General features: G+C 61.9%; 92 protein-coding genes, 7 tRNA genes and 1 pseudogene (1 of these 100 running past the window's edge). 49 read left to right on the top strand and 51 right to left on the bottom strand.

Going from position 1 to position 115,343, the window contains the following annotated elements; all coding sequences use genetic code 11:
* Both L8U58_RS06675 and tgt read left to right on the top strand, forming a co-directional pair.
* Positions 1–365, top strand: the final stretch of a protein-coding gene (locus L8U58_RS06675) for a hypothetical protein (protein WP_269954975.1). 724 nt of this gene lie to the left of the window's left edge; the window shows 365 of its 1,089 coding nt (coding positions 725–1,089); its start codon lies beyond the left edge, outside the window; its stop codon occupies positions 363–365.
* A gap of 620 nt (positions 366–985) precedes the next feature.
* On the top strand, positions 986–2,404 hold the full coding sequence (gene tgt, locus L8U58_RS06670) for a tRNA guanosine(34) transglycosylase Tgt (RefSeq protein WP_269954974.1): 1,419 nt from the start codon (positions 986–988) through the stop codon (positions 2,402–2,404).
* Positions 2,405–2,496: 92 nt separating this feature from the next.
* On the opposite strand, the gene L8U58_RS06665 is transcribed toward tgt, so the two are convergent.
* From L8U58_RS06665 to L8U58_RS06645, 5 genes are all read right to left on the bottom strand, one after another.
* Entirely contained in the window at positions 2,497–5,052 is a 2,556-nt protein-coding gene (locus L8U58_RS06665; RefSeq protein ID WP_269954973.1) for an MMPL family transporter, read from the bottom strand.
* Between the two features lie 1,142 nt (positions 5,053–6,194).
* Positions 6,195–6,284, bottom strand: a tRNA-Ser gene (locus tag L8U58_RS06660).
* A gap of 204 nt (positions 6,285–6,488) precedes the next feature.
* Positions 6,489–6,653 (bottom strand): hypothetical protein, encoded by a 165-nt coding sequence (locus tag L8U58_RS06655; protein WP_192816268.1) that lies wholly within the window; start codon positions 6,651–6,653, stop codon positions 6,489–6,491.
* Positions 6,654–6,939: 286 nt separating this feature from the next.
* Complete coding sequence (locus tag L8U58_RS06650; protein WP_269954981.1) at positions 6,940–7,368, bottom strand: nucleoside deaminase; 429 nt, start codon at positions 7,366–7,368, stop codon at positions 6,940–6,942.
* 186 nt (positions 7,369–7,554) lie between these two features.
* Positions 7,555–8,055 (bottom strand): tRNA adenosine deaminase-associated protein, encoded by a 501-nt coding sequence (locus L8U58_RS06645; protein WP_051879623.1) that lies wholly within the window; start codon positions 8,053–8,055, stop codon positions 7,555–7,557.
* 40 nt (positions 8,056–8,095) lie between these two features.
* On the opposite strand from L8U58_RS06645, the gene L8U58_RS06640 reads away from it, so the two are divergent.
* Positions 8,096–9,232, top strand: coding sequence for a prephenate dehydrogenase (locus L8U58_RS06640; RefSeq protein ID WP_269954972.1), 1,137 nt, complete (start codon positions 8,096–8,098; stop codon positions 9,230–9,232).
* Positions 9,233–9,281: 49 nt separating this feature from the next.
* Here the strand turns inward: L8U58_RS06640 and L8U58_RS06635 are convergent, their stop codons facing one another.
* From L8U58_RS06635 to L8U58_RS06610, 6 genes are all read right to left on the bottom strand, one after another.
* On the bottom strand, positions 9,282–10,322 hold the full coding sequence (locus tag L8U58_RS06635) for a hypothetical protein (RefSeq protein WP_269954971.1): 1,041 nt from the start codon (positions 10,320–10,322) through the stop codon (positions 9,282–9,284).
* A gap of 1,055 nt (positions 10,323–11,377) precedes the next feature.
* Positions 11,378–12,466, bottom strand: a complete 1,089-nt coding sequence (locus L8U58_RS06630; RefSeq protein ID WP_269954970.1) for a trypsin-like serine protease — start codon at positions 12,464–12,466, stop codon at positions 11,378–11,380.
* Positions 12,467–12,474: 8 nt separating this feature from the next.
* Entirely contained in the window at positions 12,475–13,686 is a 1,212-nt protein-coding gene (locus L8U58_RS06625; protein ID WP_269954969.1) for a DUF418 domain-containing protein, read from the bottom strand.
* Positions 13,687–14,371: 685 nt separating this feature from the next.
* A tRNA-Arg gene (locus L8U58_RS06620) sits at positions 14,372–14,444 on the bottom strand.
* A 481-nt stretch (positions 14,445–14,925) separates the two neighbouring features.
* Positions 14,926–14,998: transfer RNA gene (locus tag L8U58_RS06615), tRNA-Arg, on the bottom strand.
* 167 nt (positions 14,999–15,165) lie between these two features.
* Positions 15,166–15,250 (bottom strand) — tRNA-Ser (locus L8U58_RS06610).
* 194 nt (positions 15,251–15,444) lie between these two features.
* Between L8U58_RS06610 and L8U58_RS06605 the strand changes: the two genes are divergently transcribed.
* Together L8U58_RS06605 and L8U58_RS06600 are read left to right on the top strand one after the other, a co-directional pair.
* Positions 15,445–16,581, top strand: coding sequence for a pyridoxal phosphate-dependent aminotransferase (locus tag L8U58_RS06605; RefSeq protein WP_269954968.1), 1,137 nt, complete (start codon positions 15,445–15,447; stop codon positions 16,579–16,581).
* A 4-nt stretch (positions 16,582–16,585) separates the two neighbouring features.
* Positions 16,586–17,353 carry a hypothetical protein gene (locus L8U58_RS06600; protein ID WP_269954967.1) on the top strand — a complete coding sequence of 256 codons (768 nt, stop codon included), beginning with the start codon at positions 16,586–16,588 and terminating at the stop codon, positions 17,351–17,353.
* A 173-nt stretch (positions 17,354–17,526) separates the two neighbouring features.
* On the opposite strand, the gene L8U58_RS06595 is transcribed toward L8U58_RS06600, so the two are convergent.
* Complete coding sequence (locus tag L8U58_RS06595; RefSeq protein ID WP_192816908.1) at positions 17,527–17,673, bottom strand: hypothetical protein; 147 nt, start codon at positions 17,671–17,673, stop codon at positions 17,527–17,529.
* Between the two features lie 41 nt (positions 17,674–17,714).
* Positions 17,715–20,093: a DUF5979 domain-containing protein gene (locus L8U58_RS06590; protein ID WP_269954966.1), complete on the bottom strand. Its 2,379-nt coding sequence runs from the start codon at positions 20,091–20,093 to the stop codon at positions 17,715–17,717.
* A gap of 615 nt (positions 20,094–20,708) precedes the next feature.
* Between L8U58_RS06590 and L8U58_RS06585 the strand changes: the two genes are divergently transcribed.
* The 3 genes from L8U58_RS06585 to L8U58_RS06575 all read left to right on the top strand — a co-directional run bounded on the left by L8U58_RS06585 (position 20,709) and on the right by L8U58_RS06575 (position 26,930).
* The gene (locus tag L8U58_RS06585) at positions 20,709–24,656 is read left to right on the top strand and encodes a Pls/PosA family non-ribosomal peptide synthetase (protein ID WP_269954965.1); all 3,948 of its coding nucleotides are present in this window, start codon (positions 20,709–20,711) and stop codon (positions 24,654–24,656) included.
* 17 nt (positions 24,657–24,673) lie between these two features.
* Entirely contained in the window at positions 24,674–26,026 is a 1,353-nt protein-coding gene (locus L8U58_RS06580) for a heparan-alpha-glucosaminide N-acetyltransferase domain-containing protein (protein WP_269954964.1), read from the top strand.
* 199 nt (positions 26,027–26,225) lie between these two features.
* Positions 26,226–26,930 (top strand): hypothetical protein, encoded by a 705-nt coding sequence (locus L8U58_RS06575; protein WP_269954963.1) that lies wholly within the window; start codon positions 26,226–26,228, stop codon positions 26,928–26,930.
* Between the two features lie 222 nt (positions 26,931–27,152).
* Here the strand turns inward: L8U58_RS06575 and L8U58_RS06570 are convergent.
* Positions 27,153–27,237 (bottom strand) — tRNA-Ser (locus L8U58_RS06570).
* A gap of 145 nt (positions 27,238–27,382) precedes the next feature.
* Here L8U58_RS06570 and L8U58_RS06565 point away from each other — a divergent pair.
* Positions 27,383–28,384: an NAD(P)H-quinone oxidoreductase gene (locus L8U58_RS06565; RefSeq protein ID WP_269954962.1), complete on the top strand. Its 1,002-nt coding sequence runs from the start codon at positions 27,383–27,385 to the stop codon at positions 28,382–28,384.
* Between the two features lie 64 nt (positions 28,385–28,448).
* Here L8U58_RS06565 and L8U58_RS06560 read toward each other — a convergent pair whose 3' ends face one another.
* Entirely contained in the window at positions 28,449–29,327 is an 879-nt protein-coding gene (locus tag L8U58_RS06560) for an EamA family transporter (RefSeq protein ID WP_269954961.1), read from the bottom strand.
* Positions 29,328–29,336: 9 nt separating this feature from the next.
* Positions 29,337–30,716 carry an aminotransferase class V-fold PLP-dependent enzyme gene (locus tag L8U58_RS06555; protein ID WP_269954960.1) on the bottom strand — a complete coding sequence of 460 codons (1,380 nt, stop codon included), beginning with the start codon at positions 30,714–30,716 and terminating at the stop codon, positions 29,337–29,339.
* Positions 30,717–31,022: 306 nt separating this feature from the next.
* Between L8U58_RS06555 and wzm the strand changes: the two genes are divergently transcribed.
* The 3 genes and pseudogenes from wzm to L8U58_RS06540 all read left to right on the top strand — a co-directional run bounded on the left by wzm (position 31,023) and on the right by L8U58_RS06540 (position 34,297).
* On the top strand, positions 31,023–31,910 hold the full coding sequence (wzm, locus tag L8U58_RS06550; RefSeq protein WP_034992415.1) for a galactan export ABC transporter permease subunit Wzm/RfbD: 888 nt from the start codon (positions 31,023–31,025) through the stop codon (positions 31,908–31,910).
* Positions 31,911–32,016: 106 nt separating this feature from the next.
* On the top strand, positions 32,017–32,805 hold the full coding sequence (gene wzt, locus L8U58_RS06545; RefSeq protein WP_187401977.1) for a galactan export ABC transporter ATP-binding subunit Wzt/RfbE: 789 nt from the start codon (positions 32,017–32,019) through the stop codon (positions 32,803–32,805).
* A 145-nt stretch (positions 32,806–32,950) separates the two neighbouring features.
* Positions 32,951–34,297: pseudogene (locus L8U58_RS06540) on the top strand (IS256 family transposase).
* Positions 34,298–34,689: 392 nt separating this feature from the next.
* On the opposite strand, the gene L8U58_RS06535 reads toward L8U58_RS06540, so the two are convergent.
* Positions 34,690–34,833, bottom strand: coding sequence for a hypothetical protein (locus L8U58_RS06535; protein WP_269954959.1), 144 nt, complete (start codon positions 34,831–34,833; stop codon positions 34,690–34,692).
* A 321-nt stretch (positions 34,834–35,154) separates the two neighbouring features.
* Positions 35,155–35,322, bottom strand: coding sequence for a hypothetical protein (locus tag L8U58_RS06530; protein ID WP_269954958.1), 168 nt, complete (start codon positions 35,320–35,322; stop codon positions 35,155–35,157).
* 79 nt (positions 35,323–35,401) lie between these two features.
* Between L8U58_RS06530 and L8U58_RS06525 the strand changes: the two genes are divergently transcribed.
* The 5 genes from L8U58_RS06525 (at position 35,402) to L8U58_RS06505 (ending at position 40,839) form a co-directional block, all read left to right on the top strand.
* Entirely contained in the window at positions 35,402–36,391 is a 990-nt protein-coding gene (locus L8U58_RS06525; protein ID WP_269954957.1) for a hypothetical protein, read from the top strand.
* A 286-nt stretch (positions 36,392–36,677) separates the two neighbouring features.
* On the top strand, positions 36,678–38,519 hold the full coding sequence (locus L8U58_RS06520; RefSeq protein ID WP_269954956.1) for a long-chain-fatty-acid--CoA ligase: 1,842 nt from the start codon (positions 36,678–36,680) through the stop codon (positions 38,517–38,519).
* Positions 38,520–38,522: 3 nt separating this feature from the next.
* Positions 38,523–39,431 (top strand): galactofuranosyltransferase GlfT1, encoded by a 909-nt coding sequence (gene glfT1 / locus L8U58_RS06515; RefSeq protein ID WP_269954955.1) that lies wholly within the window; start codon positions 38,523–38,525, stop codon positions 39,429–39,431.
* Positions 39,432–39,614: 183 nt separating this feature from the next.
* Positions 39,615–40,319, top strand: a complete 705-nt coding sequence (locus tag L8U58_RS06510; RefSeq protein WP_034975102.1) for a GtrA family protein — start codon at positions 39,615–39,617, stop codon at positions 40,317–40,319.
* Entirely contained in the window at positions 40,312–40,839 is a 528-nt protein-coding gene (locus L8U58_RS06505; protein WP_080716716.1) for a GtrA family protein, read from the top strand. Before L8U58_RS06510 ends, L8U58_RS06505 begins: the two co-directional genes overlap by 8 nt.
* Positions 40,840–41,537: 698 nt before the next feature.
* Here the strand turns inward: L8U58_RS06505 and L8U58_RS06500 are convergent.
* Together L8U58_RS06500 and L8U58_RS06495 are read right to left on the bottom strand one after the other, a co-directional pair.
* On the bottom strand, positions 41,538–42,917 hold the full coding sequence (locus L8U58_RS06500; protein ID WP_269954954.1) for a hypothetical protein: 1,380 nt from the start codon (positions 42,915–42,917) through the stop codon (positions 41,538–41,540).
* Positions 42,918–42,941: 24 nt separating this feature from the next.
* A complete protein-coding gene (locus L8U58_RS06495) occupies positions 42,942–43,724 on the bottom strand; it encodes a hypothetical protein (protein WP_269954953.1) in 783 nt (260 codons plus the stop codon).
* A 36-nt stretch (positions 43,725–43,760) separates the two neighbouring features.
* Between L8U58_RS06495 and L8U58_RS06490 the strand changes: the two genes are divergently transcribed.
* From L8U58_RS06490 to L8U58_RS06480, 3 genes are all read left to right on the top strand, one after another.
* Positions 43,761–44,075 carry a hypothetical protein gene (locus L8U58_RS06490; RefSeq protein ID WP_371325836.1) on the top strand — a complete coding sequence of 105 codons (315 nt, stop codon included), beginning with the start codon at positions 43,761–43,763 and terminating at the stop codon, positions 44,073–44,075.
* Between the two features lie 122 nt (positions 44,076–44,197).
* A complete protein-coding gene (locus L8U58_RS06485) occupies positions 44,198–45,610 on the top strand; it encodes a decaprenylphosphoryl-beta-D-ribose oxidase (RefSeq protein ID WP_269954952.1) in 1,413 nt (470 codons plus the stop codon).
* Between the two features lie 50 nt (positions 45,611–45,660).
* The gene (locus tag L8U58_RS06480) at positions 45,661–46,419 is read left to right on the top strand and encodes a decaprenylphospho-beta-D-erythro-pentofuranosid-2-ulose 2-reductase (protein WP_269954951.1); all 759 of its coding nucleotides are present in this window, start codon (positions 45,661–45,663) and stop codon (positions 46,417–46,419) included.
* Positions 46,420–46,543: 124 nt separating this feature from the next.
* Here L8U58_RS06480 and L8U58_RS06475 read toward each other — a convergent pair whose 3' ends face one another.
* The 5 genes from L8U58_RS06475 to trxA (L8U58_RS06455) all read right to left on the bottom strand — a co-directional run bounded on the left by L8U58_RS06475 (position 46,544) and on the right by trxA (L8U58_RS06455) (position 51,211).
* Positions 46,544–48,121, bottom strand: a complete 1,578-nt coding sequence (locus L8U58_RS06475; protein ID WP_269954950.1) for a DHA2 family efflux MFS transporter permease subunit — start codon at positions 48,119–48,121, stop codon at positions 46,544–46,546.
* 133 nt (positions 48,122–48,254) lie between these two features.
* Positions 48,255–49,031, bottom strand: coding sequence for a PspA/IM30 family protein (locus L8U58_RS06470; RefSeq protein ID WP_269954949.1), 777 nt, complete (start codon positions 49,029–49,031; stop codon positions 48,255–48,257).
* 135 nt (positions 49,032–49,166) lie between these two features.
* The gene (locus L8U58_RS06465) at positions 49,167–50,150 is read right to left on the bottom strand and encodes a DUF6114 domain-containing protein (protein WP_269954948.1); all 984 of its coding nucleotides are present in this window, start codon (positions 50,148–50,150) and stop codon (positions 49,167–49,169) included.
* Positions 50,140–50,715 carry a DUF6230 family protein gene (locus L8U58_RS06460; protein ID WP_034966659.1) on the bottom strand — a complete coding sequence of 192 codons (576 nt, stop codon included), beginning with the start codon at positions 50,713–50,715 and terminating at the stop codon, positions 50,140–50,142. Before L8U58_RS06460 ends, L8U58_RS06465 begins: the two co-directional genes overlap by 11 nt.
* A gap of 127 nt (positions 50,716–50,842) precedes the next feature.
* Positions 50,843–51,211 carry a thioredoxin gene (gene trxA, locus L8U58_RS06455; protein ID WP_034966658.1) on the bottom strand — a complete coding sequence of 123 codons (369 nt, stop codon included), beginning with the start codon at positions 51,209–51,211 and terminating at the stop codon, positions 50,843–50,845.
* 89 nt (positions 51,212–51,300) lie between these two features.
* Here trxA (L8U58_RS06455) and L8U58_RS06450 point away from each other — a divergent pair, with 89 nt between their 5' ends.
* Complete coding sequence (locus L8U58_RS06450; protein ID WP_070551168.1) at positions 51,301–51,804, top strand: hotdog fold domain-containing protein; 504 nt, start codon at positions 51,301–51,303, stop codon at positions 51,802–51,804.
* A 30-nt stretch (positions 51,805–51,834) separates the two neighbouring features.
* Here the strand turns inward: L8U58_RS06450 and L8U58_RS06445 are convergent, their stop codons facing one another.
* Both L8U58_RS06445 and L8U58_RS06440 read right to left on the bottom strand, forming a co-directional pair.
* Positions 51,835–52,275 carry a FluC/FEX family fluoride channel gene (locus tag L8U58_RS06445; protein WP_034981322.1) on the bottom strand — a complete coding sequence of 147 codons (441 nt, stop codon included), beginning with the start codon at positions 52,273–52,275 and terminating at the stop codon, positions 51,835–51,837.
* Positions 52,272–52,826 carry a fluoride efflux transporter FluC gene (locus tag L8U58_RS06440; protein WP_269954947.1) on the bottom strand — a complete coding sequence of 185 codons (555 nt, stop codon included), beginning with the start codon at positions 52,824–52,826 and terminating at the stop codon, positions 52,272–52,274. The genes L8U58_RS06445 and L8U58_RS06440 overlap by 4 nt, the downstream gene beginning before the upstream one ends.
* A gap of 149 nt (positions 52,827–52,975) precedes the next feature.
* On the opposite strand from L8U58_RS06440, the gene L8U58_RS06435 reads away from it, so the two are divergent.
* A complete protein-coding gene (locus tag L8U58_RS06435) occupies positions 52,976–53,467 on the top strand; it encodes a MarR family winged helix-turn-helix transcriptional regulator (RefSeq protein WP_043011747.1) in 492 nt (163 codons plus the stop codon).
* A gap of 58 nt (positions 53,468–53,525) precedes the next feature.
* On the opposite strand, the gene dnaB is transcribed toward L8U58_RS06435, so the two are convergent.
* Positions 53,526–55,091, bottom strand: a complete 1,566-nt coding sequence (dnaB, locus tag L8U58_RS06430) for a replicative DNA helicase (protein ID WP_269954946.1) — start codon at positions 55,089–55,091, stop codon at positions 53,526–53,528.
* Between the two features lie 592 nt (positions 55,092–55,683).
* On the opposite strand from dnaB, the gene L8U58_RS06425 reads away from it, so the two are divergent.
* Positions 55,684–57,333, top strand: coding sequence for a flavin-containing monooxygenase (locus L8U58_RS06425; RefSeq protein ID WP_269954945.1), 1,650 nt, complete (start codon positions 55,684–55,686; stop codon positions 57,331–57,333).
* A gap of 973 nt (positions 57,334–58,306) precedes the next feature.
* Here the strand turns inward: L8U58_RS06425 and rplI are convergent.
* The 7 genes from rplI to L8U58_RS06390 all read right to left on the bottom strand — a co-directional run bounded on the left by rplI (position 58,307) and on the right by L8U58_RS06390 (position 64,868).
* Positions 58,307–58,759, bottom strand: coding sequence for a 50S ribosomal protein L9 (gene rplI, locus L8U58_RS06420; RefSeq protein ID WP_034972646.1), 453 nt, complete (start codon positions 58,757–58,759; stop codon positions 58,307–58,309).
* A gap of 83 nt (positions 58,760–58,842) precedes the next feature.
* Complete coding sequence (locus L8U58_RS06415) at positions 58,843–59,496, bottom strand: single-stranded DNA-binding protein (protein WP_034966646.1); 654 nt, start codon at positions 59,494–59,496, stop codon at positions 58,843–58,845.
* A 156-nt stretch (positions 59,497–59,652) separates the two neighbouring features.
* Complete coding sequence (rpsF, locus tag L8U58_RS06410) at positions 59,653–59,940, bottom strand: 30S ribosomal protein S6 (protein ID WP_034966795.1); 288 nt, start codon at positions 59,938–59,940, stop codon at positions 59,653–59,655.
* A gap of 152 nt (positions 59,941–60,092) precedes the next feature.
* Positions 60,093–60,275 carry a hypothetical protein gene (locus L8U58_RS06405; protein ID WP_034966644.1) on the bottom strand — a complete coding sequence of 61 codons (183 nt, stop codon included), beginning with the start codon at positions 60,273–60,275 and terminating at the stop codon, positions 60,093–60,095.
* Complete coding sequence (locus L8U58_RS06400) at positions 60,268–61,842, bottom strand: glycosyltransferase family 87 protein (protein WP_051894029.1); 1,575 nt, start codon at positions 61,840–61,842, stop codon at positions 60,268–60,270. The genes L8U58_RS06405 and L8U58_RS06400 overlap by 8 nt, the downstream gene beginning before the upstream one ends.
* Entirely contained in the window at positions 61,823–64,474 is a 2,652-nt protein-coding gene (locus L8U58_RS06395; protein WP_420839843.1) for a transglycosylase domain-containing protein, read from the bottom strand. Before L8U58_RS06395 ends, L8U58_RS06400 begins: the two co-directional genes overlap by 20 nt.
* A complete protein-coding gene (locus L8U58_RS06390; protein ID WP_070551161.1) occupies positions 64,467–64,868 on the bottom strand; it encodes a DUF5318 family protein in 402 nt (133 codons plus the stop codon). The genes L8U58_RS06395 and L8U58_RS06390 overlap by 8 nt, the downstream gene beginning before the upstream one ends.
* 130 nt (positions 64,869–64,998) lie before the next feature.
* Between L8U58_RS06390 and L8U58_RS06385 the strand changes: the two genes are divergently transcribed.
* From L8U58_RS06385 to L8U58_RS06370, 4 genes are all read left to right on the top strand, one after another.
* On the top strand, positions 64,999–66,090 hold the full coding sequence (locus tag L8U58_RS06385; RefSeq protein ID WP_269954944.1) for an inositol-3-phosphate synthase: 1,092 nt from the start codon (positions 64,999–65,001) through the stop codon (positions 66,088–66,090).
* Between the two features lie 147 nt (positions 66,091–66,237).
* Complete coding sequence (locus tag L8U58_RS06380; RefSeq protein ID WP_034966639.1) at positions 66,238–66,705, top strand: MarR family winged helix-turn-helix transcriptional regulator; 468 nt, start codon at positions 66,238–66,240, stop codon at positions 66,703–66,705.
* A gap of 24 nt (positions 66,706–66,729) precedes the next feature.
* A complete protein-coding gene (locus L8U58_RS06375) occupies positions 66,730–67,686 on the top strand; it encodes a universal stress protein (RefSeq protein WP_051892159.1) in 957 nt (318 codons plus the stop codon).
* Between the two features lie 191 nt (positions 67,687–67,877).
* On the top strand, positions 67,878–68,459 hold the full coding sequence (locus L8U58_RS06370; protein WP_034981339.1) for a hypothetical protein: 582 nt from the start codon (positions 67,878–67,880) through the stop codon (positions 68,457–68,459).
* 461 nt (positions 68,460–68,920) lie between these two features.
* Here the strand turns inward: L8U58_RS06370 and L8U58_RS06365 are convergent, their stop codons facing one another.
* Positions 68,921–71,932, bottom strand: coding sequence for a leucine--tRNA ligase (locus tag L8U58_RS06365; RefSeq protein ID WP_269954943.1), 3,012 nt, complete (start codon positions 71,930–71,932; stop codon positions 68,921–68,923).
* Between the two features lie 84 nt (positions 71,933–72,016).
* Here L8U58_RS06365 and L8U58_RS06360 point away from each other — a divergent pair, with 84 nt between their 5' ends.
* The 5 genes from L8U58_RS06360 to L8U58_RS06340 all read left to right on the top strand — a co-directional run bounded on the left by L8U58_RS06360 (position 72,017) and on the right by L8U58_RS06340 (position 77,681).
* A complete protein-coding gene (locus L8U58_RS06360; RefSeq protein ID WP_269954942.1) occupies positions 72,017–72,670 on the top strand; it encodes an SdpI family protein in 654 nt (217 codons plus the stop codon).
* Positions 72,671–72,977: 307 nt separating this feature from the next.
* Positions 72,978–73,907 carry a ribokinase gene (locus L8U58_RS06355; RefSeq protein WP_034972655.1) on the top strand — a complete coding sequence of 310 codons (930 nt, stop codon included), beginning with the start codon at positions 72,978–72,980 and terminating at the stop codon, positions 73,905–73,907.
* 4 nt (positions 73,908–73,911) lie between these two features.
* Positions 73,912–74,994 (top strand): nucleoside hydrolase, encoded by a 1,083-nt coding sequence (locus L8U58_RS06350; RefSeq protein ID WP_269954941.1) that lies wholly within the window; start codon positions 73,912–73,914, stop codon positions 74,992–74,994.
* Positions 74,995–75,081: 87 nt separating this feature from the next.
* Positions 75,082–76,554 carry an MFS transporter gene (locus L8U58_RS06345; protein WP_269954940.1) on the top strand — a complete coding sequence of 491 codons (1,473 nt, stop codon included), beginning with the start codon at positions 75,082–75,084 and terminating at the stop codon, positions 76,552–76,554.
* A 113-nt stretch (positions 76,555–76,667) separates the two neighbouring features.
* Positions 76,668–77,681, top strand: coding sequence for a bile acid:sodium symporter family protein (locus L8U58_RS06340; RefSeq protein WP_269954939.1), 1,014 nt, complete (start codon positions 76,668–76,670; stop codon positions 77,679–77,681).
* 15 nt (positions 77,682–77,696) lie between these two features.
* On the opposite strand, the gene L8U58_RS06335 is transcribed toward L8U58_RS06340, so the two are convergent.
* From L8U58_RS06335 to L8U58_RS06315, 5 genes are read right to left on the bottom strand one after another with little or no spacing between them, the layout of a single operon-like run.
* Positions 77,697–78,257, bottom strand: a complete 561-nt coding sequence (locus L8U58_RS06335) for an NUDIX hydrolase (protein ID WP_034966620.1) — start codon at positions 78,255–78,257, stop codon at positions 77,697–77,699.
* Between the two features lie 48 nt (positions 78,258–78,305).
* Positions 78,306–78,677, bottom strand: coding sequence for a branched-chain amino acid transporter permease (locus tag L8U58_RS06330; RefSeq protein ID WP_269954938.1), 372 nt, complete (start codon positions 78,675–78,677; stop codon positions 78,306–78,308).
* Positions 78,678–79,415, bottom strand: a complete 738-nt coding sequence (locus tag L8U58_RS06325) for an AzlC family ABC transporter permease (RefSeq protein ID WP_269954937.1) — start codon at positions 79,413–79,415, stop codon at positions 78,678–78,680.
* Positions 79,416–80,258 carry a hypothetical protein gene (locus L8U58_RS06320; RefSeq protein ID WP_269954936.1) on the bottom strand — a complete coding sequence of 281 codons (843 nt, stop codon included), beginning with the start codon at positions 80,256–80,258 and terminating at the stop codon, positions 79,416–79,418.
* On the bottom strand, positions 80,255–81,973 hold the full coding sequence (locus tag L8U58_RS06315; RefSeq protein WP_420839842.1) for a CCA tRNA nucleotidyltransferase: 1,719 nt from the start codon (positions 81,971–81,973) through the stop codon (positions 80,255–80,257). The genes L8U58_RS06320 and L8U58_RS06315 overlap by 4 nt, the downstream gene beginning before the upstream one ends.
* Before the next feature lie 700 nt (positions 81,974–82,673).
* Between L8U58_RS06315 and L8U58_RS06310 the strand changes: the two genes are divergently transcribed.
* The 7 genes from L8U58_RS06310 to L8U58_RS06280 all read left to right on the top strand — a co-directional run bounded on the left by L8U58_RS06310 (position 82,674) and on the right by L8U58_RS06280 (position 94,113).
* On the top strand, positions 82,674–83,612 hold the full coding sequence (locus L8U58_RS06310; protein WP_269954935.1) for an NUDIX hydrolase: 939 nt from the start codon (positions 82,674–82,676) through the stop codon (positions 83,610–83,612).
* Positions 83,613–83,748: 136 nt separating this feature from the next.
* Positions 83,749–86,541, top strand: coding sequence for a hypothetical protein (locus L8U58_RS06305; RefSeq protein WP_269954934.1), 2,793 nt, complete (start codon positions 83,749–83,751; stop codon positions 86,539–86,541).
* A 173-nt stretch (positions 86,542–86,714) separates the two neighbouring features.
* Positions 86,715–90,488: a murein biosynthesis integral membrane protein MurJ gene (locus tag L8U58_RS06300; protein ID WP_274706521.1), complete on the top strand. Its 3,774-nt coding sequence runs from the start codon at positions 86,715–86,717 to the stop codon at positions 90,486–90,488.
* Between the two features lie 203 nt (positions 90,489–90,691).
* On the top strand, positions 90,692–91,282 hold the full coding sequence (locus L8U58_RS06295) for an RNA polymerase sigma factor (protein ID WP_034966769.1): 591 nt from the start codon (positions 90,692–90,694) through the stop codon (positions 91,280–91,282).
* A 38-nt stretch (positions 91,283–91,320) separates the two neighbouring features.
* On the top strand, positions 91,321–92,334 hold the full coding sequence (gene trxB / locus L8U58_RS06290) for a thioredoxin-disulfide reductase (protein ID WP_034981360.1): 1,014 nt from the start codon (positions 91,321–91,323) through the stop codon (positions 92,332–92,334).
* Positions 92,335–92,463: 129 nt separating this feature from the next.
* A complete protein-coding gene (gene trxA / locus L8U58_RS06285; RefSeq protein WP_034975054.1) occupies positions 92,464–92,787 on the top strand; it encodes a thioredoxin in 324 nt (107 codons plus the stop codon).
* 138 nt (positions 92,788–92,925) lie between these two features.
* Positions 92,926–94,113, top strand: coding sequence for an N-acetylmuramoyl-L-alanine amidase (locus tag L8U58_RS06280; RefSeq protein WP_269954932.1), 1,188 nt, complete (start codon positions 92,926–92,928; stop codon positions 94,111–94,113).
* On the opposite strand, the gene L8U58_RS06275 is transcribed toward L8U58_RS06280, so the two are convergent.
* The 9 genes from L8U58_RS06275 to rpmH form a co-directional block, all read right to left on the bottom strand.
* Entirely contained in the window at positions 94,087–94,977 is an 891-nt protein-coding gene (locus L8U58_RS06275; protein ID WP_269954931.1) for a hypothetical protein, read from the bottom strand. The two genes, L8U58_RS06280 and L8U58_RS06275, sit on opposite strands and share 27 nt — an antisense overlap.
* Positions 94,978–95,278: 301 nt before the next feature.
* Complete coding sequence (locus tag L8U58_RS06270; protein ID WP_034972665.1) at positions 95,279–95,860, bottom strand: nitroreductase family protein; 582 nt, start codon at positions 95,858–95,860, stop codon at positions 95,279–95,281.
* A gap of 15 nt (positions 95,861–95,875) precedes the next feature.
* On the bottom strand, positions 95,876–97,099 hold the full coding sequence (locus L8U58_RS06265) for a ParB/RepB/Spo0J family partition protein (RefSeq protein ID WP_269954979.1): 1,224 nt from the start codon (positions 97,097–97,099) through the stop codon (positions 95,876–95,878).
* A gap of 86 nt (positions 97,100–97,185) precedes the next feature.
* A complete protein-coding gene (locus tag L8U58_RS06260; protein WP_034981369.1) occupies positions 97,186–98,127 on the bottom strand; it encodes a ParA family protein in 942 nt (313 codons plus the stop codon).
* A 128-nt stretch (positions 98,128–98,255) separates the two neighbouring features.
* Positions 98,256–98,924: a 16S rRNA (guanine(527)-N(7))-methyltransferase RsmG gene (gene rsmG, locus L8U58_RS06255; RefSeq protein WP_035006671.1), complete on the bottom strand. Its 669-nt coding sequence runs from the start codon at positions 98,922–98,924 to the stop codon at positions 98,256–98,258.
* A 319-nt stretch (positions 98,925–99,243) separates the two neighbouring features.
* A complete protein-coding gene (yidC, locus tag L8U58_RS06250) occupies positions 99,244–100,218 on the bottom strand; it encodes a membrane protein insertase YidC (protein ID WP_034966598.1) in 975 nt (324 codons plus the stop codon).
* A gap of 28 nt (positions 100,219–100,246) precedes the next feature.
* Positions 100,247–100,504, bottom strand: a complete 258-nt coding sequence (gene yidD / locus L8U58_RS06245; protein ID WP_269954978.1) for a membrane protein insertion efficiency factor YidD — start codon at positions 100,502–100,504, stop codon at positions 100,247–100,249.
* 31 nt (positions 100,505–100,535) lie between these two features.
* Positions 100,536–100,925 (bottom strand): ribonuclease P protein component, encoded by a 390-nt coding sequence (rnpA, locus tag L8U58_RS06240; RefSeq protein ID WP_269954930.1) that lies wholly within the window; start codon positions 100,923–100,925, stop codon positions 100,536–100,538.
* A gap of 80 nt (positions 100,926–101,005) precedes the next feature.
* Positions 101,006–101,149: a 50S ribosomal protein L34 gene (gene rpmH / locus L8U58_RS06235; protein ID WP_005292556.1), complete on the bottom strand. Its 144-nt coding sequence runs from the start codon at positions 101,147–101,149 to the stop codon at positions 101,006–101,008.
* Between the two features lie 761 nt (positions 101,150–101,910).
* Between rpmH and dnaA the strand changes: the two genes are divergently transcribed.
* The 6 genes from dnaA (at position 101,911) to L8U58_RS06205 (ending at position 110,434) form a co-directional block, all read left to right on the top strand.
* Positions 101,911–103,632 carry a chromosomal replication initiator protein DnaA gene (gene dnaA / locus L8U58_RS06230; RefSeq protein ID WP_035006668.1) on the top strand — a complete coding sequence of 574 codons (1,722 nt, stop codon included), beginning with the start codon at positions 101,911–101,913 and terminating at the stop codon, positions 103,630–103,632.
* A gap of 614 nt (positions 103,633–104,246) precedes the next feature.
* Positions 104,247–105,431 (top strand): DNA polymerase III subunit beta, encoded by a 1,185-nt coding sequence (gene dnaN, locus L8U58_RS06225; protein ID WP_269954929.1) that lies wholly within the window; start codon positions 104,247–104,249, stop codon positions 105,429–105,431.
* A gap of 34 nt (positions 105,432–105,465) precedes the next feature.
* Entirely contained in the window at positions 105,466–106,770 is a 1,305-nt protein-coding gene (gene recF / locus L8U58_RS06220) for a DNA replication/repair protein RecF (protein WP_269954928.1), read from the top strand.
* The gene (locus tag L8U58_RS06215) at positions 106,760–107,287 is read left to right on the top strand and encodes a DciA family protein (RefSeq protein ID WP_043011793.1); all 528 of its coding nucleotides are present in this window, start codon (positions 106,760–106,762) and stop codon (positions 107,285–107,287) included. The genes recF and L8U58_RS06215 overlap by 11 nt, the downstream gene beginning before the upstream one ends.
* A 114-nt stretch (positions 107,288–107,401) precedes the next feature.
* The gene (gene gyrB, locus L8U58_RS06210) at positions 107,402–109,426 is read left to right on the top strand and encodes a DNA topoisomerase (ATP-hydrolyzing) subunit B (RefSeq protein WP_269954927.1); all 2,025 of its coding nucleotides are present in this window, start codon (positions 107,402–107,404) and stop codon (positions 109,424–109,426) included.
* Positions 109,427–109,435: 9 nt separating this feature from the next.
* The gene (locus L8U58_RS06205; RefSeq protein ID WP_269954926.1) at positions 109,436–110,434 is read left to right on the top strand and encodes an alpha/beta fold hydrolase; all 999 of its coding nucleotides are present in this window, start codon (positions 109,436–109,438) and stop codon (positions 110,432–110,434) included.
* Between the two features lie 107 nt (positions 110,435–110,541).
* On the opposite strand, the gene L8U58_RS06200 is transcribed toward L8U58_RS06205, so the two are convergent.
* Complete coding sequence (locus tag L8U58_RS06200) at positions 110,542–111,252, bottom strand: cell surface protein (protein WP_269954925.1); 711 nt, start codon at positions 111,250–111,252, stop codon at positions 110,542–110,544.
* A 412-nt stretch (positions 111,253–111,664) separates the two neighbouring features.
* On the opposite strand from L8U58_RS06200, the gene gyrA reads away from it, so the two are divergent.
* The 4 genes from gyrA to L8U58_RS06180 all read left to right on the top strand — a co-directional run bounded on the left by gyrA (position 111,665) and on the right by L8U58_RS06180 (position 115,280).
* Positions 111,665–114,178 (top strand): DNA gyrase subunit A, encoded by a 2,514-nt coding sequence (gyrA, locus tag L8U58_RS06195; protein WP_035007655.1) that lies wholly within the window; start codon positions 111,665–111,667, stop codon positions 114,176–114,178.
* A gap of 146 nt (positions 114,179–114,324) precedes the next feature.
* On the top strand, positions 114,325–114,960 hold the full coding sequence (locus tag L8U58_RS06190) for a DUF3566 domain-containing protein (RefSeq protein WP_269954924.1): 636 nt from the start codon (positions 114,325–114,327) through the stop codon (positions 114,958–114,960).
* A 104-nt stretch (positions 114,961–115,064) separates the two neighbouring features.
* Positions 115,065–115,141 (top strand) — tRNA-Ile (locus tag L8U58_RS06185).
* 66 nt (positions 115,142–115,207) lie between these two features.
* Positions 115,208–115,280, top strand: a tRNA-Ala gene (locus L8U58_RS06180).
* Positions 115,281–115,343: the final 63 nt, after the last annotated feature.

Genomic DNA, 115,343 nt, shown 5'->3' with positions numbered 1-115,343 from the left:
ACGAGGGCTACTTCGCAGGTCGCGTGGACTTTTTCTATTCCTGCGGACTGGTGATCGAATATGACGGACAGGGTAAGTACCAACCCGGTTCCACGAAACTCGACGATGGCCAACTGAGCGGCGCTGGTGTTGGCGCAGGCGGCGTGATCAACGAGGAAGTCTTCGCCGCGCGGCAGATCCTCAGTGAACGCGAGCGCGAGCGGAAACTGCAGAACCTAGGGCTGCGCATTTACCGAGTAGATCGCAATAACTTCCGCGATGGAAGCGCCGTGGCGGACATCTGCAGGATTCATAAGCAAATGACGCAGCATGGCCTCGAATTCCCCACCACCAACTACCGGGGAGGTGTGCCGGCGTGGGAGTAGCAGCTCCTGGCTGGAGGTAATTGCTTTCCTAAGGAAGAAGAATGGTGTCGGCGCGGGAATAAGTTCGCCGGTAGGGCGTGCATCGAGTCGGCACGGAAGACGCCAAATCCGGCGGAGCGATTCTAAGCCCGTTTAAGCGATTTTCTCCGCGCCGAAAGGGGCGAGAATGCGCCGATCAGTCAGACGAGCCGACGCCGTTCTGCAGGTTTTCCGACGCTTGGACGGCCAAATGTCCCAAATTCCACGTCTTAAAATATAACCATTCTGTTTGTGCAGGTCAGAGCGTTGAATTCTTTCGCTTCATATCTGCTACTTTCAATAACTCGAAGATTTGGGACATTCGCGTTTTAGCCCGCCCCGAGGTTCGGCAGCTGTGGGGCTGGTGGGACTAGAGAGACAGATGGGGTGGGCTGGAGGGAGGGGTAAACGCTCAGTCAATAGGCCCGGACGGAAGATGGGACCAGTGGGACTGATGTGGCGGCACGGGGGCCGGGCAAGCGGGAATGGGGAGGAATGCAGGCGGGAAATCGACCACACGGGAAGGGGAATCAGCCGCGCGGAAGGGGAATCGGCGGCGTGGAAGGGGGCGCCGACGGAAGCGGAGGATAAAATAGGGCGCCATGGCCGACAATCAGGGAAACACCAGCGCAGGTACAGGCGCACGCACTGCAGACCTATCCTTCGAGGTCCGCACCCGGCTGCGCGATAGCGACCGCGCAGTCGCCGGAGCGGGCGCAAGTGCTGACACAGGCGCGGGAGCAAGCGCGGGCGGGCATGCCAATTCCGGCGGAAACGCGGGCCTTAACGGAAACGCTGGCGCGCTGGGGCGTACGGGCGTCATAAAGACTCCGCATGGGAACATCCACACCCCAGCGTTCATCCCGGTAGCGACAAAAGCAACGGTCAAGACCCTCACGCCCGAGCAGGTGCGGTCGACGGGCGCGCAGGCGATGCTGTCCAACGCGTACCACCTGTACCTCCAGCCGGGCCCGGACATCGTGGACGAGGGCGGCGGGCTCGCGGAGTTCGAGAACTGGCACGGGCCGACGTACACGGACTCCGGCGGCTTCCAAGTCATGAGCCTCGGCGTGGGCTACAAGAAAGTCCTGGCCATGGACACAAAAGGCCGCAGCGAGTCGGACATCATCCAGCAGCAGAAGAAGCGCATGGCTGTGGTGGACGAGGACGGCGTGGATTTCCGCAGTGTCATCGACGGCAGCAAGCACCGCTTCACGCCGGAGGTGTCGATGCAGATCCAGCACCAGCTGGGCGCGGACATTATGTTCGCGTTCGACGAACTCACCACGCTGGTGAATACCCGCCCCTACCAGGAACAATCCGTCGCGCGCACGCACCGCTGGGCCCGCCGTTGCCTGGCGGAGCACCAGCGCCTGACGGATCTGCGCCCGCACCGTCCGCTGCAGTCGCTGTGGGGTGTGGTGCAGGGCGCGCAGTACGAGGACCTTCGCAGGCAGGCAGCCCGCGGGCTGGTGCAGCTGTCCGACGAGGCCGAGGCGCAGGGCAACCGCGGTTTCGGCGGCTTCGGCATCGGCGGCGCGCTGGAGAAGGAGAACCTCGGCACGATCGTCCGCTGGGTCGCCGAGGAGCTGCCGGAGGATAAGCCCCGCCACCTGCTCGGCATCTCGGAGCCGGATGACCTGTTCACGGCGATCGAGGCCGGCGCGGACACGTTCGATTGCGTCGCGCCGACTCGCCTGGGCCGCCGCGGTGGCGTGTACACGCTGGACGGTCGCCTGAATCTTATGGGCGCGCGGTTTAAGAGGGATTTTTCTCCTATTGACGCCGCAGTAGGCGGTTACGTCTCGGAGAATTATTCGCGCGCTTACATTCACCACTTGTTGAAGGCGAAGGAATATCTGGCCGGGACGTTGTGTACGCTGCACAATCTGCATTTCATGGTGGGGTTGGTGGACCGGATTCGCGAGTCCATGGAGCAGGGGCGTTTCTACGAGTTCCGGGATGAGTTCATGGCGCGCTACTACGGCCCGACGTGGCGGGAGCGCCTGGGCTCACGCTAGCGCGGGCAGGCCGGATGGTCGGCGGGGCAGGCGCGGGCATGCATGCCGCGCGCCCGCTCGCTAACGCACGCGCTCCAGTGCACGCCCGTTCGCTAGCGCGGGCAGGCCGGGCGCCCGGCGTTGTCGAAGCGCTGGATCTCCCCGGAGCGGAAGTCGCGCTCCAGCTGCGAGCCTTCAATGTCGAAGGTCGGCAGCACGCGGTCCAGCCACTTCGGCATGTACCAGGTGGCCTTGCCGAGCAGCATCATCATGGCGGGGATGAAGGTCATGCGCACGAGGAAGGCGTCGAACAGCACGGCGGCGCCCAGCGCGAAGCCGAAGATCTGCACGAACGGCAGTGGCTGGAAGATGAAGCTGGCGAACACGCCGATCATGATCAGCGCCGCCACGGTAACGACCTTCGCACCCATGCCAAAGCCGAAGATCACCGAGTCTTCGACGGGCGTGTACTTCGAGGTCCGCGCAGCCTCAGCGGATTCATGCTTGAAGCGTTCCCGCATGCGCGACACGATGAACACTTGGTAGTCCATCGCCAGCCCGAATGTCACGCCGATGAGGAAGATCGGCATGAAGCTGATCAGCGGCCCCGGCGAGCTCCACAGCCCGCCCCAGCCTTCCTGCCAGACCAGCACGGTCAGGCCAAAGGCACCGCCGACGGACAGCAGGAATCCGAGTGCCGCCATGATCGGCACGGTGATGCTGCGGAAGATCATCAGCAGCAGCACCAGCGCCAGCCCCACGACCAACGCAAGGTAGATCGGCATAGCCTTCGACAGCTGGCTGGTGACGTCCTGCTGGATGGGGATCAGTCCGGTGATGCCCATGTCCACGCCGGTTTCCTTCTCGATCACGCTCTGCTGGCTGCGCAGCGCGTGGATCAGCGAGGCGGTGCCTTCGTCCGTCGGCCCACCCTGGGGTGTGATCAGCAGCTGCGCCACGTACCCATCGTCGCTCTGGCCGATGAGCTGCGCATGCTTGACATGAATGTTGCTGCCCAGGTTCTCCATTGTGTAAATAAATGACGCCTGCGCCGCGGCCTTAGCCCGGTCGCCAGCTCCTTGGCCAGCCTCCGCGGCCTGCATGTCCGCCTGACCCTTAATGTACGTCGCCAGCGCGGGCGAATCCGGATCCGCATTCTTGCCGTTGACGATCACGAGGAACGGGGCGTTGCGCCCCGGGCCGAAGCCCGCCTCCGTCATCTCGGCGGCCTTGCGCTGGGTGGAGTCCACGTTCGCCGTCTTGTCATTCGGCAGCGACAGTTGCAGGTTCAGCGCCGGCAGAGTCAGCGCTGCCAGCACCAGCATCACCACAGCGATCGAAATCCCTGGGAAGCGGTACACCAAGCTAATCCACCGGCTCGCCAGGCCGCGCTTCCGCGCACCGTCGTCCACGCGCTGGCGCTCCCCGTGAGTGTTCTCGCCGTCAACGCGCACCGCGCGCCTGCGACCCGCCGGACCGCCCGTGAAATACCCGTGCGCCGAATCCTCCCCCACGAGGGCGGAGGCGTACTGCTGCCCGAAATTGGCGTCCTTACGAAAGACCCGCGAGCCACACGCCCCCAGCAGCGCGGGCAAGAACGTCAACGCCACAGCCACCGCGACCACCACACTGATCGCCGCGAAGAGGCCCATGTACGACAGGAACGGAATGTTCGCCAGGCGCAGCCCCAGCAGCGCAACCGTCACCGTCAGGCCCGCGAACACCACCGCCGAACCCGCAGTGCCCGAGGCCAGGCCGATCGCATCCGGGCGCGACCTGCCCTGCCGCAGCTCGTCGCGGTAGCGCGACATGATGAACAGCGCATAGTCGATGCCGACAGCCAGGCCGATCATCAGCCCCAGCGTCGGGGTGATGGAGTTCAGCGGCAGCAGCGCCGTCGCGCCCACCGTCACCAGCGCGCCAATTCCCACGCCCACAATCGCGGTGGCCAGCGGCAGCCCCGCCGCCAGCAGCGAACCGAACGTAAACGCCAGGATGATCAGCGCCACGACCACGCCCGCAATCTCAGAGATCGGCTCGACCTTAATCGGGTCGCCGAAGCCGGGGCCGCCGACTTCCACCTCCATACCTGCGTCGCGCGAGATCTGGATCGCGTCGTACACCGCCTGCCGGTCCTCGTCGGTCACGTCGGCGGGCAGTGGCACGTCGTAGCTGAAGGTCGTCGTGCCGTAGCGCCCGTCCGCGGAGTACATCCGCAGATTCTCCGCGTCAGACTTCGCCGTGGCTTCGGGCATGCCCTGCTTCGTCATCTGCTCGACCAGCAGTTTGCCCAGCTTGTCGTTGAGCTCTACGGGGTTGCCGAACTGCGGCCCTTCTTTGAAGTCGGGGACGTTCTTTCTTAATGACGCCACCGTCTCATCCATCGCCGCCATCAGCTCTGGGTCTTCGAGCTTCTTCCCCTCGGGGGCTGCGAAGACGATGTTGACGTCGGTGGATTCGGCGGGGTTTTTGGTGCCAGGGAAGTTCTCTTGCAGCATTTCCGTGGCGTGCGTGGAGGGGACGTTCTTGATTTCGAAGACGTCGTTGAAGCCCTTTTGGAACCCCAGGGCGGCGGCTGCGATGCCGACGAACAGCAGTAGCCAGGCGGCAATCACCCGCTTCTTGTGCAGGTAGGACCATCGTCCGAGGTTAAACAGGATTTTCGCCACTGGTTGACCTTCCGCCGGCTGGTGCGTTCGCTTGTGTCTGCTTTTACGTTTGCTTGCGCTTGCTTCTAGTTTGCTCGCACTCGCTTGCGTTTCCGTTTGCTTGCGCTTGCTTCTAGTTTGCTCGCACTCGCTTGCGCACGCACTTACGCGCGCTCGCGCTTGCTTTCGTGGAACTTCTGCACAGTGGGTATTTCCCAGCTTCGCAAATAGTTCTCGAAATATACATCCTACAATAACTAAAACTGCAGGTGGAATGTTACAGGAGTTGCGCGTGTTGCCAGAGTTTCCCGCCCCGCCCGCGCCTCCAGTCTCCTCGTTCACAATCGCCACCCCACACCAACCCCACACCCCGCCACACCCCCACGACCCATGCCACACGCCACACGCCCACCACACCCCCACGCCACACACCCACCACACCCCTCCCACAACCATTCACTCAAGCCATTCCGAACCTTCACCCCCACCTACAGAGGCCAGTCACGCGGGCCAATGTCCCAAATCTTCGAGTTATTGAAAGTAGCGGATCCGCAGCAGAAAATCGCGAGCCTCTGACCTGCGCAAACAGAATAGTTATATTCTAAGACGTGGAATTTGGGACAATCCCCTCCCCGCAAGCCCCCGAAAGGCCTGCTTTTGGGCAATTCCCGAATAAGAGGCTCAATTTCGCACCCCTACTTCAGGTATCCCCTACCCCTGTTTAGGCCGTCTATGAGCCTTACAGAGCCTCGACCTTGCGGCCACCCCAACCGAAAAAGTGTGCGAACTTACGCTTGCGAACAGAATCAGCACATCTTCAGAGGAGCAATGTCCCAAATCTTCGAGTTATTGAAAGTAGCGGGTCTACAGCAAAAAATCGGGAGCCTCTGACCTGCACAAACAGAATAGTTATATTCTAAGACGTGGAATTTGGGACATCCCCCTCTGTCCGGTCGCGCCCAGCCAGGCCCCATCCCCGCCCATTCCCACTCCACCAAACCCCATCCCCGCCCATTCCCACTCGGCCACACCCATTGCGCGCCCCGCCACGACCCGAACCTACCCAGGCGCACCCCACTGTGTACCCCGGAGCCCCGCTGCACACGCAAAACCGCGCGCCGCCCCGGGATCCCATCCCGGACACAGCACGCGGTAAAAAATTTTGGCGGTGGCGGAGGGATTTGAACCCTCGGTTGCTTTTACACAACACTCGCTTTCGAGGCGAGTACCTTCGGCCGCTCGGACACGCCACCATAGTCGGCGATTGCAGACTCGTATTAGGTTAACACCCCCACTTTTTCGCACCAAAACCCCACCCTGCGCCCCGTGCATGCGAAAGCCCGCCGCGAACTTTTACCAGTTCGCAGCGGGCTTGCAATTCAGCACATCAGCGCGCCGAACACATCAGCGCGGAAAGCTCCAGCGTTGAAGCCTCAATGCCGACAGTCTCGGAGGACTTACTTGTCGCCCTCGCCGAAGACCTTGTCCATGCCCTTGTTCAGGCCGTCCTTGGCCTTGTCAGCCTTGTCGCCATCCAGCTTGCCGTCGATGAACTTGTCGGCACCGTCCTGGATCTTGTCGCGGTGCTCGCCAGCCATTTCCTTTGCCTTGTTCAGGTCCATTGGTCTCTCCTTGGTATCGGTGTAGTAGCTAACTTTGTTGTAATTTGTGCGCCCCAGCCGCAGCATTCGTACGACCAGGACGCTCCATTCCCAACGTAGGTTCGTTTCCGCCACCTCGCCACCGCCGCGCCCACTTCTACGCCGTCAGCCGCCTTTTCCGATTACAAATGCACTGTTCAGCGCCAGTCATTAAATTTCTGTAAAAGTTTTTTTGACGCCCCACTCCAGCTAGCACAAACCCCGGCGCAAGCCTTAGCGCACCTCTAGCTCGAATCCTGCGCATCCGCTACCGCAGGCGGGCGAAGAACTGCCGCAGCAGTTCTTCGCATTCCCCCGCCAGCACACCTCCGCGGACGTCCGCCCAATGCAGCGGAGATTCCCGCGGCACGTCCCAGACGCTGCCGCAGGCGCCGGTGCGGGGCTCATAGGCTCCGAAAATGATACTGCCGATCCGCGCCCCGACCAGTGCCCCCGCGCACATGGCGCAGGGTTCCAGGGTGATCACCAGCGTGCAGTTCTCCAGCCGCCACGCGTCCCCGAGCTCCCGCACGGCTTCCCGGATGGCGAGGATCTCCGCGTGCGCAGTGGGGTCGCTGTCGGCTTCGCGCCGGTTGACTCCCCGCCCGAGTTCCCGGCCGTCCGGGCCGAAAACCACAGCTCCGACGGGCACGTCACCGGCGGGAGTCTCCACTGCGATGTCCAAGGCTCGGCGCATCAGCGCTTCCGCGCGCACGTCCCCCGCGGCCCGCGGCAATCCCTCGCCCACGCGCACCTGAGCCTCAGCCTCGCCGCACAGCTCAGCCTCACCGCGCAACTCAGCCGCGCCAGCCCCACCGCGCGCGCCCGGCGCGCACACCTTGTCCCCACGCTCGCGCCGCTCCTGCGACTTCCGCCCCACCGGCTAAAACTCCAGCTCCATGCCAACCAAGTCCGCCAGTTCGTCGGCGAAGCCCAGCTCGTCCGCCACGCGCAGAACCTGCTCCGCGCCGTACAGATCATCGTCGTAGAAGATGATGGACATGATCTGCTCGCTGGCGCCAAGATCCTCCAGCAGGTCGAAGTCGCCCTCGGGCCAGGGATCGTCGGAGGCGTCCGCCTCGTCCTCCGAAGGCGCATCAATATCGAGAGTGTCCAGCGCCTCGCTGGCAATGTCGTAGTCCAAGGCGGCGGTGGCGTCACTAAGAAGAATCCGCACACCCCCCGGCACCGGACGGAGCACAACGGACCAGTCGTCGTCAACGCAGAGCAGGCCGACGACGGGGCCTTCCGCGCGCGAGGCCCGCAGCTCCGCGATCAGGTCGGACAGGCTCTCGGTGGCGCGGGCGGGGAGTTCGCGCAGGTTCCACTGGCCGTCGGCGCGGATGGCGGACACGGCGAAGGTCAGGTCGCTGTCGGTGCTCATGTCCACCAACGCTAGTCGGCTTTGTGGAACACTGGGTAGCGTGAGCCACGAAATTTCTTCCGATTACCGCCTGAGCCCCCTCCCCGAGGATCGCCGTCCGCTGTGCATCCTGGGGCTGGGTCTGATCGGCGGGTCGCTGATGCGCGACGCGCAGGCCGCCGGCTGGCCGGTGTTCGGCTGGAATCGTTCGGAGAAAACCGTCACCCGCGCGCGCCGCGATGGCTACGACGTCTCGGGCGATCTCGAGGCCACGCTGCGCCGCGCCGAGGAAGCCGATGCGCTGCTGATCCTTGGGGTGCCGATGCCCGCACTGTCTTCTCTTCTGGACGCCATATCCCAGCACGCACCGACCTGCGGCTTCACGGACGTGACCAGTGTGAAGCAGGAGGTGCACGACCTCGTGGAGGCGAAGGGCATGTCCGATCGCTTCGTGGGTGGGCATCCGATGGCTGGCACTGCGAACTCGGGCTGGCAGGCGACGATGCACGGGCTGTTCAAGGGCGCGGTGTGGGTCGTGACGTACGACAACGCGCGGGAGCTCGCGGGGGCTGGCGACGGTAGCGCAGAGGGTGACAGCGGGGCAGGCGCGGGCGTCGCAGGCAGCGTGGCAGGCGCGGACGGCGTGGCAGGCGCGGGCGGCGCCGACGCGGTGAACAAACGCTGGCTGGACACGTGGGTGCGTGTGGTCGGGCTGGCTGAGGAAGTCGGCGCGGCGGTCATCCCCGCCATCGCGCACCGGCACGACAACGCCGTCGGGCGCGTGAGCCACCTGCCGCACATCCTGGCCGAGGCGCTGGCAGTTGCGGGCGATTACGGCGGGCCGCTAGCACTGAGCCTGGCTGCCTCGAGTTTCCGCGACGGCACCCGCGTGGCGGGCACCGACCCGGACCTGGTCCGCGCGATGGTGGAAAACAACCGCCCCGCGGTCCTGGACGCCCTCGATCAGACCATTGAGCTACTGCAGGCCGCGCGGGAGGATATCGCCCACCCGGATCGTTCCCTGAAGACCCTGGCCGAGGAAGGCAACGCCGCCCGCGGCCGCTTCGAGGCCCGCGCCGGCCGCAACAAAGGGGACGCCTCCAACCGGCCGATTATCCGCGTCCGGCCGGGGGCTCCGGGCTGGGTGGATCAGCTCCGCTCGGCGGAGTCCATGGGCGCGCAAATCGGCATCTTCTAGCGGGCGCTAGCATGGCGCGTCACTGCGCGCCCGCTATGCCCGCCCCGCGCTAGCACTCCTCCTCCGCCTTCGCCGCCGGAGCCCCTTCCAGCAGTTCAGGCAGCTTCTTCCCCAGCGCATCCACGCCATCCCACGCAGTTGGTTCCAACCCATCGTTTGGAATCACCATAATCGCAACGGGGGTCATTTCCCCGTCCGCGCCCGGCACCAGCCCAAGCTGCCGGTAGATGAAACGCCCGTCCGGCTCCGGCCCCCAGCCGCCCTTAAACTGCGCGCCCTTGATCTTCGCCAGCCCGTACTTGTGCTCCGGGATGATGTGCCCCATGCGTGTCAGCACCTTGTCCGAGCCATTCATGCACCGGAACCCGTCCATGAATTTCACCTGATCCGTCAGCTTCCACTTGATCGCGCCGAACCCGATGTAGGCCCCGTCTTCGAACTGCTTCGCCGCGTTCGTCGGGTCGCCTACGCGCCGCATGTAATCGCGCACTTTGTAGGCAGCGGTACGGTCCGCGCCGTCGCCGACATACATCCAAAGCCGAAACGCGGCGTCATTATCCGAGTAGTGAATCGCCGCGTCCATGTCTGCTTCCATCGCGGTGCGCGGGGCGGGCTGGCCGTGAGCTTCCGCATGACGCAGCTTCTCCTCGACCGCGCCGGAGATCGGCACCTTGATCGTCGACCAGGCGCCTTCCTCGTTGAGCTTGCCCGCGTGCAGAGGCCCATTCTCCCCCAGGATCGCCACCCCGACCTGCACATTGTTCTTCTTCGAGACCTCCGCCGCCAGCTTGTCCAGCTTCGCCTGCTGTTCCTCGTCGGTCGGCGGGGCCGCGTCCGCGCCGTCGCCGTCGCCGCCGTTGTCACTGAGGGGCGTTGCGGCTTGTTGGGTCTGTTCGCCCTGTTCCTTCTGGACGCCACCCTCTCCCCCGCCCAGCCCCATCACCAAACCGACCGTGATGGCGAGGACGGCGGCTCCCACCGCGACCATCGCGGCAATCCCGCCCTGCCCGCCGGCCTGCGCGCCAGCCCTTCTGGCCTGCCCCTCAAAAGGAGGGCGCGAAGCACCCTCTGGGCGCTCGTTGTTCGCCATTTTCCCTCCTTGACCAGGTCTTTCCTTCTTCTCGCACGCATCCCGCGCACGACTCCGCTACACAGCTCCCGCCGTGCGGCTTCACCGCTGGCCGACGTTTCACCGCCGCGCAGCTTCACCACTATGCAACATCGTCGCCGCTCGGAGCTTCGCAGCTGAGAACAACAGGCGTTAAGTCTAGTAAGGAAACCCCGCGCTCGCGCTTCATTCACTCCGCTCTGGCGATTTTCTTACCCTGCGATTATCCTCCCGCTGACATTATCCGTACCCTCCCGCTGGCAACCCCTGACCTCAGCTTGGCGGTTCCCCTGACCGCCAGTTGGCAGCTCCCATACCCTCTGGTTGGCGATGGTCTCAGCACCCTCTGCAGTTTCCCGCCCCAATGTCCCAAATCTTCGAGTTATTGAAAGTAGCGGATCCGCAGCAGAAAATCGCGAGCCTCTGACCTGCACAAACAGAATAGTTATATTCTAAGAGCTGGAATTTGGGACAATCCCCTCCCCGCCAAGCCCCCGAAAGGCCTGCTTTTGGGCAATTCCCGAATAAGAGGCTCAATTTCGCACCCCTACTTCAGGTATCCCCCGCCCCTGTTTAGGCCGTCTATGAGCCTTACAGAGCCTCGACCTTGCGGCCGCGTCGGCTGAAAAAGTGTACAAACTTACGCTCGCGAACCGCATCGGCACATCTTCAAAGGGGCATTGTCCCAAATCTTCGAGTTATTGAAAGTAGCGGATCCGCAGCAGAAAATCGCGAGGCTCTGACCTGCACAAACAGAATAGTTATATTCTAAGACGTGGAATTTGGGACAACGTCCTCCGAAACTGTCCGCATTTGTGGCTCCGGGGGACGTCAGGCGCCGGTCAGTGCCCGGTCAGACGCGGACCGGCGCCCGGCCACGTGGGGTTTCAGCCACGGACCGGGGCGGGACAACGTCAGGGGCAGGCAGCGCAGCCGGGGCGGGACAACGTCAGGGGCAGGCGGCACAGCCGGGGTGCCGGTCAGGCCCCCGGCGCAGCCCAGGCGCGGGTCAGACCCCCAGCGCAGCCGGGGTACGGTCAGGCGCGGCGGCGGGCGACCCAGCCCAACGCGATCGCCAGCACCAGCCCGGCCGCAGCCACCGCGAGGTACCGCCCGACGTAATCGGCGCTGGTCTGCGGAGTTTTCGGCGGGGCGGGAGTGGTGTCCGCTGTCAGTACGCTCGACGTGTCACGTCCGCTGGTGATGTCCTGGATCCAGGACTTGGCGTCCGAAAGGGTGGTGATGGCCGCAGTCGGCGATGGCAGGTCCGGGTCTCCGTTGGCCGTGCCCGCGGTGGCGAGGCCCGCGAGCTTGCCGCCGACGAAGAACGGTGCGCCCGAGTCGCCGCCCTGCATTGCGGCGCGCGTGAGGGACTCTGCCTCGAGGATGCCGCCGACGATCTTTGGCATGACGCCACCCGCCCCATCCGCGGCAACCTCACCGCCGCCCATGGCAATGTCGGCGGGGACGGACTCCACGCCGTCGGGGCTGGGAGCTTCAGCGCCGGGGGCGGGGGATCCGGGCTCCGGCATGGAGCCGTCGCCGCGGAGGATCTGCGGCGCACCCGCGCCACCGCCAGCGCCTTCACCACCGCCCGGCCCCTCAACGTGCGGCGCACCCGCGCCACCGCCAGCACCCGGCCCAGCGAGAATCTCCCGCACTCGCATCCGCGCCACAGGCAGCTGCCCCTTGCGCGCCATCAGCGAGCTGCTACTCCAGCCGTAAAGATTCCCCTCGTCGCCCTGGGCGGGCATACTATCGGCCAGCTTCGCCGGCTCGACCCCCTCGACGGGTCGGGTGAGGTGCAAGAGGCCGGCGTCCATAACAGGCGACAGGGACCACGAATCAGCGTCGTACACAGTGCCCGCGATGCGCGCCTGCGTGCCCTCGTTGGAGACGGACTCCAGGCAATGACGCGCGGTCAGGACCCACTGCGGCGCGACGAGCGTGCCCGTGCAGTCCCCGAAGTTGCCCACACGGCCAATCCGCAGCGAGGCGACAGTCCGCGATTCCGCGTTGTCGGGCGCGTGCTCGCCGTACTCCATGGCGCTGGCCGGGGCGACGCACGCGCCGCTCAGGGCTGCTACAGCCGCGACGGCTGCTGCTCGAGAGGCTAGTTTCTTCATGTTCGTCCTCATGCTCGTTCTCCCGCGATCAGTCGGACAGTCTGCGCGACGCATCGTTCCGCCGGCCCCTGCCCTGCAAACAACTTCTTCGCCGGCCCGCTGGCCAGCTTCTTCCACACCCACGCGAACACCAGGAACGCCGCGATAAACGCTGCCGCCCACAGGTCGGAGTGCAGGGACACGTGCGTCTGCCACCACAGGGCGGTCAGCACGTGCAGGATGTACACCGTCAGCGCCATGGAACCCAGCGCGACCAGCGGATTCCCCGCGCGCACGTGGCGCCCGACGATCATGCACAGGTGCAGCACGATGGCGGCGACGGCGATGGAAAGCACGATCTCGCCCAGCACGCCCGTGTGCCCGGTCGCGCGCGCCCACCCGGGCAGATCGGTCTGGAATCGCAGGTAGAAGCCTGCTGCTGCGGCGAGGCACGCGATTGCGGTTGTTAACTTTTGGACGCCACCAGCCCCAGCGCCGTCCTTCCCCACGTACACGTCGAAGAGAATCATCCCGGCCAGGATGTACGCGACCCACGCGAGGTGTGGGTACGGAAGCGGAAGTTCCAGCGGGGCATAGCGCCACGTGGCGGCGGCTGTGGCGATCAGCAGAAGCGCGGCCTTTGCGGCCGTCGGCAGTGGAGGTACCCAGGCGGTGGCGAGCATCGTCGCGCCGAGGACGACCAGCACGACCTGGATTTCCCCGCCGGCGGGCAGGAGTGCCAGGCCGATGAGGGTGATGATCGCGCCGCGGGCTGCAAGCTTCGCGATGGTCTGCGTTGGGGTGGCTTGCGGCTTGCGCGCGTTTGCGCCCGTGCCGGTTTGTGCCTGCGCTTCGACCTGTGCCTGCGCTTCGGCGCGGCGGGTGGCGTTGTTCCAGATGAGCATCATGGTCACGCCCGCGATCACCGCGAACAGTGCGGCCGGAAGCCCGGACAGGATCACCTTCGCCTGCCACAGCGGGTGTCCCAGGTGCAGGTAGATCATCCCGAGGATTGCCAATCCGCGGGCGATATCTAGCCCGAGGATGCGCGGGCGCTTGTCCCCGCGGTCAGCGTCACAGCTTTCTCTGCGGTCTGCGCTACGGGCTGCGTCGTGGCTTTCCCCGCGGTCAGCGTTTGCCGATCCGTCGGCGGCTGTTGCAGCGCTGTTGCTGGCGCCGTTACCAGCGGTTTCGTCTCCGCGTGCTTTCGCGGAGCTCTTAGAAGTAGGTGTTCTAACCACCCGGCTGTCTCCTTTTTCAGTTCTCAAATATCGAAGCAATCCGCATCGCGTCGGCAAGCGCACATTTGTCGTGCTGTCGCACAGTTCACGTACCAGCGCACAGTTCGCGTGCTCGCGCACACCGTCCGCGCACCAGCGCACAACCGGCGCGCCAACGCTCTTAAACGGAATCATTGTCTTTTCTAGCCCCCGAACATTGAATCCCCCTGCTCCGAAATTGTGAGCAGCCTGTAAGTTCCTTTTAAGTTTCCCCCGCCCTGGCATCGACGAGTCTGAAACCCCACTTCGCGGCGACATTTCGCGCCACAATGGCACCTTCTCGACAGGACGATGTCCCAAATCTTCGAGTTATTGAAAGTAGCGGGTCTGCAGCAAAAAATCGCGAGCCTCTGACCTGCGCAAACAGAATAGTTATATTCTAAGACGTGGAATTTGGGACATTCCCCTCCTCGCCCGGCTATCGAATCGCCCGATTGCCCGCGTCTCCCGAGTAAGAGGAGTAAGAGATAGCAGTTCCCACCCTCGGCAGGTCGTGCCCACTCCTCGGCGGGGTCGTGCCCACTCCTTGGCAGGTGGTGCTCGCCCCCTCGCCAACGCAAAGCCACGGGGGGACAAACACAAAGCTCCGCACCAACGCAAGAACCCCCGCGACCGGTGGGAATCCGCTGGTCACGGGGGAAATTTGTGCGCCCGGAGGGATTCGAACCCCCAACCTTCTGATCCGTAGTCAGATGCTCTATCCGTTGAGCTACGGGCGCATCATCGCCACCACAATGGGTTTGCGATTAGTTCTGCAAGGTTACCCCTGCAACGCAGGTTTACTTTACACACCACGGGCGCAAAACAACAAATCCCTTCCTCACCTGCGGAGATGAAACCACAGATCCCGCGGAAACGGGGCGGTGCGTCACGGGCACAACGGGAATCACAACGAAAATCACAACGGGAAAGACAACGGGAAATCACCACGAGCGCGGGGATGAGGCGCAAACGCGGCGCGCGCGACGCGCGCCGGAAGGCTCAGCAGCCGAAGTGTGCGGGTGTGCGGAGGCGATCGCTCCGCGACCGCCGCTGTAACCGCACACCAACTGCGGCGCGCACGCTACCGCATGCGCGCGGCAGTCGGGAAGACGCGCGCCGTGCTGACGCTCCGCGTGCGCACCCGCGCACGCTCTGCAAACCCCAACCAACACAAACCCCCGCAACCAGCGCAAAACCGCCGGTCACGGGGGAAAATCGTGCGCCCGGAGGGATTCGAACCCCCAACCTTCTGATCCGTAGTCAGATGCTCTATCCGTTGAGCTACGGGCGCTTGGGAACTTCGACAAAGCGCTTCACGCCGGCACAATCCCAGCGGACCACCACAGGCGCACCACACGCCCCACAACACTGTCCGCAGCTGTTAGCCCCGGAACCTCACCACAAGTAACCGGGCAGCTTTTGTGGGCAGCTCTGGCGTTCCACGCTCTGTCGAAGTTGCGGAGGCGACAGGATTTGAACCTGCGGTCCCCTAAGGGACAACTCCTTAGCAGGGAGCCCCATTCGGCCGCTCTGGCACGCCTCCGGATGTCGTATCACGGCATACCAATTCAGGTATCCACAATCTCGACCGAACTTAGCCTACACAACCTGCCCATCTTCCCCAAATTCCCACCCGCCCCTCCGCCCACACCTTCTGGCCACGACCCCACCTGCGCCTGCCACGCTTCCCGCCCACTCCCCGAAGCCCTGTCCCCGGCGCCCACTACACTGTGCAGTATGATTCGCCCCGATCTTTCCTCCCTCCCCGCATACGTCCCCGGCTCCACCCAGCCGGGCGCGCTGAAGTTGGCTTCCAACGAGTCTTCGCTGTCGCCGTTACCTTCTGTTAGTGCTGTTATTAATGACGCCACCTCGAACCTCAACCGCTACCCGGACATGGCTTCGGGCGCGTTGCGTGGGAAGATCGCGCAGTGGTTGGGCGTGGACCTCGACAATGTCGCGGTGGGCAACGGCAGTTCCGCCCTGTGCCAGCAGTTGGTGCAGGCCACATGCAAGGACGGCGACGAGGTTGTGTACGCCTGGCGGTCGTTCGAGGCATATCCGATCCTGTGCAAGATCGCCGGTGCGGTTGGGGTGGGTGTGCCGCTGAAGAGGGGGCGTCATGACCTCAAGGCAATGAGCGACGCAATCGGCGAGCGTACGCGCCTGGTTTTTGTGTGCAACCCGAATAATCCGACGGGCACGACGGTGAGCCGCGACGAGTTCCGCGAGTTTATGGGGCGCGCGCCCGCGGATGTGACGGTCGTGCTGGATGAGGCATATGTGGAGTACAACCGGGATGCGGAGTCTCCGGTGGCGTTGGAGGAGCTGCAGCGCTATCCGAACCTGGCGGTGTGCCGGACGTTCTCGAAGGCGTACGGGCTGGCAGGGCTGCGGCTGGGGTACCTGGTCGGGCCGGCGGAGCTGGTGGAGGCCGTGAATAAGGTGGGGATTCCTTTCGGCGTGAACGCGCTGGCGCAGGCGGCGGGGATCGCGAGCATGGAGGCGCAGAGCGAGCTGGCCGCGCGCGTGGACGCGACGGTGGCGGAACGCGAGCGGGTGGAGGCGTACCTGGCGGGGGTTGCTCCGGCTGGGGCTGGCAGTGCCGGCGCGGCGGGCGAGGCTGCGGACGGCGTGGAGAGCACCGAGCCGTTGACGTATCCCTCGCAGGCGAACTTTGTGTGGCTGAACGCGGGCGAGCGCGCGGAGGCGCTGGATGAGGCTCTGAAGCGCGAGGGTGTGATCGCGCGGTGTTTCGCGGGCGAGGGCGTGCGCGTGACGGTGACGACGGCGGAGGAGACGGATGTGCTGCTCCGCGCGCTGGATCGTGCGCTGCCTGCCGCTGGGCTGGTTAACTCCACGCAGGCCGACTAGAGCCGTGCATCCGGAGGATCCGACGCGCATCCCCGCCGTGGTGGAGCGTCTGCGCACGGCGTGGGAGGCTCAGCCTTCGGTGCCGTTTGCGCAGTTGTGGGCTCAGTTGGAGTCGGTGGGCGTGGGCTTCAACGCCACCGACACGGAGCTGGTGGAGGCGTGCGATGAGTTGTTGCGCCGTCACCCTTATTTTTTCGCCCCGGTTCTGCCGGGGGCGCTTTCTGGCGTGCCTAGTGACGCCCCTTCGGCCTCCCCTGCCCCGCGCACCGTCGTGGTGGAGACGGCCGATCCGGGGCCGGTGGCGACGCTTTCCGTGGAGCCGGGGGAGCCGCTGGGGTGGGCAGTTGTGCGTGGTCGGCGTGCGGGGGTTCAGCCGGTGGTGTGGCGTTTTCGGGCGGTGCGGGCCTGCCGGGCGGGGGCTCCTTTGGTGGTAGAGGACGCGGAGGGGTTTGTGCATCGCCTGGGCGTGGTGGAGCGCCTGACGGCTGCGGGGTTTGCGGTGGCACCGGGAAAGAATGCGGCTGCACTGGAGGGAGTGCGCCGCGCGGAGTTGGGGGATCGAGTGTTTGTGGTGCGTTTTGAGGATGATTCGTGGGCGTTGGTGGGGCACGCTTTGTGGTGGTTTCGGGTGGGGCGCCGCGCGGTTGATGCGCGGAGGTTGAAGTGGGTGGAGTGTGTGTCTGGAATGCCAGGAGCCCCGCTCCTGGTGCGTACACCGGGAGCGGGGCTCGAGGAGTTGCCGCTGGTCGCGGAGGTTTTCCGCGCCAGCTAGTCGGGGGAGCTAGCTCTGACGGGCTAACGGCGGTCCTGGGAAACGGCTCATTCCTAAAGTCCACCTCTCGACCATGGGTACACGGAACCCGGTAGTGTCCCCCGCCACCCTCGCCTCAGAGAGCCTCAACAAACCCTAGGGCGGGTGGGGATCACTACCGGGAACTGCACTGACTAACTTGAGCCGATGATAAAACGCTCAAGGCCTGTTCCAGCAATCAGGTCATACAGGCGAATCAGCAATCCTCCGATTCCATCGAGAACAGCAGATCCAGTAGTAGAGATCTCGGGGATCTCAATCAGCAATGGAAGAATAAGCATTTCAACTCCTTTCTACATGTTATGTACTTGGTGATGATCCCTTAGGAAAGCTTGCGGCGGCGCAGAATCATCAATGCGATACCGGCAAGGCTCATAGCCAATGCAACAATCAGAACTCCACCAACGTTGGCACCGGTCATCGCGAGGAGCCCACCTCGGCTGTCCTCATTACCTTGCGAGGAATCAGTCGATCCCTTGGAAGGTTCATCTTCGCGAATGCTGCTACCTGGGGCTTCGTTACCTGGGGTTTCCGTACCTGGGGTGGAGCCACCCGGGGTGCTACCCCCCGGGGCGGGGGGAACAACACTGGAGCCCGGAGGAGTGCCAGATCCGCCAAACGGAGGCAGTGGGATGGGCAACGGGATAATAATGAGCCCCTTACCACCGGTTTTGTTCTCTAGATCAACCTGTACAGGCTCGCCAGCCTTACCCTTCAGCGTCAAGATAGCCTTGTTTGGATCATTCTCATCCTGAACAACGTCGTTCGGGCCATCTACAGTCCAGTTGATACCGGTCCACTTCAGATTCTCGGAGTCTTCCGACGCAGATACCTTCTCAGTGCGCTCTACCAGGGTAATTTCCTTGTTGAGCGGCAAACCTTCCAGGTTTACGGAACCGTCCTTCTTAACCTCAACAACGCGCTGCTGCTGGTTACCTTCGTCGTCCGTCCAGCTAGCTTCAACTTGGAAGACGTGATCGTCGTCAACCTTGAATGCCGCAGGCCCAGTTACCTTCTTGCTGAGCGTTACGTCGGTCGACGGAACCATCCTGTTCTGGATCTTCCCTTCAGCGACTTGCTCCGAAGTTACGACTGCTTCTTGACCGTCGGGGTACTTAACATTCCAGGTAGTTCCTTCTACCTTAGGGAGAGAATCGGTAGACTCTTCGTACTTTACCTTTGTTCCCGCAGGCAAGTTGTCAAACTTCTTCGTTTCACCCGCCTTCAGCTTGATCTGCGCCGGGTACTCTTCGCCCTCTAGCTTCGCACCCTCTTCGTCGGTCCACGTGAGATCAACGGTGAACTCAGCGTCTTCCGAGATCGGCAGGTTGTCCGGGTTAACAAGCTCCTTCGTGATTTCGAACGCACCCGTGGACTTCTTGGCAGTGTTATCGAGGTGCACTTCCACGTTGCGATCCTCTACAACCGTCAGAGTTGCGGTCTTGCCATCCTCAGAGATTTCAACATTATCAACGTCCTCTTCACCGGCGCGGAACTTAGGATCGCCGAAGGTAACCCCTTCCACGTCAGGGAACGTAGGTTCTGTCAGAGTCACCTTTGTTCCCGCAGGAAGCTCCTTCGACCCCTTAACAAACTCACCGTTTGCAGAGACCTTTTGGTCATACTCGTCGTTGAAATCTTCGTTGCTAGATTCAATCTTTACGTGCACTGTGAACTCGGTGCCTTCCGGCACGAGCTCACTGCCCTCTACAATGTGCTTCTTAAGCGCGTAGCTGTTGCGATCTACGCCCTGAATGGTACCCGAACCGGTCTGAGTGAACTTAACTGTCTTCTCAAGGCCATTGCCGTTCACGTTTGCTGTGTTGCCGAAAGAGGTCCCGTTAGGGATGCTACCTTCCCCTTCGTAGTAGGTGTAGTAGTGGACCTGCCAGTTTTCCTTCGAGCTCCAACCGCCGGTGGGCTCTGGAATCGTGATCGTTGCGGACTTTCCGTCCTCACTCAAATTCACCTCAGCGTTCAGCGGATCGATATACTCCGCCACACCGCCACCGTTGAAACCGTTCAAAGAGAGACCTAGAGTCTCGTCTTCTTCATTCGAGAACTTGTGTGGACCGTCGAGCTTATCCTCAATCACCAGGGCTCCACTGTCGGGAAGATCAACGCTCTTCAAGTTAAGGAACCAGGATACCTTCCGAGTATCCCCGTCTACCGCATTCTCTACCCAGCCATCCTTTTCGGATTGCCCGAAGCTTTCGCGGGGACGCTCCTCCGTAACGAATCCGTTAGCATCTTCGGGAAGCTGAACTGCTGTAGTGATACCGTTTAAGGTGAAGTCGATTGTCTTTCCGTCGTAGCTTTCGGTCTGCGTGCTTTGCAGGCCAATGGTCACATGACCTTTAACCTGGTCCTTATTCGCAAATGCTTCATTGAAAGTACACGTGAGCTGTCCGCCACCGGTCGTGCACAATCCACCAGTGTTTCCATTCTCATCCACCAAGGGGAATTCGTCCTTATGAGCCTGTAGCGGCGCTGGGATCTCGACGGTGAAAGACTCACCATCATTCACCGTGCCGTTCGTAGCTTCCCAATCGAAGCTGAAATCAAACACAGTCCAAGGATAGAATTTCCCGTCCGGCGAAAGCTCCTTGCCATTACCTGCAACCAATTGCGGGTTAGAAATCTTGACATTGGAATTTTCTTGGGCGCTGGCCGCCGGGGCGCCCCCCAAGATCAACGCCACTATAGCCATAATGGCCAGCGAAATCTTCTGTAGCGCCCCCTCTCCCTAAGAGGACTTAACTCGAAGCTCAAAACTCTCTTACCTTTCACTACTTTGCACAGCATGGCAGGGCGCCACACGCGCCTGAATGAACTTGCTGACAGATTAGAACCTTACGATTCGCTGCCGACATTTTCAACTGTTATACGGAAAATTTAACGTTGACTTCACCTACCAGATAGAACTGTATATTTGGCACCCAGCCTCAAGATTAGCTGGACGCCGCCCTTCGCCCTGTACGTTGAGAACAACCCGAGGTCACTGCAGCCTGAAGCCAGTACGTATCCGATCTTTAGAAAGTTCTGATTGTTCGACCCAATCCTTAACAGGTGAATTAGGAGTCGCATAGCCCTTTTTACGCACCCCAAACACTATCGCGCTATCATCACAGACCATTGCTAATCTTTCATGTGCCCACTCTAGGCTGCCACGCGCACCACTAATAGCATCTACCCAATGTTATGCTAATGATGTAGAGTCGTTACCGTTTCGTTGTAAATCGAATGGCTCTTCCGGGCGATAGAACTCCGGGAGTCTGAGTTTTTGCACGCCCACGCTGAAAGAAAGATCGCGCATATGGAGACTAGAAACACTGACGACGATATATACGCAATCTATGGAGTCGAGGAGGTTCCCAAAGCCCGAACCTTAGTCGATATCCTTACGGTAACCGTACATAACCACCCCGATGCGACTGCATTGGAAGGAACAAACGAGACACTCACTTACCGCGAACTGGTCGACCGCATTAATAATGAAGTCAATCGTCTTGCTGAACTCGGAATCGGAAAGGGCGACAGAATCGGCATCCGCGTTCCTTCCGGAACGACGGATCTTTATATTGCAATCTTGTCGACAATCTGCGCTGGAGCAGCTTATGTACCCGTCGACTGGGACGATCCCGATAGTCGGGCAAATACCGTATGGGAGGAAGCACAGGTAGCGGCCGTATACGGCCAGAACCTGTCAATTGTCCAACATGGTCCACAACGTGAGCCGATCACCCCGTCTAGCCCCGAGCTAACGGACCACGCTTGGATTATTTTCACCTCGGGTTCGACTGGTAAGCCCAAGGGTGTTGCAGTATCACACCGGTCAGCTGCAGCACTGGTTGATGCTGAATCACGAATGTATCTCGTAGATCAACCCTTGGGACCCAGCGACCGGGTAATGGCAGGCTTGTCTGTTGCTTTCGACGCTTCCTGTGAAGAGATGTGGCTGGCGTGGCGATACGGAGCAACGCTCGTGGCCGCTCCCCGCGACATCGTCCGTTCCGCAGACGCACTCGGACAATGGATCACCGATCACCGGATCTCGGCTGTCTCAACAGTCCCTACCCTTGCGTCTTTCTGGACAACCGAATCTCTCAGCAACGTTCGACTGCTGATCTTTGGTGGAGAAGCGCTACCCAAAGAATTGATTAATCGATTAGCCACCCCGGGCCGAGAAGTATGGAACACTTACGGCCCCACTGAAACAACGATTATTTGTTCTGGCGAACTAGTCCAACCGCTCAGTGCCGACGAGCCGGTTCGAATCGGACGCGCAACACCCGGGTGGCAACTGGCCGTGGTCAATCCAGAAACCGAAGAACCAGTGCGCTGGGGCGAATCAGGTGAACTCGTAGTTGCCGGTGTCGGTCTCGGACGCTATCTCGACCCCAACAAGGACGCCGAAGCCTACGCACCGATCGCCTCCCTGAACTGGGATCGAGCCTACCGGACAGGTGACCTTGTCATCGCAGAGAAGGCCGGCTTGATCTTTGCTGGTCGTACGGATGACCAGATTAAGTTCGGTGGCCGCCGCATGGAGTTAGGAGAGATCGATCGCGCACTAGCCGGCACTCCTGGTGTGTCCGCGGCTGCTGCAGCCAAGCAGAAAACGCCCGCTGGCTCCGACGTTATCGTCGGGTACATAGTCGCTGAATCAGAAATCAACCTCTCGGAAGCACGTAGCTATCTTTCAAAAGTTCTTCCCGGCGGAATCGCACCTACATTGTGCGTGGTCGACGAGCTTCCAATGAAAACCTCTGGTAAGGTTGACCGTTCTGCCTTGCCATGGCCACTCCCCGACTCGGGCGAAACTACCGCCGCACTGCCAGAAGAGCTTCACTGGCTTGCCCACAAGTGGGCCGATCAACTCGGGCAAGTTCCTATGGAGCCGGATTCCAACTTCTTTGAACTCGGCGGATCGTCTGTCGCGATCGCGAAACTAGCCGTGGAACTACGCCACTTTCACCCTGCCCTCGATATCGGCAATCTGTACAAGAACCCCACGCTCTCGGAGATGGCAGCGTACATCGCCACGCTGAATGAAGCACAGGAGAAACGTCCCACACCCAGAAAGATCCCGTGGTGGTCGGGAGTATTCCAATTCTTGGTGGTCTGTGCCATCTACGCTGTCAACGCTTTGCGTTACATCGTCGGATCGTTAATTGTGGTGTGGGCTCTGCGTTTTTTCTTCGATGCGGCATGGGTTCCGGAGATTCCACTCTGGCCACTACTGGCTAGCTGGCTCATACTATTCTCCACCGCAGGAAAAATGCTTCAAGCGACTATTGTAGTTCGCTTGCTAACGATGGGGGTACGCCCTGGTAAGCACTTGCGTGGAGGGTGGACTCACATGCGTGTGTGGGCGGCGGATCGTTTCCTCACTTACCTCAAACTCGAGTCGTTACTCGGAACACCAGGCGCACCCCTTCTCTATCGCTTATTTGGCTGCACGGTCGGTCGTGGTGTGGCCCTTGCGTCGATGCCTCCAGTAAGCGGATTGCTGTCCATCGGAGAAAACTCCTGCCTGGAACAAGAGGTGGACGTCAATGGTCACTGGATCGAAGGCGATACTTTCCATATCGGCAGGATCACAATCGGCGATCAAGTCCGTGTTGGCCTGCGAACATTCGTTGCGCCTGACGCCACAATTGGTGATGGTGCAGAAATCCTCCCCGGATCGTGCGTAACAGGTTCCGTTCCGAATGGTCAGCTCTATGGTGGTTCTCCATTGATCCACCGCGGTAAGGCCGATGAAACCTGGCCTGCTCAATCACCGACTGACTCCGCAGCCGCAGGCAAAGTTCACATTACGAATGGGGTACAGCTCAAGGCATTGTATCTGTCAGGTCAAGCCTGGATGACCCTACTGCCCATCATTTCGATCCTGCCGGGTACCGCGATGGTGCTTCCGCGTGTTATCACGCACTCTCACTATGAGGAAGTCTTCCCTATTTTGGCGGCATGGGTACCCGTGTTCACCCTGCTCACGGTAGTCACCTGGTTAGGGCTAGTTATTTTTTCGATACGGTTCTGCGCACTCTTCATTAAGCCAGGGTTCTTCCCACAGGAATCCGCCACCGGCTGGGCGGTCTGGCTAACACATACGCTTCTGCAGAAGACCTTGACCTCTACCTACTTCATGTACGCAGGATGGCTGACCCCAGCATTCCTGCGCTTGCTGGGGGCTCGAGTAGGCAATAGCACTGAGATTTCAACGGTTGAGACAATCCCCCACCTGACTTCCATCGGTAATCGTTGTTTCCTTGCCGACCACTCCCTCTGCGCCTCTGTGCGCTACCGATCTGGCTGGGTACATATCGGCACTACCGTCATCGGCGACGGCTCCTTCGTAGGAAACTCGGGCATCGTAGGAATCGATCACGATCTGCCCGAAGATTCTCTGATTGCAGTCCTCGCGTCTACACCCGAGCGCCCCGGCCGCGGAACCTCTTGGTTGGGCCGCACCACCCAGCAAATTCCACGCACTCACGTGGATGCCGACAAAAAACAAACTTTCAACCCGTCTAACTACCTGAAAGTCGCGCGAGCTCTAGTAGAGGCATTTCGCTTCCTACCTGTCCTGGCAGTAGCTTATTTGGATCTATTCATTGTGTGGGTGGGAACCATTATCTACATGCACTATGGACTCGGCTGGTCCGGATTGCGTGCAGTTGCTATGTGGGCAACCCCAATTGTCCTCCTTGCAGGCATTGCTGCCAGCATCTTGCCAATCATTGCAAAATGGCTACTCGTCGGCCGGTTCAAGCCTGGAGATCATACCCTGTACTCTTCCTTCGTATGGCGTGGCGAGCTAGTGGACAACTTCACGGAAATCCTCGCGGTTCCTTCACTTATCCGAATGTCTCTTGGTTCGCCCATGTTCAATTTATGGGCACGCTTGATGGGTTCTTCCATTGGACGCAGCGTTTGGTGTGAAACGTGGTGGCTTCCGGAATTCGACCTCATTCGAGTTGAAGATCGAGCTACGATCAACCGCGGTACTGTCCTACAGACACACCTGTTTCATGACCGCGTGATGGCTCTAGAACCCGTAGTTGCTGAATCGGGCTCCACACTCGGACCGAATAGTTTTATGCTCCCCGGCTCTTCGCTCGGAGAACGAACGACGGTTCTTCCCGGGTCTCTCGTCCTGCGGCAGGATGGAATTCCCGCTGACTCGGTCTGGACCGGCAATCCTGTCGCCTTTGTTAATGATCCAAAGCTCACAGCCGAATCAACCCCCAAGAATTAAGCCCGAAAGGTAAGCCCATGGATTCATCCGCCACACCCGAAGACCCCAAAGCAGCACGGCCGACCCCCGGCCCAGCGGCCATCCGTCCAATTTGGGACGGCGAAAAGGCTGCCCCTCCGCCGGTTTACACCCCGCCCCCCGAACCAACGGCACCCAAATGGAGCAAGGATCTAGCGTTCGGCCCAGCACGCAATCCAAAGCGGATCACAGGTCTGGACGCTGCCCGTGGCTGTGCACTGCTAGGGATGGTCGCAGTGCACATCCTTCCTGCAGCTAATAGCTACACGGGGCGACCGACCTTTGTTTGGGGAATTTTCGCCGGGCACTCGGCTGCGCTATTCGCGGTCCTTGCCGGCATCACCGTAGCCCTAGTGACGGGTTCCAACAACCCGTACAAAGGTCAGAAGATGCGCCGCAGCCGGGTCTCACTGGCAGCTCGCGCTGCGGTTATCCTTCTACTCGGTCTTGCCTTAGACGAACTACACCTACCCGTGTACAGTATTCTGCCCTACTACGGGTTGATGTTTTTCCTCGCCATTCCACTAACTGCTGCACGTATCCGCACGCTACTGGCTGTGGCAGCCGGGTTTGCAACTTTAGGGCCGATCCTGGTGTTTTTCACCAACTCTCGACTCCATTACACCACTACATTCAACCCCAATTTCAGCTCGCTGTTTTCTCTACCAGGTGACACGTTGATCACTTTGCTGGTAGGCGGCACCTATCCGCTTGTGACGTGGATGAGCTACCTATGCCTCGGGCTAGCTATTGGACGGCTGAACCTCCGCTGGTTGCTTACCCAGGTCCGGCTCATCCTGGTCGGTGCTGGCCTCGCCTTTGTTGGGTCCTTCTTCTCAACGTTTCTCATCGATTACCTCGGTGGGTTTACAAACCTGTACTACTACACTGATGGGTACGATGCCGAGGACATCATTAACGTCATGGATTACGGACCGGAGGGGCACCTGCCTACCAACACCTGGTGGTGGCTGGCCGTTAATGGACCGCACACGGATACTACGTTTGACCTGCTCACCTCTGCGGGGTTGGCAATGTTTGTCATCGGCGCATTCCTCGTGGTCAGCCGTATGCTGAGCCACCTCCTCTTACCCCTTATTGCAGCTGGCTCAATGACATTGACGTTGTACACGGCCCATCTACTAACCTTCGTAGTCACTGGAGATTCCATCAGCAACTTCCCTGTGGGTTGGTTCTTCGCTCAGGTTCTGTTCGCGCTACTCTTCGCTAGCGCATGGCAACTGGCACGGGGAACCGGACCACTCGAATCTTTGGTTTCCCGTTTCTGCCGACGAATCAGCTACGTGTTCGTACCTAAACCACCAGAACCGGTTCAGGTGGAAACAAGGTAAGCTTCATAGCCGTTACAAGGCAGAAAGATGCCAATTGTGTCGAGCGACAGACTTCCTCAGGACTGAAGGAGCACTTTCCGTGAACATCACGCCTCCGCAGTTTTCTCTGCGAAATAGCCTACGCCTAGCTGTGTTAGGCGTTTCAATTCTGTTGACGAACGCAGCGTGCGCTGGAGTTGAGACTGAGGGGTTTTCGCCTATGCCAACCAAACAATCTTTGCCAGAAAAGTCTGAAGAATCCAGAAAGCCCGGCGACGGTATCGAGGAGGACTCTACAGATGAGAACGAGGATTCGGAAGGTCTGACAGAAGAACTACCAGAGTTTCTCTATCCAGACGGCACCAAGGTAGCTCTCACTGCACCCGGAACGGTTCTTCGGTTCGGCGAATCTGCTACTGTGGCCACCTCCGACTCCGAGGGGCGTTTGCTGATCTGGAAAATTAACGCTCACGATGGTGTACGGATTCCGGCTGGGCGGATAGAACTCCTTGAGCCTGAAAAGGCAACTAACATCAGCCATTTCAATTGCTATGCCTACGACATAGCATTCTTAGGTGCAGTCTCCAAATACACAGAAGATCCGATGGTAATCCACGGGCTACCGGATATTAACAACGCAGCTGTTACGCCACCTAAAATGATCGCTTCCAGCCGTGACGGCAAGGCCTCACGACGGCTAGTGGGTGGTTCCGATAACGCCTGCGGGATCCCGCTCAACTCTAGATTGCCAACTAAACAAAGCTCGCTAGTCAGAAATTTCTCCTATGCCCGGGGTACGGTGGGCGCAGTGGAACACGGATCTGAAACGGCAGAATCGTCGCATACTGTCAGTTTCTATTTCGACGAAGAGGTTCCCACAGTACCCGAGGGACGCAAAAAGCCGGCACCAATCATATGGAGATAGTTCCACAACAAAAGTCTCACCAGAACGTGAACAATTTACCGTTTGAGTAGCACGAGGTTCAAAAACCGAAATAACTCTTAGTAACAGAATGCACTTTCAATGAAAGATACCAAGCCCCACCCCTAGCCCCCATAGCCACGACAACCCAAAAACAACGCAGATATCGGTTCGCCCACGAAGCCACAACTCATCTCTCGATCAAGTTGCGCTTCAGGACAACTGCGGAAGCAGGGGGATTTGAACCCCCGGATGGTCTCCCATCGCTGGTTTTCAAGACCAGTGCATTCGGCCGCTCTGCCATACTTCCAATGCGGCTAGTACCGCTCAAAACATTTTACACGCCACCACTAATCCTCCAACTTCCGCTCCGCCTTTCACCGACCCACCGAAACCTCACTCCCCCACCGCGCACCCCATTCTCAGCCGCACAATGATTCATTAGGGTGGAGACCATGAGCATCACCACGAACGCAATCATCCAGACCGATACCGAAAACCCCAGCTCCCTGGCCTGGCAAACCACCAGCATCGCCGACCCCCAACCCGGCGAAGCCCTGGTGCGCATCCACTACGCGGGCGTCAATAGAGCAGACACCCTACAAGCCCAAGGCCACTATCCCCCACCCCGCGGCACCACCGACATCATCGGGCTCGAAGCCGCAGGCGTGATCGAAGCCCCCAACGGAGCCACCCGCCCCGACGGCTCCCCCTGGCACCCGGGCGACGAAGTCGCAGTGCTGCTCTCCGGGGGCGGGTACAGCGAATACGCCACCGTACCCGAAGGCCAGCTCCTCCCCATCCCCGCCGGATACAGCCTCGCCGAAGCCGCCAGCGTGGTGGAAGTCGCCTGCACCGTCTGGTCCAACATCATGATGACCGCCCGCTTGCGCGAAGGCGATACCATCCTGTTCCACGGCGGCGGCGGAGGCATCGGCATCTTCGGCATCCAACTAGCCAGAGCCCTCGGCGCCACCGTGGCCGCCACCGCCGGCTCCGAAGAAAAGCTGCACGTATGCCGCCGCTACGGCGCGGACATCCTCATTAACTATAAGGAAGAAAACTTCGCCGAAATCCTCACCGAGCACGGCGGGGCGGACGTGATCCTGGACATCATCGGCGCCAAGTACCTCGACCGCAATATCACGGCCCTGGCCCCCGACGGGCACATCGTAATCATCGGTATGCAAGGCGGCGTGAAGGGCGAACTGAACATCGCCAAGCTACTCAATAAACGCGGCAACATCAGCGCCACCGGCCTGCGCTACCGCGACAAGGAAGACAAGGCACACATCGTCGCCGAAACCGTGCGCAACGTCTGGCCGCTGCTGGAGAACGGGCAGATCACCCACCACATCAACCGGATCATGCCCATCGCCGAAGTCGCCGCCGCGCACAAGGCACTGCTGGCCGGGGAGGTCACCGGCAAAATCGTGCTCGAACTGCCGCAGAGCTAGGCGCGGCGGTCGCGTTGCTATAGTGGCGGGCCCGGCTCGCGCCTCTGAGCAACGGGCGAAGCAGCTAAACGCGCGGCTTGGTGAGCCGCCCGAGGCCACGCCGCGGCCACCCGCCCGTCTGCACCAACACCAGCGCCACCAGCACCAGCAGCAGGCCAGCCCACTGCACCACGCTCAGCCGCTCGCCGACGAACACCACGCCCAGGAACGTCGCCGTCACGGGGCTCAGCACGCCGAGAATCGCCACCTGCACCACGTCCAACTTGGCCAGGCCGTGGAACCAAATGCCATACGCAATCAGGGCACCGAAGATCGTCAGATACGCATAACCCAACACATTCTGGCCGGTCAGGTGGTCCGGCAGCCCCTCCATTACCAGCAGCAGCGGAACCAGGAACAACCCGCCGAAAGTCAGCTGCCAGCCCGTCACCGCCAGCTGCGGCACATAGTCCGGCTTACCCCACTTCTTCGCCAGAATCGCACCCAGCCCCATGCACACACTGGCGCCTAAGCCCGCGAGGATGCCGGCGGCATTCAGGGCTGCGGCGGGCGTCAATACCAAACAAGCCACACCCACCACAGCAACGAGCGCGCCGATTACCTGGTACGGCTGAATGCGCGTGCCCAACAGCGCCGGGCTCAGTGCGATCACCCACAGCGGCGCCGTGTTCGTCACAATCGCCGCCACGCCGCCCGGCAGCAGGTACGCCGCCGCGAACAGCAGAGCAAAGAAGCCGCCGATGTTCACAACCCCCAGCACCGCGGACTTCCACCACCACTGCCCGCGCGGCAGCCTGCGGAACCACAGCAGCAGCATCAAACCCGCAGGTAGCGCACGCAGCACACCCGCCAGCAGCGGCCGCCCAGGCGGCAGCAGATTCGTGGTGACGATGTACGTCGTTCCCCAAATTATCGGTGTAAGCGCGGTAATCAGTCGTAGCACACGGCCACGCTATCTTACGGACGCCACCACCCGCACCAACTGGTCCACATCATGCGCGGTGTTGTGCGGGGCGAACCCGACGGAAACTGCACCGGCCTGCTCTAGTGCCGATCCCAGCGCCGACCCCAACGCCGCGGCCGACCCCTGCGGAGAGCTCTGCGGAGAACTCTGTGCCGAGGCGGCGTCCGCCGCCTTGCGACCGTGGCGGCCACGGGAGTTCGCGCCGGGTGCCGCGGGGAGCTCCTCGAAGACCCCCATGCGCTCCAACAGCTGCGACTGGCCCGGCGCGACCACGCCCGCGACCACACCATTGGCCAGCAGTCGCTGCGCGACCACGCCCGCGGGCACGCCGTCGACCATGAAGCTCACGCGCGGAACGCGGTCGACGGAGGCGAACTCCTCCAGCGCGTCGCCATCGCCATCCACGCCGATGGCGTGCACGGTGCCGAGGCTCTGCAGGCCCTCCACCAGGTGCGTTGCCAGCGTGTTCAGGTGCTCGGCGGCGCGGGGCAGGCCCTTCTTCAACCGCGTACGGCGGGTGCCGCGGGCGGAATCGTCCAAGCGGGCCAGGTGATCCACGGCCTCCGCCACGCCACCCAGCAGGCCCTCCGACACGCCGCCCACGCCATGCGCAGAGTGGAAGACCTCGCGGCGGGTGGCATCATCCTTGAACACCAGCGCGCCGACACTCGGGCCGCCCAGGCTGGCGACATCCAGCGCCAGCACGTCGGCACCCATCTGCTCCACGTCCACCACGCGATAGGGAGCGAAGGAATCCACATCCACCACCAGCAACGCCCGGGACTTCGCCCGCACGCAATCCGCGATGGCCCGCACATCCGTCACCGCGCCGACGTACCGGTTCGCAGCGGAGACTGCCACGACGGTGGTCTCCGACTCCACGAGGTTCGTGTACTGCCAGGCCGGCAGCACTCCGCTGGAAAGATCCGGCTCCGCCCAGCGCACCCGTGCGCCATACAGATCCGCCGCATGCTTCCACGGCGACACGTTCGCCGGATCGTCAATACGGGACAGCACGACCTCCTGCCCCAGGCGCAAGCGCCGGTACAGGGCATGCGCCAGGTCATCCAGCAGTGCCGCGCGGGAGGCTCCCAGCACCACATTCTCCGGGCGCGCGCCCGTCAGATCTGCGATAGCGATCCGCGCGGAGTCTCCGAAAGACTCACCAATGCGGCGGCCCGGACGCTGCGCGCGGGAATGCGAACCCGTCGCCGACTCCGGAGGCTCCAGCAAAGAAGCCACCCGGAAACTACGCGCCACCGCCGAAGACACCCGCTCCGGAACCTGCGGGAAATCCTGCGCGTTTAAGTACGTCCAGCCATCCGACAGCGATGCATACAATCCCCGCACCCGTGGCACATCGAACACTGGAACTCCTTATCCACCTAGACTGCACTACCCAGACTGCGCTACCTGGGCTATCTAGATTGCTTCAAACTGCGATTGCTTCAGACTGTGCTTCTGCCCAACCGATACTAGCCTGCCAGCCGGACACGCAACACCGTCGCCGGTCGCGGCCACCGCCGTCCCCGGTCGCAGCCCCGGTCGCAGCCCCGGTCCCCGCGAGCCAACGCAGCCACCAACACGATCGCGGGACGCGCCGAGAATAGGAGGCGTGGGCGTCACAAAGTAAAATAGACTGCCTCAAAGCAACAGCAACAGAAGCAGGAACACATGCCACAGAAAATGCCAGAGGCCGCGGATCTCCAGCGGATCACCGCCGCGGCAGACGGCGACATCCCAGCTAGCAACTCCCAAACCTTCGCCGCCGCGTGGGCGGACCTGAAGAAGGGGCTGGCGCAGCGCGAACTCTGGCTGGCGCTCGGCTGGCAGGACATCAAGCAACGCTACCGGCGCAGTACCCTCGGCCCGCTGTGGATCACCATCGCCACCGGCGTGATGGCTCTGGCCCTCGGCCTGCTGTACAGCCTGCTGTTCCAGCAAGACCTCGCCAGCTTCCTGCCGCACGTCGCCGTCGGCCTGATCCTGTGGGGCTTCATCGCAGGCTGCATCAAGGACGGCGCCGAGGTCTTCATCGCCAACGAAGGGCTGATCAAACAACTGCCGTCCGCCCTGTCGGTGCACGTGTACCGCCTGGTGTGGAGGCAATTCCTCTTCCTGCTGCACAACCTCGTGATCTGGCTGGTGCTGCTGGCCGTGTTCCGCCCATCGCTCGGGTGGGAAGTGCTGCTGATCGTGCCCGCCATGGCGCTGATGATCGCCAACGGCATCTGGGTGACCATGTTCTTCGGCATCATCGCCACCCGCTTCCGCGACGTAGCCCCACTGCTGGATTCGCTAGTCCAACTGGCCTTTTATATGACGCCCATCGTCTGGACCACCAAAACCCTCCGCGACCAAGGCGGGGCAGTGGCCGAGCGCGCACGAATTGCGGAGATCAACCCGCTGTACCACTACCTGGAGATCGTCCGCGGGCCGATGATCGGCGAGCCAGTCCCCGCCTACCACTGGGGCATCGTGGGCGTGCTGACCGTGCTGGGGCTTTCGCTGGCTCTGCTGGTGATGCGCCGCTGGCGCTTCCGCGTGAGCTACTGGGTTTAGCCGTGCTAGCTGGTGTGCTTGGTATGGCTTGGCTTGCGGCTGGCTTAGCGGCAGGCGGGCTTGGGGCCCGCCAGCCGCGACAACTGAAACAACAAAGTGAGATGACATGGTTTCGATTGACACTTACGACGCGTGCGTAGACTTCCCCATCTTCGATGCGAAGACCCGCTCCATGAAGCAGACATTCCTGGGGGCTGCCGGCGGCGCGATCGGCAGGAACTCGTCGAATACGGTGATGGTGGAGGCGCTTAAGGGCGTCAATCTGCATCTACAAGACGGCGACCGGATCGGCCTGGTCGGGCACAACGGCGCCGGCAAGTCCACTCTGCTGCGCCTGCTCAGTGGGATTTACGAGCCGACGCGCGGGTCCGCGATTGTGCGCGGGCGCGTGGCACCCGTGTTCGACCTGGGTGTGGGCATGGATCCGGAGATCTCCGGGTACGAAAACATCATGATCCGCGGACTGTTCCTGGGGCAGACGCGGAAGGCAATGCGGCGGAAAATGGACGACATTGCGGAGTTCAGCGAGCTCGGCGACTACCTGGAAATGCCGCTGCGCACCTACTCGACGGGCATGCGAATTCGCCTGGCTTTGGGGGTTGTGACCAGCATCGACCCGGAAATTCTGCTGCTGGACGAAGGCATCGGCGCCGTGGATGCGGCTTTCATGGCTAAGGCGCGCGGGCGGCTGGTGGAGATGGTTGAGCGGAGCGGCATCCTGGTTTTCGCCTCGCACAGCAACGAATTCCTGGCGCAGCTGTGCGACAGTGCGCTGTGGATCGACCACGGGGAGGTTCGGCAGGTCGGGCGCGTGGATGATGTGGTTGAGGCGTATGAGGGGCCTGAGGCTGGTGAGCACGTCCGCCAGGTGCTGAAGGACCTGGGCCGGGGTTAGTGCTGGCGGGGTGCTGGGCCGCTGAAGTTTGCGGGGTTGGGGCTTGCTGAAGTTTGCGGGGTTGGGGCTTGCTGAAGTTTGCGGGGGTAGGGAGTGTCAGGAAGTTTGTGTGTGAGGCTCTGATCTAGAAGGAGTTTCACCGATAATGACTACGGTGTCACCGAAGAAAACCATGACCCGGCGAGGGTCAACGAGATCAGCGAGAAGCTGATGGAAAATCCTGAGCTCGCCAGCTTGATCAGCGAGCTGTCGAGCTCCGCTGATGATGCAAGCGAGCTGGTCAAAGGCCTGCTGCAAGCATCAATCAACGCTGGCCTTAAGGCGGAGATGGATGCGCACTTGGGCTACGGCCATTCCGACCGCAAAGCGAAATCCCAGGTCGAAACCGCACAGGAGAATAATCACCGTAACGGGTCGTACACCAAGACCGTCAATTCTGGCTACGGCGCAGTTGAGGTGACCGTGCCCAGGGATCGTGCCGGCACGTTTACTCCCCGGATGGTGCCCAAGGGTGCACGTCGGCTCACAGAACTCGACGACATGATTATCTCGCTCTACGCCGGTGGGATGACCGTGCGCGATATCCAGCATCACCTCGCGACCACCCTTGGGGTGGATATGAGCCCGGATACGATCAGCACCATTACCGATGCGGTGTTAGACGAGGTCATGATCTGGCAAAACCGCCAGCTCGACGAGTTTTACCCGGTGATCTTCCTCGACGCGCTACGCGTGAAAATCCGTGACGGCCACCGCGTGGTCAACAAGGCTTGCTACATGGCGGTTGGTGTCGACATGGACGGCATCAAGCACATCCTGGGACTGTGGATCGCCGACAATGAAGGAGCCGCATTCTGGGCATCGGTGTGTGCGGATCTGGCTAACCGCGGTGTCCAAGACGTGTTCATTGTGTGCTGCGACGGGCTCAAAGGCTTGCCGGAAGCCGTGGAGGCAACCTGGCCGAATTCCATGGTACAGACCTGTATTGTGCACCTGATTCGGGCTGCGAACCGGTGGGTGTCCTACCAGGACCGCAAAGCAGTCTCCCGCGCGCTGCGTGAGGTCTACACAGCCGCTAACGAGGACACCGCACGTGCCAGCCTGGATGCTTTCGAGGCCAGTGAACTTGGCCGGAAATACCCCCAGTCGGTCAAAGTCTGGCGCGACGCCTGGGAGCGGTTCGTGCCGTTTCTGCAGTTTCCGCCGGCGGCACGCCGGGTGCTCTACACCACCAATTCAATCGAGTCGCTGAATGCTGAACTGCGTAAAGCTACCCGCAACAGGGGCCAATTCCCGAACGATACCGCGGCGCAGAAAACGCTGTGGCTGATGATCTGCAACATCGAACAAGCGTGCCGCCCAGCGAGCGAAGAAAGCAAAGCGCAACATTGAGTGCAACGGCTATATTGAAGGAGCGAAAGCCACCGGGTGGAAACAAGCCATCAACCAACTAGCCGTGGCTTACCCCGACCGATTCGCGGACTACTTGTAAACCACCCCCCGCACACAAACAATCGGACACCCTCCGGGGGTACCGGCTGACTTTACCTCTCCCGACACCCCACCAGCCCCACTTTCCCCATCAGCCCCTACCGCCCCACTTATCCCATAAACCACCCTGAAGCCCGCCCTGGTGGGGCACTAAGTGCCGGAAAAGTTGCAGTCTAAAGCGCTAACTGTCGGAAAAGTTGCTAAACGTAAATCCTCGTCGCCGACACCCTGCTCAAAAAACTCGCTGACCTGCAGATTTACAAAACTGAAAATGTCTCCCGATAACAAATTGCAACTTTTCCGACATTTTCCCATCCAGCAGCTGCCCTTAGGGCCACCAGACCACCCACCCAGCACTCACACCAATAACAACGCCCCCAGTGACCCCAATACTCACTTCCACGCATTCGGCCCCACCCCCACACGCGGCGCCTGGCACCATCCCCACACCACACCCACGCCCCACACCCCCGCGCCCGGCGCCAGCACGCCGCCCGCCACCAGCACCACATCCACGTCCGGCGCCAAGCTGCACATACACCATCAAGGGGGTTCTCGCATCTCGATCTTTTGTACTTGTGGATAAATCGCCCACCCGCAGAGAGTTATTCACAAGTCCAAGCCACCCATATTCCACCAAGCTCATTCAATTGCGAGAATGGCCGCGAACCCGGATGCGTTGCCGAATCTCTCTATCCATCTCTCTATCTCCGACACATCTCTTGAAACACATCTCTTAGATACATCTCTTGAAGCACATCTCTCAAAGGCCACGCAGACCAGGGGAAACAGGGGGTCAACAGTGAAACAGTCCAAGGCTCGTAGAACAACAAATTACACCGCACACCAATTGAGCGATTACAGCACGAGCGGCAGTGCAAACACCAACACACCCGCCAGCACTGCAACCAACACACCCGCCAACGCTGCAACCAGCACCAGCACCAGCACCAACACAGCAACCAGCGCAAGCAATGGAAAGGCAAGAGCCAAATCCACGACCACCCGGAGGGCGCGTGCGGTCACATTTCCCCAGGTACCACCACGCAGGAAGGCCAAGCTGCTCCTCGACGTTCACACGATGAACCCCTCGGAGGCACGGAAAATGCAGCGACTCGCAGCGAGGGGTGAGGCGGTCAGACTTGCACCGGGAGTTTACATTCCCGCAGGTCAGTGGCGTGAGTTTGAACAAGACCCCGACGCAGAAGCAATTAAAGCGCGAGCCAGAATCGCCGCCGAGTACATCCGCAGTGGTCCAGCCGTCGTGGCGGGCAAGTCGGCAGCCTTCCTCCACGACCTGCCCCTCGAGAAGTTCGAGCCGCCGGAGACGGTGGAATTGGCGTCACCAAAAAGAAGCCTGATGGGAAGAACCGGCAGGTCAGAGCGCCACCTCGCTACGCCGGGGCAAGGCCAGCGCGCTGTGCTGATCCCCACAGAGTTCGGCGAAATCTGGACCAGCGGACTGCTGGATACGTGCCACGACCTGGGGCTTCGACACTCACTGGACGACGCCGTCATCGCCACGGAGGCCGCGCTGCACACAAAGAAAATCACGTGGAACGCATGGCGCACGTGGCGCGCGTGGCAAGACGGGATGTGCGCCCCAGGCGCCACTCTGACCGCCACGCTGACCGCCACGCCGGAAACCGCGCCCATCCGCCACGGCGCCCAACGCGCCCGCACGGCCGCGCGCCTCATCACCCGCTTCTCCGAAAGCCCGCGCGAATCGCAGCTGAAAATCCGCTTCTGGGAACACGGCCTGCCCGCGCCGTTTCAGCAGGTCAACATACTCAACGAGGCCGGCTGGACCATCGGGCGCGTCGACATGTTTTTCGACGTCGGCCTCGCCGTCGAATACGACGGCCGCGAGAAGTACGGCTCCACCGCGCCGGCCATCGAGCGCGCCCTGCTGCAGGAACGCCAGCGCGAAAACGACATCCAAGCCCGCGGCATCACGCTGCTGCGCATCACGGCGGAAACGTACCACTCCGGCCACGCAATCGACCAGGTCAGCGAGCATTTCCACGCCCTCGCCGCACGCCCGACCCGCCCGCCATGCACCCTCTGGAGCGGCGGCGCGCTCGCCTGGTCGTAGCCATTTCTGTCCTTTCTTATTGACGCCCCCTCGCCTCCACCGCCTTCACCTCCAGCTTCGCGAACCGTCCGCCCCGCCCCGGCGCGAGCCCGGCGCGAGCTAGGCGCGAACTAGAGATAAAAAGAGAATTAATGAACCGCGCCAGTTGGGGCGCGCGAAGCGTTAGACTCGGTCACGGACGTGCAAGCGCGACTGACGGCATAGTGCAATTAGACACTGACGGCACAGTGCAATTAAACGCAGCCACGCAGAGCAAATACTCCCCCCAGAACTCACGCAGAACCAGGTGAAACAGTTGACCAACCCAGCAGGCGACAACGGCGCAGGCACCCCCGCCGGCAACGAGGAAGCCACTCCAGCAGGCACCCCCGCCGGCAGCGGCGCAACCGCATCCGAGGCCTTCAACTCCAAGGCATGGCTGCAGCACTACACCCCGTGGACGCAGCACACCATCGACCTCGACGACCCGGCGGAAAACCCCGCGGGCTTCACCATCCCGGAGGTCTTCTGGCACGCGGTGGACACGATCGGCGAACGCAACGCCTTCACCTTCTTCGGCAAAGCCACCACCTACGAGCAGTACGGCCGCCAGGTCGCCATCGCCTCCTCAGCCCTGGAGAAGCTCGGCGTGCAGCGCGGAGACCACGTCGCCATCGCGCTGCCGAACTGCCCGCAGGCCCTCATCGCCTTCTTCGCAATCCAGAACGTCGGCGCGGTTCCGATCCTCCACAACCCGCTGTACACCGCCACCGAGCTGCACCACCCCTTCAACGACCACGGGGCAAAGGTCGCCTTCTTCTGGGACAAAGTCGGCGACGTCGCTGAACAGCTCCGCCTGGATAGCCCCCTGGATACAGTCATCGCCGTCACCCTCCCCGACGAAATGCCCGCCCCGCTGCGCTACGCCCTGAAGCTGCCGATCCCGAAGATCAAGGCTATGAAGGACAAGCTCACCGGCCCGGCGCCCTCCGCCGTCTCCTGGAAGAGCTTCATGCGCACGGGCGGAAATGGCGAGAAGTGGCTGCGTGGGGGCGTCAATAATAAGAAGACCGACCCCACCGACCCCGCGCTGATCCTCTATACCTCCGGCACCACCGGCAAGCCGAAGGGCGCCGTGCTGACTCACCGCAACCTCGTAGCGAACCTGCGGCAGGGCCAGGCCTGGGTGAAGGGCCTGGGCAAGGGGCCGAAGCCGGAGGTCATGCTGGCCGCGCTGCCGATCTTCCACGCCTACGGCCTGACCATGAACATCACCCTCGCGCCGATGATCGGCGGCGAAATCCAGCTGCTCCCCGCGCCCGAAATGCCGCTGGTCATGCGCGTGATGAAGAAGAACATGCCCTCCTGGATGCCCGGCGTGCCCGCGCTGTACCAGAACATCATGAAGGAGGCCGAGAAGCGCGGCATGCCGCTCTCCGGCATCCGCAACTCCTTCAGCGGTGCCAGCGCACTGCCCGCAGAGACCGTCCGCGAGTGGGAACGCTCCACCGGCGGCAACATCGTGGAAGGCTACGGCCTGACCGAAACCTCGCCGATCATCGCAGGTAACCCCATGGGTAAGGGCCGCGAGGGCTACATCGGCGTGCCTTTCCCCTCCACCGAAATCCGCGTAGCTAACCCAGACAACCCCGCCGAAACCATGCCCGACGGCGAGGCCGGCGAGCTGGTCGTCCGCGGCCCACAGGTGTTCAAGGGCTACCTCAACCGCCCGGACGCCACCGCCGACGCCTTCTACGAGGACTGGTTCCGCACCGGCGACATGGCCGTCATGGAATCCGACGGATACCTGAAGATCGTCTCCCGCATCAAGGAAATGATCATCACCGGCGGCTTCAACGTCTACCCCGCCGAGGTCGAGGAAGTCCTGTGCGAACACCCCTCCATCGAGCAGGCCTCCGTCGTGGGCGTGCAGCGCAAGGATGGTTCCGAGACCGTCGCCGCGGCTGTGGTTCTGGCGAATGGCGCTGTTATTGACGCCGACGACTTCCGCGACTTCGCCAAGAAACGACTGACCGCATACAAGGTGCCGAAGGTATTCCATGCTTTCCAGGAGCTGCCCGCCGACCAGCTGGGCAAGGTGCGCCGCCGGGAAGTGCAGGAGCTAGTCGCAGAGAAAGAACAGGCCTAAAACATGCCGCTGAGCAGGAAAGACACCGTCGCCGCAGTGATCGTCACGCATAACCGCGTGGAATTGCTGGAGGCCTCGCTGCGCCAGGTTGCAAACCAGGAGGGCGCGGAGGTCGCACACGTGGTGGTTGTGGATAACGGCAACGACCCGGCGGTGCGTTCGCTAGTGGAAGCGGTGTGCGGGTCGCGGGCGCACTACGTGGGGTCCGCGACGAACCTGGGTGGCGCGGGTGGTTTTGCGCTGGGATTCCTGACCGCACTTTCCCTGGGTGCCGACGCGATCTGGTGCGCCGACGACGACGGGCGGCCAGCCGACGAACACGTTCTGGCCACCCTGCAGGAAGTTGCCGAGCGCGAGGGGCTGGAGGAAATCAGCCCGGTCGTGTGCAACATCGAAGATCCGGAGCGGCTGGCCTTTCCTCTGCGCCAGGGCCTGGTGTGGCGGCGGACGCTATCCGAGCTGGAAGGTTCTTTCCTGCCGGGGATTGCCAGCCTGTTTAACGGCGCGCTGATCAGTGCACGGGCGATGGAGATAATTGGCGTTCCCGACTATCGACTGTTCATCCGTGGCGACGAAGTGGAATACCACCGCCGCCTTGTCCGCAGCGGCCTTCCCTTTGGAACGTGCCTGACCTGCGCTTACCTGCACCCCGACGGGTCGGACGAGTTCAAGCCGATCCTCGGTGGGAAGATGCACACGCAGTACCCGGACAACGAATTCAAGCGCTACTTCACGTACCGCAACCGCGGGTACATCATGAGCCAGCCGGGCATGCGCAAGCTGCTGCCACAGGAGTACGCCCGCTTCGGCTGGTTCTTCCTAGTGCAGAAAAAGGACCCGAAGGGGTTCGCCGAGTGGCTACGACTGCACGCGCTCGGCCGGCGCGAGCAGTTCCGCCGGCCGAAGTTCTAAGCAACTTTTTAAGCACACACACCGACTTCCATTTTCCTTTTATCCCGGCCACGGGCGTAGTCTAAAGAGACTGTCGCGGTGTCAATGCACAATGTCATTGCACAATGCCAATGCAAAATGGCATTGCAAAATCCAGCAAACCAAAGCAAACCCCCGGCACCGCCATGCACCACCTAGCCGAGGATAAAGTTAGCCGAAGTGACCGTGTCCGAAACCCAAACGACCCCTAGCGCTGAGCCCACCGGGCCCGCTGACGACGTAGGCGTCAATAAGAAAAACGCCGAAGGCGCCGCTCCTTCCCGAGCCCGCCGTCACCGCCACGTCGCGCGGCAGTTCATCCAATTCGGACTGGTCGGCGCGTCGGGATTCGTGGTAAACCAGGCGATTTTCGTGCTGTCGAAGAAGCTCGCGGAGTCTGGCTGGGATATTCATGTGCAGGATGCGTTCCTGAACCTCCTCGGCAGCCAATACCATTTGCGCTGGTACCACGTGTTTTCCGTGATCGCGTTCCTACTGGCTAACATTTGGAACTTCTGCCTGAACCGCTACTGGACTTTCCGCCACGAGCCGAAGCGCGCCTGGTGGAAGCAGCTGCCGCAGTTCATGGCCGTGGGAGTGTTCGGGCTGCTGATCACGCTGGTGGTCTCGACGGCGCTGGTGAACCCGGAGTCGCCGATCGCGCTGCCGCACGACATTTTCGATAACTCGACGGGGCTGCGCACGCGCGCGTACTGGGGCAACTTCATCGGCGTGATCCTGGCGGTTCCGGCGAACTTCCTGTTCAACAAGCTGTGGACGTTCCGCTCTGCCCCGCGCGAGCCGAACCGGGTGGTGCGCGTAGTCGAGCCGCGAAGTGGCGGTGCGGATGCGGGCGGTGCGGATGACTAGCCCTCCTTCTAATGACGCCCCCTCGCCGCAACAGGCCGGCGGTACCAGCCGGGCCGGGCAGGCCGGTGGCGCTGGCGCGGGCTCTGGCGCGGCCGGGCAGGCAACGCACACCAGCCGGGCGCAGCAAATGCTCCAGTCACAGCTGGTGAAGTTTGTGCTGGTCGGAGGCTTCAGCGCCATCGTCGACTTCGGCTCGACGGCGCTGTTCACCTTCGCGTTTGGCTTGAGCGATGGCGTGGCGAAGGCACTGGGATTCGTGCTGGGAACCCTGACGGCGTATTTCATCAACCGTCGGTGGACTTTCCAGGCGGAGCCGAGTGGGCGTCGATTTGCAATAACCATGGCGACCTACGGCCTGACCTTTGCGGTGCAGTGGGGGCTGTACAAGGTGTCGATCCCGTGGCTGGAAGGCTTCGACCTGAATGCGTTCTGGGTGCGTGCGATCAGTTTTGTGATTGCGCAGGGCACGGCGACTGTGCTGAACTTTCTGATCCAGAAGTTCCTGATTTTCAAGCGCTAGCTGGGCTTCGCCTTTGCCTCTACCCCGCCGGCACTAGCTTCGCCTCTGTCTCTGCCCCTCCGGCTCTGGCTTCGCCCCTCCCTCTGCCCCGCTGGCTCTGGCTTCGCCTCTGCAGTCACTCCAAGCTCTCCAATCACTCCAGCCCCTTTCATGTCTTGATGTGAGGCATTATGAGGCAACGTGAGGCAAGCTCAGCCACTCCCGGATGCTTAAATGTCGGAAATGTTGCATTTTGTTATTGACCTCCATTTCCAACTTTGTAAACCTGCAGTTCAGAGCGTTTTCCCAGTCTTCCTCAAACTACACCCGGGAACGTTTTGCAACTTTTCCGACATTTGACAACTGGGACTGCAACTTTTCCGACAGTTAAGACCCTAAGCAGCTCCGCCGAGGCCCGAATGTCGTTAGAACGGGAATCTTGCGCTATTTGAGGTCCTCCGGGGGCTCCGCCGAGGCCCAAATGTCGTTAGAACGGGAATCCGTTATTGGAAGTGATTTGCAAATCTGCAAAAGCGCAGGTCAGAGAGTTGCGGAATCTTGCAAGGAGTTGCGGGCGCCGACAGATTCCCGTTCTAACGACATTGCAACCCGCCGGGCGCCCTGTTGGGCCTGTTTTGGCCGACAGATTCCCGTTCTAACGACATTGCAACCCGCCGGGAGGGGCATCTAGGCCGGGTCGGCGGGCAGCGAAAGGCAGGCTACAGCTGCAGAATGAAGCGGTACATCTCCAGCCGCTCCAGCACCGAGCACTGCGGAACCAACGGAACCGCCTGGTCATCGGGCTGACGCTCCCATTTGCAAGCCCCCACCTGCGCCAAGATGCGCCCGGTCCGCCGCGACAGCCATTTGATTTCGCTGGCGCTGAGGGCGTCCGTACCAAGAGCAGTTTCGGTCGGCGGCAGCTTCGCGTCCGCGCGCGTGTAACCGAGTGCCGACATGAAGGCTTCGCTGACCTCGTCGGTTTCCGCATCAACCAGGGTCGACAGGGCGATGATCCGCGCCCACGCGGCGGCGCGTCCGATTTTGCTTTTCTCGATCGGCGCGTCGGCCAGCAGCTCGGCGGCGTGCTCGGAAACGTTGGCTGGCCGCTCCAGGTCCAGCGCCTGCAGCAGCGGAATGAACTCGTACATGGCCCCGTCGCGCAGCAATTCACGCAGCTCAGGGTCAACTTCGGCGAGGATCTGCTCGACGGTATCCTCGCCGGCCAGCGCCACATTCACCTCAGTGATGTCGACCATCGCCGGGATTCCGGCAGGGTGCAGGTGCGCGGCGAGCTCGTCTTCCTGATTCTTATGGACGCCACCCGCCTCCGCCGCATCACCATCAGTATCGCTGAGGAAGTCGGCGGCCAGGAGGACTGCTTCGGCGTTGGTATCGCCGGGCGTGTCAGCGGTGGTGCCGAAGAGGGAGTTGGAGGATCCGAAAGGAGTATCGGCCGAGACGGCGATGGGGGAGTCGTAGGCGGGGTCGAGCTCCTCGTGGCGGGTGGTGGTGTCGGTGACTGTGATGCTGAAGTCGTAGCCTTCTACCTTCAGCACGCCGATGGTGCCGCGGCGGAAGATATCGCTGAGAGCAGTGCCGATGGAGTTGGCTCCCTTGGCGTAGACGCGGACGCGGCCGGCGGTGCGGGCGCGGAAGCTCCAGGTTGGGGCGCCGGGCGTGCCAGCGCCAGCAAAGCCGGCGGTGGCAGGCGCACCGTTGTCGGTGGCCTGATCTTCCAGCGCGACCCGATCTTCCCACGCGACGTAGCGCGTGGGGTGCGCCTCGGGCACCCGGTTGACGGCCTCTGGCCAGCGGAAACTCGTGAGGATTGCGTCGGCGAAATCGGCCACGCTCATGGCGCCGGAGACGCTGAGCAGGCGCGAGTACCTCCCCACGCTGGGGTAGTGGTGCTCCACTGCCACGGTGAATGCTGTGGTTTGTGCCCTGAATTCCCTGTTCATCCCCATCCCCCGCGTGGACATGACCCCCAGGGTTTCCTGTGTCCAACCGGCTCTGCTGCCCTCCGCCCGCGCAGCACCAGAACCGCCGGCGGATTCATACCCGCCGACGGCTCTGATGAGGGGTGTGGGTTTCATGGGTTTAAGCGTAACCGCGCCCGGCTAACCTCGCTTGGTGAGCACCACCGGCAGCGGTCGGGCATTCGAAAACTCGCTGTTCACGGCACCAATTCTGCGAACCCGGAGCTTGTCGAACGCATTGTACTGGGCGATCCAACCACGGAGGGCGGCAGCTTCTTTCAGTGCGCTCGCCACGGCCGCGCGCTCTGCGTCGCCCGCGCCGTCCGCGCCCGCACCGTCAGCACCCTCGCCAGCGCCCGCACCGTCAGCACCCTCGCCCGCGGAAGCACCAGCGCCCGCAATCCCCGCCTCGGCCTCGCGGAACTCCGCCAGCGGGCGGAAGCTCCCCCACGCTGGCTGCTTCTTATCCGGGAACTCCGCGCTGAAGTGCTGCTTTGCGGAGGCGAGGGCGTCCTCAAGACCAGCCTCCGTGGCGGCCACATCAATCAGCGCGACGTCGCTCGGCAACAGCTCGGCCGCCGCCGCGTCCCCCACGAACAGCACCGGATAGCGCAACAGGGCCGCGAGCATGGCCGCCCGGTCGTCGGTGCCCTCAATCCAGTCGGCGTTGGCGGCGAAGCCGTGGATGCCCGCGCCGTCGATCAGCCAGGCTCCGGAAAAGTCGCCGAGCTGCACGTCAGGGTCGGTTTCCACCTGCCAGATGGCGAAGGTGGGGTCGTCCGCAGGGTCAGCAGCGGGGCCAGCAGCAGAGCCAGCGGCGGCAACGACCATGATCGGGTCGTAGCGGACGGATGCGGACTCGCCAGCCTCGGTGGAGTTCGCGACGGCGCCAGCGGCGGTGCTCTCAGGTGCAGTTGTGCTCATCGCTTTCGGAGGTTACCACCAACTATGATCATCCCCATGGCTGTTTTTGATAGGTTCCCCGCCGCCGCGAAACTCTTCAAGCGCTCCAAGCCCTCCCCCGCCGAGCAGGAACACAGGAGTGCGCCGGTGCGAATTGGTGGCGTCGGTAAGGAAAGCAGTTACGAGGCCTCCACCCGCACGAACCTGCCGCTCAACGAGTACATGACGCGCCTGATGGCCCAGGAACTCCCCATCCTCGACAGCACTAGCCGCCAGCGCGTGCGCGACATCCTGCGCGACTACGACGGCCCGACCATCACCGAACCCGAGGAACTGCCGGAGGAAATCCGCCAGATAATGGAGCTCTACTAGCCCTCCGCTTGCCCTTTTTTTAGTGACGCCACCCACACCGCAACTGCGAAAACGCTGGCAACTTGGGCCCGACGCTGCGCCGCACCCAGGGGTTGTCGCACCCGGGCGCTAGGGTAGAGAACATGGAATTGCACACCAGCACTCGTACCCTCACCGGGTGGGGCCGCACCGCCCCCACGACCGCCGAAGTTCTGTCTACGCAGGATGTCGACCAGATTGCCGCCGCCGTTGCGCGCGTGGCCGACGATAACGCGGATAAGCCCAGCTGCCTGCAGCGTGGCGTGATTGCCCGCGGCATGGGCCGCAGTTATGGCGACCCGGCCATGAACGCCGGCGGGCTCGTTATCGACATACAGCAGCTGAACACGATCCACAGCATCGACCCCGATACCGCCATCGTGGACGTGGACGCGGGCGTGACGTTGGACCAGCTGATGAAAGCCGCCCTGCCGCACGGCCTGTGGGTGCCGGTGCTGCCCGGTACGCGCCAGGTGACCATCGGTGGCGCTATCGGTCCGGATATCCACGGCAAGAACCACCACTCCGCGGGTTCCTTCGGCAACCACGTCCGCTCCATGGAGCTACTGGTGGCTGACGGGCGTGTGCTGCACCTGACCCCGGAGGGCTCCGCAGACGACCCGGACGGCGAACTGTTCTGGGCCACCGTCGGCGGCATGGGCCTGACCGGCATCATCCTGCGCGCGACTATTGAGATGACGAAGACGGAGACCGCGTACTTCATCGCCGATGGAGACATGACGCACTCCCTGGACGAGACCATTGCGTTCCACTCCGATGGTTCGGAACACAACTTCACCTACTCCTCCGCCTGGTTCGACGCGATCAGCCCGGAGCCGAAGCTGGGTCGCGCGGCGATCTCCCGCGGCTCCCTGGCCACCCTGGACCAGCTGAAGGAATACGCGCCGAAGCTGGCGAAGGATCCGCTGAAGTTCAACGCCCCGCAGCTAATGACCGTGCCGGATATCTTCCCGAGCTTCACCATGAACAAGCTGTCCATGGTGGCCATCGGCGAGCTGTGGTGGCTGAAGTCCGGCGAGTACCGCAACCAGGTGCAGAACCTCACGCAGTTCTACCAGCCGCTGGACCTGATCGGCGAGTGGAACCGCGGCTACGGTTCCAAGGGCTTCCTGCAGTACCAGTTCGTCGTGCCGACGGAGGCCGTGGAGCCGTTCAAGGAGATCATCCGCGACATCCAGCGCTCCGGCCACTACTCCGCACTGAACGTGTTCAAGCTGTTCGGCGAGGGCAACAAGGCCCCGCTGAGCTACCCGATGCCGGGCTGGAACGTCTGCGTGGACTTCCCGATCAAGCCGGGCCTGGGCGCCTTCCTGGACGACCTGGACCGCCGCGTGATGGAGTTCGGCGGCCGCCTGTACCTGGCCAAGGAGTCCCGAACCTCCGCCGAGAACTTCCACAAGATGTACCCCGGCCTGCCCGGCTGGCTGGCCACCCGCAAGCGCATCGACCCGACGGGGGTCTTCGCCTCCGACATGTCCCGCCGCCTCGAGCTTTAACTGCACAGAGCTCTAACTGCACAGCGCTTTAACCCCGAAAGAGAGTCACAATGATTGATGCCGTTGGCAAACCCCAGTCCATCCTGCTGCTCGGCGGCGCGTCCGACATGGGCCTCGCCGTCGTCGAGGAGTTCCTCTCCCGCGGCCCCGCACGTGTGATCCTGGCCGCCCGTGCTGGCGAGTCTTTGGATGACGCCGCCTCACGCATGAATGCCGCCGGTGCCAGCGAGGTCGTACCCGTCTCCTTCGACGCAGTGGACTTCGATTCCCACCCGCAGGTTTTCGAGGAAATCTTCAGCCACGGCGACGTGGACCTCGCCATCGTTGCGTTCGGAATCCTCGGCGATAACGAGAAGCAGTGGACCAACCAGAAGCTGGCCGTGCAGGCCGCACAGGTGAACTTCACCGGTGCTGTCTCCGTCGGCGTGCTGCTGGCGGACTACATGAAGAAGCAGGGCCACGGCCAAATCGTGGCGTTCTCCACCGTTGCAGGTGAGATGGTCCGTCGCTCTAACTTCGTCTACGGCTCCACCAAGGCCGGCCTGGATGGTTTCTACCGAATGCTGAACGAGGCCCTGCGTGGCACCGGCGTGCGCGTGCTGACCGTCCGCCCGGGCCAGGTGCGCACCAACATGACCAAGGATCTGGATGATGCGCCACTGACCGTGGACAAGGAAGACGTGGCCAAGGCCATCGCCAAGGCCGTGGATAACCGCAAGTCCCTGATCTGGGTGCACCCCCTGTTCCGCCCGATCATGCTGATCCTGAAGCACCTGCCGCTGCCGATCCTGCGCAAGCTGCCGCTCTAAGTTCCACTTAGCTGAGCCCAGGGGCTTGCGCCCCGGCTCCGCAACACAAAAGCGCCGACCAACGGTCGGCGCTTTTGCAGTCTAGGGGCGGATCCCTCCGGCGAACCTAGTCCTCCGGCGGACTCTAGCTCTTCGGTGCGCCCGGGTGCGCGGACTCCCGCGCGTCCAACTTCAGGAACGCCGACAGCACCATCAGCAGCACCGACGCGAACGCCGCAACCAGGAACGCCATGTGGATGCCCTGGCCCACCACCTGCTGCTCCACCAGCGCAGGATCCGTCGCAGCCAGGCCTGCCAGCTCCGCCGCATTACTAGAGGCGTAGCGGGCGGATGCGAAAGTCATCACAGCCACGAAAATCGCCGTTCCGGCGCCACCCGCGACCTGCTGAAGGGTATTCAAAATTGCCTGCGCGTGGGCAGCCAAAGAGTCCGGCACGGCGGCCAGGGCGTTGGACATAAGGGGCGTCATCATCAAAGCAATGCCCAAGTTCAAGATCACCGTAAGAACCATGAGCTGCACAAACGCCGGCCACGTCCCGGATCCGACCCAGGCGAACAGGTGCTCCGTCTGCTCCAGGGCGGCGAAGCCCATCATCGCGATCGTGATCAAAATACTGCCCGGGATGATCAGCATGCGCGTGCCACGGGCATCGTAGGCGCGCCCAATGGCCGGGCCCAGCAGTCCCATGACCAGGCCTCCGGGCAGGGAAACCATGCCGGTCTTCAGCTCCGACAGGCCTGCGACGTTCTGCGCATACAGCGGCATCAGGATGATGAAGCCGAAGAGCATGGAGAAGGAAAACAGTAGCAGCCCCAGCGACAGGTTGTACTCGCGTACCCGCACCGGCTGCAGGTTCAGCAGCGGGGTGGCGTTCGGCTTGTCGCTGCGCTCCAGGGAACGCTGGCGCAGGAAGAAAACCACCAGGATCGCCAGGCCTGCGGCGAGGATAACCAGGCGCTGCACCGGCACGCCGTCGGCCAGCTCCGACAGGCCGGCCAGGCCGTAGACCAGGCCCGCAAAGCCGAAGGCAGAGAGGAACACCGACAGAATGTCCAGGGACGGGCGGGTCGGCTCCTCGAAGTTCTTCACCAGGAACAGGCCCGCGACCAGGGCAATCAGCACCAGCGGAGCGACGAGGATGAAGATCCAGCGCCAACCCAAGGCCTCCAGCGCCACCCCGGAGAACGTCGGGCCCAGCGCCGGAGCCACCGCGATAACCACCGACACCAGGCCGAACACCGCACCGCGGCGGCTGATTGGCACCAGGCGGATGATGGTGGTCATCAACATCGGGATCACCAGCGCCGTGCCGCTGGCCTGCACCACGCGCGCGAGCAGCAGGATCGGGAACGTCGGCGCTGCCGCAGCCAGGATCGTGCCGACAAGGAACGTCGTCAGCGCCGCAATGTAGATCGACCGCAGCCGGAAGCGCTGCATGATGTAGCCCGTCATCGGAATGACCACGGCCATCGTGAGCATGAACGCTGTGGTCAGCCATTGCGCTGCATCGGCGGTGACGCCAAATTCTCCCATCAAGACGGGCAGCGCAACCGCCAGCGTGGTCTCGTTGAGAATAACCACGAAGGCGGCGGCGACGAGCACGCCGATCAGGATCTTCGCACGGGCCGCGGGTTCGGCGGGAGGGACGGAGTGCTCCGCGCGGTCGGAGTCAGTGGCGTCAGAAAAAGATTCTTCAGACAAAAGTATCCCTCCACGATGGAAAAGGCGAGCGCATCGGCGCACCCGCGAACCTTGGATACTTTACACCAGGTTTGCTGACCGCAGAGGGGTGAGTGGTGCCCGCAAGGTAGGCGGGCCCACCGGGGTGGGCGGGTTAGCGCTCCAGCTCGCCTTGAGCCTCGCTCTGCTCGAGCGCGTTCGCACCGTTCTCGGCATTCAGCTGGGCGCGGATTTCCTCCAGGCGGGAGGTGGCGCGCATGTCATTTCCAGCAGATTCGATTTCCGCTATGCGACCCTGCACGGAGTTCTCGACAAGCTCCTGGCTGCCGAGCGCCTGAGCGTAGCGCTGCTCGATCTTCTCGCGCACGCTATCGAGGGTTGGCACGTCATCGTTCTGCACCAGGCCATCCATCTGCTGCATGGAATTCGCGGTGGCCTCCTGCATCTTCGCCTGGTCAATCTGGGTGCGCAGCTGGTTGATCTGCGCCATCTGATCCTCCAGGCGGGCAGCAGACTGCTGCTGTTGCTGCTGCGCCTGACGGGCTGCTTCTTCCGCGCCGGCGTACAGCTGCTTGGTTTCCTCCAGCTGCTGTTCGACGGAGACCAGCTGCGATGCGAAGAGCTCTGCAGTCTGGTTCAGCTCGTTGGCCTTGGTCTGGTCGCCGTCAGCTGCGGCCTTGTCGGCCTGCTGGATGGCGGTGCGGGCATTGTTGGAGAGCTTGTCTGCGTCCTGCTGCAGGCGGTTCAGCTTCATCTCCAGCTGGTTGCGGTTGCCGATCACGCGCGCTGCACCTTCGGAGATCTTCTGGTGCTGCTTGCGGGCGGCCTCCGTAGCCTGCTGGATCTGCACATGGGGATCCGCGTTCTCCTCGATTTTCGTATCGAGGGACTGCATGAGGTATTTCCAGCCCTTAGAAAATGGATTCGCCATGGGAAAACTCCTGTGTCGGTGTGTAGTCGGTACTTAGTCGGGATGTAGTGGTTTGTTTAAGTTAACTGCATTCCAGCGTACTGACTTTCCGCGTGGCGCACGGGGCGAAAGCAAGAGCGGGGCGACAACCCGCCACTAGAGCGGGTACAGGTGAACCACCGGGGCATTCATGTCCCGCCCGGTCAGGTGCAACAGGTCCAACTTCACTTGCTTCAGGGAGACGACCTCCATCACCGGGTCCGGGATCGGCGCCTCGCTAGAAACCAAGCCCAGCTGGTGTAACACATCCCCCGCGCCAGCGGAGATATCGACCTTCACCGGTACCGTGGAAATCTCAGCCAGCGCGGGCACGGCCTCCAGGGACGTAGCCTCCACCACGACGGGGCCGTCGATCACGTAGGTCTCCACATCCGAGCCGGTCTGCATCAGTCCGTCACCCCACTGGCCGGGCAGCTTGATCTGCAGGTTCTTGATCTCCAGTCGGTCGCCGGTGATGCGCAGCAGGTCGCGGCGGCCCTGCTCCGTGCCCACGGAATCCACGCCGACACGCACGTTCCCCTTGAAGGTCACGTTATCTGCGGTGACCTGGCCGACGTCGCCCACGCGCGCGGGCTGCGCCACACTGTACGGGGCATTCGCATTCAGGATGCCCAAGCCGGTCGCCATCCCCACTGCCACCAGCAGGGCTGCAACCGTCGCGGAGTACCCGCCGCCGGAGCCCCCGTCCTCGCCCCGGGCCTTCTTCGGCTTACGCTCCCCCGGCTCCCAGGCTAGGGCAAACGCCCCGCCGAATATACCCAGCAGCGAGCCCAACAAGAACCCGCCGATATTGGAGGCCGGCAGCGCCACCAGCGATGCCAAAATGGCGAAAACTCCCAGGTAGGGCGCCGTGGCAGGCTTCAGCCAAATACCCAGTGCAAACATGATCTGCGCTGCGCCCAGGAATAGCGTGGAAACTCCCGACAGCGTGGAGATCATCACCAGTAGGTCAGAGATCCGCAACGTCAGATACGCGGGCGTCATTATGACAACACCCGAAAGCAGCACCAACAGTCCCGGCACAAACGGTCGGTTGCGGCGCCACTCGGCGAAGCGCGCTAACCGCCCTTTAGCAGGCATTCTCGGTTCCTCGGCGCACGCTCGCCTCCACACCGGAAACGTTCAGCTGCTTTGCACCAACCGACGTGGCAATGATCTTATCCGCCACAACCTGCACGTCCTTCGAGTGCAGACCCCAAGCGTCGTCCGGTGCTTCGGGGTTGACCTGGCTGGCGTCAATACCAAGGTTGGGGTCGGCCATCCGCAGGCTGCCCTTGATGTCGGTGGAGCCTACGATCAGGTCGTCCGCATCAACGCTGTTCTGTCCGTTGGCGCGCAGCGAAAGGGTGGCCTCGCCGACGGCGGGAAGGTTCGGCACAGTGGTGGAAAGGCACAGGTCAGAGGCCTTCGCCTCCTTTATCTTCACGCGCGCGACGGGCAGGTGGTCGTCACCTTTCGTGTCGTTATCCATGAACAGGGAGAAATCCTGCCCGGACAGGCCGCCGATAGTCACGGTGAAGAAGGATCCGGAAAGCGCCAAGTTCGCGGAAATACCACCCTTCGCCACGGCCATTCCGGTGCCGGCAAAGCCGACCAGCCCGGCGGTAAGCGCAACTGCGGCCTTCCTGCCGTTGATCCGTCCCATTCTTCGTGCCTCCTGTTGTAATGCCCTTATGCATTATCCCCGCGGTGGCACCGTTGCGCGAATTGCGGTTCTTTTTGGTGACGCCCTCTAGGCCGCGCCCGCCCGCGCCTCAGCGCGCACGCGCTTATTACTGCTCGGCCTGCTGAGCCTCAAGCTGCTTGCGAACCTCGTCCATGTCCAGCTTCTGCGCCTGATCCATCAGGTCGTTCAGAGCCTTCGCAGACAGCAGCCCGGACTCCCTGGCCAGCAGCACACCGTCGCGGAACATCATCACAGTCGGGATCGACTGGATCTGCAGCGCAGCGGACAACTCCTGCTGAGCCTCAGTGTCCACCTTGCCGAACACCGCATCCGGGTGCTCCTCGGAGACCTTCTCGAAGATAGGTGCGAAGCGCTGGCACGGGCCACACCACTCCGCCCAGAAGTCCAGAACAACGATGCCATCGCCCTGCACGGTTTCCTGGAAGTTCTCACCGGTGATTTCTACGGTCGCCATTTCTTTCCCTTCGGTTGGTTGTCGTTGGGCGTGCATGTTTTTCCAACATTACGCAACGCACGCTTTATTCCCCGTTTAGAGTTCTTTTTATGTCTATTTATGACGCCAACGTGAATCCATCCGGCACTTTCAAAATGTACAAGAAGCTTGCGCAGAAGCCATTCGGCAACGGCCTATTCTCGCTGGTAGCCAGCGCAAAGGCGCCATACTTCCTTACCGTGCAGCCGCGCCTACAGGAGTTGCGCCCCGGCTACTGCAAGGTTCGGTCGAAGAAGTGGTGGCTGCTGAACAACCACATTGGAACCTTCCACGCCATTGCGGCCTGCAACGTTGCGGAGTTTGCGATGGGGATGCTGGCTGAGGCGTCCATACCAAACACGCACCGCTGGCTACCGCAAGGAATGCGCACGCAGTACCTGAAGAAGACGAAGGGCAGCCTGACGGCCACCGCGACGGCGGAGCTGCCGGACTTCGAGAAGATCACGAAGGAATCCGGCGGGCAGACCGTGCCGGTGAAGATTCACTTCGCGGATGACGAGGGCAAGGAATCCACTTACGTGGAGATCGACATCTGGGTGACGGCGAAAAAGTAGCGGGTCAAGTACCCGCCAAGACCGCGCCAGCTAAGCGCCCGCCAGTGCCGCGCCGCCCCAGACCGCGGGCAAGAATACCGCGCAGCAGGCCAGCAGCATCGCCACCACGCCGACGATCCGGCGGGCCGGTTGGGGTTGGGTGAACACCTCCACCATGGCCGTAGAGAACGTGGTGAAACCTCCGGCCACGCCTACTCCTATCAGCGGAAATAGGATACCCAGGGCACTGGCCGCTCCCCCGGAAGCTTGCAAGGCTTCGGGTTGTTGCAGAGCCCCGGGGTGCTGCAAAACAAAGCCAAGGACCACTCCCAGCGCGATGGTGCCTAAAAGGTTGATGACCGCCAGGCTCCACAGCGGCGCCCAGCCGCGCCGGGATTTCAGATACGTATCCAACTGGTAGCGCGCAGCGGCGCCAGCTCCGCCGCCGATGGCGACAGCCACCAACTCCACGAGTGTTGCCCCGGCGCTCATCGGCCTCCCCCTCCCCGGGCCTCGCGGACTATGTCAGCGCCGTCTGTGGGAGCTTTGCCGACCGCCGCGCGCCGCATGCTCCCCAGCGTGTTCAGGTCGCGCCCCAGCCGCAGGCCAGCGGCGGCCGCGAACAGGCCAAGCGCCAGCGTGCACACCCCGTAAGCTGCGCCGATGAGGACGGGTGCGGTGGAGGAGGTGGCGTCATGAATAAAGAGCTCCCGAGCCACATCGGCACCGACCACGGCCGCGGCGAGCGAGCTGAACGACGTGAATCCGCCAAGCACGCCCGTGCCCCAGAAGGCCCGACGGGGGTCGGCGGCGCGTGGGATAAGGCCGACAAGTAACGCCAGGATGAGAGCTCCGAGGACGTTGACCAGCAATAATGCAGCGTCCCCGAGGGTGACGAAGCCAAAGGCGTTTAGCTGCGTGGCCGCGCCGGGGACGCGCGTTGGGTCGCCGAGGGCGGGGAGCCAGATGGTAAGCGCCCAACGAAGAATCGCCCCCAGCGCGCCGCCGAGGAAGACCAGGGCGACGGGCGGGAGGCGTTTCATGGGGGCTATGTTACCCAGCCCGGTGAGCGAGGTGAGTTAGGCCTGCTTGATGGCGACGAAGCCGATCTCGGAGTGCGCTGCGTCGATCTGGAAGTTGCCGTCGTAGTTGATGCGTCAACTAGGTTGACTGATGTGCGATACTGGAGCACATGACACGAGCAAACACTTCTCTCCCGCCAAGCGAGCAGGCGAATGCGGCACCTCAGTGGTTGAACAGCCGCGAACAGCAGGTGTGGCGAGCGTGGCTCAACACCCACATCCAGATCAATGCCGAACTGGCACAGCAGCTATCGGCGGACACGTCCCTTTCTTTGTCGGACTACGAAGTTCTGGTGCACCTTTCGGAATCGCCGGACAACCAGCAGCGAATCGTCGCCCTGGCGAACACGATGCAGTGGAGCCGTTCCCGCTTATCGCACCAGATCACGCGCATGGCTAAGCGCGGCCTGGTGCGGCGCGAGACATGTGACGCCGACGGCCGCGGGGCCTTCGTTGTCCTCGAAGCCGCAGGCCTCGAGGCGATTACTAATGCTGCTCCCGGGCACGTGAAGAAGGTCCGGGAGCTGATCTTCGACCACCTCAGCGACGCCGAGGTGGAGAAGTTGCTCGCGCTTCTTTCGAAGCTGGACGCGCAGTTCTAGCTCCGCGCGAACGCGCAGGGAGGCTGGGCGCTGGGGCTGGACTGCTGGGGGCAGCTACCTAGGGCATCGGGCTGATGTCGCGCGCCATGTCAGAGAACTTGGAGAACTGCAGCTGGTTCGCCACCGTCACGGTGCCAATCGGGCCACCACGGTGCTTCGCCAGGATGATGTCGGCCTCGCCGGCACGCTCGTGATCCGGATTCTGGGAATCCGGGCGGTTGATCAGCATGACCATGTCGGCATCCTGCTCCAGCGAGCCAGATTCGCGCAGGTCAGAGACACGCGGCAGCGCGTCGTCACCACGGGACTCCACGCCACGGTTCAGCTGCGAAATTGCGATCACCGGGACGTTGACCTCCTTGGCCAGCAGCTTCAGCTGGCGGGAGAACTCCGAGACCTCTTGCTGGCGCGATTCCACGCGCTTACCGGAAGACATCAGCTGCAGGTAGTCCACCACGATCAACTGCAGGTCCACCTGCTGCTTCAGGCGGCGCGCCTTCGAGCGGATCTCCATCATCGTCAGATTTGGCGAGTCGTCGATATAGATCGGCGCATCCTCGATCTCGCCGATACGCACGGTCAGCCGGTCCCAGTCGTCATCGGTCAACTTGCCGCCGCGCATAGAGGCCAGGCGCACCTCCGCCTCCGCGGAGAAGATGCGCATCATCACTTCCGACTTGCTCATTTCCAAGCTGAACAGCGCCGACGCTTTTCCATGTTGGATCGACGCCGAACGCATGAAGTCGAGAGCCAGCGTCGACTTACCCACACCGGGACGCGCAGCCACAATCACCATCTGTCCGCCGCGCAGGCCGTTCGTCAGATCATCTAGGTCGGCGAAGCCCGTGGGGATGCCCATCTCCACGCCATCCTGGCTCTCCAACTGCTCGATCTCCCCCACCGTGGAGGCAACCAGTTCCGCAAAGACCTCGTAGTCCTCCTTCGCGGCATCGTTGGTGATAGCGAACATCTCCTGCTGCGCGCGGTCGACCACGCTGTCGACTTCCGCACCCTCCGTGCCCGCATACCCCAGCTGCACGATCGTCGTGCCCGCCTGCACCAGGCGCCGCAACGTGGCCTTCTCGCGCACAATCTCGGTGTAGTAGCCAACGTTTGCCGAGGTCGGAGTCTTCGAATAGACGCTGTGAATGTAGTTCGCGCCACCAACGAAGCCCAGCACGCCGTCCCGGTCCAAGCGCCCGCTGACGATCACCGGGTCTACTTCCTTACCCTCGCCGTAGAGCTGAAGTATGGCGTCAAAAATAGTCTTGTGCTTCGGCACATAGAAATCGTCGCCGACCAGGACCTCCACGACATCCGCGATCGCGTCCTTGTTCAGCATCATGGCGCCGAGCACGCCCTGCTCGGCCTCGGCGTTCTGCGGCATCTCGCGCACGATTTGCTGGTTGCCCGCGCCACCGCCGCCTCGCCGGCTGCCACCCCGGAAGTTGCCGCCCTGTCGGCTGCCGTCGTTGAAGTTGCCGCCCTGGAAGCTTCCCGCACCCGCCCCGGAAGCTCCCCCAGCTCCGCCGTCGAAGGCGCCGGGGTCGCCGAAATCATCGAAAGGCTCGTCGGGCAACGGGGCGCCGTCGTCGAAGTTCATGCCTGCGTTCTTCTGGCTCATGCTGTCCACTTTAGTGGTACGGCCAGACAACCCCCTAAGCATGTTTTCCGCGCCTTGCATGCGAGCTTTTCTGGCGCGTGCTGGGCGTGAACTGGGGACGCGTTGGAGACGCGTTGGGCGTGAGTTGAGCGTTATTTTGCACGGAAGCAAATCGAGTTATCCACAGGCTCTGTGGATTATTCTGTGGAGGCTCTGTGCATAACTCACAACGCCCCAGGATGACTTGTGGATAAGTTGTGGATAGTCGACGCCCTCACCTGCACCTTTTCACATTCCCCCAGGTCAGGAGCGTGTGACTAGTGTGAAAAGTGCTTTTTACATCGGTGGATAACTTGGGGATAAACAAACGTGCAGGCCAGGCGATTAGGCTCCTGTAAAGTCCCAGGTCGCCCGATCTTGGAAAAATATTCACACAAAATTCACCTTTCACCCCAAGAGTCACGCTGCTTATGCACAAGCCTCGGCGCACCACCTGCGGCAAGCCGATCCGCGCCCCTACAACGCTGCCGCCAATGCCGCCACAGTTTTCTATATAGAAGCAAAATATTGGTTTCCCCACGGCACCCTCCCGGGGTGAAGTAGCCTGTCCCCCATGAACGCCACACCCGACACCTCAACTGCACCGACCAACGCCACCTCTCCCCTGCCTCAGCTTGCAGACGCCACCGCCGAGCGCCCCCTCGACCTCCTGATCGTCGGCGCCGGCCTCTCCGGCATCGACCTCGCGCACCACGTCGCCAAGAACTTCTCCGACTGGAACTGGGCGGCCGTCGACTCCAACTACGACCTCGGCGGCACCTGGGCCACCTTCCAATATCCCGGCATCCGCTCGGACTCCGACATGGCCACCTTCTCCCTCCCCTTCAAAAAGTGGCCACACAAGGGCACCCTCGGCTCCGGCAAGCAGATCCGCGACTACTGCCACGAAGCAGCCGAAGAAATCGGCATGCTCGAGCGCCTGCAACTGTCAACCTGGGTGCAGGCCGTGAACTTCCACACCGACCAGGGCTTGTGGGAGGTCACCATGCGCCTTGGCCGCTCCGGCCACGCAAACTCGGAGGGCACCGACGGCGCCTCCGCCCCCGCCAGCCCCGAGCAGCCAACCCTCACCACGTGGACCCGCCGCCTCCACTTCGCCACCGGGTACTACCGCCATTCTGAAGGGTTCACGGCGGACATTGAGGGCGTCAATACCTTCGAAGGCACCGCCCTGCACCCACAGCAATGGCCCCGCGACCTCGACGTGCGCGGCAAGAAGGTCACGGTGATCGGCTCGGGCGCGACCGCGATCACGCTGGTCCCGGCGCTGCACGAGATGGGCGCGGAGGTCACCATGCTGCAACGCACCCCCACCTACATCGCGCCGCTGCCGGAGACCGACACGATCAGCTCGTTCGTCGGCCTGGCCCTCAGCACCGAGCCCGGCACCTTCGGCCACCGCCTGGCGCGCAGCCTGCATATCGGCCGCGACATGGCGCAGTACCACCTGTGCCAGACGTTCCCGAGCATCGCGAAGCTGGTGTTCCGCGGCTGGAACCGCCTGTACCTGCCCGCCGACGAGGTCCGCCGCAACTTCACGCCGCCCTACGACCCGTGGGATCAGCGCGTCTGCAAGTCCCCCGGCGGCGATTTCTTCAAGGCTGTGCGCGGCGGGGCGCGGGTGGTCACCGACCACATCTCGCGCGTTGACGCAGGTGGGGTGCAGTTGCGCTCCGGCGGGTACATCGAGTCGGACGTTCTGGTGATCGCCACGGGTCTACAGCTTCTTGCTTTTGGTGACGCCCACTTCTCAGTCGATGGCACCCCAGTTCCCACTGAGTCTTTGGTGGCTTATCGTGCCATGATGGCTAACCGCCTGCCGAACTTCTCCTACACCATTGGCTATTTGAACCAGTCGTGGACGCTGCGTGCGGATATGACCTCGCGGTACTTGGTGCAGCTGTGGAAGGACATGGATGCCCGCGGCGAGCAGTGGGCTTGCCCGGTCCTGCCCGCCGGCGAGGCCGCTGACCTGCCGTTGTTGGAGATGTCCAGCGGTTATATTCAGCGCAGCGTGGCGACTCTGCCGCGCCAGGGCGCTGGGGATCCGTGGCGAATGGAGCAGGATTACATCAAGGAACGCCGCGCCTACACGGGCGCTGACAATAAGCACGACATGGCTTTCGGCACGGATGCGCTGGAGGCGGCGGCACCGCTGGCAGCTGGCGAGGGCGGCGGCGGTGCCGCTGAGCTGCGGGTTTAGCTGCAGCGCTGGCTTTGCGCTGGCTTTGCGCTGCTTTGCGGCGGTACTTGGGGCGGCTTTGCGCTGACTTTGCGCCGGCTTTGCGCTGGTACTTGGGGCGGCTTTGCGCTGGTACTTGGGGCGGCTTTGCGCTGGTACTTGGGGCGCCGCGTGTACGCTGAGCTTCGCGGGTTGGCTCGGCACAGAGCCTTCTGTCACTATGGGGAGCGTCCAGGGGCTCGGGCAGAGTGCCCGAGGAGCGCAAATGTCGGAAAAGTTGCAGTTTGTTATTGAAAGTCATTTGCAGATTTGCAAACATGCAGGTCAGAGCCTTTCACGTGGCCTGCGAGACTGACGGAGTTTTTGGTTTTGCAACTTTTCCGACATTTAGCCCTACGAAGTGCAACTTTTCCGACAGCTAACGCCACCTACTGCAACATCCACGACCTTTAGTGCCGCGCACTGCAACTTCCCCAGACTTGGACTGCCGCCTACTGCAGTTTCCTTGACATTTAGCGCCCCTGGCGAGGGCAGCCAGGCAAAGTTTGTGCAGCTCTACTGAGGATCAGCCGGAAGCAATCAGGCAAAGGAAAAGGCCCCACGCACGAATGCGTGGGGCCTCAACCTGCTGTTGTCTAAGTTGAAAAGTTTTCTACTGGTGCGTTCTCGTCGCACGCGCAATTTCGCAGCTCGTTGGCTTGGTAGTAGGGCTCAGCGGCATGTTTGCAGCTCAACGCCACATTGTTGCAGCTCAGAGCCTAAAGCCCACGCGTGTTGTCTAGGCACGCGACCCGTGGTGTCTAGGCACGGGAACAGGGCTTCGCTGGCAAACAGCTATGCGAGCCGGCTCAAACGCCAGCCAAGCAAAGCCAGCCAACTGAAACCAGCCAAGCCGACTCAAACGCCAGCCAAGCAAAGCCAGCTGAAATGTCAGCCAAGCCAGCCGACTGAAAAACCAGCCAACTAGCTGGAAAGCCAACCGAGCGGGGCGAAGTTACGCGGAAACGACCTCGAAGCTCAGGGATGCAACGATGCCGTCGTGCAGCTGAACGTCCACAGAGTAAACGCCGGTTGCCTTAACATCGCCCTTGCGCAGCTTGATGCTGTGCTTGTCCAGGGAACGACCGTTGGCCTTCTTCACTGCGTCAACAATGTTGTCTGCAGTAACAGAGCCGAACATCTTGCCGGATTCTGCAGTGCGGACCGCGATGGTCACGCCGCTCAGGTTCTCCAGCTCTTCCTTAACTTCGCGTGCGTGGTCCAGGTCGCGGATCTGTCGTGCTTCCTGTGCGCGCTTAATTCCTTCGATCTGCTTCTCAGCGCCGCGGGTAGCAACGATTGCGTAGCCGCGCGGAAGCAGGTAGTTACGTCCGTAGCCAGCCTTGACCTCTACGATGTCGCCGGGGACACCGAGCTTGTCAACGTTGGCGGTGAGGATCAGCTTCATGATCCAGCCTTTCGTTGTGCTTTGGTTTGACCAATTATGTTCAAAAAGTTTTAACGCTGACCAGCAGCTCTTAAGCTAACCGATCAGAATGGCGGCTCGTCGTCGCCATCACCAAATCCGGACTGTGGGGCAGAGTTCCACGGGTCATCATCCATGGCGGCATTGTGACCGCCGAAGCCCTGGTTATTCTGACCCTGATTACCCTGGCCGCCCTGGTTGCCGGCATTACCGCCGAAGCCACCCTGGCCGCCATTGCCATTACCCTGGCCACCGGCGTTGCCGCCGAAGCCACCGCCCTGGCCACCCTGGCCGCCGAAGCCACCAGCGTTGCCGCCCTGGCCGCCCTGACCGTTACCGCCCTGGCCACCGCGGAATGCCTTGTTGATATCCGCAGTTGCAAAGCGCAGCGAAGGTCCGACCTCTTCAACTTCAATCTCGAAGACGGTGCGGCGCTCGCCGTTGCGATCCTCGTAGGAACGCTGGCGCAGTCGGCCGGTCACGATCACGCGGTCGCCCTTGTTCAGGCTGTTTGCCACGTTCTCGGCAGGTTGGCGCCACACGTTGCAGGTCAGGAACAGCGGCTCACCGTCGACGAACTGACCAGCCTGCTGGTCGTAGCGACGGGGCGTGGAGGCCACGCGGAAGTTCGCCACTGCGGCCCCGTTGGGGGTGTAGCGCAGCTCCGGATCCGCAACGATGTTGCCGACCACGGTGATTTGGGTATCTCCCTGTGCCATGTTTCTTTCCTAACGTTGTGTGGTGACGTGTGGGCGTCAAAAAGAACAGAAGCCCGAAATGGTTACAGTGGTTACAGTGCTTAGGTTAATGGTTTAAAGGTGCCTGTACAGTCCGATCGGAGCCTGCAGCTTTCGCCTTATATGGCGTTGTGAAAGCTACTGGTCCTTCCGCAGCACCTTGGTGCGCAGGATCTGGTCGTTGATGTTGAGCAGGCGGTCAATTTCCAGCACGGTAGCCGACTCACACTTCAGGTCGAGAACAACGTAGATGCCCTCGTCCTTCTTGTTGATCGGGTACTCAAGGCGACGCTTGCCCCAGACATCAACCTTTTCCACGGAACCGTTTTCCTTGCGGACAATCTCCAAGTACTTGTCCAGCGACGGGGCAACGGTGCGTTCATCCTGGGAAGGGTCGATGATGATCATCATCTCGTATTGACGCACGGACCTCATCACCTCCTATGGTCTTGTGTTTCGGCCATACCCCTTTTGGGCATGGCAGGAGGGTCGTTGCGTCAGCAACGTTCTCAGCCTACAGGTTGCCCCGCGTTTTAAGAAATGCCCCCTGCGCCCGGCCCGCGCAATCCTGCGCCTCTTTACGTCGCGGCGAACACCGCCAGGCTAACCGGCACGATCGTCAGGCACACGATGGCGATGCAGAACAGCGTCCATACCTGCTTCTTCGACTTGCCGTACATGAAACTTGCGAAGCTGCCGCCAAAGAACAGGAACCCCACAAACACGCTGGCCATGGTGATGAGGAGTGTCGTGTTATTCATCGTTGCTCTCTTTCGCTGCCGTTGTTGTGGTTGTCTTCTTTATGACGCCCACTTTTCCGCCCGAGCCATTCCCGTGACGGTGGTGCTTTCCCGTCGGAACGTCTGCAGCCAGCACTCCGGCCAGCGGATCGCGACCGCCATGAGCCTCGCGGATCGGGTCGGCGCTGCGCCCCATGATTTGGCGGATGACTAGCGCGGCCATGAATACCAGCAGCGCCAGGCGCACGACGGTCACGGTATCAACCAGCCAGTTCGGGGCCGCCTGGTTGGCTGGCAGGAACTGCCACATGCGCAGGTACCAGTACACGGCTTCCAGCGCTGCCCAGCTGAAGACCAGGCGCCAGCGGGGGAGAGCCAGCACCAGCAGTGGCACCAGCCAGATGGAGTACTGGGGGCTCCACACCTTGTTGGTGATCATGAAAGCCAACGTGGCCAGGAAAGCCACCTGACCCACCCGCGGTGTGCGGGGGGCTGCGATAATGACCAGCCAGGCCAGGCCCAGCAGTGCGACGAGCAGCAAACCACTGGTCAGCAGGTTCAGCGTCTCTGCGCCGTCGACGGACTTGGAGGGGCTCACGCCGTTCCAGGAATCGTTACCCGTGATGTGGGCGATGACGGCGTAGATCGTGGAGCCTTCCCAGCCGCGCTCGGAGTTCAGCCTGAAGAACTCCCCCCAGCCTTCGGGCGCGGCGACCATGATGGGCACATTAACGATCAGCCAGGTGCCGAGCGTCCCGCCGACCAGCTTGGCAAGTGGCCCCCACGCACGCTGGCGCAGGCACAGCAGGATCAGTGCGCCGCCGATGAACGCGGGCCACAGTTTCAGCGCCACGCCCACGCCGACAGCCACGCCCGCCCAGCCGGGGCGCCGATTGGCCCAGAGGCTGAAGATGGCTACCGCCGCGGCGCACGCCAGTAGGTCGAAGTTGGTGAAGGCGTGGACGATGACTAGGGGAGAGGCCGCCATCAGCAGCGTGTCCCATACCCGGTTGCCAGTCAGTTTCGTCATCAACCCGGTGGCGACCAGCCAGAACAGGCCCAGGAAGAAGGCGTTAACGCCGAAGAAGATTGCCACGGGGGTTGCCTCTGGCAAGGGCAGGAAGTCCCACAGCACGCCGACCGGCCGGGCGATAGCCGCAACGATCCACTGGTACAGGCCCGTCAGCACGGGGTATTCCATGTAGTGCACGGAGCCGTCGCTGCCGGTTATGGACGTGAAGTAGGGGAAGTCGAGGTTATCTAGGCCTCGGCCAGAGTAGAGCGAGATTGTGTCTGAGTAGCAAGCGGAGGTGTATTGACGCTTACCGGACCAGTCCACATAAGCCTCACCTGCAGAGGTAAATCCAGTGCGGATGCACTGTGCTTTTTGCAACCAGCCGAAGGCCAGGAAGGTAGCGGCGGTTGCCAGCAGCACGCGGAGGGGAGTCCACCACTTTGCCCGCCCGACAAGGGCGTGCGCCCCCGGTGGACCGCCGATAAAGCGGACGAATCCCCGCGCCATCGGCTCGGTCCGGGAAGGCAGTACGCGCTGCTGAGAACTGGTCTTCTTATGGGTTGAGGATTCCATCGAGCAGGTTCTGTAGATCGTTGTTCGGCGGTCGGTTACCACCCTGCGGAGCGGGCTGGCGCGGCGCCGGGGCCGGGGCCGGCGATGGCGGCGAAGCGGGGGAGGCCGGTGCCGGAGATTCTTGTTCCTGCTCCTCTGGCTGGCCGGCGCCAGCTGCACCGCCTGCGTTTCCGCCGCCGGCGTACCCACCGGTGTAGCCGGAGCTGGCGGCTGCGCCGGTATTGAACTGCTCGATCTCCGTGTTCTCCAGCGAGCGATCCATTACGCCCTTCCAGATCTGGGCAGGCAGGCCGGAGCCGTACATAATGCCGCCGTAGCTGTTGTGAATCGGCTTGCCCTCGGCGGTACCAACCCACACTGCGGTGGACAGCTGCGGGGTGGAACCCAGCATCCAGGCGTCCTTATTTTCGCCGGTATCACCCAGCTGCGCCGTACCGGTCTTTGCAGCCGAGGGACGGCCACCGGCCAGCGAGTTGCCGTTGGAATACGCCGCAATGGGCTGCATCGCCTGGATAACGCCGTTGGCAACTTCCTCGGAGACCACGCGGTCGCCTTCGTCCTTGGTGTTATCCAGCAGCACGTCGCCATTGGAGTTCTCCACCTTCTGCACGAAGTGCGGGCGGTGGTAGGTACCGCCGTTGGATAGTGTGGCCAGCGCGGTTGCCATGTCCAGCGGGCTGGACTGGTACATGCCCAGGGTGATGCCATCCGCCGGCTTGCCGTTCTTTTCCTGCAGGGTCTTGCCCACACCCGGCAGCGACTCGGCCACGCCCAGGCGGTGCGCCATGTCAGCCACGTCTTGCGGACCGCCCTTCAGCGCCTGGGTCAGGCGGATGAAGCTGGTGTTCAGCGACTGCTTCAACGCTTCGGCGATGCTGCATGTGCCGCAGCTTGCGCCGCCGTCGTTGTTCACCTGCGCGTCACCGGTCATGACAGGGGAGGAGTCGAACTGGTCGTAGAGGCTACCGCCCTGGTCCAGGTATGCGGCCAGCGTAAAAATCTTGAACGTAGAACCGCTCTGCAGGCCCGCACCGGCGAAGTCGAAACCAACTGGGTCGTCGCCGCCATACCAGGCGCGCACCCCGCCGGTCTTCGGATCCACCGAGGCCACGGCCGTACGCAGTCCCTGCTGCTGGCCTTCCATCTTCTTGTGGATCTCGTCCACAGCGTCGGCCTGCATCTTCGGATCGATGGTGGTGGTGATCTTCAAGCCACCCGTGTTCACCTGTTCCTCGGTGATGCCCGCCTGCTCTAGCTCCTCGATAACCTTCGTCTTGATCAAGCCATTCGTACCGACGGCCTGGGTGTTCTCCGCGGTCTCCGCAGGGTCCTTCACCTTCGGGTACACGGCCTTCCGACGATCGGATTCCTTCATGGCGTTGATCCCGACCATGCCGTCGAGGACGTAGTTCCAGCGCGATTCCGCGCGCTCGCGGTTCGTCCACGGATCCAGGCTGGAAGGCGCCTGGATCGTCGCGGCCAGCACTGCGCCTTCCTCAGGAGTGAGATCCTTGACGTCCTTGTCGAAGTACGCGTGCGCCGCTGCGCTGATGCCGTAGGAGTTACGTCCGAAGTAAATGGTGTTCAGGTAGGCCTCCAGAATCTCGTCCTTCGACCATTCGCGCGCCATCTTCGCGGAGATCACCAGCTCCTTGGCCTTTCGGCTAAGGCTGAATTCGTCGCCCACCAGCGCGTTCTTCACGTACTGCTGGGTGATGGTCGAGCCACCGCCGGCGCCCTCGCGCCCCAGCACCTGGCCGACTGCCGCACGGGCAAAACCGGACACGGAGAATCCGGGGTTGCTGTAGAACTCGCGGTCCTCTGCTGCCAGAACAGCCTGGCGGACGGACATTGGAACCTCGTCCAGCTTGACGTTCTGACGGTTGCCCTCTGGCGGAACGATGCGTGCCAGTTCAGTGTTGTTGTCGCTGGCCATGATGTAGGAGATCTGGTTGTTCACCAGCTCTTCCGGCTCCGGCACCTTCGTCACCGAGTATGCGGTGAAGAATGCCACCAGCGGCACAATAATCATCACTGCCATGACGGCTGCTAGGCCCGCGAAGAAGTTGCGCAGGGTGCGCTTGTCGCGCCAGCTGCGCTTCTTGCGAGTTCTTGCCTTTAGTTTTCCATCTCCCACGGAGCGGCTTCCATTCTTCTTCACACGAGTCTGTGGCCCATTGTTTTGGGGCCTCTTTCTTTGTGACGCCGACACGCCCGCCGCACCAGCTCCAGCTCCCGCTGAGGCTCGTGCCCGGTGGGCACCACCGGATCTCACCGGCTTGCCGCCGCGCTGCACGGTTCCACGCTGTGGATTCCCTCGCTGAGGATTTCCCCGCTGCGCAGCTCCCCGCTGTGGATTCCCGCGCTGGGGACCTCGCTGAGGATTGCGCTGCTGTCCAGCACGCCCCTGGCCCGGCTTAGCGGGCTGCCCGGCGCGGCGCTGGCCCGGCTTAGCGGGCTGACCTTGTCCAGCACGCGGCTGACTGGCACGGGGCTGGCCCGCGCGTGACTGTCCGGCACGCGCCTGGCCCGCGCGGCGCTGGCCCGGCTGCCTGTGCCCACCGCGGCCTGCACCGGAGTCACCAGCACCACCGCGGGAGAAAGGGTTCTTGGACGGCTTGTCGCTACTCAACTAGACGAGTCTCCTGATTGTCGATCGTGATCCCGATCAGCTCTTCTCGGATCAAGTGATTCCATCTGCATTTCATGCACACTTCAACAGTATGTATCGAAAACTCAGCATCCTGCTGTTCGTTCACTAGCGTCTCAATCACACCATTGATCTCTCTTACACTACGCGCTGTACCCGACTTTTCACCTAATACACCGCCATGAATCCACAGTGTTTCCCTTAATTCATGCCTCCCACACACCGGGCACGGACGGTCGACTGCCCGTCCTAGAACCTCCGCGGAGGAAAGGAGGCGCGGGGTGGCGTCCCCAACAAAACGCTTAACCCCACGCACCTCCAACAGGGAGCGACGGCGATCAAGCGACCTATCTATAACCCTTCGCGAAATCGACACACCCACATTCTAAACACCGCCCGGACAACCCCCACCCCGCGCGAGCTTGATCGATAAACTCGCCGGGCTTAATCGGTTAACCAGCCAAAGAACAAGGGTTCTTAGCAGCCAGCGCCCTACGGTGATTCGCATGACATCTAAGACTTGCAACATCGCCATCGTGGGACTCGGCAACTGCGCGACTTCCCTGATCCAGGGCATTCACCTCTATTCCGACGCCGACGCGACCCAGAACGTCCCCGGCCTCATGCACACCAAGTTCGGCCCCTACTCGGTGGGCGACGTGCGCGTCACCGCCGCCTTTGACGTGGACGCCGACAAGGTCGGCAAGGACGTCTCCGAAGCCATCGACGCGGGCATGAACTGCACCATCAAAATCGCCGACGTGCCACACACCGGCGTGACGGTCCAGCGCGGCCACACCTTCGACGGCCTGGGCCGCCACTACCAGGAAAGCATCACCGAATCCGACGCAGAACCCGTCGACGTACCCCAGGCGCTGCGCGACGCAGAGGTGGACGTACTGGTCAGCTACCTGCCCGTCGGCTCCGAAGAAGCCGACCGCTTCTACGCACAATGCGCCATCGACGCAGGCTGCGCCTTCGTCAACGCGCTGCCGGTGTTCATTGCCTCCGACCCTGAATGGGCCGAGAAGTTCCGCGTGGCCGGCCTGCCGATCGTCGGCGACGACATCAAGTCCCAGGTCGGCGCGACCATCACCCACCGCGTGCTGGCCCGCCTGTTCGAGGAACGCGGCGTGCGCCTGGAGCGCACCATGCAGCTGAACGTCGGCGGCAACATGGACTTCAAGAACATGCTGGACCGCGACCGCCTGGAGTCCAAGAAGATCTCCAAGACTCAAGCCGTGACCTCCAACCTGAAGGAAAGCCCGCTGGCTGGCAAGGTGCACGACCGCAACGTCCACATCGGCCCCTCCGACTACGTGGAATGGCTGGACGACCGCAAGTGGGCATACGTCCGCCTGGAAGGCTCCGCCTTTGGCGAGGTGCCGCTGAACCTGGAGTACAAGCTGGAGGTATGGGACTCCCCGAACTCCGCAGGCATCATCATCGACGCCGTGCGTGCCGCTAAGATCGCGCTGGATAGGGGAGTAGCCGGCCCCGTCGACGCGGCCTCGAGCTACCTGATGAAGTCCCCGCCCGTGCAACTGCCGGACGACGTCGCCCGCGCGCAGCTGGAAGAGTTCATCAACGGCGCATAGGGCAGAGGCGGTGGCGTCATTAATAAATTGCGTCACCGCGTAAACACCCAGAAACATCCCCACAAACGCCGGACGACGTGCCCGAAAACACCGGGCTAAGCACCCCGCGTGAGTATTTACAGCCAAAACTGTTGTATTTTAGTACCTATGGCTTCCACACCTTTAGAAATCGCCAAGGAACTGCGCCTCCCGTTGACGCGGTTGTACCTGCTGTACTTCCGCCAGACGGAGAACTCCCACATCAGCATGGCGCAGCTATCGATCCTGATGATCCTCGAAGAAAACGGCCCGATGCGCATCAGCCAGATTGCGGCCACCGAGACGATCCGCATGCCCACCGCCTCCAACGCGGTCAACCAGCTGGAGACGATGGAGCTGGTCACGCGCGTGCGCGACACGTCCGACCGCCGCGGCGTGAGCGTCACCCTCACCGACAAGGGTCGCGAGGAACTGCGCCGCCTGTCCGAAGAACGCGCCGAGCAGCTCGCCAGCATGCTGGATAGCCTCAGCGACGAAGAGCTCAAGGAAGTTGCAGAGGCCACCCCAGTTATCGAACTGGTCCTGCGCCGCTACACTGAAGCTATCGAGGCAAAGCTGAACAACGACCAGCAGTAGTGCTGGAGCTAGCGAGCATCTTTCTTGAGCAACACCCCTAAGTCCGACGTCCCCCGCACATCGGGCGCATCCCGCGCGCCCCTCCGCCTGCTTCTTACATGGCGCCCCGAATCGGCCGGTGACGAGGCCGCGCAGGTCGCCGCCTGGCTCGGCCGCACGGAGACCATCGCGGTGCGCACGGCGACGGTGATCTCGCGTTCCTGGACCGCGCAGCCGGAGCTTGAGTTCGACAACTACTCGGAGTGGATCGACAAGGAATCGCAGGCCGTGTCCTCCGCCGCGCAGAAGGCGCTGGCCCTGGCCAAGCTGCCCGAAGCGATGCTGGACGCCGACGAGCCCTCCACTGTCACTGTTGATCATTCGGAAACGAAGGCTCTTATCGACGCCGCCGCCGAGTTCAACGCCGACATGATGATCTTGGGCTCCCATCCCGCCGCGCCGCATTCTCGGTTCCGGATCGGCTCGACGGCGGATGCCCTGCTGCACTATGCCCCGCTGCCGCTACTGTTGGCTCCGCGGACGCCGAAGCTGTCGAAACGTGGCGTCACCAGGGTCAATTGCTGCTACATCGATACCGACCAGTCGCACGAGGCGCTGCGTCGGGCGGCGGACCTGGCGCACCGCTGGGGAGTGCCGCTGCGGCTGGTGGCGTTCAGCCCGCGCGGGGCGACGATGTATCCGACGGAGACGGAGTTCATCGACAACTCGGACATGATGGTCGAGTGGCGTGAGCAGGCTCTGGCGCTGCTGGACCGCGGACGGGACCGGGCTCTGAACAGGCACGGCGACCTGACAGTGCAGATGGAGGTCGGCAGCGGCTACGGCTGGTCCGGCGCGATTAACGCCCTGAAGTGGAAGAAGGGCGATCTGCTGGTGATGGGCTCCAGCACGCTGGGCGGTTTCCACCGCGTGTTCATCGGCCCGTCGACGAACCAGATTCTGCGGCACAGCCCGGTGCCGGTGCTGCTGAGCACCGTCTAAGCACTGTCTAGCGCGCCTTAGCGTGCCGCCCGGGGGTCGGCCGCGGGCGTCGGCGCTGGTCGTTCCGCAGGCTCGGCTCCCCGCCCACCCCGCGCCCACCGCGCGCCATTCCCCGCGCACCCCGCAGCCACCGCGCTCCAGGCTCGCGCGGGTTCTGATTACCCCCGGGGACGTGTAGATTTAAGGGCATTATGAGCACCGACGGTTTGAACAACGGCCCCTCACCTGCTGATAACCCGGATTCTGCCTCCGGTTCCGCGGACTCCCAGCCCTTTGGTCGCCCGTCCGCGGGCTCTCAGCCCGCCGGCTCCCCATCCGCGGGATCCCGGCCCGACGGCTCCCAATCCTATGCCTCCGAGCTGGACCGTCCCGGCGCGCCCTCCGAGCTGGACTACGAGGCCGACCCCTTGCTCCGCCTCGAGCGCAACAATAAGTCCACTCGCCAGGCCATTTGGTTCTTCGTCGGCGTGATCGTGTCCACCACTTTGTCCGCGATCCTGATCTGGATCGCCTCCAAGGTCATTGGCGGCCCCTACTGCGAGGCCGACTCCTCGGCACAACTGTGCAGCCGCACGTTCCAGCTTCTGTTCTCTATCGTTCCCACTTCGATTGCGTTCTTTGGCCTGTTCGGCTCGGCGTTTATCACCTACTACAAGTGGAAGAACCACCAGCGCTGGCGCCCGTGGGTAGCGGTGATCTGGTTCATCATGCCGTTCTGCATGGCTTGGATCACCTCGGTCGGTGCGTACCTGCTCATCGACCACAGCCTCTAGCCCCGCCCGACGGTCCCGCTTCCGCTATCCCCGCCTCCTTTAGCCCCGTCCGTCGGTCCCGATTCCGCTCAGGCTCCGCCGTACCCGCTGGAATGTCCCAAATCCTCGAGTTATTGAAAGTAGCGCGTTTGAAGCACGAAATCGCAGCTCTCTGACCTGCGAAAATAGAATAGTTATATTCTAAGAGCTGGAATTTGGGACAATCGCCCCGCAATTAGGTCATCGGAGCGCCGAAAATCGCCGAATTCGCGCCCGTCAGGAGCGTCACTGTGACGTTTCGAGGGCACACATTCGCACCGCTGTTCGATTCGGCGCCTTAGAATCCCTCAACACCGCGGGTAGAAAAAGGGTCGCCCCCCGGGCGCGCAAAGCCAAGGGAAAGGCCACCGGCACACCGGCACAAAGGCGCAGGCGCCCCCGGGCACGCAGTAGCCGGGAAGCGAGGGACACACCCCAGGCCGCTACTTTGCGACGATGTTCACCATCTTGCCTGGCACGACGATGATCTTGGCCACCGTCTTGCCCTCGATGTGCGCAGCGACGTTTGGCTCCTCCAGCGCAGCAGCCTCGATCTCCTCCCGCGAAGCATCCGCCGCCACGTTAATGCGCCCGCGCAACTTGCCCATGACCTGCACGGGAAGCTCGATAGTGTCATCTACCAGCCACTTTTCACCCCACTCGGGGAAGGGCTCGTAGGTGATGCCCTCGGAGTGCCCCAGGATCTCCCACATCTCCTCGGCAATGTGCGGCGCCACCGGCGCGAGCATCTGCACCAGCGGTTCAACAGCAGCCCGCGGAGCCGCCCCAGCGGAGTACGTCTTCGTCAGGTAGTTCACGTATTCGATCATCTTCGCCACGGCTGTGTTGTCGCGCAGCTCCGCATAGTTCTCGTGAACCCCCGCGATGGTCCTGTGCAGGGCCTTTAGGTCGTCATCCGTGAGGGCGTCATCACTCACAGAACCCTTACCCGTGCCCTCATCAACGGCGAGGCGCCACGCACGCTGCAGGAATCGCTGCGCGCCCACAACGTCCTTCGTCGCCCACGGCCGCGACGTGTCGAGTGGCCCCATCGCCATCTCGTACACGCGCAGGGTGTCCGCACCGTAGTCGTCGCAGATCTCGTCGGGCGAGACCGCGTTCTTGAGGGACTTACCCATCTTGCCGTATTCCTGAAATACTTCTTCTTCCTTTGTGACGCCCTCAGCATCATCCGCCTCACGAACCCAGAAGAACTTACCGTCGCGTTCGGTGACCTCCTCCGCGGGGACGTACACGCCGCGGGAGTCCGTGTACGCGTAGGCCTGGATGTAGCCCTGGTTGTAGAGGCGGTAGTAGGGCTCGAAGCTGGAGACTACGCCCAGGTCGAACAGCACCTTGTGCCAGAAGCGGGCGTACAGCAGGTGAAGCACGGCGTGCTCCACGCCGCCGACATACAGGTCCACGCCGCCGGAGGGGCGGCCTTCGCGCGGGCCGACCCAGTAGCGTTCGTTTTCAATATCTACCAGGGCGTTGTCGTTGTTCGGGTCGATGTAGCGCAGCTGGTACCAGGAGGAACCAGCCCACTGCGGCATGACGTTGGTGTCGCGGTAGTAGGTCTTTTCCCCGTCGCCGAGGTCCAGGGTGACCTCGACCCAGTCCTTGGCCTTGGCCAGCGGGGGCTGGGGTGCGGAGTCCTTGTCGTCGGGGTCGAAGCTGACTGGCTTGTAGTCCTCCACTTCGGGCAGCTCAACGGGGAGCATCTCCTCCGGCAGGCCGTGTGCCATGCCGTTCTCGTCGTAGACGATGGGGAAGGGCTCGCCCCAGTAGCGCTGGCGGGCGAACAGCCAGTCGCGCAGCTTGTACTGGATCTTGCCGGCGCCCTTGCCATGGGATTCCAGCCATTCGATGGCCTTGTCGATGGCCTCTGCCTTGCCCAGACCGTTGAGCTCCAGGCCGTCGGAGTTGTTGGAGTTGATGTGCGGGCCGTCCTCGGTGAACGCCTCGGTGAGCTCGGCGCCCGCACCGTCGTCGGCGTTGTCGCCAGCCGCAGCCCCGGCGCCGCCCTGCTCGGCAGCCGCCGCACCCTGCTCGCCAGCAGTGCCCTCAGCTGCCAGCACCGGCACGATCGGCAGCCCGAACTCGGTGGCGAACTCGAAGTCGCGGGTATCGTGCGCCGGCACAGCCATAATCGCGCCGGTGCCGTAGCCCGTCAGCACATAGTCCGCGATGAAGACCGGCACCTGCGCCCCGTTCACCGGGTTGGTGGCATAAACGCCCAGGAAAACGCCCGTCTTCTCCTTGTTCTCCTGGCGCTCCAGGTCGGACTTGGCGGCGATTGCCGCGCGGTATGCCTCCACTGCCGCAGCCGGGTTTGCCTGGCCGTAGGTCCACCGTGGGTCGACATCCGTGTAGGCGTCCTTACCCGCAGAAGAACCACCGGCCTGCGCAACGAGCGTATCGACCAGCTCGTGCTCCGGGGCCAGCACCATGTAGGTCGCGCCGAACAGCGTGTCCGGGCGCGTGGTGAACACGTCAATGTCGTGACCCAGGCAGTCGAACGTGACCTCCGCGCCGCGCGAACGGCCGATCCAGTTGCGCTGCATGGACTTCACCTTTTCCGGCCAGTCCAGGAACTCCAGGTCGTCAATCAGGCGGTCGGAGTACGCGGTGATGCGCATCATCCACTGCTGCAGGTTCTTGCGGAAGACGGGGAAGTTGCCGCGCTCGGAGCGGCCCTCTGCCGTGACTTCCTCGTTCGCCAGCACCGTGCCCAGGCCCGGGCACCAGTTCACCGTGGAGTTCGAGCGGTAGACCAGGCGGTAGCTATCCAGCACCTCCTGCTTCTCGGCGGCGCTGAGATCCGCCCAGTCCGCGCGCTCGGCAGCGAGCTTTTCCTCCAGCTCTGCGATCGGGCGCGCCTTGCCCAGGGTGCCGTTGGCGTTCTTCGCCTCCGGGTCGAACCAAGAGTTGTAAATCTGCAGGAAAATCCACTGCGTCCAGCGGTAATAGTCCGTGTCCGTGGTGGCGAAACTGCGGCGCTTGTCGTGACCCAGGCCCAGGCGGTCCAGCTGACGCTCCATGTTCGCGATGTTGGCCACGGTCGTGGTGCGCGGGTGGGTGCCCGTCTGCACGGCGTACTGCTCGGCGGGCAGACCGAACGCGTCATAACCCAGCGTGTGCAGCACATTTGCGCCCTTCATGCGGTGGAAGCGCGCGAAGACGTCCGTGCCGATGTAGCCCAACGGGTGGCCGACGTGCAGACCCACGCCGGACGGGTAGGGGAACATGTCCTGGATGAACTTGCGGTCTTCCGGCAGCTCCGCGCCCGGCTCCGCGAGGTCGCCCGTCGGGTTCGGGGCGTTAAACGTGCCGTTGTCCGCCCAGTGCTGCTGCCACTTGGCCTCGATCTTGGCCGCGAGTTCAGGGGTGTAGCGGTAGGAGGTTGCGCCCGCGGACGTGCCCGCGGAGGTGTCTTCAGTGCTGCCGTTCGTCATGGTTTAACAGTCTAGTAGGTGCCACGGACAGGGCAGGCTATTGCGTTTGGCTTGTTGGCCACCTGCGGTAATAGACTGTTTCGCATGATCGTGTTGACCGTTGTGTTGGTAATTGTGGGGCTTGTGTTCTTTGTTGCGGGCTCGCTGGGGGCTGTGGGGAAGCTGCCGGGTAATCCGGTCGTTGGCCTGCGCGTTCCGGAAGTCCGCAAGTCCCAGGAGCTCTGGAACACCGCACACCGGATCGTCGGCCCGGCCTGGATGGGCGCCGGTGCGGCATTGCTCGGAGCGGCTCTGATCACCCTGAAGGTGAGCGGTTGGATGTGGCTGGTCTTTGCGTTGTTACTGGTCGGGGCTGTTTTCTTGATCGGTCTGGGCTCGGCTTTGGGCGCTCACACCGTCGCGCGCCTGGATTCCCGCGCCGCCCAACTCGAGGCCGCCGATTCTTCTTGCTGCTCTAGTGGTGACGCCACCTCGGCCTCCTGCTGCTCCGATTCCAGCGAGGCCACCGGCGCTTCCGACTCCGCTGGCGCTTGCTGTTCCGACGCCGGCGCTGGCGCCAACACTGGCACGGTGAGCGCGGAGGCGTGCGCAAGCGGCCAGGCCTGCGGCAGCTGCTCGCTGAATGGCTCCTGCGAGGGCGGTGGCGTGGACTGGGAGGCCGCCCGCCGGGCAGCTTCCGCCCAGGACTCGGTGCAAAACTCGGCGCAGAACCCCGCGCAGAACCCCGCGCAGGCGTAGGCACCGCCTGCCCCGAGCCCCCGGCCTCTCGTCGGGGGCTTACTTTTGCCCACATTGAGGCGGCTAAAAGGGCAATGTCCCAAATCGTCGAGTTATTGAAAGTAGAGCGTTTGAAGCACAAAAGCGCAGCTCCCTGACCTGCGGAAATAAAATAGTTATATTCTAAGAGCTGGAATTTGGGACATCGCCCCCTCGATTGGGACTTCGGCACTCCGGAATCCGCCTGATTCTTCCCTTTCCCTACCGTCACTGTGACGATCCAACGCATTCCCCCCTCCTGCCCGGCAACGCAGTACCCTGGGGAATCATGAGAGACAGCAACGCCACCGTCGTCGTATCAGGCACCACCAACATAGACACCTTTGTCACCGTCCAGAACTTCCCGCAACCAGGGGAAACGACCATCGCAAAACCCGGCATAGAGGCTCTCGGTGGCAAGGGCGCTAATCAGGCGGCAGCGTGCGCACACATGGGCGTCAATACCGTCCTTCTGTCTGCGGTAGGCAACGACCCGCAGGGCGAGCTCGCGCTGAAGCAGCTGCGCGAACACGGCGTGAATACCGACTACATCGTGATCAGTCGGCAGCCGACGGGGCGCGCGTTCATCATGAACGACCCCAGCGGCGAGAACATCATCATCGTCACCTCGGGCGCAAACGAGCTGGTCAGCCCCGCCCAGCAGCGCGAAACCGTTGACGAACTGCGCCGCCAAGGACCCGTTCCGATCGTTCTGGCACAAGGCGAACTGACCCCCGAGCACAGCGCGCAGCTGCCGAGGCTGGTGGCGAATTCGGACTCGCGGCTGGTGCTGAACCTCGCGCCGGTGACCACGCGCGACCCCGACTTGATGGCCGCCGCCGACCCGCTGGTGCTGAATGAGGGCGAGGCCGCCGCGGTGCTCGGCGAAGCTCCCGGCACGCCCGTTGAAGAGCTCACCGATCGCCTGCGCACCATCGCGCGCTCTGTGGTGATTACTTTGGGGCAGCGCGGCGCGCTGATCTTGGAAAAGGACGCCGAACCGGTCCACATTCCAGCCGTCCACGTTGATCGCGTGGTCGACACCACCGGGGCAGGCGACGCATTCTGCGGCACCCTCGCGGCCGCGCTGGCGCAAGGGGAGACCCTGGTGGATGCCTGCACGCTAGGTGCAGCCGCAGGAGCCCTGGCCACACAGAAGCGAGGGGCGGCGGTTAGCTACGCCAGCGAAAACGAAGTCCGCCGACTGGGAGAGGAATAGAGACATGACTGCCAACAGCCCACAGAAAATCATTCTGGACTGCGACCCGGGGCACGATGACGCGATCGCGATGCTCCTGGCCTGGGGAAACCCTGACCTGGACCTGCTGGCGGTCACGACGGTTGCGGGTAATCAAACGCTAGAGAAGGTCACCAAAAACGCCCTGGCGCTGGCGCGGGTCGGCAACATCACTGGCATTCCTTTCGCCGCCGGGGCGGATCGCCCGCTGGTCGCGCCGCAGATCATCCCCGAGGAGATCCACGGAGACAGCGGCCTGGACGGCCCCCAGCTGCCCGCCGCCGACGCTACCCAGGATCCGCGCCATGCGGTGAACCTCATCGCGGACATCATCCGCGACAACGAACCTGGTGCCGTAACCATCGTCCCGACGGGCGCGCTGACCAACATCGCCCTGTTCGCCCGCATGTACCCGGAGCTTGTGGAACGCGTGGGTGGCGTCACTTTGATGGGCGGAGCGCACCACGCGGGCAACATGACCGCGAGCGCCGAGTTCAACATCCTGGCTGACCCGGAGGCCGCGAAGATTGTGTTCGGCGCGGGCTGGCCCGTCACGATGGTTGGCCTGGACGTCACGCACAAGGTGCTGGCCACGCCCGAGCGGATGGCGCAGCTGGCGGAGGTCGGCACCGACGTGGCTGCGTTCATCGCGGAACTGGTGGAGTTCTTTGGCGCGGCCTACATGAAGGAACGGCACTACCCCGGCCCGCCGATGCACGACCCGCTGGCCGTAGCGGCGGTGGCTGATCCGCAGGTCGTGCGCACGATTTTGGCGCCGATCGACGTGGAGACTCAGGGCGAGCTCACGCGCGGGGCGACCGTCGTCGACCTGCGGCGCACCTGGGGCAGCCAGGCAGGAGGGCAGGACCCGACTGCTCTGGGCACGGCGGATGATTCTGATTTCGACGCCCACACTTCAGCAAGCACAGCAGGCGCAGCCGAAGCTGGCACAGGCGCGGTCGGCGCGGCTGATTCCCTGCGCACCCGCGTGGCGGTGGATGTGGATGCGGATCGCTTCTGGACTCTGCTGATCGACGCACTGCAGCGCATCGGCAACACCGGCTTCTAGTCAGGCGCGCCTTCATGGCTTAGAGTTCTAGCTGCAACTACTGAAAATCCCAATTGACTTTCAATTGGCGCTGAATCGGAGCCGCTTATGAACTCCACCAATCCTTCCTCTACGCCAAAGCCCGGCGCGACCGCGGCCGCTTCGCCGGATCCGGTCGATTCCCGCCCGGGCGGCATCGGCCTGCTGATGACGGTACTCATCACCGCGGCAGTCGCCTTCCAGCTCAACGCCTCCATGCTTTCCCCGGTGCTGGCCACCATGGCCCGCGAGCTGAACACAGACGAGGCCGCCACCGGCCTCACCCAGACCGCATTCTTCACCGGCGGCGCAATGTGCGGCCTGTTCCTGCCCCGCCTGTCGGATATTGTCGGTCGCCGCAAGATCCTGGTCATCATGCTGGGCGTGATGTCCCTCGGCGGCCTGATCGCCGCGCTGGCGCCCAACATTGGCGTGCTGATGGTCGCCCGCGCCATGCAGGGTATCGCGGGTCCGACGATCCCCATGACCTTGATTATCCTGCGTAGCCAGGTGAAGGAGGAGGTCCGCCTGGGCACCCTCATGGGCCTGCTGGCCGCCATCAACGGTGGTGTGGCAGGCATCGACGTGATCCTCGCCGGCTGGCTGGCAGAGAACCACGGCTTCCGCTCCGTGTTCTGGCTGATCGCCATCATCGGCATCATCGCCACCGTGGTGGTCGCGTTCGGCGCGCCGGAATCCAAGCCCTCAGACAACGTGAAGATGGACTGGGTTGGCGCTGCTCTGCTGGTGGTATCGGTGCTGTGCATCACGCTGGGCGTCAACGAGGCCGGGAAGGCCGGAGCAGCGAACTGGCTGTACGTCATCGCCATGTTCATCATCGGCCCGGCGGTCTTCGTGGCCTTCTGGAAGTACGAGAGCCGCCATGACCAGCCGCTGGTCGCCCCGAAGTACCTTGCCCGCCGCCACACGTGGGCGCTGCTGGCCACCACGGTGCTGACCATGACTGGCGTGTTCGCGGCAGTCAACGGCGTGGCTATCTCCTTGGCACAGAACCCGGACGCAGGCTTCGGCCTGGAAGCAGACAAGGCCTCCCTGTGGCTGCTGACCCCCTACGCACTGATCGGCTGGGCAGTCGGCCCCTTCGCAGGCCGCTGGGCGCCTAAGATCGGCTACGGCCGTTTGGTCATCATCGCCAACCTCGCCAGCGCAGTGCTCATGCTGGGGCTCGCCTTTGTTGGCGTGAAGTCCCTGGCCGTACTGATCATCGCCGTCATCCTGCTGGGCATCACCTACGCGGGCATCGGCAACATCGTCATCAACAACCTGGGCGTGGTGAACTCCCCGAAGGACAACGAGGGCTTCCTGCCGGGCATGAACTCCGCGGGCTTCAACCTCGGCGCGGGCGTGTCTTTCGCCATCCTGCCGGTATTCCAGGTCGCTGGTTCGCCCCAGGGTTCGGATTCAGTCGCGGGTTATGTCACCGCATTCATCGCCGCCGCGGTCATCCTGGGCATCGCTGCCGCCGTGGCCTCGCTGATCCCCAAGCAGACCGTCGCGGAGCTCGACCGCGCCATCGTCTAGCCGCCACCCAGGCGCACCCAGGCGCCACGCTCAGGCGCGCCACCCCACCCCGCCTGCGACTTTTTGAACGGTTGCGGTTTGCGGGGACGGGGGCGTCAATAAAATAGAGACACATGGCAGAAAAACAGTCGCTGTGGCAGCGCGTGATCAACTACCGTCCGGACTTCCTCATCGTCCTGATCGTCATCGCGGTCGTGGCAGCGGTGGTCGTGCCCGTGCGCGGCGAGGCGGCGGATGTCGCTGGCATCATCACGAAGGTCGCCATCGCGTTCCTGTTTTTCCTCTACGGCGCGCGCCTGTCGCCGCAAGAGGCGCTCAAAGGCCTGATGCACTGGCGGCTGCACCTGCTGATCATGGCGTTTACCTTCGTGGTGTTCCCGCTGATCGGCGTGGCGATGATGCCGCTGAAGGCGGTCGTCGGAAACGAGCTCTACCTGGGCATTCTCTTCTGCACCCTCGTGCCGTCGACGGTGCAATCGTCGGTCGCGTTCACCAGCATCGCACGCGGCCACGTCGCCGCCTCGATTGTCGCGGCTAGCGTCTCTAGCCTGCTGGGAGTGCTTTTCACGCCGCTGCTGGTGCTGTTGCTGATGTCTTCTTCGGAAGGCTTTCATATTGACGCCACCACCTTCCTCGACATCGGTATCCAACTGCTGTTGCCGTTCGCCATCGGCCAGCTTCTGCGCAGGTGGGTGTATAAATTTGCGGCCACACCTGCGACGAAGAAGGTGGACCAAGTTTCGATCGGGTTGGTGGTGTACGTCAGCTTCTCGGAAGGCATTGTCTCTGGAGTGTGGAGTTCCGTCAGCTGGCTGACGGTACTGGGCCTGGTGCTGGGATCCATCGCGGTGGTGCATGTGATGCTGGGCGTTACCAGCGTGACCTCGCGGAAGCTGGGCTTCGACTACGCAGATCAGGTGGCGATCCAGTTCGCGGGCACGAAGAAGTCCCTGGCCTCGGGTCTGCCGATGGCGGCGGTGATGTTCGGCGGGGCGAGCCTCGGCATGATGATTCTGCCGCTGATGATCTTCCACCAGGTGCAACTGGTGATCTGCTCCATGCGCGCCAGCTCCTACGCCGCGCGCTTCCCGGAGGGCGGGAAGACCGCCGGCGCGCGCACCTGGTAGGCACGCGTTAGCCGGCTACTCCGGCTGCTGCAGGCGCTTGACGTAACCCATGCGCGGGCGGAAACCCGCCGGGTGCTTTAACTGCGCCACCGCGTCGGCAATCACCAGGCGGAAGCGCGGCTGCATCGGCGGCATCTGGGAGATCGAATACCAACCCACCTGCGTGGACTCGTCGTCGCCGATCACCGGCTCATCGTTGAACTCGCCGGTCTCCGGATCCGGGATCACGGTGCAGCGGACGGTCGTATCGACGTAGCTGGTGACGTCCCCGTTCGGGTACTCGACCGGGCCGACCTGCCCCACTCCCAGCAGCGCATCCACTTGCACGTGCAGGCCAGTTTCCTCCCGTACCTCGCGGATCGCCGCCAGGTGCGGCTCCTCCCGCGGGTCGACAATGCCCGTGACGGGGGTCCACTGCCCGTCGTCGGCGCGCTTGACCAGCAGCACCTCTGGAACGGCCCAGATGGGCGCATCCTCCGGTACGTCCCGGATGACGATAGCTGTCACGCCGGGAAGCCACAGCTCGTCGTGGCCAATCTTCTTGCGCAGTTCAACGATGAAATCTGGGGTCGGCATGGGCGCCATTCTACGGTGCTGGGGCTGTGGGTGGCGGGGGAGGGGGCGTCAAAAAATAAGGTTCGCCAGCACCAGATACAGCACCGTGCCCAACAAGATCGACAACGTGGCCGAGCGGCGCCAAAGGTGCAGCGCGACGGTGAAGGCCAGCGCGATGCCGACTGCAGTGAAACCACCCGGCGCGTCGGCCTGGCCGGAGACTGTGTAGACAACCAGAAGGGTCATCACTCCGACGGGCATGGCCAGGCCGAGCCACGCGACCAGGTCGGATTCGCGGAAGAAACGCAGAGCGGCAAAAGGCAAGCCGCGCAGGGCGAGGGTGACCAGGAAAATCGCGCCGAGGATCGCGAGGGTGGGGCCAAGCTGCACGCCCTCGGGGAGGCCGGCGGCGGCGTGCAGGTGAACGGCGGGCGCAGCCATCTATTCCACCTCCCGGGAGGCAGCGTTATCCGCGCCAACCTTCAGGCGCAGCGCGCGATCCAGCGGCGGGCACAGGAAGCGGACGATGAGGCTGAGGAAGTAGAGGCTCATGCCGATCATCAGCATGTTGTCCGGTGAGACCAGCAGGCCGAACGCACCGCACAGCGCAGCCACAATCGGCAGGGAAAGGTCCTTGAAGCTCACGAACGCCTCGATCGCCAGCACCGCGAACAGGGCGATCAGTGCGAACTCCATGCCCTGGATCTCAAAGGGCAGGGCACTGCCACACCACGCCCCGATCAGGCCACCGCCGACCCAGCCGGCCTGCTGCAGAATCTGCACCGCCATCACGCGGGCGGTCGACCACTTCGCGTCGCGCCGGGCGGCGAGGATCGCATACGTCTCATCCGTCAGCGCATAGATGCCATAAGCCCTGGCCAGCCAGCCGCGGACCTGGGCGATGGGGTAGTTCAGGGCGTAGAAGGCGTGGCGGAAGTTCACCAGGAATCCGTACAGCGCGGCACTCAATGGCCCCACGCCACCCGTGACCAAGGAGAGCGCCAGGAACTCCATCGACCCTGCGTAGATGACAAAAGAGAAGATCGGCGCCCACCACCACGCGAAGCCGACCTGGGTGATCAGCAGGCCGAAGGCCAGACCCAGCGGCACCATGCCCAGGGCCACGGGCCAGGCGTCGGCGATTCCGGCGCGCCAGGCGCGGTTGCTGTGCTGGCTCACCTAGTTGCGCTCCGGGTGGCTCGCCCAGGTCACGAACAGGTTGTCGGGGAAGGGGCGCTTCTTCATTAATTGACGCCACGTCTCCGCCGGCCGGTCCGTGAACACATCCTCGGCGGTTGCGGCCTGCACGCCGACTAGCCCGGTTTCCACCCAAGTGCGGAGGTCCTCTACCTCCAGGCGGACGTAACTGTGGAAAAGTCGCAGACCCCGCAGCATGGAAGGATCCACGTGACCGACTACCTCCGCGACCTGCTCATCCACGCTGGGTGCGCTTTCGGCAGTGCTGATCAGCAGAAATTGGCCACGCTTGCCGAAGCGTGTGGGGGCGGGGGTTGGGGTGGCGTCCAGCTCCAAACGATCAGAGTCTAGAAGGCCGACGGCAAGCACGACGGGTTCCTGGTTGCCGCCGATGAAGAAGACCTTCGGCTTGGTGAGCCGGTCCGCGAGGGCGGGCATGTGGTTGGCGGCGGCTTCGCTGCTCATGAGGCCGAGCTGGACCGCGATGATCGTGGCGCCGTCCACGCTGGATTCAGCGCTGTCCCTGCCGGGTTCCGCGCTGTCCGTGCCGTCCGTGCCGTCGACGCCAGCGCCGTCCTGCACCTCCAGCACCAGTAGCGCATCCGCGCCGGGCAACCCCGGCTCGGCCAGCACGCCCGGCGCGTTGCCGAAGACAGACATGAATTTCTGCAGGTCATCGACGGTAACATCGGCGGAATCGACAAAGCCGGCCGGGTCGACGACCGCGGCTGGGGATTGGAATATCACGTCGCCGGGCTGCACGTCGAACGGCAGCTGCGGGTCCCGGCTCTGGTCCCAGCCGTCGCTTAGCTGATCCGCGGTCACTTCTGCGTTCCACCTTCCTGCTCGGCCCACCATTGCTTCAGCGCGGTGATGGCGTCGTCGCGCTCCATCGGCCCGCGATCCAGCCGCAGTTCCTTCAGATAGGCCCACGCCTTGCCCACATCGGGGCCGGGCTTCAGATCCAGGATCTGCATGATCTCATTGCCGTCCAGGTCGGGGCGGACGGCGGCGAGGTCCTCCTGCTCCTGCAGCTGTTCAATACGCTTTTCCAAATTATCGTAAGTGCGCTGCAGCCTCTGGGCTTTTCGCTGGTTGCGGGTGGTGCAGTCCGCGCGGACTAGGAGGTGCAGCAGTGGCAGCAGCTCGCCCGCATCGTTGACGTAGCGGCGCACCGCGGAGTCGGTCCAGGTGGATTCGTTGTTGTCCTTCTCGCCGGCGCCGCGCGGAGCGTCCTGCCGCGGGCCTCTGCCCTGAGTGTCCGCGTAGCCGTGGAAGCGCATGTGCAAGAACACCAGCTGGCCGATGTCTTGGACGTGCTGCTTGGAGTACTTGAGCTTCCGCAGGCGGCGGCGGGTAATGCGCGCGCCGACGACCTCGTGCTGGTGGAAGGTCACCGCGCCGGATTCGGTAAAAGCCCTGGTATCGGGCTTGCCGATGTCGTGCAGCAGCGCGGCCATGCGCAGTTCCAGCGAGGGCTCCAGGCCGCGTTCGGCCTCCAGGTTCACGGCGTTGCGCAGCACCATCAGCGAGTGCCAGTACACGTCCTTGTGCTGTCGGTGCTCGTCCTGCGTGAGCTTCAGCGCCGGCAGCTCCGGCAGCACGTGGTCGGCCAGCCCGGTCTCGACCATCAGGTCCAGCCCCACCCACGGCGCCGCGCCGAGCATCAGCTTGTTCAGCTCAACGGCCACGCGCTCGACGGTGATGCGGCTGATCTGCTCGCTCATCGCCGCCATTGCTTCCTTGACTCTTTTTGTGACGCCGAACTCCAGCTGCGAAACGAATCGGCAAGCGCGGAGCATGCGCAGCGGGTCGTCGTTGAAACTGATCTGCGGGCTGTCCGGGGTATCGAGCACTCCGGCCTGGAGGTCTTCGAGGCCGTTAAGGGGGTCGCGGAGCTGGTGGTTTCCGTCAGGGGACAGTTCCAGCGCGATGGCGTTGGCGCGGAAGTCGCGGCGGATGAGGTCCCCGTCGAGGCTGTCGCCGAAGGAGACCTCGGGGTTGCGGGACTGGCCGTCATATTGGTCGGCGCGGAAGGTGGTAATCTCCAGGATCTGACCCTTGACCAGCGCAGATACGGTGCCGTATTCAATGCCCGTGTCCCACACTGTTTCTGCCAGGGGCGTGACGATGTCGACGATGGCCTGCGGCCGGGCGTCGGTAGTGAAGTCCAGGTCGTGGGAGAGGCGCCCGAGCAGGGCGTCGCGCACAGACCCGCCGACGAGGTAGAGGCTGTGCCCAGCGTCGTGGAAGGCCTGCGTGAGCGGCAGAAGGTCGCGGTCGAGCGCGCGCAGGGAGGTGAAGGCCTCCTGCAGCATGCCGTCGACGGTGCGCGGCTGTTCCGGGGCTTGGGCCTGCTGTGCTTGGGTGGCAGGCGCGGCCTGCTTAGCCTGCGTCTCGGCCTGCGCCTTGAGCTTCTGTGCCTTGGGCTTCTGTGCCTGTGCCTCGGCCTGCGCGGCCTGCGCCTTGAGCTTCTGTGCCTTGGGCTTCTGTGCCTTGGCGGATTCCTGGTTTGCGGGGGAGTGGGCGGCGTTTGTCACGCTGCCAGATTCTACTAGCCCGGGGTTTCGAGCCAACCAGCCCCATCTGTCCCACTCCAACTCACCCAGATTCTCACCCGCCCCACCATTAACATCCATCTCTTGAGTATTGGATGAGCAGTGCAACAAGAACGACAGATGTCGGAAAAGTTGCAGTTTGTAATTCTGAGCCTCCCAACGACTGCGCCAAAAACTCTCTGACCTGCACGTTTACATACTTGCAAATTGTGTTCATTAACGTTTTGCAGTTTTTCCGACATTTAGCCCTGCCGAGTCCCCCCAAGCCTGCTCGACCCCTCCCTCAACCCCACCCTAGAACCTGCCCCAGACCCTGCCCAAACCCCTCTCCCCGCCCGAAATGTCGTTAGATCGGGAATGTGGCCCCGCAACAACTCCCGATCCAACCGCAAATGTCGCTAGATCGGGAATCTGCAGAGCGAATCCTAAAGGACCGCAATTCCACAACGCTCTGACCAGGCATTTTGCAAAATCGACATTAATTGTCAACAACCAATTCCCGTTCTAACGACATTTGGGACAGCTGGGAGGGGTGCAGAGGGGAAGAGGTTGCTATATCGAGGCTCTCTTCCGCACTCACAGCTCCATCGGCACCTAACGTCCCGGCCGAAACGTCGGCCGCACACTGGTTAGTTACAAATTCAGTTCCACATTGTGCAAGGAACCGGCTATCGTTATCAGAATGAATGGAAACGACAGCACCGGAAACGGCACGCCCCGCCGCCGGCGCCGCCGTCCCAGAAGAAGGCACCGCTCTGGCCACAATCAGCAGCAAAAAAATAGCCAGAACAACAGCCAAAATGGTGGCCAGAACAACAGCCAAAGCAATGGCCAGAGCAGCGATAACCAGGGTAATAGTCAGGACAAAAGCCAGTCCCGCCGCGGCAAGGGCGGAAATGAAAGCAGCAACGGAAACCACAACAACAAAAACCACAACAACAAAAACCACAACAGTGGAAACCGTGGCAAGGGAGCCAGCGGCGGCAAGAGCTCCGGCTCTGGCAACCACCAAAACCCCCGAATCCAAAACCCTCGCAACCAGCGCAGCCGCAACCAGCGGAATCGGAACCGCAACCGCCAGAACCCGCGCCGCAACTCCTTCGACGAGCACTCGAACCTCCCGACCTCCGTGGAGACTTCCGCGGGCGGCCTAGTGCTATCTGGTCTGGCGGAGGCCGTGCAACCCAACGGCGACGTGGACTTTTCCTCGATTTACGTGGCGCTGATCGGCCGCCTGGACCGCCGCGGCAGGCTGCTGTGGTCCATGCCGAAGGGTCACATCGAACCGGATGAATCCCAGCATGCCACCGCCGAGCGTGAGGTGTGGGAGGAAACGGGCGTGGCCGGCGAAGTCATCGCAGACCTCGGCACCATTGACTATTGGTTTGTCTCGGAGGGCATCCGCATCCACAAAACCGTCCACCACCACCTGCTTCGATATGTCGATGGCGATCTGAACGACGAAGATCCAGAAGTCACAGAGGTCCGCTGGCTGCCCGTCAACCGCTTAATCGAGCACCTTGCCTACGCCGACGAGCGCCGCCTTGCCCGCCAGGCCTTCGACAGTCTCGCGGATCTGGCGCGCGCGGAGGCCGATGCAGGCCGAGCCACGCCACGCTAGGGATCGCTAACCGATCGCCAGGTCGGGCTGCTAAAACTAGTAGGGCTGTCAAGCTGCCAGCACGGCCAGCAGTTCTAGTACTGCTAGAACTAGTAGAACTTAGGTAAGCATGTAGTTGTGCATAAAGGTGAGCGCCATGTCTAGATTCCCCCGCGCCTTCGCGGCGTTTGGTGTGTCTACTGCGCTCTGCGCTCTTTCTGCCCTTCCAGTCGCTCCGGTTGTTGCTGCTCCTCTTTCGGACGCCAACTCAAACCCCGCCGCCCAAGCGGAGAAGTCGCGGCCAATCACAACGCCTGACCCCTCCGGACCCGATGCGCACGAGGATTCCACCTGGGCGAACCCTCTGGCCCGCTCGACGGATCCGAAGCAGGATGTCCGCCTGGAGATCACCGACATCGCGCCCGCCGAAGCGCCCCCCGAAGCCCACGGCGCACAGGCCCAAGACCCCGCAGCGTCCCAGACCTATACCCTCCGCATCCGCAATGATCGCCCGCGCGCCCTGAGCAACCTCTCTCTCACTCTGTACTATCGCACCGCCGCAACGGCGGCCGAGGTGCGCGTCGCGCAGATCGCTAACCAGGGGGAATACGCCCTCCGCAGTGAGCCTTTGCAGCTCGACGGCATCCTCGGCCCAGGCGAATCGCGCGAGGTGCAAGTCACGCTACCGCTGGGTGCGGACTCTGGTGCCGCCCCTGGCACGGCCGCTTCTCCTGACGCCCCTTCGGCTCAATCCCTAACCATTCCCGCCAATGCCTTTAAGGAACCCGGCGCTTATCCCCTGTTGTTTAGCCTGAGCGGCCAAGATACGAACCCGGAGGATGCGGGGCAGTCCGGCGTGCAGTACCTGGCGGTAACGCGAACTACGTTGACCGTGGGGGCGTCCGAAAGAAAAGAAGAACAACCCAGCACCCCAGTAACGGTGCTTTATCCGCTGGCTGGGCAGACCTATATGGCTCCTGGGCAGACGGGCGATGCGCCCAAGCGGCGACCCGCCTTCCTGACGAAGGACCAGCTGGCGAAAGAGGTTGCCGACGGCGGCAGGCTGCGCGGACTGCTGGATGCGTACCGCGAGGCCAAATCGAAGAAGCTGAAGCAGGCAACGTGCATTGCGATCGACCCGGAGCTGCTGGATACCGTCAATAGGCTGGCCGAGGGTTACCTCGTGGGGGACAGGACCCCCGACCCGGTCGAGGAACCCAAACGGCTGCGCGACTCGTGGGACGAGATCCTCGGGGGCAAGGAACCAGACGCGCAGCACAAGCCGGGCAACGCGGACGCCAAGCGGTGGGTCGATGACCTGCGAGAAGTCGTGCAGAACAACTGCTCGGTGGCGCTGCCGTACGCGGGTGCGGATATCAACGCGCTGGCGCAAGTCGACTCTGATTGGCTGCGGGTGCGCGCGCTGGGGATGGGGCCCAGCGTGATCCAACGGATCCTCCGCGTGGTGCCGATGCAGAACGTCGTGGTTCCCGATTCCGGCTATGTTTCCCCGGAGGCGCAGAAGGTTCTGGCGGCGGGGGTCACCAAGTCCCCGGACAAGGCGCAGCCGGTGGAGGCCGACGCATCGCAGCGCTTCGAGCAGACTGTGCAGGGCGAACCGGCGATTCCGCAGGCTGGACATGTGACGGCTCTGGTGGCGGACAACACCGTGACCGTAGAACGCCCGGCCGCTTCCCCGACCGACGCGCAGCACGGCGCGACCCCCAACCCCAGCCCCAGCCCGAGCGATGAAGAGTGGAACCAGCGCCTGGTGAACCTGCCGACCTCACCCGGCGCACAGGGCACAACCGCGACGGCACTGCAGTATTCCGCGGACCTCGGCACCGTGCTCAAGGCCACCGGCGAGGACCCGGAAGTTTCCGCATATTCCAACCCTGAGCTGCGCTTTAACCTCGAAGAGGATAGTTCGGCAGCGCGTATGGCCACCGCGCAGGCAGTGCTGAACCTAGAGCTCGATTCCGGCCGACCCACCCTGGCCGTCCCGCCCGCGGCGTGGTCTGTCAACAAGTCCCAGGCCGCCAGCTTCCTGCAGACCATCAGCCAGCGCCTGGATGACAGCTCTGCCCGCCCCGCCCCGCTGTCCGAGGCTGTGCAGCCCCGCGGGATCGACCTCCCCGACGCGGCTGCCGGCACCACCCAGTTGCCATATTCAGACCCTGGGGCGTATTCCACCCCGTATCTCGGCGCACTGACCGACGCTGCACGTGACCTGCGGCAACTCACCTTGTTTATGCACAACGATGGCACTATCGCGCTGACCCGCGAGGGCTTCACTAGCCCTTTGTTCGCCGACCTCCTGCGCGGCGTATCGTCCTATCGCAAGCGCGACCACGGCCATTCCAGCATCCTGCGTGAGGAACTCCGCAACAGGGTCTCCCGGGTGGAGCAGGTCACCACGCAACTGCGCCGCTCTATCAGCCTGTTGCCGCCCGGCAACGTCTTCACGCGCACCTCCGATTCCTCGCCGTTGTTGGTCGTCGCCCGCAACGGTCTGCCCCTGCCGGTGACTGCGGTTGTTGGTTATTCTTCTGACGCCGACACCGACGTCACCGTCCACACGGACTCCGCGGACTCGTCGACGATCCCGGCGAAGGGCTCCATCACCTGGTCCTTGACTACAGACATCGCGGATACGTCTAAGCAGGTCAACCTGTCTTTGTGGTTGGCCACCGCCAACCACGATGGTGCGGGGGATCTGCAGGACGGAACCCGCATCTCCGACCCGGTAGAGCTGCGCGTGCAGTCCGTACCGGGACTGTCGGCACGAGGGTTGGCGATCATCGCGGCCGTTCTGCTGGGCATCGGCGCGGCGGGCAAGATGTTGTGGGATCGGCGCGGTGGGCGTAGCTCCCGGAGCGCGAAGGCTAAACCCCTGAAGGCTGAACCCCTGAAGGCCGTTCCGTGGCCCGTGGACGAGAATCAAAACTAGACACGCCCAGTGCTCCGTTAGGCAATGCACGCCTGGTGAACAAAGATGGAGTGGTGACTTCTGAGCAAGAGAGGGAAGACCTACCGGCTGGCCCTTCGGTCGGGCAGCGCGGACGTTTCCGCGCCACCCAACCGCCCGCGCTAGCGCCGAAGAAAGACCGCGCCACGGCTGGAATGCCGACGGACGGGGACGGGGCGTCCCAAAGCTCCCCAGAGGTACCCCCGACCTCCCGCGACGGTGTGCACGGCACCGCAGCGCCCGACACGGCCAGCGCGACAGCAGCCAACACAGCGGTGGCCAGCACAGCGGTGGCCAACAGAGCGAGCGCCGACACGAGCGGCGCCGGCAACTCCAACAACAACAGCGCCAACGAGAGCAACGACGGCAAGCAGAGCGACGAGCAGATCGTGCGCGCCGGCGGCTCCATGGCGATTGCCACCCTGATCAGCCGCATCACGGGCTTCCTGCGCACGGTGTTCATCGCCTCCGCGCTGGGTGGCGCGGTGGCCAGTGCGTTCAACACGGCCAATACACTGCCGAACCTGGTGACGGAGCTGGTGCTCGGCGCCGTGCTGACCTCCCTGGTGGTGCCCGTGCTGGTGCGCGCCGAGAAGGAAGACGCGGACCGGGGCGAGGCCTTCATACGAAGACTTTTGACGCTCACGTTCTCGCTGACCGTCGTCATCACCCTGGTCTCCGTGGCGTGTGCCCCGCTGCTGGTGCGCATGAGCCTGGATTCCGAGGGTCACGTGAACATCGGCATGTCCACGGCCTTCGCCTACCTGGTGCTGCCGCAGATCATGTTCTACGCGATGTTTGCGGTGTTCATGGCGATCCTCAACACCAAGGGAGTGTTCAAGCCCGGCGCGTGGGCGCCCGTGGCCAACAACGTGGTCACGCTCGGGGTGTTGGGGCTGTACATGTTCCTGCCGCGGGATACGAAGCTGCAGCCCACCGACAACGTGACGATCACCGACCCGCACGTGCTGCTGCTGGGCCTGGGCACCACCGCGGGCGTGGTGATGCAGGCGTTGATCATGGTTCCCTACCTGCGCAAGGCCGGCATTAACCTGCGCCCGCTGTGGGGTATCGACGAGCGCCTGAAGTCCTTCGGCGGCATGGCCATCGCCATCGTGGTGTACGTGGCGATCTCCCAGGTCGGTTGGCTGCTGAACAACCGCATCGCCTCCGACACGTGGGAGGTCGCGCCGACTATCTACATGCAGGCCTGGCAGTTGCTGCAGATGCCTTATGGCGTGATCGGCGTGACGTTGCTGACGGCCGTTATGCCCCGCCTGTCCCGCAACGCCGCGGAGGGCGACGACAAGGCCGTGGTGCGCGACCTGACCGTCGCCTCCAAGCTGACGATGCTGGCGATGGTGCCGATCATCGTGTTCTTCACCTGCTTCGGCACCCTGATTTCCGCTGCACTGTTTGCCTACAAGGAGTTCTCCCTGGAGGACGCGAACGTGCTGGGCTGGACCATCAGCTTCTCCGCGTTCACCCTGATTCCCTATGCGCTGGTTCTGCTGCACCTGCGCGTGTTCTACGCCCGCGAGGAAGTCTGGACCCCCACCTTCATCATTGCCGGCATTACCGCCACGAAGCTGACCTTCGCCTACATCGCCCCGCTGATCGCCACCGAGCCGCGCCTGGTTGTGGTGCTGCTGGGTGCAGCGAATGGTCTGGGTTTTATGGCTGGCGCGATTATCGGCGACCGGCTGCTGCGGCGTTCCCTGGGTGACCTGCAGTTCCGCAAAGTGACGATGACGGTGCTGTGGGCACTGGGTTCTTCGCTGATCGGCGCGCTGATCGCGTGGCGAGTGGATGTGCTGCTGGTGAAGTTCGCTTTCCAGACCCCCGCCAACCCGTGGTTCGTCGTTCGCCTGTTGATCTCCGGTGTACTGTTCCTGGCCGTCACGGGGCTGATTCTGGTGCGCGCACCGTTGCCGGAGATCCAGACCTTGGTGGGCGCCCTGTCGCGCATTCCGGGTCTGTCGCGGGTTCTTCCTTCTCGACGCCCACTTCCCAGCGACGAACTTCCCAGCGAAGACGACCAGCCCCGTCGCCTGTCCGCCCAGGAGCTGGCTGCCCGCGAGGCAATTGCTCTGGACCACATGATGGCTGGTGTGGCGCTGCCGCCTTTGGCGGCGGGCGGGGTGCGCGGTCCGCGCTTGGTGCCGGGAGCTCCGCTGCTGGAAGGCCGCTATCGCCTGTTGGCCGACCACGGCGGTTGGTCCGCTGCCCGCTTCTGGCAGGGCCGCGAGCTGGCCACGGGCGACATTGTGGGTCTGACCATTATGGATCCGGTGGCCTACGCCCGCTCGCAGGTCGATCCGGGAGTTTCGGTACCCGTGAATGGTGCGTTGGTGGCGCGTGCGAAGGACGAGATGCTGCGCCGCTCCGCGAAGCTGAAGCAGTTTGATATCGCCGGTATGGCGCAGGTCAACCGCGTGATTGATTACGGCAACCTGGTCATCATCGTCTCCCGCTGGGTGCAGGGTTCGCCGCTGACGAAGGTCGCGGAGGGGCAGCCGGAGCCGTTGGCTGCGGCGTTCGCCGTAGCTTCCCTGGCGGACGCTGCCGCGACGGCGGAGGATAACGGCACCGCGCTGGGTCTGGATCACCGCGACCGTGTGCGCATCGGCACTGATGGCGCGGCCGTGTTGGCGTTCCCGGGCGTGCTGCCCAGCGATAGCACGGCCAAGGACGCGCGCGGCGTGGCCGTCGCGCTGCGACTGCTGCTGGAACACGTCCCCTACGAGGAGGTCCCGGAGGACCTCACCCGGATCTACAAGAAGATTCACGAGCTGGATGGCGAGAAGGTCGAGCCGGAGGGCCTGCGACTGGCAGCCCAGCGCCTGCGCGAGCTGAAGTCCGGCAAGCTGTCGATCCAGGAGGACGATACTCCGGATCCGAGCGCACGCTCCGGCTTTGGTGCCCAGGGCAACCGTCCGATCGGCATGGCGGCTGCGGCGGCAATCGCTTTCATCTCTGTCGTGATCGTGGCGGCACTTGTCGCGGCTGTGATCAGTGTGGTCGGCGGCGACCGGAAGGATTCTCCTCTGTCCCCGGATTCGCTGCGTCAGGGTGCCCAGGCGGTACGCGGGGTGGATCCGGCGAACGTGCCGATGGTCAAGCCTGCCGAGTGGCTGCCCGCGGACGTGGACTGGCCGCTGGATAGGCCGGACCTCGCACGGCTGATTACCGATGGGGATCCGCAGACCTTCTGGCAATCCAACCCGTCGGAGGTTCAGCTGGGTGGCGAGCCCGGCACCACGAAGCCCGGTATTGGCCTTTTGATGACGCTGCCTCAAGGCACCGCCCTGTCACAGGTTCAGCTCCGCGGTCTGACCCGTGGAACCACCCTGGAACTGCGCTTGGCGAAGGCCGATAACAACGGCCGACTGACCTCACTGGACCAGACTCAGCTGCTGAAGGAGGTCAAGGCGGATTCCGAGGACATGACCGTGGATCTGGCGGGCACCGGAAACTCTGGCTGGGGTGCTCCGGCGGCGCCCCGTGGTGGGGAAGCGGGCTCTGCTATCCCGGAGGCCAACGGGGAGGATGCAGAAAGCGCCAGGGAAAAGGGCATTTACGATACCGACAAGGTCAGCGCTGCCAAGGGCGATCGACTTCTGATCTGGATCACCGGTTTGCCGGTGCCCAAGTCCGCCACGCTGGCTGAGGTCTCCGCAACCGGCAACTGGGCCTCCCGGGTGGATAGTGGTGACGGAAGCACGGACGCCACCGACACGGATGCCCCAGACACGGATGCCACCAGCTCAAACAACACCACGAAACCGGAAAATTCCAGCAACGCTCCGTCCCCGCAGCGCAACCAGCCGGGCCAACCTGGCCAGCGCATTCAGCCGGGCCAGCCCGCGCAACCCGCACAGCCTGCACAACCCGGCCAGCCGGGCCAGCAGCTGCAGCCCATCCGCTAGCTCCCGGAGCTCATAGCGCATCACGGCGCCTGCCTCAACTGTGAAGTTCACATTGAGGCAGGCGCCGTTGCCAGTTATCCACAGCCTCAGCCTTTCGAACCCCCAAGTCACCCCGCAGTGAATAGAGTGTTGGGCACGGGGGCACAACCACCCCGGCTGAAAGATTTTGGGGGAAGAGGATGCAGGGGGCGTCAAGAATAAAAATGGGTAAGACACCAGCAACAATGCAGTCGGACCACGAGCTACTCCAGGGCCACAACGAGGGGCAACCCGGCGCGTTTCGGGAGCTGATCGATAGGCACCAGCGGACTCTGTGGTGGGCCCTGCGGCGCGTGAATGTGCCGGAGGCGCACCAGATGGATGTCTACCAAGAAGGTTTGCTGCGGGTGCACCGTTTTGCCGCACGCTTCAACGGCGATCGCTCAGCCAGCGTGGGCACGTGGATGGCGGTGATTATGCGCAACGCCGCGATCTCTTACATGCAGCGCTATAGCCGCGAAGCGCAGCCGGGGCGCGAGGATTTCAGCGAACGCACTCGCACCCTGCCGGCCGTGGGGATGCGCGAGGAAGCAACGGTCGCGCGGCTGGATGTGCACCGTAGCCTGCGGCAACTTACGCCCGAGATGCGGGACGTGATGGTGCTGACCGAGATCCGAGGGATGAGCGAGGCCGCGGTCGCCGAACAGTTAGGCATTCCGGTGGGCACCGTGAAGTCACGGAAGAACCGAGCCAGGCGAATCATGTGCCAGCATCTCGGCGGGGCAGAGGAATACGGCGTGGCCGTAGCCGGTTAGACTGGGGTGAACTACATCCTCGACCTCAAAGGACAGACATGAATCAACCATTCCTGCAGGCCAGTGGCATTCTCAATAGCAATTCGGAGAATTCTCCCGGTGCGGAGGGCGACCAGGGCAATAGCGAAGCTGGCAAGGTTCACGATGTCATCATCATCGGCTCTGGCCCGGCCGGCTACACCGCTGCCGTCTACGCGGCGCGCGCCGAGCTAAACCCGCTGGTCTTTGAGGGTATCGAATATGGCGGACTGCTGATGCAGACCACCGAGGTAGAGAACTTCCCCGGTTTCCAAAAGGGCATCATGGGCCCGGACCTGATGGAGGAGATGCGGGCCCAGGCAGAGCGCTTCGGCGCTGACCTGCGCCAGGAGGAAGTGGAAAAGGTCGACCTCTCCGGCGAGATCAAGAAGGTGTGGGTTTACGGTGAGGAATACCAGGCCCGGGCAGTGATCCTGGCCACCGGTGCTGCCCCCCGTTATCTGCACGTCCCCGGCGAGCAGGAGATGCTGGGCCGCGGCGTATCCGCCTGTGCAACGTGTGATGGGTTCTTCTTCAAGGAGAAGCAGATCGCCGTCGTCGGTGGTGGCGATTCCGCGATGGAGGAGGCCGACTTCCTAACGAAGTTCGGCGAGACCGTCACCATCATTCATCGTCGCGACGAGTTCCGCGCCTCCAAGATCATGGAGGAGCGCGCCCGTAACAACCCGAAGATCAAGTTCCTGACCAACGCAAAGGTCGTCGAGGTCAAGGGCGACAAGTCCGTGGAGACCCTGGTGGTCGAAGACACGCAGACCGGCGAGCGCAAGGATGTCCCGATGGATGCAATGTTCGTAGCCATCGGCCATGACCCGCGCACTGCCATCTTTGAGGGGCAGGTTGAACTACAGGACAACGGGTATGTGAAGGTCGATGAGCCCTCCACCCGCACCAGCCTGCCCGGCGTATTTGCCGCGGGCGACCTGGTTGACTCTCACTATCAGCAGGCCATCACCGCCGCCGGCTCTGGCTGCCGCGCTGCGCTGGACGCCGAGGCTTACCTCGCCGCCCTGTAGCTGGTCGCGCTGCGCCCATTTGATCACCTTTAGGTAACTTTCGCCGTTCGGTCATAAGATATCTACCTGTTGCAGGGTAACCTCCAACCTAAGGAAAATAGCGCTCTAACCAGGAGGTTTATCTCCATCATGTCCGAGATCCTAAACGTTACCGAGGCAACCTTTAAGTCCGATGTCGTGGAATCCGCGCAGCCGGTTCTTGTCGACTTTTGGGCCGACTGGTGCCGCCCTTGCCTAGCTATGACGCCCATTCTCGACGAACTGGCAGCGGAATTCGATGGCAAGGCGACAATCGCCAAAGTGAACATCGATGACGAGCGCGTGCTGGGCGCCATGTTCCAAGTGATGTCTATCCCCGCCCTTATGGTTTTCAAGGACGGTAAGAAGGTCGCGGAGTTTAGCGGTGCACAGAGTAAGGACACGCTGAAGGCGGCCATCGAGCAGCAGCTGTAGAACACGCTTGACCAGCATCTAAAGCGGATTGGCGCAATTATCCCTAGAATTGCACCTATGGTTGACCCCCGTTGGCGTTAAGGGCGCCAGCGGTTCTGTGTCACCGCAAGACTTTGAAGAATTGGAGTGTTGAACCCAGTGGATCGTTTGTTTCTCCACGCCGGCGACCGTAGCCCGCGCGTCGCTGAGGTCCGTGGCACCTTGGCGCGCCTCGGGCTGCTCGAAGGGTACGAGGGAGACACCACCGGCAGTAAAGCGCAACGCTGGACCAGCGCCGAGGAGTTCTTCGATGACGAGCTGGTCGAGGCGCTGAAAGCTTTTCAGCAGCAGCGTGGCATCATCGCCGACGGAACCATCACTCCGGGCACTCTGCGAGCGCTGCGAGAGGCCTCCTACACGCTGGGGGCCCGTGTGTTGTCGCTGCAGAGCAATCAGTTCGTGGGGGATGACGTCGCGCAGCTGCAGACTCAGCTACACGACCTTGGCTTCTACACCAGCCGCGTGGACGGCCACTTCGGTCCCCGTACACACTCCGCTGTCGTTAACTACCAGCTGAACTACGGGCTGACGAACGACGGAGTTGTGGGTCCAGATACTCTGCGGGCGCTTTCTTACCTCGGTCGTCGGATTACTGGGGGATCCCCACAATCTATTCGTGAGAAGGAACAGATCCGTTCCGCGGGCCCACAGCTCACGGGTAAGCGAGTTGTCATCGACCCCGGCCTTGGCGGTTCGAGCAAGGGATACATCGTTGATGGACCCTACGGTCAAATCTCCGAGGAGGAGATTCTCTGGGATTTGGCTGGTCGCGTAGAGGGTCGCATGATTTCCGCGGGAATGGAAACTATCCTTTCCCGCCCACGATCGGCAAACCCCACTAATCAGGATCGCGCGAGTATTGCGAATGCTTTCGGCGCGGATGTGATGATCTCCCTGCGCACTGACATTTATCCGAACGCGAAAGCCAATGGCGCGGCCACCTTCTACTTCGGTTCTTTGACGGGGTACTCGTCCATGGTGGGTGAGAAGCTGTCCGGCTTCATTCAGCGTGAAATCGTCGCCCGAACCCCGCTACAGAACTGCTATAACCACGGCCAGACCTGGGATATTCTGCGGCTAACGAGCATGCCGACCGTCCAGGTTGTACCGGGTTACCTCACCAGCCCAAAGGATGTGCAGATCCTCAGCGATCCTGCGATGCGTGACACCATCGCCGAAGCGATCGTCGTAGCTGTGAAGCGCCTCTACCTGCTGGATAAGGATGTCCACGCGACCGGCACATTCAGCTTTGTGGAGCTGCTACAGGAAGAGCTTCCGCATAAGTAGGTTCCCAACAGGTCTGGAGGCCTGCTTTCCACCGATTACCGTGGATAGGCGCTCTGGACCATTAACCTGGACGTGGTCTTCCTCCGCAAAGTCTCCAAAGAGGGAATGCGAGCCACCGATTTCCAAGCGGTAACGGGGGAACGTGCTGTGGTTCCTGACTACCTTGAATCCCTCCGCCTCGAGGATGTCCTCCGAGAGCATCGGGGCGTAATCTAGAACATCCTCATCTGGATCCGGCGTCTCCGTACCTGCTTCCCATCCCCGGTAAGACTCGGGTACGTACTTCAGCGACTCCAAGGCGCTGTGCTCTTTGGGAGCCTTTTCTACTGCAGTATCGTCCACGGGATTGCTGGCGCTTAGGTCACGCGCCTCAAACGCGCCCGCGCCCTCCAGCTGGTGCATCAGTTCCTCATCAAGCTCCTCAACCCGCGCAAAGGACTCGATTGCCTTGATTCCGCGACGATGCGCCTCTGTAATGACCGTATCGATGAGCTGATGCTCCAGGTAGAGACCCATATACGGCAGCGCCACGTGAACGGTACTGAGGAGGATCGCGTCTGGCGATATAGGAGCCGTCGGCAACTTCTCGATTCCCTGCATATATCTAGCGGGTGCAAAGAATACCGTCGCAGCCGGCACTTTGCGCGTACCTGCATCTCCAGTCCCAACAAAAGCGGTGTAGCCACAGATACCCCACTCCATGAGGACCTTCTGCAACCAAATCTGCTTATCGAAACTTGGATCATCGCTACTTTGGTGCCCATTCCCGTATCCCGCCGGAAACTCCCAGAATGTCGAAGTAGAGGCGCTGGCTTCAATGTCCGCGGAGCACTGTGGGGTAATAGCCCGAATGCTTATATCCATAGTGCTCCTTTCTCTTTGTCTTCCTCGGTGAGTTAGTGGTGCTCTTCCTAGAGGGCCGCATCGCGGAACCGTTTACAAGCAGGAAACACCCTGGTCAACGGCGAGTCGTCACGGTGCGTCACCACTGGGCAGGGGAAAAGCTATTAGCGAAGTGGTATACGAGGTCAATGGTTCTGAAGCGGGCTCATCTACGGAAATCCTATAGGGCGGCGCTGTGCTCCGTGGCAAAACGGAGTAGTTCGAAAAAACAGACCCGATGTTTCACGTGAAACATCGGGCTCTTTTGAAGGTTCAGGGGACTCTAGTACTTGTCATCCACTCGACGGTTAATTGCACGGCCCGGGTGCTCCGGATGTTCGTCGGCGTAACCAGCAGCAATTACTAGCGCAATCGAGCGGTCGTCGCGAGCCTCCAAGCCGATTGCTTTCTTAACCCCGTCCTCGTTCCAACCCGTGGTTGGGGAGGTAGAGAGCCCTTGCTCCTGGGCAGCGAGAAGAAGGAAGCCCGCCACCAACATCGCATCGCGGATACCGATTTCTCGTAGCTTCGCAGCAGACGCCGAACCATTAAAGCCACGTACCTTCTCCGTTAGTTCAGCACCGAGGATTTCCTCTGCATCCTCGGGTACCACCTCCGAACGGCCGACAACGACGAAGACTACCGGCGCATCGAGGAACTGTTGCTGACCGGAAGCATCGAAGATTGCCTGCTTAACGGCTTGATCACGTACAACGACCAGGTCGCGCATCTGCGCGTTGAATGCACTCGGAGCCTCTAATGCGTTATTTACTATAAGATCCAGAGTTTCATCCGGGATCGGGGCATCTTTGTACTGGCGAGTGGCGCGTCGCTGCGCAATTGCCTCACTTACCGTCAAAGCCATGTTGAGTTATCTCCTCTATTTCTTCTTGACCTTTAGCAGCTCAATGATTCTGTCGAAATCATCGGGCCCGCCAAACTCAACAACGATCTTGCCCTTTTTCTTCCCCATCTGGACAGTTACCTTGGTATCCAAAGCGTCCGAAACCTTATCGACCCAAGTATTAACCTCGTCCGAAAGGGGATTGGAACCACGTTTAGGTGTTCGAGCAGCTGCGGAAGCTTCCTCACCGCGGTTCAAAAGGGTGACAGCTTCCTCCGTCGCACGAACGCTAAGTCCTTCGCTTACGATGCGCTGTGCCAATTTCTCCTGCGTGTCAGCTCCAAGCTTCAAACCAAGAAGCGCACGAGCATGGCCGGCGCTCAGCACACCTGCGCCGACCCTGCGCTGAACGGAAACAGGCAGCTGAAGCAAGCGAATCATGTTGGTGATTAGAGGGCGAGAACGACCGATCTTCTTCGCCAGTTGTTCCTGGGTAACACCGAATTCCTCCATCAATTGCTGGTAGGCGGCAGCTTCTTCCAAAGGATTCAGCTGAACTCGGTGGATATTCTCCAGCAATGCATCCCGCAACATTTCATCATCTGCTGTTTCGCGGACGATGGCAGGAATAGCCTCGAACCCAGCGCGGCCGGCCGCACGTAGACGCCTTTCACCCATGATGAGCTCGAAGGTAGATTCTTCATTCGGCGCACGACGCACAACGATAGGTTGCATGAGGCCGAACTCCTTGATGGAGTGAACCAGCTCTTCCAGGGCTTCCTCGTCAAACACTTCACGCGGCTGCTTAGCGTTTGTGCGAATGGCCTTAAGCGGGATCTCTTGATACGAAGCTCCGAAATCCGCGCCGTTTGTTTCACGTGAAACATTCGAGTCAGTACTAGCATTAACGGGTTCGTGTCCGGCGCTCCCGACAGCTGACTCAGTTGCCAGCGAGAATTTCGAATCGGAATCTGAAACGTCACTGTGATGTTTCGCGCCTATACCTGAGGTACCCCTAGAATTTCGGGATGTAACGCTATTTTCCGATTCCGCGGCCGCTTTGACGCTGTCGCGAGAGGAACCTACACTACCAACTGTCGATCGGTTACCGAGAACTATGTCGGCTGCACCATCGCCGAGTGACGGACGAGCCGGCCCCGTAGGAATCAGTGAAGCTAAGCCACGTCCCAAGCCTCCACGGCGCGCATTACCCACCGCACTAGGCGAAGGCATCTGTGGCTTTCGCGTTGTGGTCGGCATTCGGGTGGGACTCAGAGCCTTTTGAGCGTCAGAGGACTTATCAGTCTTTTCTGACGTCTTGCCGCGATTTTTGTTTGTCTTACCCACTATGAGGCACCTCCATCGTGTAGCTCAGGGGCGATTCCAATAGGTGCTGTTTCGGCGCTTGGCAGATAGTCCCCGCGCGCAGCGAACTCCTTAGCCGCGTCGTAGTACGCCAGGGCACCAGGGGCACCACCGTCGTATTGCAGAACCGTCATGTTATAGCTCGGGGCTTCGGAGACCTTCACGTTGCGGGGGATATGATTATCCAGCACGACAGAACCGAAGTGAGTGCGAACGTCATCACTCACATTCTGGGAAAGACGGGTGCGACCGTCGTACATGGTGAGCAGCACGCCGGAGATATGCAGATTCGGGTTCAAGTTCTCGCGGATCATTGCAATGTTGTCGATGAGCTGACTCACGCCTTCTAGTGCGTAGTACTCACACTGGATAGGGATGAGGACCTCGTCCACAGCCGCCATGGCATTGATCGTGAGCAGTCCCAGCGACGGCGGACAATCAATAAAGATGTAGTCGAAACCGTGTTCCTCAATCCATTCATCGCTAATAGCTTGTGACAGACGGTACTCGCGACGAACTTCGCTGACCAGGTTGATCTCAGCACCAGCAAGATCGATCGTCGCAGGGACGCAGAAGATATTGTCGTTCTTGTCGTTTGGCTGCATGACTTCATCCACGGTCATCTCCTTGAGCAAAACCTCGTAGGAGGATGGGGTACCCGCATGATGAACCGCGTTAAGCGCTGTCGATGCGTTACCTTGCGGATCCAGGTCGATGACTAGAACCTTCATGCCCAGCAACGACAGCGACCAAGCCAGGTTGACGGTAGAAGTCGTCTTACCTACGCCGCCCTTTTGGTTGGCAATAGTGATCTTCCTGCACTTTTTCGGCTTTGGAAGCTTGTCCCGGTTGGGGTTTTGCAAGCGGGCGGCCTGCTGTGCTGCACGGGCAATCGGTGTATCATCCATGTCGAATTTCGACATCTAAGTCCAATCTTGAGGTCGAAGTCCGATGTTTCACGTGAAACATCGGGGTGTACGTAAAGAATAATGCAGCGGGTCAGTGCCCACAACGAGAGCCAGGGTCACCCCTAACACCCGCGTAAGTCCATTTACTTAATGCGCGGAATGATAATGACGTGGGTTGGCTCCGCCACCTTAGACTCACCGACCATCTCGATGGTTCCATTCCCACCGCCGGCTTTTCGAATCTCCCTAGCATCCCGCTCAAGCTCTTCGGCCACAGAACCGCCCTTGAGCGCCTTCATCGAACCACCTACGCGCACGAGGGGAAGTGACCACTTCGCGAGCTTCCCCAGCGGCGCAACTGCACGGGAGGTAACCACATCAGCTCCACCCAATTGCTTAACGACTGCTGGTTCCTCAGCCCGTCCCCGTACCACCTCACAACCGAGTTCAAGTTGGTCATTGATCTCCGCCAAGAAGTTATAGCGACGGAGGAGGGGCTCCAATAGTTGGACATGCAAGTCAGGACGGGCGATTGCCAAAGGAATGCCCGGCAAACCTGCTCCGGAACCCACGTCGATCACTCGAGCGCCATCCTCGATAACTTCCCCAAGTACTGCAGAATTGAGTACGTGGCGCTCCCAAATGCGCGGCACTTCGCGCGGACCGAGGAGACCCCTTTCGATACCGGCAGTGGCTAGGAACTCTGCATATGCTCGCGCTAGTGGAAGACGGTCACCAAAGACTGCCTCGGCAGCAGCTGGCGGTTCACCCAGTTCGGAGCTCTGAAGGTTTGCATCATCCTGGTCTGGCATCTAGAAACTCCTCCAATAGCCTCGGAATCAAGCAATGTTTCACGTGAAACATTCGTAACCGTTTCACGTGAAACATCCAACGCTTATTACTCGATCCATTCTATAGGCACCGCAGCGAAACCCCGTACCCAGGAGCTCTCTTCTGGCACCTGCGAACATGGAGGCTCTGGACCGCTGCGGCATCCGAAGAATAACGACGATAGAAGATATAGGTACCGGGGGAGAGGGCGTCAATAAAACAAAAAGACCGCCACCACAACGGTGACGGTCCTTGGAATAGAAGACAGCTATTCGCCTGAGACGGCTAATGCTGCTACTGCTACTTCCGTTTCTTGCCCTTCTTCTTAGGGTTATCCGGGCGGGCACCAACCTTCGGTGCCGAAGTGCGCTTGGACGCGGCGATTGCTTCCTTCTCAGCCTCTTCCTCAGCGTCCATCTTCTTGTACAGGAAGTACTGCTGGAGGTAGGACCAGGTCATGTTAGTGACCATGTATAGCGCCAGACCAACCTGCCAAGCGAAGCCACCCAGCAAGTACAGAACAGGCATGAACCACAGCATCAGCTTCTGCATCATGTCCATCTGCATCTGCATCTGCTGGGCCTTCGGATCGTTCGCCTTAGCCGGGTTCGCCTTACGGCGCTGCGCCGCGCGATCCATCGACATGCGAGCAGAGAAGTGCATCAGAACAGATGCGATAAGCATCATTGGCACGACGACCAGGATGATGTTCGTACGCGTGAAATCAACAGATCCATCGGCGGAGAACGCACGGTAGTTCTGCGGATCCATCGAAATGAAGCCGGAAAGGGGAGTGCCGAAGATACGGGCGTCCAGGAAAGACTGAACCTCGTGCACCCCGAAGAAGTAGTTCGGGGTGTTTCGAGTCTCCTCAACCGACATCCCCAGCTGGCCGATGCCTTCACCAGTGCGGTTGAAGGAACGCAGCACGTGGAACAGGCCAAGGAAGATCGGCATCTGGACCAACATCGGCAAGCAGGAGGCCAGTGGGTTTACACCCATCTCCTTCTGCAGCTTGCGCATCTCGATGGCCAGCGTTTGGCGATCATTCTTGTACTTGCGTTGCAGCTCCTGCATTTTCGGCTGCATTTCTTGCATCTTGCGGCTGGAACGCAGCTGATTAGCCATCGGCTTCACCAACAGAATACGGATGGTGAACACGAGGAACATGATCGCTAGCGCCCACGTGATACCCGAATCCGGGCTAAGGACGTAGCTGAACAGCTTATGCCAGAACCACAAAACGCCCGACACTGGATAATAAATAAAATCCATGGCGACTCGAGGTTTCTCCTGAACTTGTCTATTTAAGCCAGCGAGACAGGCACCGCCTGACCCGCGAGCGTAGTGAACGACGAGGCGGGACAGGATCCCAACCTCCCGGATGCCACGGCCCACAGCGGGCCAATCGACCCAACGTAAGCACTGTGCCCTTCACCAGACCATGGCGGCCCAGCGCGATAAGGGCATAGTTGCTGCACGTAGGTTCAAAACGGCACGTTGGCCCCATTTTAAGGGGTGACAGATAACTTTGGTAACCAAGGACTGCACGGCGCGCCAGCTGAGTTCCCCAACCCCCCTGAGATTCATCTTTAGCGGAGTGCTCGTCGGATGCAGCTTCGCACATCAGCGACCAACTCCTCGCTACTTGCGCGGGCGCTGGCCGGCAGGGCACGGATCACCACGCAGGTGCCCGAGGGGAACTCGATTTCCCCTTCGTCCAGCACCGCGCGAAAGGCATTCCGCAGCTTTCGAGATGTATCGTGCCTGGTCACAGCATTTCCCACAGCCTTCGAAACGACCAGCCCCATACGTGGTCCCGCTGTTGAAGCTTCTTGTAGCGGCACCGGCAACTCCTCTGCCCGCGCGCCCCCGCCTGCAAAAACATGAACCACCACAGTGCGACTACCCTTTTTCCGACCTTTCCGAATCGTCTGCCCGAATAGGGCCGTTGATCGAAGCCGGTGCTGGGGAGCTAGCACTGTGGTGGCTCTTTCTTTATGACGCCTTTACGCCCCCGCCCCTTAAAAGGTTGGGAACAGGGGAGGCGCCGCTGCCTTAATTAGGCGGTCAGGGACTTGCGACCCTTGTTGCGGCGTGCGGAAACGATGGCACGGCCGGCGCGGGTACGCATGCGGGTACGGAAACCGTGTACGCGTGCACGACGACGGTTGTTGGGCTGGAAAGTACGCTTGCCCTTGGCCACGGTACTTCACTCCTTAACGTTTTTAGGCGTAGGCGCACTACAGGCACAACAGCAAACATCCCAGCACATAGATACCGGGATCATCGCTATGCCAGCGGTACGCCCACGAACTTAAGTGGACAGTTGTACCAACAACATCCGAGAGGACTTTCGTCGGTACCAGAGGCACCCGATAGGCAGCGTGGTGATCCACCGCCATGTATGAGTTGCCATAGACGTCCTAAGGATACGTGGCTTGGTGGAAGTTAGCCAAATTTTCGGGATTCTATCTCTTGTTATGTGGTGCCCACCTCGGGGTTGGGTGGCTTGTACGAGGGAAAATGAGCTGGTCACGGTGGGGTCGAGTGCGGGTGTGTAGAGAAGATTCTCTGGTTCGTCAAATATTTCCATAACTTGTGGAAAACTCCTCCACCCCCAAAGGTTAAACCTTTACTTTACACCTAGTTATGCCAGGTCAGACCGCTTTTTTGATTTCAATTAGAGTTATCCACAAGGAGCCTGTACCTTGGGGATAACATGTGGAAAGAAGTTATCCACAGGTGTGCATAACTGTGTGGAAACGCAGGACAGAGGATATTTCCTTCTGTGTACTAGGCAGTGAACAAAACGATCTTCGAGCCCGGGTTCAATCACGCTTTTGTTCGCCACCCGAACACCCCCATATTCTTTTGGATAGCCCAAAAGTTAACTCCTGCTATCCGATAGTGATAACCACGCACGCACAATCACACCCACGACAGAACAACTGAGCCGGAAACCTTATGAGTAATTCGAACTTCTCCATCGAGGAGCACTTCCCCGACATGTGGGATGCCATCATGCACGACTGGCTTGCTGATAGCTCCTCGGAATCCCCCGACCCGGATCTACCAGCGATTTCACCAAAGCAGCGTTCGCTGCTGCGCAAGGTTAAACCGGTGGGGCTCATGGGTCGCATTGTTGTTCTGGAGACCCCCAATAGGTGGACCAAGGAATCGATCGAGCAAGACCTCATCGATCCCATCAAACACGTCCTAAAAACCCGGCTAGATCTGTCCGTCAGCCTTGCCATCACCAGCACCAATGGTGATTCTGCGGATAGCGATGCAGAGGAAACTACCCACGGCACTGGTGAAACTGGGCGCGGTACCCACGAAGGGGCGTCCATACCACAGTCCGTAGCAACCGCAGAGGACCTTTCGAATACAGAGGTCGAACAACTCGTCACACAGGCCGAGGAAAAGAACAAGACAACCACGGAGGAAGCACAACAGCGCCGCGAGCACGACGCGGATGAGTTAGCGGGGCAGTACTCGGCGAGCGAGAACCGAATCGACCCCAACCCGTCGCCCACGCCGCGGCATTGGACGCACAAAGAGCAGGCAACGTCGGAGCAAACCTACAGGTCAGCTGCGCGCCATAGTTCGCCGACGCAACCTTCGTCGAACTTCAATGACGGCCTTGATGGCGATTCTCTGCTGAACAAGAACTACACATTCGAAAGCTTCGTCGTCGGTTCCTCCAACAACTTCGCCGCTGCCGCCTGCCGGGCAGTCGCAGAAGCACCGGCCAAGGCATATAACCCGCTGTTTATCTGGGGCGAATCTGGATTGGGCAAAACGCACTTGCTGCACGCCATCGGGCACTACGCCAAAGAGTTACAGCCAAACATGCGGGTGCTGTATGTGAGCTCGGAAGAACTGACCAACGACTTCATTAACTCCATTGCGAATGACACCCGCGAATCCTTCAAGCGCCGCTACCGCAACCTGGACATGTTGATCGTCGACGACATCCAGTTCCTGCAGAACAAGGAATCCACGCAGGAGGAGTTCTTCCACACCTTCAACGCATTGCACCAGGCCAACAAGCAGATTGTGTTGAGCTCCGACCGGCCGCCGCGGCAGCTGACCACCCTGGAGGATCGCCTGCGCACCCGCTTCGAGGGCGGGTTGATTACGGATGTTCAGACCCCGGATCTGGAGACGCGCATTGCGATTCTGACGAAGAAGGCGGAATCGGACAATGTGCAGCTTCCAGAAGACGTGAAGGTCCTCATTGCCAGCCGCTACGAGAAATCGATCCGCGAGCTGGACGGTGCCCTTATCCGCGTGACTGCCTATTGCGCCCTGAGCCACGAACCGCTGACTGTGGAGACGGCTGAGATTGCGCTGCGTGACATTTCTCCGGCGGATCAAGACGTGGAAATCGTGCCTCAGCACGTTATCGAGGTTGTGGCGAACTATTTCAACCTCACCACCGACGAACTAGTGGGCAAGGGAAGGGCCAAGAAGTTCGTGCAGGCTCGGCAGATCGCCATGTACCTGTGCCGCGAATTGACGGATCTGTCGCTGCCGAAACTGGGAAGTTCCTTCGGTGGGCGCGACCACACCACCGTCATGTATGCGGAACGGCGGGTGCGGGAATCCCTGTCGGAGAACAAGAAGGTGTTCGATCAGGTGCAAGAGCTCACCCAAAAGATCAAGTCCCATGCCCGGGATTAATCCCACAATGTGGCTTTGTACCCCCTAGCAGCTGTTGCTATCCGGGTGTGAGCCCAGAGTTACACACAGTTATCCCCAGTTTTGCTTAGTTATCCACAGGCAGGCTGGGGATTACTCGTTGTGCCCTGACCTTGGGCGGCACCCGACTCGGGCGAGTTATCCACAATTCCACAGGGTTTTCCACAGGTGTAATTTCAATTTTGTAATTTAGGGGGTAAGGCGAACATGGCTTCGCAGCGAACCGGAAAAGCAGTGAAGGTTAGACACGTCACAAGACGTTCCCTGAACCGTTGGGGAAAACCGCACCTAAACTGGGGATATAGCAGTGGATGACATGTGTACAACCCGCCTGCCTTGCTAGTTATCCACAGGCGAGAAGCGTTATTCACAGTTTGTCCACCGAGACATCAACATCCCGACACGGCCTGCGAACTGCATGGATTAGGCTTTGTGCACAGGATCCACAACACCTACTACGACTGCTATCTCTTTAAATAAAAGGGAATAAACAGAAATAGAGCTTGTGGGTTAATCTTGATCAGACGAACCTCAACATGCGCTTCGCGCGTATGAGCAACGAGAGCAGCCACGAGAGCACGGAAGTTAAATTGAGCATGGATAGCCAGACAGTGAGTTTCATTGTTCCCAAGGATGACTTCGCATCCGCCCTTGGTTGGGTAGCCCGCTCCCTGCCCAGCAAGCCGACCCAGCCCATCCTTCGCGGTGTGATGATCGTTGCGGATGACGATGGATTGGAACTTTCCGGATTCGATCGCGAGGTCTCCACCCGCGTACGGATCAATGCAGAGGTGAACGAACCAGGCAAGATTCTTGTCGCCGGCAAGCTGGCCTCCGATATCGTCGGTTCTCTTCCGAATAAACCGATCAATATCGAGTTCGACGGCACCACCGTGACCCTCAAGACTGGCAAGTCTAAGTTCGAACTCCCAGCAATGACGATCGAGGACTACCCGGTTCTACCTGAACTCCCGGACGTCACTGGCACCATCGATCCAAACCTGTTTGCAGAATCGATTGCGCAGGTCGCAGTGGCTGCAGGTCGTGACGATACCCTGCCGATGCTCACCGGCGTTCATGTCGAAATCGACGGCGAAAATGTCATTATGGTCGCCACCGACCGCTTCCGTCTGGCAGTCCGCAGCTTCCAGTGGAATCCTGCGCAGGCTGATGCGCAGGCGAAGCTCCTCATCCCGGCCCGTACCTTGGCTGACACAGCGCGTTCCATGGATCCCGCAAACACCGATCCGATCGAGATCGCTGTGGGTACGGGCGAGGACATCGGTGCGGACGGCCTGCTCGGCATCTCCACGGAATCCCGCCACACCACCACCCGCCTGCTCGACGCGGAATTCCCGAAGTTCCGCCCCCTGCTGCCGAAGACCCACACGGCTCTAGCCAGCGTAGAAATCGCCCCACTGCAAGAGGCCATCAAGCGCGTATCCATCGTCGCCGAGCGCAATTCGCAGATCCGCATGGACTTCAAGGACAACACCGTCACCCTGTCCGCGGGCGGTAGCGATGTTGGTTCCGCGACGGAAACCCTGGACTGCGCTTTTGCCGGCGAACCGCTGGTCATTGCCTTCAACCCGAGTTACCTCAAGGAAGGCCTGGCGGCTATCCACACGCTGCGCGTTGTTTTTGGCTTCACCATGGCCTCCCGCCCGGCAATTCTGCTGCCAGATCCGGGTGACCTGCCGGAAGCCGATGCAGAAGGCAACTTCGCTACCCCGGAAACCGACTTCACTTACCTGCTGATGCCGGTTCGCCTTCCGGGCTAAACGACGTTAAACGACGCGTTACCGTTGACTCACCGTGTATGTCTCGAATCTTCGTCTGAGTAATTACAGGTCGTGGGAGGAACTCGACCTGCAATTGAAGCCTGGCATCACGATCTTTTCCGGCCCTAACGGCCACGGTAAAACCAATATTGTCGAGGCTCTCGGATATCTGGCCCACCTCAGCTCCCACCGCGTCAACACTGATGCGGCCCTGGTGCGGCGTGGCGCGGATCTGGCCAACGTGTCCGCCACCGCTGTCAACAACGGTCGCGAACTCACTGCTCATCTGGCTATTCGGGCGCGGGGCGCCAACCGTGCGCACATCAATCGGGCAGCCATGAACTCTCCGCGCGAAATCCTTGGGGTGGTTCGTACAACGTTGTTCTCCCCGGAAGATCTCGCTTTGATCCGGGGTGAACCGGAGCAGCGCCGCCATTTCCTGGATACGATCATGATCGCCCGCTACCCGCGCCTAGCTGCGGTGAAAGCGGACTACGACAAGGCCCTGCGCCAGCGCAACGCCCTGCTTCGTCAGTCGGCCTTTGCCCTGCGCCTTGTTGTCGGCGCGCCGAAGGGGGCTAGCCACAACCTCTCGGAGGAAATCAAAACTGATGCCGAGTCGGCCCTTGCCACCCTCGACGTGTGGGATACGCAATTGGCCGCGCTCGGCGCGCAGATCATGTCAGCCCGTGTGCAGATCGTCCACGATCTGGCTCCTCATCTGCAGCAGACCTACCAGTCGTTGGCTCCGCAGTCGCGTCCGGCGCACATGGCTTACACCTCGACCATTGATCCGGAACTGGCTGAGCTGGGCATTTACCTTGGCACCAGCGAACCCGACCAGCCAACGGCACTGCTCAGCCCCGAGATCGCTGAGGCCACGCTCTTGCAGGTCTTCGCCGCTAAGCGCTCCCAGGAGGTCGAACGCGGAACTACGCTGCTTGGCCCCCACCGCGATGATCTGAAATTGATGCTCGGTCAGCAGCCGGCCAAGGGCTATGCCTCCCACGGCGAATCCTGGTCTTTCGCCCTGTCGCTGCGCCTCGCTGCCTTTTTTATGCAGCGCGGGGATGGGGTTGAGCCCGTCGTTATCCTCGACGATGTCTTCGCGGAGCTCGATTCTTCACGACGCCACCACCTCATCGACCTCATCTCCAGCGCCGAGCAAGTCCTCATTACGGCTGCGGTGGACGAAGACATCCCAGAGGCACTGCGGGATGTGGCGAAGATTTACACTATTGACGAGCTCAAGGCTTCTGCGACCGACGACATGGGAGCTACTGAGGTTGAGGGTGTCGCGGCGCGCAGCGTGAAGGGGGGCGAGAACGATGGCGATTGATCCGGTAGCCCAGGCCCTCGCTGCTATGAAGAAGGCTGGTGGTTCCCCGCAGGCCGAGTTGCCGACGGTGGCGTCACCAAGAAAAGACAAGAAGAAAACACCTGGTAGAGCCACCAGATACAAGACCCGTTTGGATGGGCGCCTTGACCGCAGCTATCGCGATCCGAAGCGTTTCGGTGCGCTAATCGGGAGGGAGATCAAGCGCCAGGGCTGGCAGCAGCGCGTCAGCGTCGCACGGATCATGAACGCCTGGCCGGAGCTGGTGGGCGACAAGATTGCTGAACACACCCGGCCGGTGCGTTACGAAGAAGAGGCGCAGATTCTGGTGGTGGAGTGCGATTCCACTCCGTGGACTACGCAACTGCGGTACATGCAGACCGTGATTCTGCAGGCCATCGCCAAGCGTGCCGGGGAGGACGTGGTGGCGCAGTTGCGGATCGAGGGACCGAACATCCGGCGGCCGAAGTATGGCAAGCTCCGCGTGAAGGGTCGTGGCCCACGGGATGACTTCGGATAAAGGTTTCCAGCACATCGATCGGCCCAAACGGCCTGTCCAATGGCGCCTTTAGGGCTCCGACGCGGTAGAATGGGGTGGTTATTTACGCGCGCGAGAAAAGGAGTTTGACCCACCGTGGCTGAACCACAGAAGCAAAGCAACTACGGCGCGAGCTCGATTACAATCCTGGAAGGCCTGGAGGCTGTCCGCAAGCGTCCAGGTATGTACATCGGATCCACCGGTGAGCGCGGCCTGCACCACCTGGTGTGGGAAGTTGTGGACAACTCGGTTGATGAGGCTATGGCGGGCTACGCCAAGGAGGTCAGCGTTACGCTGCTGGCCGACGGTGGCGTGCAGGTTGTCGATGACGGTCGTGGCATCCCGGTGGAGGATCACCCGACTGGCCCGCCGACCGTGCAGGTTGTCATGACGCAGCTGCACGCCGGCGGTAAGTTCGACTCGGACTCCTACGCAGTATCCGGTGGTTTGCACGGTGTGGGTATTTCGGTGGTTAACGCCCTGTCGACCCGCATGGAAACTGAGATTAAGCGCGATGGGTACCTGTGGCGTCAAAACTTCGAGATGGCGGTGCCCGAGGAGCTGCAGCAGGTCAAGAAGGCCCGCGGAACCGGCACGACACAGCGTTTTTGGCCGGACCCAGAGATCTTTGAGACCGTCGAGTTTAACTTCGACACGGTGGCAAAGCGCCTGCAAGAGATGGCTTTCCTGAACAAGGGTCTGACCATCAAGCTGATCGATGAGCGCGAGCACCTCGAGGACGATGAGGAGCTGGAGAACGCAGCCGAGGATGCGGCAGCTCCGAAGTCCGCGGAAGAAAAGGCCGCTGAGGCGGAGAAGAAAAAGGGCCCGCGCACGCGCGTGTTCCACTACCCGGAGGGCCTCAAGGATTACGTCGCCTACATAAACCGTAAGCGCACCGCGATCCACCCGACCATCGTTTCTTTCGACGTGGCTGAGGAAGATCACGAGGTAGAGGTTGCCCTGCAATGGAACAGTGGTTTTAGCCAGTCCGTCCACACCTTCGCGAACACCATCAATACCTTCGAAGGTGGCACGCACGAAGAAGGCTTCCGTGCAGCGCTGACCTCCCTGATGAACCGCTACGCCCGCGACCACAAGCTGCTGAAGGCCAAGGATCCGAAACTCAGCGGCGATGACGTGCGTGAGGGCCTGGCGGCCGTCATTTCCGTGCGCGTCGGTGATCCGCAGTTCGAGGGCCAGACGAAGACCAAGCTCGGAAACACCGAGATCAAGGGCTTCGTGCAAAGGGCAGTGAATGAACACCTGGCGGATTGGCTGGATGCCAACCCGGCTGAGGCGAAGGCCATCGTCGAAAAGGCAGTGGCCTCTGCGCACGCACGCGATGCTGCCCGCAAGGCGCGCGACATGGTGCGCCGCAAGTCGGCCTCCGACATCGGTGGTCTGCCGGGCAAGCTGGCGGACTGCCGTTCCCGCGACCCGAAGCTCAGCGAGCTGTACATCGTGGAGGGCGATTCCGCAGGTGGCTCCGCAAAGTCCGGTCGCGATTCCATGTACCAGGCCATCCTGCCGCTGCGCGGCAAGATCCTGAACGTCGAGAAGGCGCGCATGGATAAGGTGCTGAAGAATAACGAGGTCCAGGCAATCATTACTGCCCTGGGCACCGGCATCCACGACGAGTTTGACATTAAGAAGCTGCGTTACCACAAGATCGTGCTGATGGCCGACGCTGATGTTGACGGCCAGCACATCGCCACGCTGCTGCTGACCCTGCTGTTCCGCTTCATGCGCCCACTGGTGGAGGAAGGCTATGTCTACCTGGCCCAACCGCCGCTGTACAAGCTGAAGTGGGCCAAGGGCGAGCCGGGCTTTGCCTTCAGCGACCGCGAGCGCGACCAGCAGCTGGAAGAGGGCCTGGCGCAGGGCCGCAAGATCAACAAGGACGACGGCATCCAGCGCTACAAGGGTCTGGGCGAGATGAACGCCAAGGAGTTGTGGGAGACCACCATGGATCCGACGGTGCGCACCCTGCGCCGCGTGGACCTGGAGGATGCGGCCGCTGCCGATGAGATCTTCAGCGTCCTCATGGGCGACGACGTTGTGGCCCGCCGCAGCTTCATCACCAAGAACGCCCGCGACGTTCGCTTCCTTGATGTTTAATCAAGTGTTGTGAGCGATTCGAAACACCAAGCGAAAACCACTCGAACTCCGCAGCGCCGCGAGCCTGCTTTGCTGCCGGTCACGATGGCGGACGGCACCACCTCGCAGGTGCGCCTGTTTCTACCCGGTACGCCGAAGGTAGGGGAGGGTAGTGACGCCACCGCCCCCGGCCACGCCACAATCCCAGCACACAGCCCAGTGGATGCTGCGTGGGATCATGCGCGACCCGTGATTGTGGTGTGGCCCGGCTTTGGAATGGGTGCCCGCTATTATGACCCCATTGCATGGGAGTTGGCCGACCGCGGATTCCCGGTGATTACCGGCGAATTGCGTGGCCAGGGTTCGTCCACGGCGCGAGCCAGCCGAAAGCACAAGTGGGGTTACCACCATCTGGCTTCTGGGGATTATCCGCGAACGATTCGGGCGGCGAAGGAGGCGTTGGGCGTCAATAGAAATCACCCCACGTTAATGCTGTGCCATTCGATGGGCGGACAGATCGGCTCGCTATTTCTTGCCCGACCCGAGGCCGAGGAGCTGGGCATTCGCGGAATGATGGGCGTGGGTTCCGGCACGCCATACTACAAGGGGTTTAAGGGGAAGCAGCGCATGCGGTTGCAATGGGGTACTTACCAGATCATGCTGAATATTCTGTTGTTCGGATATCAACCCGCCGGTGCGCTGGATTTGGCGGGGTATGGCCGGCAATCGGGGGTTCAACTTCGAGAGTGGTTCCGCTACGGGCAGACGAACCGGCTGCATAAGCTGCGGGATCAGGACATGGACTACGAAGAGGCGAAGAAGTCCGTGCGTTTGCCGGTGCTGTTTACGCGTTGTGCCAATGATGAGGATTGTCCCTTGGCTTCGGCGCAGCACTTGGCGGACGAGCTTCCGGCGGCGCAGGTGAAGGTGGAGGAGCTGGATTCGCAGCTAGGCCACAACCGGTGGGCGCGGGAGCCGAAGCTGGTTTCCGATCGGCTGGAGGAATTCTGGCGAGAGATCGCCAAGTAGCCAGGGTGGCGGCTAAAGAACGCAAATACCCGCGCCCCTTCGGGTTGTGAAGGGGCGCGGGTTAGTGCTTAAGCGAACGTTGTCGCTGGTGCCTTGAGAAGCGTGCCTTATGCTTCGCGGCGAGCGAACATCATCCAAGCGCCGGCGATCATGGAGATCAGAGCCAGGCCAGCCAGGATGGAGATCTCCGGCTTAACGCCGGTGTTAGCCAGCTGAACCTTGCGCTCTGCCGGAGCCTCAGCCTTCGGAGCTGCGGGCATAGCCTCGCCCTTTGCCTCAGCGGCAGGTGCCTCAGGCATAGCCTCGCCCTTAGCGTCAGCCTTCTCGCCGCCCTTTGCGTCAGCCTTCGGAGCCTCAGCCTTGGCATCGTCCTTCTTCTTGTCGTCCTTCTTCTCTTCAGACTTAGCCTTATCCTCAGCCTTGTCGCCGGAGTTACCCAGGACTGCACCCAGAACGCCCAGGGCAGTGATGCCACCTGCAACGCCGGCAGCGATCTTCTTCTGCTTTTCGGTCAGCTCGACTTCCTTCTTGCCCTTGTCCTTGTCCGGTGCCGGGGTGGTGGTGGACGGTGCCGGGGTGGTGGTGGACGGTGCCGGGGTGGTGGTGGACGGTGCCGGGGTGGTGGTGGACGGTGCCGGGGTGGTGGTGGACGGTGCCGGGGTGGTGGTGGCGGTGGTCGGCTGGGTGGCGGTGTCGGTCGGCTGGGTGGCGGTGTCGGTGGTGGAGGTCGGCTCGGCGTTAGCGACCGGGGTCAGCAGGGCTGCGGAAGCCAGAGCGGTAGCAGCGGCGGTAGCGGTGATCTTCTTAGACAGCTTCATGTTTTTCTCCTGTGTTCTCGTGTGTAGCCAAACCATTTGGCTTCGAGGTGAAACGTCGGACATTCTTAAGCTAATCTCTGCTTTTTGGTTTGTCAGCGTTAGAAATTACAAAAACGCCTGTCCAGGGCATTTATTGGGTACTTATTGATAAATCAAGAGGTCAAAGCCATTTTTCAGCTGTGCGCAAGATTCACATCAGCCCCAGAGGGATACCCACATATAGGGGTGCAGCGGTTGTGACCTGCGAATTCATGCGAAGAAAAATGGATCGAGCGGTGCCGAGTTTCGCGTTTCGAATTCCCTTAGAGGGGCGGGAAAGGTGGCGTCCCAAAGCCTTCAAAGCACAGTAAACCCGCAACAAGGGGGTAGAATGGATAGGTCTGAAGGCTAAACAGAAAGGCTTCTCAAAACAGTGAGCGACGACAACAACGGTAGCGACAACCTCTTTGATCGGGTTACCCCCATCGATCTGCAGGAGGAAATGAAGTCCAGCTACATCGACTACGCCATGAGCGTGATCGTCGGACGCGCCCTGCCCGAAGTCCGTGACGGTCTGAAGCCCGTGCACCGGCGCATCCTCTACGCGATGTTCGACAACGGTTACCGCCCCGAGCGCAGCTACGTGAAGTCCGCCAAGCCCGTCGCCGACACGATGGGTAACTACCACCCGCACGGCGACAGCGCGATCTACGACACCCTCGTGCGCCTGGCACAGCCATGGTCGATGCGATACCCGCTGGTCGACGGCCAGGGTAACTTCGGTTCCCGCGGCAACGACGGCGCGGCCGCCATGCGTTACACCGAGTGCCGCATGACGCCCCTGGCGATGGAGATGGTGCGCGACATCCGCGAAAACACCGTCGAGTTCCAGCCCAACTACGACGGCAAGACTACCGAGCCGACCGTGCTGCCGTCCCGCGTGCCGAACCTGTTGATGAACGGCTCCGGCGGCATCGCCGTGGGTATGGCCACGAACATCCCGCCGCACAACCTGAACGAGCTGGCGGAGGCCATCTACTGGCTGCTCGACAACCCGGAGGCCGAAGAGGCCGACGCGTTGGAAGCCTGCATGGAGCGCGTGAAGGGACCGGACTTCCCGACCGCCGGCCTGATCGTCGGCGACAAGGGTATTCAGGACACCTACCGCACCGGCCGTGGCTCCATCCGCATGCGTGGCGTGACCAGCATCGAGGAAGAGGGCAACCGCCAGATCATCGTCATCACCGAGCTGCCGTACCAGGTCAACCCGGACAACCTGGTGGCCTCGATTGCCGAACAGATTCGGGACGGCAAGATCGCCGGCATCTCCAAGATCGACGACGAATCCTCCGACCGCGTGGGTATGCGCATCGTCATTACCCTGAAGCGCGACGCTGTGCCGCGCGTGGTGCTGAACAACCTGTACAAGCACTCCCAGCTGCAGACCAGCTTCGGATCCAACATGCTGTCCATCGTCGACGGCGTGCCGCGCACCCTGCGCCTGGACCAGATGCTGCGCCACTACGTGGACCACCAGATCGACGTAATCGTGCGCCGTACCCAGTACCGCCTGGATGAGGCCGAGAAGCGCGCCCACATCCTGCGTGGCCTGGTGAAGGCACTGGACATGCTGGATGAGGTCATCGCCCTAATCCGCCGCTCCCCGACGGTGGATGAGGCCCGCACCGGCCTGATCGACCTGTTGGATGTCGACGAGGTTCAGGCCGACCACATCCTGGCCATGCAGCTGCGCCGCCTGGCCGCCATGGAGCGCCAGAAGATCATCGACGAGTTGGCAGAGCTGGAGGAGACTATCGCTGATCTGAAGGCGATCCTGGAATCCCCGCAGCGCCAGCGCGACATCGTCCGCGCCGAGCTGGCAGAGATCGTGGATAAGTACGGTGACGAGCGCCGTACCCAGATCATCGCCGCTTCCGGCGACGTATCCGAGGAAGACCTGATCGCCCGCGAGAACGTGGTCGTGACGATCACTTCCACGGGCTACGCGAAGCGCACGAAGGTGGATAGTTACCGCAGCCAGCGCCGTGGCGGCAAGGGCGTGCGCGGAGCCGAGCTGAAGCAGGACGATGTGGTGCGCCACTTCTTCGTCTGCTCTACGCACGACACCATCATGTTCTTCACCAACTTCGGTCGCGTGTACCGTTTGCGTGCCTTCGAGCTGCCGGAGGCCACCCGCACCGCTCGTGGCCAGCACGTGGCTAACCTGCTGGAGTTCCAGCCGGGCGAGCAGATCGCACAGGTCATCCAGATCCAGTCCTACGAGGATGCCCCGTACCTGGTGCTGGCTACCGCACATGGCCGGGTGAAGAAGTCCCGCCTGACGGATTACGATACAGCCCGTTCCGGTGGCCTGATCGCCATCAACCTCAACGAAGGCGACCGCCTGGTCGGTGCGCAGCTCTGCACCGCCGAGGACGACCTACTGCTGGTCTCCGAAGAGGGTCAGGCCATGCGCTTCACCGCTGACGATGAAACGCTGCGCCCGATGGGTCGCGCCACCGCTGGTGTGAAGGGCATGCGCTTCCGCGAAGAGGACCAGCTGCTGGCCCTGACGGTCGTGTCGGAAGGTTCGTCCCTCTTCGTGGCTACCTCCGGTGGCTACGGCAAGCGCACCCCGATGGAGGAGTACCCGACGAAGGGCCGCGGTGGCCTGGGAGTGGTTGCGTTCAAGTACGACAAGAAGCGTGGCAAGCTGATCGGCGCGCTGACGGTTAACAACGACGACGAGATCCTGGCCATGACCTCCAACGGCGGTGTGATCCGCACCGAAGTCAGCCAGATCCGCAACAGTGGCCGCGCGACCATGGGCGTGCGTCTGGTGGATCTAGCCAAGGGCAACGAGCTGGTTGCCGTGGACCGCAACGTGGAGGAAGAGGCTGAAGAGTCCGCCGAGGCCACCGCGAAGGCAGAGGCAGATTCCAAGTAGTCCAGGTAGGCCCAGCAGGTGGAACAAGCCGAGTAAGCCCGTTGGGTAATCCCTAACTCTACGTAGCCTGGTGGTCGATACCGCTAGGCTACTGTCGTATAAGGCACAAAAAAGCACCGACGAGTACGAACAAGTACGGAGATGCGATGACGCACAAAACGCCCCCGCCGACCGGCAAGCCCAATACCGGTAAGGCTGGCAATACCAAGAACTCCGGTAACGCCAAGAATGCCGGTAAGCCCGCGGATAAAGCAGCGACCGAGCAGACTGCCAAGGCTCAGCAGGTCGCTCAGCCTGCGCAGCCTGCACAGTCTCAGCCGTCGCAGCCTGCGCCCCAGGCTGACACCGCCGACACCGCCGGCACCGCAAGCAACGCCGCTAACACAGCGAACGCCGCTCAGGACAAGAGCACCACGGACAAGCCCTCCAAGCCCGGCAACCCAGCCAAGCGAGGCGTACAGCGCACCGTCACGTACATCGAGCCGATCAGTGCCCTCAAGATGGCCCTGATCTTCAATCTGGCGCTGTTTGCGGTGTGGTTTGTGGCAATGGCGTTGATCTACATCGTCCTCGGCGCTGCGGGCACGTGGGATCGCCTGGATTCGCTTGTCGGTGACCTCACGAACTCCTCCGGGTTCTCTGCCGGTATGTACTTCGGTGGTGTTGTTGCCTTGGGTCTTTTCGAGGTCGTTCTCTTCACCCTTCTCGCGCCCATCGCCGCGCTGATTTACAACGCGTCGTCGAGCATTCTTGGCGGTGTGCGCATCCAGCTGGATCGCTAGTCTTTCTAGTATTTCTGACGCCCACTTTCCAACCACAAAAACCGCATCTAACCAGGCGATTTGGTGATTGGCTGGAATGGTGGGTAATGTTTCTACTCGTTCGAGGGCCTATAGCTCAGGCGGTTAGAGCGCTTCGCTGATAACGAAGAGGTCGGAGGTTCAAGTCCTCCTAGGCCCACCATCGAACACTCTTCGCTAGAGATAAAAGCGTCTGATATAGTTTCGGAAGCTTGGTTCGATAGTCAAAGGGGCATTAGCTCAATTGGTAGAGCATCTGCTTTGCAAGCAGAAGGTCAGGAGTTCGATTCTCCTATGCTCCACAACAAAAATGCAGGTCAGGGCTTTGCCGGGAACACTCCTAGCAAAGCCCTGACTGTTTTGTT

The organism is Corynebacterium macclintockiae (genome assembly GCF_027570165.1).
GTDB lineage: Bacteria > Actinomycetota > Actinomycetes > Mycobacteriales > Mycobacteriaceae > Corynebacterium > Corynebacterium macclintockiae.
The sequence above is the reverse complement of the archived record's forward strand: the minus strand, read 5'-3'. Positions and strand labels throughout refer to the sequence as shown.

Excerpts from the sequence above, each read along its gene's own strand:
- tgt (WP_269954974.1), top strand. The coding sequence starts at position 986 with ATGGCCGACAATCAGGGAAACACCAGCGCAGGTACAGGCGCACGCACT.
- L8U58_RS06655 (WP_192816268.1), bottom strand. The coding sequence starts at position 6,653 with ATGGACCTGAACAAGGCAAAGGAAATGGCTGGCGAGCACCGCGACAAG.
- L8U58_RS06650 (WP_269954981.1), bottom strand. The coding sequence starts at position 7,368 with ATGCGCCGAGCCTTGGACATCGCAGTGGAGACTCCCGCCGGTGACGTG.
- L8U58_RS06645 (WP_051879623.1), bottom strand. The coding sequence starts at position 8,055 with ATGAGCACCGACAGCGACCTGACCTTCGCCGTGTCCGCCATCCGCGCC.
- L8U58_RS06635 (WP_269954971.1), bottom strand. The coding sequence starts at position 10,322 with ATGGCGAACAACGAGCGCCCAGAGGGTGCTTCGCGCCCTCCTTTTGAG.
- L8U58_RS06630 (WP_269954970.1), bottom strand. The coding sequence starts at position 12,466 with ATGAAGAAACTAGCCTCTCGAGCAGCAGCCGTCGCGGCTGTAGCAGCC.
- L8U58_RS06605 (WP_269954968.1), top strand. The coding sequence starts at position 15,445 with ATGATTCGCCCCGATCTTTCCTCCCTCCCCGCATACGTCCCCGGCTCC.
- L8U58_RS06595 (WP_192816908.1), bottom strand. The coding sequence starts at position 17,673 with ATGCTTATTCTTCCATTGCTGATTGAGATCCCCGAGATCTCTACTACT.
- L8U58_RS06585 (WP_269954965.1), top strand. The coding sequence starts at position 20,709 with ATGGAGACTAGAAACACTGACGACGATATATACGCAATCTATGGAGTC.
- L8U58_RS06580 (WP_269954964.1), top strand. The coding sequence starts at position 24,674 with ATGGATTCATCCGCCACACCCGAAGACCCCAAAGCAGCACGGCCGACC.
- L8U58_RS06575 (WP_269954963.1), top strand. The coding sequence starts at position 26,226 with ATGCCAACCAAACAATCTTTGCCAGAAAAGTCTGAAGAATCCAGAAAG.
- L8U58_RS06565 (WP_269954962.1), top strand. The coding sequence starts at position 27,383 with ATGAGCATCACCACGAACGCAATCATCCAGACCGATACCGAAAACCCC.
- wzm (WP_034992415.1), top strand. The coding sequence starts at position 31,023 with ATGCCACAGAAAATGCCAGAGGCCGCGGATCTCCAGCGGATCACCGCC.
- wzt (WP_187401977.1), top strand. The coding sequence starts at position 32,017 with ATGGTTTCGATTGACACTTACGACGCGTGCGTAGACTTCCCCATCTTC.
- L8U58_RS06535 (WP_269954959.1), bottom strand. The coding sequence starts at position 34,833 with ATGTGCAGCTTGGCGCCGGACGTGGATGTGGTGCTGGTGGCGGGCGGC.
- L8U58_RS06525 (WP_269954957.1), top strand. The coding sequence starts at position 35,402 with ATGCAGCGACTCGCAGCGAGGGGTGAGGCGGTCAGACTTGCACCGGGA.
- glfT1 (WP_269954955.1), top strand. The coding sequence starts at position 38,523 with ATGCCGCTGAGCAGGAAAGACACCGTCGCCGCAGTGATCGTCACGCAT.
- L8U58_RS06505 (WP_080716716.1), top strand. The coding sequence starts at position 40,312 with ATGACTAGCCCTCCTTCTAATGACGCCCCCTCGCCGCAACAGGCCGGC.
- L8U58_RS06500 (WP_269954954.1), bottom strand. The coding sequence starts at position 42,917 with ATGAAACCCACACCCCTCATCAGAGCCGTCGGCGGGTATGAATCCGCC.
- L8U58_RS06495 (WP_269954953.1), bottom strand. The coding sequence starts at position 43,724 with ATGAGCACAACTGCACCTGAGAGCACCGCCGCTGGCGCCGTCGCGAAC.
- L8U58_RS06490 (WP_371325836.1), top strand. The coding sequence starts at position 43,761 with ATGGCTGTTTTTGATAGGTTCCCCGCCGCCGCGAAACTCTTCAAGCGC.
- L8U58_RS06485 (WP_269954952.1), top strand. The coding sequence starts at position 44,198 with ATGGAATTGCACACCAGCACTCGTACCCTCACCGGGTGGGGCCGCACC.
- L8U58_RS06480 (WP_269954951.1), top strand. The coding sequence starts at position 45,661 with ATGATTGATGCCGTTGGCAAACCCCAGTCCATCCTGCTGCTCGGCGGC.
- L8U58_RS06470 (WP_269954949.1), bottom strand. The coding sequence starts at position 49,031 with ATGGCGAATCCATTTTCTAAGGGCTGGAAATACCTCATGCAGTCCCTC.
- L8U58_RS06465 (WP_269954948.1), bottom strand. The coding sequence starts at position 50,150 with ATGCCTGCTAAAGGGCGGTTAGCGCGCTTCGCCGAGTGGCGCCGCAAC.
- L8U58_RS06460 (WP_034966659.1), bottom strand. The coding sequence starts at position 50,715 with ATGGGACGGATCAACGGCAGGAAGGCCGCAGTTGCGCTTACCGCCGGG.
- trxA (WP_034966658.1), bottom strand. The coding sequence starts at position 51,211 with ATGGCGACCGTAGAAATCACCGGTGAGAACTTCCAGGAAACCGTGCAG.
- L8U58_RS06450 (WP_070551168.1), top strand. The coding sequence starts at position 51,301 with ATGTCTATTTATGACGCCAACGTGAATCCATCCGGCACTTTCAAAATG.
- L8U58_RS06445 (WP_034981322.1), bottom strand. The coding sequence starts at position 52,275 with ATGAGCGCCGGGGCAACACTCGTGGAGTTGGTGGCTGTCGCCATCGGC.
- L8U58_RS06440 (WP_269954947.1), bottom strand. The coding sequence starts at position 52,826 with ATGAAACGCCTCCCGCCCGTCGCCCTGGTCTTCCTCGGCGGCGCGCTG.
- L8U58_RS06435 (WP_043011747.1), top strand. The coding sequence starts at position 52,976 with ATGACACGAGCAAACACTTCTCTCCCGCCAAGCGAGCAGGCGAATGCG.
- dnaB (WP_269954946.1), bottom strand. The coding sequence starts at position 55,091 with ATGAGCCAGAAGAACGCAGGCATGAACTTCGACGACGGCGCCCCGTTG.
- L8U58_RS06425 (WP_269954945.1), top strand. The coding sequence starts at position 55,684 with ATGAACGCCACACCCGACACCTCAACTGCACCGACCAACGCCACCTCT.
- rplI (WP_034972646.1), bottom strand. The coding sequence starts at position 58,759 with ATGAAGCTGATCCTCACCGCCAACGTTGACAAGCTCGGTGTCCCCGGC.
- L8U58_RS06415 (WP_034966646.1), bottom strand. The coding sequence starts at position 59,496 with ATGGCACAGGGAGATACCCAAATCACCGTGGTCGGCAACATCGTTGCG.
- L8U58_RS06405 (WP_034966644.1), bottom strand. The coding sequence starts at position 60,275 with ATGAATAACACGACACTCCTCATCACCATGGCCAGCGTGTTTGTGGGG.
- L8U58_RS06400 (WP_051894029.1), bottom strand. The coding sequence starts at position 61,842 with ATGGAATCCTCAACCCATAAGAAGACCAGTTCTCAGCAGCGCGTACTG.
- L8U58_RS06385 (WP_269954944.1), top strand. The coding sequence starts at position 64,999 with ATGACATCTAAGACTTGCAACATCGCCATCGTGGGACTCGGCAACTGC.
- L8U58_RS06380 (WP_034966639.1), top strand. The coding sequence starts at position 66,238 with ATGGCTTCCACACCTTTAGAAATCGCCAAGGAACTGCGCCTCCCGTTG.
- L8U58_RS06370 (WP_034981339.1), top strand. The coding sequence starts at position 67,878 with ATGAGCACCGACGGTTTGAACAACGGCCCCTCACCTGCTGATAACCCG.
- L8U58_RS06365 (WP_269954943.1), bottom strand. The coding sequence starts at position 71,932 with ATGACGAACGGCAGCACTGAAGACACCTCCGCGGGCACGTCCGCGGGC.
- L8U58_RS06360 (WP_269954942.1), top strand. The coding sequence starts at position 72,017 with ATGATCGTGTTGACCGTTGTGTTGGTAATTGTGGGGCTTGTGTTCTTT.
- L8U58_RS06355 (WP_034972655.1), top strand. The coding sequence starts at position 72,978 with ATGAGAGACAGCAACGCCACCGTCGTCGTATCAGGCACCACCAACATA.
- L8U58_RS06350 (WP_269954941.1), top strand. The coding sequence starts at position 73,912 with ATGACTGCCAACAGCCCACAGAAAATCATTCTGGACTGCGACCCGGGG.
- L8U58_RS06345 (WP_269954940.1), top strand. The coding sequence starts at position 75,082 with ATGAACTCCACCAATCCTTCCTCTACGCCAAAGCCCGGCGCGACCGCG.
- L8U58_RS06340 (WP_269954939.1), top strand. The coding sequence starts at position 76,668 with ATGGCAGAAAAACAGTCGCTGTGGCAGCGCGTGATCAACTACCGTCCG.
- L8U58_RS06335 (WP_034966620.1), bottom strand. The coding sequence starts at position 78,257 with ATGCCGACCCCAGATTTCATCGTTGAACTGCGCAAGAAGATTGGCCAC.
- L8U58_RS06330 (WP_269954938.1), bottom strand. The coding sequence starts at position 78,677 with ATGGCTGCGCCCGCCGTTCACCTGCACGCCGCCGCCGGCCTCCCCGAG.
- L8U58_RS06310 (WP_269954935.1), top strand. The coding sequence starts at position 82,674 with ATGAATGGAAACGACAGCACCGGAAACGGCACGCCCCGCCGCCGGCGC.
- L8U58_RS06305 (WP_269954934.1), top strand. The coding sequence starts at position 83,749 with ATGTCTAGATTCCCCCGCGCCTTCGCGGCGTTTGGTGTGTCTACTGCG.
- L8U58_RS06300 (WP_274706521.1), top strand. The coding sequence starts at position 86,715 with ATGCCGACGGACGGGGACGGGGCGTCCCAAAGCTCCCCAGAGGTACCC.
- L8U58_RS06295 (WP_034966769.1), top strand. The coding sequence starts at position 90,692 with ATGGGTAAGACACCAGCAACAATGCAGTCGGACCACGAGCTACTCCAG.
- trxB (WP_034981360.1), top strand. The coding sequence starts at position 91,321 with ATGAATCAACCATTCCTGCAGGCCAGTGGCATTCTCAATAGCAATTCG.
- trxA (WP_034975054.1), top strand. The coding sequence starts at position 92,464 with ATGTCCGAGATCCTAAACGTTACCGAGGCAACCTTTAAGTCCGATGTC.
- L8U58_RS06275 (WP_269954931.1), bottom strand. The coding sequence starts at position 94,977 with ATGGATATAAGCATTCGGGCTATTACCCCACAGTGCTCCGCGGACATT.
- L8U58_RS06270 (WP_034972665.1), bottom strand. The coding sequence starts at position 95,860 with ATGGCTTTGACGGTAAGTGAGGCAATTGCGCAGCGACGCGCCACTCGC.
- L8U58_RS06265 (WP_269954979.1), bottom strand. The coding sequence starts at position 97,099 with ATGCCGACCACAACGCGAAAGCCACAGATGCCTTCGCCTAGTGCGGTG.
- L8U58_RS06260 (WP_034981369.1), bottom strand. The coding sequence starts at position 98,127 with ATGTCGAAATTCGACATGGATGATACACCGATTGCCCGTGCAGCACAG.
- rsmG (WP_035006671.1), bottom strand. The coding sequence starts at position 98,924 with ATGCCAGACCAGGATGATGCAAACCTTCAGAGCTCCGAACTGGGTGAA.
- yidC (WP_034966598.1), bottom strand. The coding sequence starts at position 100,218 with ATGGATTTTATTTATTATCCAGTGTCGGGCGTTTTGTGGTTCTGGCAT.
- dnaA (WP_035006668.1), top strand. The coding sequence starts at position 101,911 with ATGAGTAATTCGAACTTCTCCATCGAGGAGCACTTCCCCGACATGTGG.
- dnaN (WP_269954929.1), top strand. The coding sequence starts at position 104,247 with ATGGATAGCCAGACAGTGAGTTTCATTGTTCCCAAGGATGACTTCGCA.
- L8U58_RS06215 (WP_043011793.1), top strand. The coding sequence starts at position 106,760 with ATGGCGATTGATCCGGTAGCCCAGGCCCTCGCTGCTATGAAGAAGGCT.
- L8U58_RS06200 (WP_269954925.1), bottom strand. The coding sequence starts at position 111,252 with ATGAAGCTGTCTAAGAAGATCACCGCTACCGCCGCTGCTACCGCTCTG.
- L8U58_RS06190 (WP_269954924.1), top strand. The coding sequence starts at position 114,325 with ATGACGCACAAAACGCCCCCGCCGACCGGCAAGCCCAATACCGGTAAG.